This is a genomic window from Ochrobactrum soli, assembly GCF_003664555.1.
Taxonomy (GTDB): Bacteria; Pseudomonadota; Alphaproteobacteria; order Rhizobiales; family Rhizobiaceae; genus Brucella; species Brucella teleogrylli.
In genome coordinates, this window is sequence record NZ_RCHH01000002.1 from 56231 (window position 1) to 171573 (window position 115343).

The window sequence follows — 115343 nt, forward strand, 5'->3', positions numbered from 1 at the left end:
ATCCGGCGCGCAATCTTCGAAAACACCGTCCACCACGGCAGCGGACAGCCGGTCCTTGAGGCTGGAGACGAACAGAGGCAGCGGGTTGATGCCTTCCGCCTGCAAACCCGTAATTAGTGCTTCAACCGGCTGAGTCTGGCCGCTTTGCACCAGCGCGCGATAGAAGACGATTGCCGCAACGGGTGCATTCTCGATCCAACGACTGCTGATGAGATCGAGCGAAACCACCGCCTCGCCCGGCCACCAAAGCCCCGCCTTGAGCAGTGGCGCGGCTTCGGCTGGCTTTTCGCCGCCGTGGATCAGCGCGGCGCAATAATCGAGGAAAGCGCGCATGTTGGAAGCGCCGCCCTCAATCAGATAGCGCCACAACGCGTCACGGTCAGCGTTTGCAACCGTCGAAAAGCGATCCAACCCATGATCCGGCTTGTCGTCGCCCGGAAGCACCGCGATCTTGACGCCGTTGTTCACAGCGCAGGCATGAAGTGCTTCCAGCCCATAGGGCCAGTAGGTTTCACCGCCGATAATGCGCACGACAATCAGCTTTGCATGACGCACCGTCCGCTCGACATAAGCATCGACGGACATAGGATGCGTCAGGCTCAGAAAACTGGCGAGCCGCAGGCTTGGCCCGTTTGGCTCAGCGCGGTGCGCCTGCGCAAGACTGGCCAGCTCCGTGTCGGCGGCGGAAAGGAACAGAATGTCACCGGGCGTCTGGCCGAGATCGACGGCCTCATTGCCGTCGCTGATCGTTCCTTTCTGGGCAAGCAGAAGATGCATTACAAAACTGCGTCTTTCACGGCCTTGGTAATGGCGGTTTCATCGATCTCATGCAGGCCGATGACAACGAGACGCGTCGAACGGGCTTCATCCTTGCCCCATGGGCGGTCGAAGTAATGCTCGATACGCGGGCCGACAGCCTGCACCACTAGACGCATCGGCTTGCCGGGCACATCGACAAAGCCCTTGAGGCGCAGAACATCATGGTCGGCGATGATGGTCTTCAGCTCTTCGGCAAAAGCCTTCGGGTCCGACACGGAACCGGCCTCGACCACAAAGCTCTCGAATTCATCATGATCATGCTCGTGACCATCGGCATGATGAATTTCATGATGCGACTTGCGGTTGGCGATATCGTCTTCCGTACCAACGCCAAGACCAAGCAGCACATCAGCGCCAAGCTTGCCGAAGCTTGCAGGCACCATGTTGACGCGGCGCGACGAGCGCTCGGCAACATCCGCCTTCACGCTATCGAGGCTTGAGGCATCGATCAGGTCGGCCTTGTTGAGCACGATCAAGTCGGCCGCATGAATCTGATCTTCAAACAGCTCTTCCAGCGGGCTTTCATGGTCCAGTGATTCATCGGCGGCGCGCTGCGCATCCACCTTGTCATGATCATCAGCGAAGCGGCCTTCGGCGACAGCGGCGGCATCGATCACCGTGACCACACCATCCACAGTCACCTGCGTCTTGATTTCCGGCCAGTTGAAGGCAGCCACAAGCGGCTGTGGCAAAGCGAGGCCGGAGGTCTCGATGACGATGTGATCCGGGCGATCCGCGCGGTCGAGCAGCTTGGTCATGGTCGGGATGAAATCGTCCGCAACGGTGCAGCAAATGCAGCCATTGTTGAGTTCGATCACATCTTCCTCGCGGCAGGTTTCGATGCCGCAACCTTTCAGAATACCGCCATCGACACCAAGATCGCCAAATTCATTGATGATCAGCGCAATGCGCTTGCCATTGGCGTTTTCAAGCAGATTGCGGATCATCGTGGTCTTCCCCGATCCGAGAAACCCGGTAATCACGGTCGCCGGTATCTTTTGGCCCTGCATAAAATTATCCCTTCATCTTGAGCGGCAAGCCCGCCGCCATGAAATAAACTTCGTCTGCCGCCGCAGCGATGGCCTGATGCAAAAAGCCTGCATGATCGCGAAATTCCCGCGCCATGCGGTTTTCCGGCACGATGCCAAGACCCACCTCGTTGGAGACGAAAACAACCGGCCCGCCCAGCTCAGAAAGCGCGGTCACCAGATCACGCCCTTCCGCAGCAATGTCGCGTTCGGCCATCATGAGATTGGTGACCCACAAGGTCAGGCAGTCAACCAGCACAAATCTGGACGATTGTGCCTGTTGCAAAAGCGCGCCCTTCAGCTCGAACGGCTCTTCGACTGTTTGCCATTGCGTGCCGCGCCGGTCGCGATGCACCGCGATGCGACTTTCCATTTCTCCGTCGAAGGCCCGACCAGTCGCCAGATAGACCGGCTGAAGCCCGGAGGCTTCAACCAGTTTTTCGGCATAGGACGATTTGCCTGAACGGGCTCCGCCAAGAACAAAGGTTATTTTTCCGGGCAGAGCCATGCTTTCAGCCTTCCAGTTCCGATGAGGCGTAATGCTGGATGAACCAGCCAAGCGCCAGACCAATCACCGCCCACATGAACAGGTTCGTCGCCAGCGAGGCGACCGCATATTGCGACGCAAGCAGCGACGGAATAGGCGACGCAATATCCTCAGGATGCGGCGCGCCATAGAGATGCGGCGCAATAATGGCGATGAGGCCGAGCAGTTTTGCCCAGATTTCTCCGCGCAGCACGATGAGATAAAGGCCGACGCCGCTGAGAACAACCGTCGAAATCCACCAAAGCTGGCGCTCTGCAAGATCGTCGGCAGGCATGGCTGGCAGTTCCGGCGACAGACCGAGCGCAGGCAAGAATGCCACCGCAAAGAAACCGGCCATGCCCCAGTAAAGCCCGTTCTGCACGGTGATCGGGCGACCAATCAGCAGCGCGATACCGCCAAGCAGCAGTGCAAAACCGGCACCCGCAACAAGATTGGCGAGGATTGTATTGCCAAGGCGACCGAAAGGCAGTTCTGCTCCGGCTCCTTCTTCCTCCGGCGCGGCAGTTGCCGCATGGTCATGGGCAGGCGTCTCAGCGGCGTGTTCATGCGGCGCGGCTTCCGCCGGTCCGTGGCTATGGCCGCCGCCCGCCTCTTCGTAAACTTCCGCCTGAATGATCAGCGGCACGGTTTTGAGATACATGGCAGGCGTCACCAGAAGCCCTGCCAGAAGGCCCGCAGCAAGCGTGGCCAAGAGATAACGGATCAACATTTCAATTCCCCAGCTGCAAAGCCCGTCGGTAGCAAACGCTATCCGACGCTCTGCAATGTCAGCTTCCTAGAAAAACAGACATATGGTCATTTCCCCATGCAAACCGGCCAAGGGCGCGGCTCACAATGTCGATGCAAAGCATCAATGGCAGGGAAAACCGTAAGAATGGCGGGTATCATGCGCTGAATCGTGCAGCGCATCCGAATGCGCAATGCCAACGCCATAGATAAGAAACGCGCCGAGAAGCAGGGAGACCACCGCCGTACCGAGGCGCGCAGCCAAAGGCAGGGGAATAGTAGCGGAGACAGAATTATTCATACGTGCAGCCATGACAACCTCCGTGCAGGCAGCAGGGAAAAACCTCCCATGGGGCGCGGGTAAAATACCCTTCTGCAACAGGCAGGTCTCCTGGCTCGCGGGTCGTCGGTAATGTCACCGCCTTCCCGGAACGTGATGTTCCAGTGGCTGCCGGTTGCCCGGCTTGGCTTCATTCCTCTCCGCTCTACAGTCGCGGGGTCGGCTGCGATAGAAACGCCCTGATTGGGTCCGTCCTTCGCATTCCCTCTTGGTTTCACCAGATTCGTCCGGCGAAAACCTGTCACATGCGCGGACATTAAGCCTTTGCTGATAGGCCGTCAATCAGCGCGAGGGCGCAGAAATTGCCCCTTGCGCCGAACCCAGCGGTCGATGGTCTCCGCCTTGGCATTGATCCTGGGCCAGAGCCACAACATCACGCCCACCACCAAACTCCATGCGATCACCACATCCGATAGAAAATGCGCGCCCATGAAAACACGGTTCATGGAAATCAGCATGAGGATTGGAATGAAAATCGCGGCGGACATAACGCGCCAGCGTTCAGGAACGAATATTAAAAGCGACAGCATCGCAGCCGCAGCAGCGCCCTCTCCCGACGGAAATGAGCAGTTTTTGCTACATGTCGCAGCCATCTGCCAGGCCGGTGTAAAATTCATTGAGCCGCCAAATTCCAGCAGATGTCGTGGCCGCGCTCTTCCGATCAGCAACTTCAGGCTTTGCGTTACGATGCCTGGGCCAAGCGCAAAGGTCAGAAGCACATAAAGCACCTTGTGAGGGGCGATAGAAAGGATGGGGCGCCGCCACAACGCGTAGAAACCGATCAAAACCAGCATTGCAGCCAGCAACCAACACTGACTGACACGGTGGAAATCCCTAAGGGCGACCCAAGCCGGTGAATTCGACGCGGAAAAATCCCCGTGTTTGAAAAAATATCGGCTGGTAATCAAATCGACCTGAGGCGAAACAATGAACAATGCATTGACCGCCAAGAGTGAATATACGTAGAGATGACGGCGAAAAACAATATGATGATTTTGATATAAAAACCTCAATATCAAAATAGCCTCATTATAATTTTAAATATATTTTGAATGAAACGAGATGGTAAAAATGCCAGTATAAATTTTTATACGATACAGTATATTAGAATTATCTGAAATTTATATATAATTAAGATTTATTGTCATATCAGACCAAAAAATAGCCCTGATACGTGAAACTATCGAGACTGAACGAGTACAGTTGTGTCAGATCAGCGAAAACAACGCATCGATATCGAGACAGGCTTCCAGCCCTTCCGCCAGTTCATCCAGCGCCGCTTCGACGCTCAGGCGGTAATTGCCTATTCCGCCCTCAACACCTAGCGCTGCGAGAAATTGCTGCCGAAAACGATCCGCACCGAAAACACCATGTAAATAAGTGCCCATGATGCGGCCATCGGCAGATATCGCACCGTCATCATGATTTTCGATGCGCGCGAAAGGCCTGAACATATCCGCACCTGTCGTGCGGCCAACATGAATTTCATATCCCTCGAGCGGCGCATCATAGAGCAGCGAAGTCGCCTTCACATTGCGGACGACTTTTTCCGGCTCCATGACCGTCTCGATGTCGAGCAGCCCCAGCCCTTCTGCTTCGCGCACCTGCCCTTCGATACCGTGCGGGTCATGGATGCTGCGCCCCAGCATCTGAAACCCGCCGCAGATACCCAGCACATGTCCGCCCCGCTTCACGTGCTGTACCAGATCGCGATCCCAACCGTTTTCACGGAAAGCCAGCAGATCGGTGATCGTGGATTTCGTTCCCGGCAGTACAACCAGCCCGGCATCGGGCGGAAGAGACGTACCGGGCGGCACCATGACCACCTCCACCGCAGGCTCGGCTTTCAGCGGGTCCAGATCGTCAAAATTGGCGATGCGCGGCAACATCGGCACCGCAACTTTTAGCGCCTTGTCAGCACTGCGCACGGCGCGCTCCAGAACCACCGAATCCTCGGCAGGCAATCTGGAAACCGCCTTTAGCCACGGAACCACACCGAACGAGCGCCAGCCGGTGAAGCGTTCGATTGCTTCCAGCCCGTCATCGAACAGAGAAATATCACCACGAAACTTGTTGATGATGAAACCGCGCACCATGGCGCGGTCTTCGTCCGACAAAATTGTATGGGTTCCGACCAGAGAGGCGATCACCCCGCCCCGATCAATGTCGCCGACCAGCACCACCGGCACATCTGCCTGCGTTGCGAAACCCATATTCGCAATGTCGCCCGCCCGAAGGTTGATTTCCGCGGGCGACCCCGCACCTTCGATCAGCACGAGATCAGCGCCTTCACTGACGATGGAAAAGGACTCCATCACCGACGCCATCAACTGCGGCTTCAATTCCTGATAATAGCGCCCGCGTGCCTCGCCACGCACCTGACCCTGCACCACGATCTGGCTGCCCATATCTGTCTGAGGTTTAAGCAAAACCGGGTTCATATGCACCGAGGATGGCACGCCCGACGCCAGTGCCTGCAACCATTGGGCACGACCGATTTCGCCGCCGTCGTCACTGACAGCAGCGTTGTTCGACATGTTCTGAGGCTTGAACGGGCGGACCTTCAATCCGCGATTGCGCGCCACACGACAGAGCCCAGCGACAAGCACGCTCTTGCCGACATCAGACCCCGTTCCCTGAAACATAATTGCCCGTACCATAGGACCTGCGTAGCCGAAACGGCAAGCCATGGCAATCTGGGTCGCAGCCTATGCTTTACAGCACATCCGAAGCGTTCAACGACACACCTTCTATGCAAAAATGCGCATCAGTTTATTACAAATGTGAGCAAGATTATTCCAATAGAGCGTTGGCAGCCATCCGGTCTTATGCTCTAGTCCACAACAGAGGAGCGGTACTCAACTTTCAAAGCTGAGGGAGGAAACCATGGATGCTGCCGAACAAAACCAGTTCGAGCTGAATGAAGAACAGCTTGCCATTCAGGAAATGGCGCGCGGCTTCGCCAGCGACCGGATTGCACCCCACGCGCTGCAATGGGACCGCGACAAGCATTTCCCGGTTGATGCACTCCGCGAGACCGGATCGCTCGGCATGGGCGGCATTTACGTCCGCGAAGATGTTGGCGGATCAGCGCTGAAACGCATGGATGCAGTGCTTATTTTCGAAGCGCTCGCAGCGGCCTGCCCGTCATTCTCGGCCTTTGTTTCAATCCACAACATGGCTGCGTGGATGATCGACACATTCGGCAACGAAGCGCAACGACAGCAGTTTCTGCCCAAGCTGACAGCGATGGACTGGCTTGCCAGCTACTGCCTGACCGAACCGGGGTCCGGCTCGGACGCCGCCGCCCTTCGCACCCGTGCGACGCGGGACGGCGATCAATATGTCATCAACGGCGCCAAGCAGTTTATTTCCGGCGCCGGAGAGACTGACATCTACGTCACCATGGTGCGTACCGGCGAGGACGGTCCGAAGGGTATTTCCACCCTCATTGTGCCGAAAGATGCACCCGGCCTGTCGTTTGGCGCCAATGAATACAAGATGGGCTGGAACTGTCAGCCGACGCGAACCGTCATTTTCGACAACTGCCGCGTGCCGGTGGAAAATCGGCTTGGCAATGAAGGCACCGGCTTCAAGATCGCCATGGCGGGTCTTGACGGCGGGCGTCTGAATATAGGTGCCTGTTCGCTTGGTGGCGCGCAATCCGCGCTCGACAAGGCGCTGGAATATTGCGGTGAACGCAGAGCCTTCGGACAAACGATCGACCGTTTTCAGGCCCTGCAGTTTCGCCTTGCGGACATGGAGACGGAACTTTCGGCAGCGCGCCTGCTGCTTTATGCCGCCGCCAGCAAGCTCGACCGCAAAACCCACGATGCTGGCAAATGGTCGGCGATGGCCAAGCGGTTTGTGACCGACACGGGCTTCAATGTCGCCAATGAAGCGCTGCAGCTTTTTGGCGGTTATGGTTACCTTCACGATTATGGGATCGAAAAGCTGGTTCGCGACCTGCGCGTGCACCAGATTCTGGAAGGCACCAACGAAATCATGCGCGTGATCATTGCAAGGCATATGATCGGGCGCTGAACAGCACTTATACGGAGGAGTTTATCATGGCCACTATCGCATTCATCGGCCTCGGCAATATGGGCGGCCCGATGGCGGCAAATCTGGTCAAGGCCGGACATACGGTGCGCGGCTTCGATCTGTTGCCGCAGCATCTTGAAGAAGCCCGCGCCAATGGATTGCAGATCGCCGCGAGCGCGGTGGAAGCCGTGGCCGACGTAGACGCAGTTATAACCATGCTGCCCGCAGGCAAGCATGTTCTCGCCGTTTATGAGGAAATCGCGCCTACGGCCCGTAAAGACTCGCTTTTCATTGATTGCTCCACGATTGACGTCGATTCAGCACGCAAGGCGCATGCTCTCGCTGCCAGCCACGGTCACCTCTCCATCGATGCGCCGGTTTCGGGCGGCACCGGCGGTGCAGCCGCAGGCACACTCACTTTCATGGCGGGCGGCAGCGACAAGGCCTTCGAGCGTGGCGAACCGATCCTCAAGCCAATGGCTGGCAAGATTGTGCATTGCGGCGGCGATGGAGCCGGACAGGCCGCCAAGATCTGCAACAATATGATTCTCGGCATTTCGATGATCGGCGTCAGCGAGGCCTTCGTGCTGGCCGAAAAGCTCGGCCTTTCGCATCAGGCGCTTTTCGACGTGGCCTCAACCTCGTCGGGCCAATGCTGGTCGCTCACCACTTATTGCCCTGTCCCGGGGCCGGTGCCGACCTCCCCCGCCAATCGCGACTACAAACCGGGCTTTGCCGCAGCACTCATGTTGAAAGACCTCAAGCTATCGCAGGAAGCGGCGAAAAGTGCGGGCGCGGAAACGCCGCTTGGTGCCCATGCCGAAGCGATTTACGCGCTTTTCGACGGTGAAGGTCATGGTGGCGAAGATTTCTCCGGCATCATCAATCATTTGCGGGCAAAATCCGACGCCAAGTAAAAAAACATCACATCCGTGAAAAACTTGCCCAAAAAAGGCAATGTTTAGATTTGCTTAATCGTCTGCTAACCGTACGGTAACGATGTTCGGATAAAAAGGAGCTCGAGACAGGCTGAGCCTCTCTCGATGCTCCGGATCTGGTATTGCGTACCGGAGCTTTATGTATCTCTCACCAGCGTTTAGTCCGGTGAGATTGCCATGCGTAGTTGGCAAAACCGTGCGCCGAAAGGCAGCGCGGTTTTTGCCGTAAACGAAAATTTTATCAAATATTGTCCTCATATTTCGATTGATTGGCGCTACCCGGATTGAAATCCGAACATAATCCTGTGACATGTAGCAGCCTGTTTGCGCCCATCCGGGCATTTCGTTCAGCATCGGGACTTCAAGCTTGACCGCATTAAGACAAACCGCGTCTACCGCAGACAAAGAAATATTGGGACTGCCTTGGGCCGTTCTTTTTATAGTGTGCTATTTCGTGCTTCAGGCCGTTCTGGTGACTTATATCTCCAACGGTGCCGGGCTCGATGACGCGGAACAGCTCGCCAATATAGGCTATCTCGACTGGGGTTATGGCGGTTCGCAGCCACCACTCTATACCTGGACGACCAATCTTGCCGCCTCCGTGCTGGGCACGTCGATGCTGACGCTTCAAATCGTGAAGTTCGGCATGCTGGCAAGCCTGTTCCTCAGCGTCTTTGGCGCGATGCGGCTTTTAGGGTTTTCGCGCGCCGTGGCCTCGGCCAGCATGCTCGGCCTGTTTCTCATTCCGCAAATCGGCTGGGAATCGCAGCGCGCCTTGACCCATTCGGTGGCTGGCACGGCGGGTTGCGGATGGACCTTCCTTGCCTTTGCCTGGCATATGCGCAAGCGCAGCGTTATTTCGGCTGCCCTTCTTGGCGTTGCCATGACCGCTGCACTTCTGGGCAAGTTCAACGCGTCGTTCTTCCTCATCATGGTGATCATAACTGGGCTTTCAGTGCCCGAATATCGAACTGTGCTGCTGTCGAAACTTTCGGCTGTCACCCTGCTTGCCTTCGCGATCTGTGTCGGCCCGACGGCAACATGGATGTTCGCGCACAAATCGAGCGTCATCGCCCGTTCCGGCAAGTTGCAGATGGGCGCATCGGGCAATCCGATCTTCGACCGGCTGAACGGCATTGAAAGCTTCGTGGAAGCGGCCTTCCTGTTCTCTGTGCTCGCCCTGGCAATCGCGGCTATCATCGCGCTGATCCATTACAAAAAGCGCACAAAGCCAACCACGCCCTACACGCCCGGCGAGACATTCATGCGTCGCCTCGTGCTTGTCGGCTTGCTCGTGGTTTTCGTCGGCGTCGTTGCTACCGGCGCCAATGACGTCAAGGACCGCTGGCTTCAGCCAGTGCTGTTTCTGTTGCCGGCTGTGCTGGCATTTCGTCTGGAGCGCTTCCGTATCGGCAAGCGCCCAGTCATCGAATATGCAGCAATGGGCGCGCTGGTTGCGCTGCTGGTTCCGCCGGTCCTGTCCTATTATCTGGTCTACGGCTCCAGCATGCCGCCCTACGGTCAGCTGGATTATCGTCAGCTTTATACGGAAATCAGCAGCCACGGACATTTCAGGACCATCGTGGCCGATAATGCGCAGATACCGGGCAATTTCCGGCTCTTCGATCCGTCGCTGAAAGTTGTCCACCCGGAAACGCCCGATGGGGCCAAGCAAATCACAGCGCCAATTCTGGTCATGTGGTTTGGCGACGCTACGCCCAACGCCCACATTGCGAATCTTCTGGCGAATGCCGATATCGCGCTGCCGACGACGGGCATCTTCACGACGAGCATCGCTTATAAAACACGCCCGGATATGCAGATGCAGGTGGGTTATTTTCTGGTCAACGCGCAATAATGCGCGTCGCGAAAAAGGCCCGGGAGCATATCCCGGGCCTTTTGCTTAAAACCTTATTCAACCGTTTCCTGAACGGCATTTGCAGTGCCTTTTACATCGCGTCCGACGCCGCGAACCGTATTGGCGCAAGAAGCCAGTGTGAAGGCACAGAGAACAATAGCAACCGGGACAAGGCGGGTCAGTTTCATAGCGGTCTCTCCGAATAAGGATGTCGTTACAGCCCAAACCAATGGGCACACATGCTTGTATCGTGCCAGCATTCCATCGGCCCACCCCGGACCCCGCCTCTGTCAGCTGGCGATGAAGCCGTTTCATCCGGCTGTCATAGAGGAAATCTAGCGCAACATTTCGGCCTGACAAGAGACGGGATTACTTAGACCCACAAGTTCTTGTGAGATGTATCAGCAAGAACGAAAAGTCTCGAAGCGGCCCGTCCGACGATAAGCTTCGAACACATTGCGCAAGTTCTCCGCCACTGCATGGATATGTGGTCCGGCTTCCGGCTTTATGATCATGCCAAGCTGATAGCGCCCCAGTTCCGGCAGGCCATGTTCCGAACCCAGCGCGACAATGCCTTCGCCAAGCAAGGTCTTCGCGAAAGGCGCGATGGCGAGATCGGCCATGATGGCGGCGCGCTGCCCGGTAGAATGCGAACTCATATAAGCGATGCGATAGGGACGCCCCGAGCTTTCAAGCGCTTCCAGAGCATTGCCGCGCCAGGCGCAGCCCTCTTCCCAGATGGAAAGCGGCAGCGGATCGCGACGATAAGCCGTTCCACATTTCGCCCCGGCCCAGACGAGTTCCTCATCGAGCAGAACTTCCGTGTCCCCCTTGCCGGGCACCGTATGCGACATGTTCACCAGCGTTACATCGAGACGCCGTTCATCCAGGCGCTTGCGCAGATTGCTGCTCTGATCGATCACCACATCGACGGTCACACCGGGATGGGTTTCGGCAAAACGCTTCAAGACGAGCGGCAAAACACATTCGCCGATATCGTCGGGCGAGCCCAGCCGCACCACGCCGGTGACAGTCGGCGCGACAAATTTCGAAACCGCTTCACGGTTGAGCGCCAGAAGGCGACGCGCAAAACCGAGCAGAACTTCGCCATCGCTGGTGAGTGTCACCGAACGGGCATCGCGGTCAAACACGGCGACGCCGATCTGCTCTTCAAGTTTCTTGATCTGCATCGATACGGCCGATGGCGTGCGAAACACCGCATTGGCTGCGGATGAAAAACTGCCGGTGTCCGCAATCGCCACAAAGGTGCGAAGGACATCGATATCGAGCATTGGCAAAGGATGCTGGACGGGCGCTGTCATGACGGAACTCCGGTGATGATAAATCAAATTTTCTGATCTTAAGCCTTTTTATATTTCGTTTGATTGAACGTCAAGCACAGCGCACATTAAGCACATCGAAAACACCCATCCCGCTGCAGCAGGCATTCAAACCAATCCATTCTCGCCCCGAGGAGACCGAAAATGACCGCACAATGCCAAACTATGGGCCAAGCCCTAAGCCAGACAGCAGCCCGCGACCGTCGTTCAGCGACGTCGGAATCGCCTTCGATCTTTACATGGCTGCGTCAGGCCCACTCTGAAATAAGAAGCCAGATCGAACAGTGGATGCTCGACCGCAAAATTGCACGCACGCGCCTCTCGATCCAGAATTTGCCGGAACATATTCGGCAGGACATCGGCTGGCCCGCAATCGATGACCGCCTTCCGATGACCCGACCGAGCCAACCCACGCGTGCCAACACGCTCCACAACGGTTGATTTGCGACAAACATCTCTTTTCCAATGAGGGCGAGCCTGTCTCGCCCTCATTTTCACGACATGAAAATACCTTCTCGCGGCAGGCATTTAGCCGCACTTTGCAACCTAACCGTTCTGTGTCTCAATAAAGCACTGTCCCGTTTGCGTCATTGCTCTCCCCTAGTGTTTGCGGGCAATGATGCCGGGATCGCCGGTCTGATAGCGACCGGCAAAAAGCGGGGCAAAAACAGGCCCCGCAGTCGTGACGGAGACGGAAGCATCGCCGCGTCGGGAACCGCAGCGCGTGCTTCATAAAGTGGGAACGGTCCGGTTATGAACCAGGCTTCATCGGTTAAGCGGTCTATTGTCTTTTTTCTGGTGCCGAACTTCTCGATGATCGCGTTTGCGACCGCCATCGAGCCGTTACGCATCGCCAATCGCATGCTCGGTTACGAAGCCTATCGCTGGCGTCTGACGTCGGCGGATGGCCAGCCAGTAACGGCATCGAACGGCGTGGTTTGCGCCGCCAATGCCTCGCTGGAAGACGAACGACGCTATCTGCAACGCGAGCAGCGCCCGTCCATGGTGTTCGTCTGTTCCGGCGTCTATGTCGAGGAATTCCGCAACAAGTCGGTCTTCGCCTGGCTGCGCGAAGAATATAACCGCGGCGTCGCGGTCGGCGGCCTGTGCACCGGCGCGCATATCCTTGCGGCAGCCGGCCTCCTTTCCGGCAAGCGTTGCGCCATTCATTGGGAAAACCTGCCGGGCTTTGCCGAGGCGTTTCCGAAGGCGGAAGTCTATGCCGACCTGTTCGAGTTCGACAGCAATATCTACACCTGCGCAGGCGGAACAGCCTCGCTCGACATGATGCTGAAGCTCATCGGCGATGATTTCGACGCCAATCTGGTCAACAAAATCTGCGAGCAGGCGCTGACCGACCGCGTCCGCAGCCCGCAAGACCGGCAGCGTCTGCCGCTGCGCGCGCGCCTTGGCATCCAGAACTCGAAAGTTCTAACGATCATCGAGATGATGGAGGCCAACCTCTCCGAGCCGCAGGCGCTGATCAATGTCGCCCATACCATCGGCCTGTCGCGCCGTCAGGTCGAGCGTCTGTTCCGGCAGGAAATGGGGCGCTCTCCCGCCCGCTATTATCTGGAAATCCGCCTCGACCGAGCACGGCACCTGCTTTTGCAATCGTCCATGCCGGTGGTGGAAGTGGCGGTGGCCTGTGGCTTCGTTTCCGCGTCGCATTTTTCCAAATGCTATCGCGAACTCTATGGACGCTCGCCGCAGCAGGAACGCGCAGATCGCAAAATGCTCATCGCAGCATAGGCTGGATCATTGCGACAGATCGAATGCCCGCTGGATGAAGCAGTCCGATCCTCGTGTAAAAGACTAAGAAAATCAGTATCGTAAAGCGTCTTTCGGAATCAGTTTCGCAAGATCGGGTGACGCTCGTACCGGCATGTCGCTTGCAGAACAGGCTTGTTGCGAATAACCCCGGCTTTGCCCGGTGGCAGACGCAGTCGTGTCAGGCAGCGAATATGTCGTATAAAGGCAAATATCCTGCCCCGTCAGCGATTATGGTTCTGTCAAATACCAACCAGGGTCACATAAAATGGCAGAGTTTCCTAAGAAGGCGAAGGTCGTAATCGTCGGGCTCGGCGGCATCGTCGGGGCATCCGTCGTGCACCACCTGATCGAACGGGGCTGGGACGACATCGTCGGCATCGACAAGTCGGGCATTCCGACCGATATCGGCTCGACAGCCCACGCGTCGGATTTCTGCTATGCAACCAGCCACGATTTCCTCTCCTGCTGGACCACGCTTTATTCCATCGATTTCTACGAGAAGATGGGGCACTACGCCCGCGTCGGCGGAATTGAAGTTGCGCGTGTGGGCGACGATGGCCGCATGGATGAAATCAAGCGCAAGGTCGCATCGGGCAAGGCGTTTGGCACCCGCGCCCGCCTGATGGAACCGGCAGAGATCAAGGAAAAATTTCCGCTGATCGAAGAAAGCATGGTTCAGGGCGGCCTGTGGGACCCGGATGCCGGTCTGGTCATCCCACGTTCGCAGACGGTTGCTGGCAAACTGATCGATCAGGCGGAAGCCGCTGGCAAGTTGAAGAGCTTTGCCAATACACCCGCCCAGTCGCTGCTGGTCGAAAACGGTCGCATCAAGGGTGTTGTCACCCATCGCGGCACGATTGAAGCCGATTATGTGGTGATCTGCGCTGGCCTCTGGGGACGTTTGATTGCCGAAATGGTCGGTGAAGATCTGCCTGTCATGCCGATTGACCATCCGCTGACATTCTTTGGTCCTTATAATGAATTCGAAGGCACCGGCAAGGAAATCGGCTGGCCGTTGATGCGCGATCAGGGCAATTCGGCCTATATGCGCGACACCGGCGATCCGAAGACCGCCGAAGGTGGCCAGATCGAATGGGGCTATTACGAAGAGACCAATCCGCGCCTCTGCCACCCGCGTGATCTTCTGGAAAAGCACGAAGCGCGCCTTTCGCCATCGCAGCGCGACCTCGATATGGAACAGGTTCTGGAACCGCTCGAACGCGCCATCGAGTTGACCCCGATCCTCGGCGAGCTTGGCTATAATGAAAGCCATTCCTTCAACGGTTTCCTGCAAGTCACCACCGATGGCGGCCCATCCATGGGTGAAAGCCAGAAGGTGCGCGGCCTCTGGTATGCGGTGGCCATCTGGGTCAAGGACGGCCCCGGCATGGGCAAGCTTATTGCCGACTGGATGACCGATGGCCGCACATCCATCGACCATCACGCCATCGACTATTCCCGTTTCTATCCGCACCAGATGACCGAACAGTTCATCTGGGATCGCTGCACCGAAACGGCAATGAAGGTTTATAACCCGGCGGTGCATCCCCGTGAGCCTTTCTCCAAGGGCCGCAATATCCGCCGTTCACCCTTCTATGAACGCGAAGTGGAGCTTGGCGGCTATTTCATGGAACTCGGCGGCTGGGAGCGTGCGCATGGCTATGCCGCCAATGAACACCTGCTGGAAAAATACGGCGACCGCGTACCCGTGCGTGAAAATGAATGGGACAACCGCCATTTCTGGCGCGTTTCCAATGCCGAGCATCTCGAACTGACCGAAAATTGCGGCATCATCAATCTTTCACATTTCGCGATTGTTGACATTGAAGGCCCGGACCATGTCGAGCTGATGGAATGGCTTTGTGCGGCCAAGATCGGCGGCGACGCCAATATCGGCAAGGGCATCTATACGCATTTCCTCGACGATGAAGGCATGGTGCGCGCCGATTTCACGGCAATACGCATGGCGGACCGCATCCGCATGATCAACGGTGCCGATGCTGGCCCCCGCGATTTCCATTACATGCGCCGCGTGGCCGAGGATAAGGGCTTTGACGTCACCATCACCGATGTGACGGAGAAATATGTCACCATCGGCATCTGGGGCCCGAATGCCCGCGAAAATCTCAAGAAAGTCGTTGAGAATCCTGACGGTCTCAATGCCGAAAACTTCCCGTTTGCGGCGATCAAGCCGATCAGGATTGCGGGCAAGGACGTGACCGCCTTCCGCATTTCCTATGTTGGTGAACAGGGCTGGGAATTGCATATGCGCTATGAAGATGGCCTCGCCGTCTGGGATGCGCTGCGCTCCACCGGCACGATTGCCGTGGGTGTCGAAACCTATGCCAATACCCGCCGCATGGAGAAAAGCCTGCGCCTTCAGAACGCCGACCTGCTGACCGAGTATAATCTCCTTGAAGCAGATCTGGCGCGCCCGAAGGTCAAGGAGGCCGATTTCCGGGGCAAGGCCAAACATGTCGAATATCGCGCCCGGGAACATCAGCCCGCTATGCTCTGCACGCTGGTCATGACCGACAATATCGATTCGAAGGGCGTCGCCCGTTTCCCGGTCGGCATCATGCCGGTCATGGAGCCGGAAACCGGCGAAACGCTGGTCGATGAACTGGGCCGCCGCTCGTTCACCTCGTCGGTCGCTTTCGGCCCGACCATCGGCAAGAATATCGCGCTTGCTTATCTGCCATGGAGCCATTGTCAGGAAGGCCGCAAGCTGACCGTCGAATATTTCGGCGAAACCTATCCGGTCGAGGTAGCGTCTGTTGGCTATAAGCCGCTTTACGACCCGGAAAACCTCAAGCCGCGCAGTTGAGCCAGCGGTGAGGCCAACAAAAAGCCGGGCACAACGCCCGGCTTTTTCAATTCAATAATGCGGCAGACTTATTTCAGCGTCGCCTTGCCGCCGGTGATGGTGATCGTCTCATCACCGGTCAGCGCTTCGCGGTCGCCGTTCGGAAAAGTGACGAAGCAGCCTGCGGCGCAGAAATCGACAGTGTCGCCCGGCGCCACAACCATCTCGCGCTTTGAAGCACCTTCGGTGACCACGATTGTCTGCGCGGCGCTGTCCTTGTTGGAAATCTTGGCGGCGTAAGAACCGCCCATGGAAGCGGCAAGCATGACGACTGCGCCAAGACCGATCGTAGCAAACTTGTTGATCTGAATTACGTTCATATCGTTTCGGTGTTTCCACCGCTCCCGCTTCTACAACCCTGATGGAAGCAAGCCTTGCTTCCATCCTCGATGAACGACCCGCCGTTCGTAGCTCTTTTATAAAAGGACAAAACTGAACTGCAACTGAACGAGGCGTGATCACGCTTTATCGTCGTTGTCGTCCGTTGCCTTTGCCTTCTCTTCGCGCACCTTCTTCTTTGGCGACGCTGTCGGCGCCTTTTGCATGATCTCGGAAAGTTTTTCGATTTCCGGCAGCCCCAGCACGAGATCGGTCGAAGACGACGACAGATGCAGCCCCTCTTCGTGGAAGCGCTCCACGATCTGGAACCGCAACTCGTTCTTGATGCCGCCGGTCGCAGTGATGTCTGCGACATGCGCATAGATGTCGAACACCATCAGTGAATCGGTCATGCTCTGGAAAGCGACGAACGGTTCTGGATTCTTGAGAATGGACGGATGGCCGCGCACGATATCCAGCAACAGCGTGTGCACACGGCGCGGGTCTTCCGTATAGGAAGCCTGAACATTGATATCGATGCGGCCAAGCTTGTTGCGATGCGTCCAGTTGCCGACATTGCCGTTGATGAGCGTCGAATTCGGCACAATGATCGATTGCTTTTGGAAGGTTTCCACTTCCGTTGCGCGCACACTGATCTTCTTGACGATGCCGCTGACCGTGCCTGCTTCCACCCAGTCACCGACCTTGAACGGGCGTTCCGCCAGAAGAATGAGACCGGAAACGAAATTCTGGACGATGTTCTGGAGACCAAAACCGATACCAAGTGAAAGACCACCGGCGATCAGCGCCAGATTGGACATATTGAACCCGGCCGCCGAGACGCCCATCAGGGCGGCGAGACAGAGACCGACATAACCGATCACCGTGCGGATGGAATTGCGCACGCCGGAATCGACGCGGCCCCTCGCCATGACGCTGTTGTCGAGCCAGTTCTGGAACCAGCGCGTCAGCAGATAGCCGATGACGAACAGCAAAATGCCGGTGAGCAGCCCCATCAGCGAAACCGACATATTGCCGATTTCAAAGCCGGTCATCAGTTTGAAGAATGCATTTTTCAGCTCGGCCCACTGGAAGCCGAGCTGCATCAGCACCAGCGGAATGCCGATCAGTGCTACGACTAGATTGATGAGAATGCCTGCGACAAGCCCCAGCTGGTCGAGCGTCGCATCGTCAAAGTGGAAACGCTCGCGCAAGCTCGCGCCGACCTTGCTTGACGCAAATGCCTGTTCTTCGGAAATGGCGCGCCCCGTCAGGAAGCCCAGATACATCGTCACCAGAAAAGCGCCGGTCACGACGATCTGCTGTGACAGAAAGCGCGCCATGCCGATATAGCCGAAGAGGGCGGCCAGAATGGGCAGCAATCCCAATATGATCAGAAATATCTTGAAGAGACGCGGCCATGACCGCACGCGCTCGTCATCCCGCCGCACTACGGGTTTCAGGAAGGCGATTGCCAGAATGAGAATGCCCACCATGACAGTCGCCAGCAGGCTTTGGGCCATGGTGAGCGACAAGGGCGACGACAGTAGCTTGTTGACGGTACCGATAAAAGAATCGACGCCCGTCGTCAGCGCTGTCGCGGTTATCAGCAAGCCCAGAATCCGCCCCGGACGCGGCGCGACCGGTACGAGGCGCCATTGCGGCATGTCGGGACTGATACAGGCAGCGGCCAGACGATGAATGAAGAAGACGAGACCGAGGACGATGAACAGCGATTCCAATATCGACGCAACGTCCGTTCTTAGAACATTGAAATAGTTCAGGAAAAAATAGGTCGTCGCCAGAAAGACGCCGAGTGCTGCAGACGGAATGACCGTGGACCAGAAGGCGACCAGAAGGCGGCTAAGGTAGGACGGCGACTCGATGGTCGGGTCTCGTTGATATAGCGTACCAAGCAAACGCCGCGCACCGAGCTGGATCACCAGCGCACCGACGAATGCGAAAAATGCTGCTGCCAGGAACGAGTTTAGCTTGAAGGTGACGACGAAGCGCCACCAGGACTGGATGATGCGCCACAGCGATATGACCTGATTATTCGCCGCTGAAGCGACCTCCGTGCCGAGCGCGGTATCGAGATTGACGCGTTGCGACAGCGTCTTCGCAAAAAGGTCGCGACGCAGATCGCCGATCTTCGCCGACATCTGGTTGACGCTGAGCGAGGTATCTTCCGTGTCGCCGATCATCGCGTTAATCAGCGCCTTTTCGGCGGTGAGGCGCTTGCGCTCATCCGTCACGATACCCGGCTCTGTCGCATCGCCCGATGGCGCGGGGCCAAGCTGCTCCAGACGCGTATTGATCTCGGTCAGTCGTGGACGAAAGGCGACACCCGCATCAAGAAGCTTTTTGGACAGTGCGTCGAACTGAAGCTTCAGGTTTGCCAGCGCTTCGTCGCTGTTTTCAGCTTTCTGCAGCTGTTCTTTGAGCTTGTCGGCCTGCTGCTTCAGATCGTCAATGATCGGCTTTTGCTGCTGCACGATGGCCGATACCGGCGGCTGAGATTGGTCGCCATCTTCCGGCGCTGCCTGAGCACCATCGTTCGACTGGCTGGCAGGCGCTTGACTGGCAGGAGCCTGCTGCGCTTGCGGCTTGTTATCCTGTGCGCTGGCGGGCGCTATGCTGCCCAACGAAAGCGCGCCGATCAAAAGAGAAAATGCAACGAACCGAAACGTCGATAAATGGGCCAATTTCAAATCTGCCGTTATGAAGATCACTGTTTCAACATAAAGCGCCGTAGAACGGAAGCAAGGCAGGTTGCAAGAGAGAATCCCACGTGCTCCCCAATGGCATGAACGGTGCTTTTCGCCCGCCACTTGTTGCGAGGCGACAATGAAACCACGGCAAAACGCCAGTATTTCCTTGTTCGCACCGGCACAAATGGCTAATGAGGATTCGTGAACAGTGCAGAAACTGGCTCGAATCCTGAGCGAGACTCTAACGAAAGTCTGGGCAGTTTTATGATAGGCATGAACAGCACAGGGCAGCATAGACAGCATGGTTTCATGCTGTTGATGGCATGCGTGCTGTCTTTTGCAGCACTATTGTTCGCCGTGGACTTCTCTGCACTGAACGACAAGACTGGCGACGATACATCTCGCAGCCTTCATAAAATGCTTGCCGCCAGACAGGCTGAAAGCACGCCGACAGCTCCTGTCCGGCAGCAATCGGCACCCGCACCGCAGCCCATGCGCGCCATTCTCGTCGAAGCCATGGCCGCGAAAATCAAAGCAGCTTTTCCGCTGGGTGGTGACACGGCACTCGCCGTTGCCCGAGCCGGTCATCCCTTTGCCAATGCGAAATCTGCAGAGGCCGGGCGCGATTTTCAGCATTTTACGGCTGCCCAGCAATATTTTGGTTTTGCCCGCGCACCTCCTGTAAGCGCATAATAGGCACCATCGGAAGACTGGCTTTCTCCAGTCCCCAACACTTTTACGTAAAACAGCGTCATCCGCCCCCACACAGATTGTGGCTTTCCATTCCGGTCAGCCTGTCGGGATTTTGAGATGACGCGCAGACTCGGAACCACAATCCATGCGTACTTCGAAATGGGTCGTAGCGCTGTACAGCCTGATCGTCGTGATCGGGCTTATCATCGCCTTGCCCAACTTCTTCACACAAAAACAGCTGGATGCGATGCCATCCTGGTTCCCGAAGCGTCAGGTGACGCTCGGTCTCGACCTGCGCGGCGGCTCCTATCTCGTGCTGGAAGTGGACGCAGCCGGCCTTAAAAAGGACCGCCTGCGTGCGCTGCTGGACGATGCCCGCAGCAAGCTGCGCGCTGAGCGCATCCAGCCGCAGTCGATCCGCGCCGTGGGCGATGCCGTCATCGTGGCAATTCCCGATGCCGACCAGCGCGCCAAGGCGGAAACGGCGCTTCGCACGCTCATCTCGCAGGTCAACACCAGCGGTTTCGGCACGGCGATCAATGATATCGACGTCAACTCGACCGATAATCAGGTCCGCCTGACGCTGACCGAAGCGGGCTTCAATTACCGCCTCGACGCAGCACTGCAGCAGAGCCTCGAAATCATCCGCCAGCGCGTTGACCAGGTCGGCGTTGCCGAACCGTCGATCCAGCGCGTCGGTTCCGACCGTATCGTGGTTCAGCTTCCGGGCCTCCAGGACCCGGCTCAGCTTCGCCAGCTTCTCGGAAGCACGGCGAAGATGAGCTTCCACATGGTCGCCGATGTCAATCCGAACGATACGCCGCCTCCGGGCGTGACGATCATGCCGGATTCCAAGGATGCGAATATCAAATATCCGATCGAAGACCAGATCGCGCTCTCGGGTGAACGCCTGACCGATGCCCGCGCCGGTTTCGACCAGCGCACCAATGAGCCGATCGTTTCCTTCCGTTTCGACAGCCTTGGCGCACGTCAGTTCGCCGATATCACCACGAAGAACGTGAACCGTCCTTTCGCCATCGTTCTCGACGGCAAGGTCTTGAGCGCACCGGTTATTCGTGAGCCGATCACCGGCGGTTCGGGCCAGATCAGCGGCAGCTTCACCGTTCAGGACACTGTCGTTCTGTCCGCCCTGCTGCGCGCAGGCGCCCTGCCCGCGCCGCTGACTGTCATTGAAGAACGCACCGTCGGTCCCGACCTTGGCGGCGACGCCATCAAGATGGGCCTTGTCACCGGCATCATCGGCTTCGCGCTGGTGGCCGTGTTCATCGTTCTGCTTTACGGCCTCTGGGGCATGATCGCCAATGTGGCGCTTCTTCTGCACACATTGCTGACCTTCTCCGCGTTGAGCCTCATCGGGGCCACGCTGACCCTGCCCGGTATCGCCGGTATTATTCTAGGTATCGGTATCGCGGTCGATGCGAATATTCTCATCAACGAACGTATCCGCGAAGAAACGCGTAAAGGCCTCGGCGCGATGGCGGCGCTCGACAAGGGCTTCCACAGCGCCTTTGCAACCATCGTCGACTCTAACGTCACCTCGCTGATCTCGACGCTGCTTCTGTTCATGTTCGGCACAGGCCCGGTTCGCGGCTTCGCCATCACCATGATGCTCGGCATCGCGATTTCGATGTTCACCGACGTGACGCTCGTGCGCATGGCGATGGGCTGGTTCGTGCGTCGTCGCAAGCTGAAGGTTCTGCATATCGAGCCGATCCTGAAGTTTGCGCCGGAAGGCACCAACTACCGCTTCATGAACGCGCGCTTCGCCGGTATCGGCGTGTCCATCGTGCTGTCGATTGCCTCGATTGTGCTGTTCTTCAAGCCGGGCCTCAATTACGGCATCGACTTCAAGGGCGGTATCCAGGCCGAAATCACCACGTCGCAGCCCGCCGACCTTGCGCAGCTTCGCGCCAAGCTCGGTTCGCTGGAACTGGGTGAAGTGGCGCTCCAGAGCGCAGGCAGCCCGAATGAAGTGCTCATCCGCATCCAGCGTCAGGATGGTGGCGAGGAAGCGCAGACGGTTGCTGTCAACAAGATGCGCGAAGCCGTTACCGAGCTTGATCCGGGCGTGAAGATCGAACGAACAGAAGTCGTGGGACCGAAAGTCTCCGGCGAACTGGCGCGTTCCGGCTTCATAGCGGTCGTGCTCTCCGCACTCGGCATGCTGGTCTATCTCTGGTGGCGGTTCGAGTGGTTCTTCGCGCTCGGCGCGATCATAACCCTTGTGCTGGATACGACCAAGATCGTCGGCTTCTTCGCGCTGATGCAGCTCGATTTCAACCTGACGGCAATCGCTGCTCTCCTGACGATCATCGGCTATTCGGTGAACGACAAGGTGGTTGTCTATGACCGCATGCGTGAAAACATGCGCCTCTACAAGTCGAAGCCGCTGCGCGAGATCATCGACATGAGTATCAATCAGGTGCTCGTGCGCTGTATCTACACATCGCTGGTGACATTCCTCTGTATGTTCCCGATGGCGATCTGGGGCGGCAGCGCCGTCCATAATTTCGCCGTGCCGATGCTGTTCGGTATCGTCATTGCGACGTCGTCGTCGATCTTCATCGCAGCGCCGATCCTGCTTCTGCTGGGCGACTGGTGGCAGCACCACAAGGAAGCTCACAAGCCTGCTGAAGAAAAGGCCATCGCGCAGAAGTAATCCAATCGCCGGGCAGGATTTCCGTCTTGCCCGGCTCCCACAATGAATTGACAGAAGCATGTTCCCCGAAAGTGGAAACCGATTTTGGGACAAGGACATGCTAAAACAGAGGGAAACGGCACCCTATGCCCCATGACACGCCTTTGATAGCGACAATCGTCATCGGGTTATGCCTTGCCTTCATCTTCGGTGCTGTAGCCACCCGCCTCAAAATCTCTCCACTGGTTGGCTATCTTCTGGCTGGCGTTATTGCCGGTCCGCACACACCCGGTTTCGTTGCCGATCAGGACCTCATTTTGCAGCTCGCCGAAATCGGCGTCATCCTGCTGATGTTCGGCGTCGGTCTGCATTTTTCCCTGAAAGACCTGCTATCCGTTAAAGCCATCGCCGTTCCGGGCGCGTTGGCGCAAATCGCCACCGCGGCCGCCCTTGGCACCGGCCTTGGCCTTGCGCTCGGTTGGGACGTTGAAGCAGGCATGGTCTTCGGCCTTGCGCTATCCACCGCCAGTACCGTCGTTCTGTTGCGTGCCATGCAGGAGCGCCGCCTGATCGACACCGAACGCGGCCGCATTGCCGTCGGCTGGCTGATCGTTGAAGATCTCGCCATGGTGATGGCGCTGGTCCTGCTGCCCGCCGTCGCCAGTGTCACGGGACGCGCGACCAGTGCCGCAGCAAGCGACCCGCTTGCGGCCTGGCTTGGCCTCGGCATTGGCGGCATCATTCTCCTGACCATCGCCAAGGTGGTTCTGTTCGTCGCCCTGATGCTGGTGGTCGGGCGCAAGGTCATTCCCTGGCTTCTCAACGTCGTCGCACAGACCGGCTCGCGCGAATTGTTTCGTCTTGGCGTTCTGGCCATTGCGCTCGGTGTGGCTTTCGGCGCGGCGCATCTCTTCGGCGTGTCCTTCGCACTCGGCGCATTCTTCGCCGGTATGGTGATGAGCGAATCCGAGCTTAGTCACCGCGCAGCTGAAGAATCCCTGCCCTTGCGCGACGCCTTCGCAGTGCTGTTCTTCATTTCGGTCGGCATGTTGTTCGACCCGATGAGCCTTTTGAAAGACCCCTTGCCCCTTCTGGCCACGCTTGCGATCATCCTGATCGGCAAATCCGTAGCGGCCTTCTTTATCGTCCGGGCCTTCCGCCGCCCGGTCAGCACGGCGCTAACGATTTCGGCAAGTCTGGCGCAGATCGGCGAATTCTCGTTCATTCTCGCCGGGCTTGGCGTCAGCCTCAATCTATTGCCACCCGCCGGACGCGATCTGATTCTCGCTGGCGCAATCCTTTCCATCTTCCTCAATCCGGTGATGTTCATCGTCGCGGAACGGATGCGGCCCTGGATCGAAAAGCGCAGCGCAAGCGAAGCAGCAAACGAACCAACGGGCAGCGCAGCCATCGATGTTTCCGAACCGGAACCATTGCCTCACACGCTTCTGACCGGCCACACGATCATTGCTGGCTACGGACATATCGGCAGCAGGCTGGCCACCAGTTTGCAGGAACATGCGATGCCGTTCCTCGTCATCGATGACTCGCCGAAAATCTGCACCGCTTTGCGGGAAAAAGGCATCGAAGCTATTGCGGGCAATGCCTCCGATACCGAAATATTGAATGCGGCGAATCCGGGGCTTGCCAAAAATCTGGTCATTGCGATTCCGAATGCCTTCGAGGCAGGACGCGCAACCGCTCTGGCCCATGCGGCCAACTCGGATATTCACATCGTCGCGCAGGCCAGTTCGCAGGCCGAAGCACAATATCTGACCGATCTTGGTGCAACCGCCGTCATTCTTGGCGAAGAGGAAATTGCAAAGGCAATGGCCAAGGCAATCGGCGCAGACGTTTCGAATACGGGCGGCAATGCTTCTGCCCGGCAGCCACAGCGGCATATTCAGGCACAGGACGACAGTTCTGTGACTGCCGCTGATGGCGAAGCACAGGCTATATAAGGGGGAACACAGATGAAAATTGAAGGGGCGGTAATCGGTTAATGAAAGCAAAGGATTATATCTGGCCAGTCATCGGTGTCTGTGCTGTGGGCGTTTCAGTCTGGCTTCTCTATCGGGAACTTCGCAGCATATCGCTCGACGATGTTCTGGACAGCCTCTACGCCATTCGCGCACATCACTGGGTACTGGCAGCGGCGGCAGCCCTTCTCGCCTATAGCTCGCTTGCCGGTTACGACCGTATCGCGCTTCTCCATTTGCGACGCAAGATTTCCTGGCTTTTCATCGCGCTCTGCTCCTTCACCACCTATGCCCTGTCGCACAATATCGGCGCATCGGTCGTCTCCGGCGCTGTTGTTCGCTACCGCGCCTATTCCTCGCAAGGCATGCCCGGCAGCGAGATTGCTGTTCTCATCGCGTTTTGCTCATTCACATTCATTCTCGGTGTCATCATCACATCAAGTGTCGTGCTGCTGCTTGAGCCGCATGTCCTCATGCGCTTCAACGAAGATCTGACACCCACCGTGGCCATGGTCATTGCCGTGATCATGCTGGCCTTCGTGCTGCTCTATGTCTTCGGCAGCTGGATGCAGCTGCGTCCGCTACAGATCGGCAAGTTCCGACTGGAATATCCGCGCATGTCGGTTGTCGTGCAGCAATTGATCGTGGCCCCGCTGGAGCTGATCGGCGCTGCGGGCATCATCTATTTCGCGCTGCCGGAAGCGGGCAATCCGGGCTTCCTGATCGTGCTCGGCATTTTCCTCGTCTCCTTCTCGGCAGCGCTTATCTCGCACGCGCCGGGCGGCCTTGGCGTGCTTGAACTGGTTTTCCTGACCGGCCTGCCGGATATGCATCAGGCGGATGTGCTGGCAGCACTGATTGTGTTCCGCCTGCTCTATCTCCTGATCCCCTTCGCCATGTCGCTGGTGGTGGTGCTGGTTTTCGAGAAATCGCAGTTCCTGCTGCGCTGGAACGAAAAGCATAATAAGTGAGACCCCATTCAGGCGGAGAATAATTTTCACTTATCCGCCTGAATTTGAATTCCTTTTCCTTAAAGTTGCGGGTTTCAGGGCCTATTTTGGAAACTGCTTCGCAAGTCGCCTCGATATCGGGACGAAAAGCGAAACAGAAAAGCCCTCCCAAGGCTCTGATCTCTATCGCAATTGCGAACGCAAAACCGTTTTGCACTTTTGCTGCAATTGCTTGAAAAGGAAACAACGCATGCCTGCGACACTTATCATCCCCGGCTACAAGGGATCGGAAGCAGGCCACTGGCAGCGCCAATGGTTGCATGACGATCCGTCAGCATTACTGGTTGAACAGGACGACTGGCATTATCCAGTGCTATCCGACTGGATGCATGCGCTCGAAGCAAAACTGGCCGAAAATCCCGGCGCGGTTCTGGTTGCCCATAGCCTCGGCTGTGTGCTGGTTGCCCATCTGGCAAGCCGTCCGGCTGCTGCCCACGTAGCAGGCGCACTTCTGGTCGCCCCGGCTGATGCGGAAACCATGGCCTCCAGGGACAACCGCTTCCAGAGCTTCGCGCCGTTGCCGCGCCATGAGCTGGGTTTCCCGTCCATCGTCGTCGCCAGCCGCAATGACGATTATATGCGCTTTGCCAAGGCAGAGGCATTGGCGAATGTCTGGGGTTCGGGCTTCGTCGACCTTGGCCATGCCGGTCACATCAATGTCGCGAGCGGGTTCAGCCGCTGGCCGGAAGGCGTCATTCTCGCCTCTTCCCTGCAAAGGGAGCCACAAACAGCAGCATCCTCCCAAGCTGCCCAACTGGCCGCCTGACCGCTCGCGCGCCGTGCGTCCTTTCGGACGCACGGCATCAAGCGTGTTGCTTGCGCTCCAGCAGGAATTTCAAAACCAGCGTCAGAACGGCAATCAATGCGAGTGTGGAAGCCGCAGCAAAGGCGCCGGCGACATTATAGTCATTGAACAGTAGCTCCACCTGCAACGGCAAAGTGTTCGTCTTGCCGCGAATAGCGCCGGAAACCACCGAGGTCGCGCCAAATTCGCCCATCACACGCGCATTGCACAACACCGCACCATAGAGCAGCGCCCATTTGATATTGGGAAGCGTGACATAGAAGAATGTCTGCCAGCCATTGGCGCCGAGCGTCATCGCCGCTTCTTCCTCGTCGCTGCCTTGCACTTCCATCAGCGGTATCAATTCCCGCGCCACGAAGGGCGAGGTCACGAACAGACTAACCAGAAAGATCGCCGGGACCGTGAACATGATCTTCAGATCATAGCTTTCAAGCAAAGGTCCGAGCAGGCCCTGCGAGCCATAGAGGAAGAGATAGGTCACGCCCGCCACAATCGGCGAGACGGAGAAGGGAATCTCGACAAAGGTAATCAGCAGCCTGCGTCCCGGAAAACGAAACTTCGTCACCAGCCAGGCGACACAGACGCCGAACGCCATATTGATCGGCACGACCACGATGGCGACCAGCACAGTCAGCCAGATCGCATGCAGCGTATCGGGCTTCAGGATTTCGCCAAAGAACGCGCCCGCGCCCTTGCTGAACGCATAAGCGAAAATGACCGCCAGCGGCGCGCCGATGCACAGGATGGACAGAATGCTGGCCAGCCAGATCAACAGGCTGCGAACGGCCCCCGGCGCGTTGCGCGCCACACTAGCGCTCTGCATAACGAAGCTGCCTTGCCTGAATGAGATTGGTGATGAGCAGCATCAGGAATGCTGTAACCAGCATGACGAAGGCCAGCGCTGCCGCTGCTGGATAATCATATTCGTCGAGCCGGATGAAGATCAGAAGCGATGTCACTTCCGTTTCGAATGGCAGATTGCCGGAAATGAAAACAATGGAACCGAACTCGCCGAGGCTGCGCGCAAACGACAGCGATGCGCCCGCTAGAAAGGCCGGGAAGATCGTCGGCCAGATGATATGGGCGAAAATCTGCCATGGCTTTGCGCCGAGGCTGCGCGCGGCTTCCTCGACATCGGCGCTCATATCTTCCAGCACCGGCTGCACCGTGCGGATGACAAAGGGAATGCTGGTGAACGCCATGGCGATGGAAATACCGAGCGGCGCATAGGCGACCTTGATGCCGAGCGGTTCCAGAAACTGGCCGAACCAGCCGTTCTGTGCAAAGACCGTCACCAGTGCCAGACCCGCAATTGCCGTGGGCAGCGCAAAAGGCAGATCGACGGCCGCATCCATCAGACGCTTGCCGGGAAACTCATATCGCGTCAGAACCCATGCCAGCAGCAGCCCGAACAGACCATTGAACACGGTTGCCAGTGCCGCAGTGCCGAGCGTGATGCGATAGGTGGCCAGCGCGCGGTCGGAGGTGACGATGGACCAGAAATCGCTCCAGCCGAGGCTCGCAGTCTTCATGATCATGGCAAGCAATGGCAGAGCCACGATAACCGTCAGATAAAACAAAGTGCAGCCGAGGGTCAGACCGAACCCCGGCAACACCGAATTGCGTTTCATGCTGAGAAGCGACACTGAATCATTCCATATGACGGCAGGAGCGCACGTCGCCGCACGCTCCTGCATATGAGCTAAATAACCGCTTACTTCTTGGTGAAGAGCTGATCAAGCACGCCGCCTTCGGCAAAATGCTCTTTCTGCAACTTGTCCCAGCCGCCGAAGACATCCTCGACCGTCACGAGACGCACATCGGGATAGATATCCTTATGCTTTTCGATGACCGCCTTGTCATGCACGCGGTTGAAGTTCTGCGCGAGAATCTCCTGACCTTCCGGCGCATAGAGATAGTTCAGATAGGCTTGCGCGATCTTGCGCGAGCCGCGCTTGTCCACCACCTTGTCTACGACCGTGACCGGGAATTCGGCCAAAAGGCTGACTTGCGGAACGACAACGTCGTATTTATCCGCACCGAGCTGCTTTTGCGTGCCACGGGTTTCCGCTTCAAATGTAACAAGCACATCGCCGATACCGCGCTCGGCAAAGGTCGTCGTCGCGCCACGACCGCCCGTGTCGAAAACCGGTACATTCTTGAAGATCTTGCCGACGAATTCACGCACCTTGGCGTCATCGTTGTTGAAGGCTTCCTTCGCATAGGCGGTCGCCGCCAGATAGGTATAGCGCGCATTGCCCGAGGTCTTCGGATTCGGGAAAACCACCTTCACATCGTCGCGGGCCAGATCATCCCAGTTCTTGATGTTTTTCGGGTTGCCCGCACGCACCAGAAACGCCGGAAACGAGTAATAAGGCGACGAATTGTTCGGCAGGCGCTTCTGCCAGTCCGCCGGAATCAGATCGCCCTTGTCGTGCAGAACCTGCACATCGGTCACCTGATTGAAAGTCACCACATCGGCTTCAAGGCCTTCCAGAATGGAGCGGGCCTGCTTGGACGAACCGGCATGCGACTGGTTGACGGTCAGCTCATCACCGGTCTTCGTCTTCCAGTCGGCGATGAACGCCTTGTTGACCTGCTCATAAAGCTCGCGGGCGATATCGTAGGAAACGTTCAGGATTTCCTTCGGCTCTTCAGCCTTGACCGGCGCTGCGCCCAGACCGAGCGCGACAGCCGCATAGAGAAAAATTTTTCGCATTAGACCCATCCCCACCGCCCTGCACCTGCAAAGCGTTCATACAGACGATTGAACTTGGAAAGAAAATCTACCGAAAGGTGATTCAAAATCAACCTAAATCATTGATTTAAATCAATAAACTACTTTCTGCGGAGTCCTTGGAACATGCGCCCAAGCGGCCTAAGCGCGTTAGAAAATTATTCCTTCAAGCGTCAAAAATCAGAAACAGCACAACAAAAAAGCCGGAGACTTTCGCCCCCGGCCCATATTTTATTCTGCGTAAAATCTTACCAGAAACCGCGATGCTGCCAGCACCACAGAAAATTATGCTCACTGCGCTCCAACCGGCTGCGCCGACGCGCTGCGATTTCTTCAGCGCTCAATTTCATTTCCCGCCATGGCTGCGCCAAAAACGCAGGAATGCCCAAGAAGGCGTTTTTCACTCCGGTGGTCAGCACCTGCAAGTTCTGCATTAAACCAGGCCTCCTATCCGCGTTGTCGCGTCCCCATCTCAAAGCTTCCGACCTTAAAGCACGTCTTCAATCCAGACACGCTTTCGCCGTAACAATGAACGATGGGTTAATTTTGAAGGCTTCCGCGCAGATGTCAATAACCGACTTATTTTATCGGAGTTAACAGAGTGAAATATTTTGCGAGCGACAAGCCGCCGCCCGCAAAATCATACCAGCTTACACCTCGTAGTCATTGACGGGCTTGATATGGACCTTGTCCACATTGCGCCCCTTCATGGCGTCGATCCTGAATTCGAAGCCATCCGCGACGAAGCTTTCACCGCCCAGCGGCAGGTGGCCAAGGTGCCAGAGCACGTAGCCAGCCAGCGTCGTATAGCGGTCGCTGTCATCCACCAGATCGCGCTCCAGAAGACCACTCAGGCGGCGAATATCAACAAAGCCGTCGACGATATAACCGCCCTGCCCGTCCGATTCGGCAACAGATGCTTCCTCGTCTTCATCGGGAAATTCCCCGGCAATCGCTTCCAGCACGTCGGTCGGCGTAACGACGCCTTCGAATGAGCCATGCTCATCGACCACGACGGCAAGCTGCACCGGTGAGACACGCAGCTGCTCCATCACACGCAACACATTGGCGCTTTCGTGTACGACAAGCGGCTGCTTGACGACCTGATCCCAATCGATGGACTTTTTGTCCGTCATGTCGAGCAGCAGATCGCGAACCGAAGCGACGCCGACAAATTCATCGACCTGACGGCGGGCAACAACAACGCGCGAGTGCGAAAGCTTGCGAATCGCTTCATGCAAATCCTCTTCGCTTTCATCGATGTCGAGCCATTCGATTTCATTGCGCGGTGACATGATCGAACGCACCGGGCGATCCGCCAGATCCAGAACGCCACGGATCATTTCCTTTTCTTCCGGAAGGAAGACGTCATTGGCAGCTGTCTGCTGGGCGATCACGTCAACAGTATCGGAAAGCGGATTCTCGCCGCGCCCGCCGCCGAGCAGGCGCAGAACCGCGCCCGCCGTCCGCTCACGCAGATCGTTGGTCGTCACCAGCTTTTCACGATTGCGGCGCGAGACCTGATTGGCCGCTTCGATCAACACCGAGAAGCCGATGGCCGCATAGAGATAGCCCTTCGGAATGTGAAAACCAAAGCCTTCCACCACGAGGCTGAAACCGATCATCATCAGGAAGCCAAGGCAGAGGATAACCACCGTCGGATGCTTGTTGACGAAGTCCATCAGCGGCTTGGAAGCCAGCATCATGACGCCGATTGCGATAATGACGGCGATCATCATCACCGGCAGATGCTGCACCATGCCGACAGCCGTAATCACGCTATCCAGCGAGAACACCGCATCGAGGACGACAATCTGGACAATGACCTGCCAGAACACGGCATGGACGACACGGGAGGTTTTCGCACCATGCGCGCCTTCCAGGCGTTCGTGCAGTTCCATCGTGCCCTTGGCCAGCAGGAACAGACCACCGATCAACATGATGATGTCACGTCCGGAGAACGACATATCCATCACTTCGATCAGCGGTTCGCGCAGCGTCACAATCCACGAAATCGATGCAAGCAGGACAAGGCGCATGAGAAGCGCCAGAGCGAGACCGATGACGCGGGCGCGATTGCGCTGATGCGGGGGCAATTTATCGGCCAGAATGGCGATAAAGACGAGATTGTCGATGCCGAGAACGATCTCAAGCACCACCAATGTCACCAAACCTATCCAGGCATTGGGGTCGGCAATCCAGTCCATGGACCAGTCCATGATATGTCGGCTCCTTTAGAACACAACCCGAAGACTATTTTCGGGCAATATGTGAGTACAAACAAATGTTTAGATCGCTGACCTGAATCAAAAAGACAGCGTCCAAACGGGTCAGAAAAAGCGGAATTCAGAGATACCGGCGCAAACGCTTTCGGGCCGGAACGCAAAATCGCGATCCAGCCGAAAAAATCCACAAGCGGCGGAGAGAGGCTTCAGGCCTATGAAGTGAAAGGTTCCCGCGAGGGAACCGGTACTTCGGTAAGACGAATCGTCAGAACTGTCGTCGGGCATTAAGCGCGATGAACCTTTTATAGGGCGCTGTATCGGCTTTCTCGCCGACCTCGGGCACCAATTGGCATACGAAACATACGGTTGTTGTTCGCAATATATTCAAAAGGCTGGCAGGCAAAAGCTTCGATCCGCTGCCAGCTTCACTCTTATTATGCAGACGATCGCCGGTCAGGCAAGTGCGTCTGCCTCATTCCTATTCGGCGGGCGACACTTGCACCCGACGCGATTTGCGCTCGCGGCGCGGACGCGCCTTGAAGAAACGCACACCGATGACCGTGACGATCAGAGTCAGCACGGTGATTCCGATGGCGAACCAGAACATATGGTCGCCATCCATCTTGGCGAAGATGCCCGCGCCACGTCCAGCCAGCCAGCCGGGCAGGAACATCAGCGGCGCCCAAACCAGTGCCGACAGCACGTTTGCAGTCTGGAAGCGCGTCTGGTCCATCGACATCATGCCCGCGACCATTGGCACCGTGCAGCGAACCGGCCCGAAAAAACGACCGAGGAAGACGGCAGAAAAGCCATAGCGGCGGAACAGCAGGCGCGCACGCGCCACACCGCTGCGATGTTTATTGAGAGGCCATTTGTGAATGATGTTACGGCCCAGCCACCAGCCGAGGAAATAGGAGATGATATCGCCGATTACCGCGCCGATGATGGCGCCGATAATAACCGGCAGCGGCTCGATGATTCCAGCGCCGACAAGGCCGCCAATGGCAATCATTATCGGGGTGGCGGGAATGAACATTCCAATGATCGCGAGAGATTCGCCGAAGGCAATGATACCAACAATAGGTCCGGCCCATGCCCGATGATCGGAAATGAACTGCCCGAGATCGCTGATAATGCTTTCCATGCTTTCCTCAAATGCCGCGAACCGGATCTTGAAGCGGTTTACCCGCCTCGGTTTTCTCCGCAAAGGCTATCCGGTGCATGACGCGCCTTGCTCGAGCTTGTTTTGCTGATCGATCAGCGAAGATTTTTGATCGAGGACTTAATATCCGCTGATCAAGACATTTATATGCTCTAACTTCTCAGACAAGCATCAAAAAATGATGACATGGCTGCGACATTTGAAGCGTTTGCATACGCCCCGATGCCGTAACCTGTTTCGCCTCCCGCGCGGACACATCCGCAAGCACGAATCCAGTATTTCGCGAATATGGAGTCGGCCAGGCGCGCTTACAACGCTGGAAGAGCAAAAAAATGAATCAAAACAAGATTCTTTTTGCATTCGATTCTTCGGGATTCGCTCAAGCAATCGCAACTTTGGCGGATGAATGATCGATATTCCCGGAAAAGGTGCAAAGCCGGATTTTCCAAAACACCGCATTTCCGGGCTTTTGCACAAAGACGCAAGTTTTTTTCGAAATTTTTCTATTGGAGGGTAGACAGCTGGAAAATCGACCGGTATACACCCGCTCACTTCACCGGGGCCGCTGCCTCGGCAAAGCGAGTGGGTGATTAGCTCAGTTGGTAGAGCAGCTGACTCTTAATCAGCGGGTCGTAGGTTCGATCCCTACATCACCCACCATTTTCTCTTTTGAAAACAAACGCTTCCGCTGATTGACACCGTAACGAACGGCGACGAAGTGATCCTGCGATCGCATCAAAATTTCGATTATCTTCCCCTCATAAACCTCATCGTTCATCTGGATATGTCCGCATTCGCTGCAACCTCGTACACCGTGTCGCGAGTACATTACAGTTCATTAAATATAATTAATTGGCCCATTCATATGCGGTTCATCTAAAAAGACACACATTACTCACACGCCAATTGACGGCGCCCTGTAAAGAGTAATGGAGTCAAGCAACCATGAAATATAGAACCGCACTTCTCGCTGTAATCGCATCGACTATGCTTGCTGGTCCTGTACTGGCACAAGAAAGCAGCAACGCGAATACACCAAAGCCAGCAACGGAAGCGGCTGCTACACAGGATAAGGACGTCAAGACCAAGCGCGGGCCAATCGATCTGGAAAAGTTTTCCCGCATGGAAGAGCTCAAGGCCGCCGACACCAATGGCGACGGCACCCTGTCTCGCGATGAAATTGAAGCGCTGGCGCTCAAGCGTTTCGTGAAGCGCGAAGCCGACCGCCTGGAACGTCGTCTCGACGTCAAGGGCGACGGTAACATCACCCTGACGGCCATCGAAAACCAGCGCAAGAAGGAATTCGCCGCGCTGGATCGTAACGAAGACGGCAAGCTCGACCGCAGCGAAATGCGCGCTGCCCATATGGACCGCCGTGGCAAAGGTCCACATGGAGGCCGTCACGGCATGGGACAGCACCATAAGGGCGGCGAAAAAGGCTCCCACGGTCCAATGAAGGGCCAGAATGAAAAGCCGCAGGAATAATTCCTGAAACAAAAGCCCGGGCGCAACGGCCCGGGCTTTTTATTGGTTCGTCTTCGACGATCAGGAGCGGATAACGCCCTTCTTGAAAATGATATTGCCGTAAAGCCGGCGCTCGCCGGTGCGGATCACAGCGAAAGCTTCGGTGGCGCGGGCGTAGAACGCAAAGCGTTCCACCGGATCGACGGCGATCTTGCGCCCCTCGGCCACAGCGATGACCTCTTCAAACTCGCCATAGATGGCTGGCGTCTCGTTCGGCGCCTGCATGACAGCCGCTGGCATGTCGACAAAATCATCGAGCGGCAGAACCGACAACACGGCTTCGGCCATGGCCGTGGCGCTGATGCCCGGAAAATCCAGCACGTGCACGCCGGAAGCCTGCGCCGGGTAGTTTGCGTCCACGATGACGAGATCGTCTCCATGCCCCATATCTGCGAGAATGGAGAGGAGCGAGCCGGTCAGCAACGGATTGATATTTTTCAGCATAGTGTCTGATTCCAGATTGGAGGCGTTTTCGATGCGAAAATCTATTCAAACGGCGGTCCATATGCAAACGCCGGCTGCGATGCAGCCGGCGTTTTTCTCGATGGTTCCGGAGAGATGGCTTACTCGGCCTTGGCTTCGATATTCACCTTGTCGAGCAGCGACAGCGGGTCCTGCGACGCCGCGATCATATCCAGCGCGCCAATGCCCTTCTCCGCCTTCGACGTGACCGTCAGCTCGAAAATATTCGGCTTGGCGAGGAAGTTTGAGAATGCGGTAACCGCGTCCTGTAGCTTCGGCTGATCAGTCGCCAGTTCCTGCAGGAAGGCGGCGGCGATCAGGGAGAAGTTGCTGCGTACTTCGTCCTCCGTCATGCCGTTTTCTTCCCCATAAAGCTTGAGCGCCTTGGCGAGCAGGCCCTTTTCCTCAACCTTCACCTTCACTTCACGCGCCTTGAGGCCAAGAGCGGCAACCTGCGTCATCACCTTGTCGCCCGAGAAGAACTCCTTGGTGAAGCCGCCCATCAGGCCATTGACCGAAACGCGGCCCATGTCCTTGCCGCTGACGGAAATATCCGAAATGACGAGATTCTGGTTCGCTTCATCCCAGTTCATCGCCATGTTGGAGGAGATCGTCACCGTGTCATAGCCAAGCTTGCGCAGGTGATCGTAAATCTGGTCACTGCCATGCGGAACCGGAAGCGTCATATCCTCATAGCTTACGCGAATATCGGACGGGATACCGTTCTGCGGCTTGGTGAGCGCGACTTCGTAATTCTTCATGGAGAATTTTATGCGCTCTGGAACTGCTGGAACCGTTGCTTCTTCAGCAGCTTCCGGCTGCGCCTCTTCGCCTTCGGTCGCAGGCTCTTCCGTGGAATCCTGTGCCGGACCCGCGATATCGACACCCTGATCGTCCGTCGCGGCGGCTGCATCATCGCCCGCCGCATCGACGGTTTCCTGATCGGTCGCATCGTCTGTGGTTTCGTCAGCGCCGGTCACATCATCAACCGCTTCCGGTTCATAAGGCAGATCAGCATCGACACCGGAAACGCGCGTGGTGCCGAATTCAGGCAAAAGCGTTGTAAAGGGGAAGTTTTCGGCCTCTTCATCGCTAAGCGCGGCGAACTTCTTCAAGGCTTCCATAGTCGGTGCCCAGGAAAAGCCCTGCATGGAAACTTCATCGACTTTCATATAGTCGGTGCCGTTGCCGATATTGACGCCCTTCACGGTGGCGTCCACCTTGCTGGTGTCGAACGCAATCGAAATCTGAGCAATGTCGCCCTTGCCCTTGGTGCCGTCGGCGGGCTCGATCTTGAGGCCGAGCATCTCCATGTCGCCCTTGCCAATCATATCGACGATCGACAGCACGCGCAGGAAGAATTCGCGCTGTTCTGCGGGCGTCAGGTCGTCGGGGTTCTTCACCGCCTCGAGTTTCTGAACCGTTTCCAGAAGCGGTTCGGCAGGCATGCGCATGCTGAAACCATTGCTGCGAATTTCGTCGTAGCCGAAGCTCGCTTCGCTGCTTTTCATGACGATATTCTTGGCAGAGAACGGGCCATAAACCGGCTTGGCGTCCTTGTCGTCCGGTCCGGCCTTTTCCGTATAAAGGCGCGTCAGATAAACACCGTCAATGTCCTTGCCTTCCGTCTGGCCGATTGAGCCCTGCATCTGGTCGCGGACTGTTTCGCCGTCCTCTTTGGGCGCGTCGAACGCAAACTCAAAGGTCGTATTTGCGGCGGAAAAACTGGCGACGTGGCCTTGCTGGATGTCATTGAGCTTCACGTCCTTGTAGACGATTTTCTGCTCGTTGCCCGCAATGGTCTGAACCAGATTGATTTCCGGTGCGACGACGCTCTTGGCCGAGAAGCGACCGACGCGCTCCGGCAAGGTCAGCTGGCTGTTGCCAAAGGTTTCGCGCAATGTGGAAATATCAAAGCTCGCATCGTCGATCTTCACATGGGGAATGGAGATCTTGTAATTGGCGACCTGCGTGTTGATGTCGGATGCATCTAGCATACCGGTCAGAAACAGGAATTTCGGACGGCCTTCGATCGAGCCTATGCGCACATCAGAACCGTTCTTGAGCGGCAGCGTCACGTCGCGCAGATGAATGCGCCCAAGGAAATCGGCTTCGACGGAAGCAGCCTTGCCGCCACGCTTTTCCAGTTGTGACGTGATGGTGTTCTGAAGCGTGATCTTGTATCCGGTCAGACCAGCGGCAGCTATCGCGATGACCGCAACGGCGGCCCAAAGCGCCTTGCGTCCACCCTTGCCGGTCCCGTTCTTTGCCTGCTCCACGATATTCGTCCTTTCAGCGCAATTGAAACGGTTGTCGGTGCCCGCCGTCGCAGCCTAAGGATCATGCAACCAAACGGAAAATCATGGTCTACAGAAACACGGCTAAAACAACAGCTTAGAGCACCCTGCCTGAATCAAACAGGCAATAAGGTGCTCTAACTACCTGTAATTGTGCGCGCAAGCAGGAATGGCGATTGCTGCCTGATTTTTCGGCATACTCCCAATAAAACAGGTGGTTTTTCAGTAGATCGCGTTAGAAACGCCACAGTAATGCAACTCAGAGCGGTGCTTGTGGGTGCGGAGAACCATCGTAGGCGCCCCAGATCGACTGATCGAAATTGACGATTGCTCCGGTCATCAGCCCCGATTCTTCCGAAGCCAGGAACGCAATTGCGCGCGCAACTTCCGCAGGATCGATCAAGCGCCCAAAGGGTTGCGCTCTGGCGGCGTCATCGAGCCAGTTGGCAGGCGCACCATGAAATTCGCGCTGGATGCGATCTTCACCGTCCGTCGCCATCCAGCCGATATTCAGGCAGTTGACGCGGATACGGTTGCGCAGCACCGAATAGGCAACATTGCGGGTCAACGTGTCGAGCGCGCCCTTGGAGGCGCAATAAGCGGCGATGAATGGTTGCCCCCCCATCGACGACATAGAGGAAATGTTGACAATCGCGCCCTCCACGCCATCGCGCCGGAAAAGCTTGATGGCCTCCTGAATAAGAAAGAAAGGCGCTCTGGTATTGACAGCAAACAGCCGATCGAAAAGCTCCGGCGAGGTATCCAGTATAGTTCCGCGGTCGGTTAGTCCCGCCGCATTGACCAGAATATCGAGACGTCCGAAAGCCCGGTCAGCCTCGGCTAAAATCTTTCTGCAATCCTCGACATTTTCCAGATCGGCCTGAACGAAGACCGCGCGCGCGTCGATCTTCTCCAGCAGATCGACCTGCGCCCGTCCCTTTTCCACGGACCGTCCGCAGATAACCAGACCGGCGGCGCCACGTTCTGCAAACAGCTTTGCCGTGGCCGCACCCAGCCCTTGTGTACTGCCGGTAATGACAGCAACCTTGCCTTTCAATTGCTCGCTCATCGCAAACTCCGAGACCCGATCAAACCCTGCCGCCCAATTCGGCTGACAGGTCGGACAATTCCTGACCGCCAGCCATCAGGCTCTGCAATTCATCCATATCGACTTCGCTCTTGGTGCGGGTGCCAAGCGTCACACCGCGATTAAGCACGGTGAATTTGTCGCCCACCGCATGGGCATGGCGAACATTGTGCGTGATGAAGATCACACCCAGACCCCGCGCGCGCACCTGATTGATATATTTGAGAACCATCGCGGTCTGGCGAACACCGAGCGCGGAGGTCGGCTCATCGAGGATCAATATCTTCGCCCCGAAATAAACAGCGCGGGCAATGGCCACACATTGTCGTTCGCCACCGGACAGCGTGCCCACGGCCTGCTGTGGATCGCGCACATCGATGCCGATCCGGCGCATTTCCTCACGGGTCACGTCTTCAGCAAACTGCGTGTCGAACCAGCGCAGCGGGCCAACCCCCTTGGTCGGCTCGCGACCCAGAAAGAAGTTCCGCATCACCGACATGAGCGGGATCATCGCCAGATCCTGATAGACGGTCGCGATCCCGTGGTCGAGTGCATCGCGCGGGCTATTGAACGCAACCTGTTTGCCTTCAACAAGGAAGTCACCGCTCGTCGGCTTGTGCACGCCGGACAGCGTCTTGATCAGCGTTGATTTGCCCGCGCCATTGTCGCCCAGCAGGCAATGAACCTGCCCCGGCTCGACGCTCAACGAAACGCCATTCAGTGCAATAACCGGCCCGAAATGTTTGACAAGATTACGGATTTCAATCGTCGGCATCGTCGTTGTCATTGTCATGGCAACCTCCCGGCTCAGCGCTCGCCCGTGGCGCGCTTGCGAATGAAATTATTGAAGAGAACGGCGATCAGCAGCATTCCGCCGAGGAAGACGAGATACCAGTCCTGATCGATCTGCGTGTAGGTCAGGCCGATCAGCACCATGCCGAAAATGATTGCGCCAAAGAAAGCACCAATGGCCGAACCATAACCGCCTGTCAGCAGGCACCCGCCGATGACAGCCGCGATGATCGCTTCAAACTCCTTCTGGAAACCGCGCCGCGCATCGGTCGATCCGGCATCGAGCACGGTGAGAATGGCGACCAGCGCTGCGGCCATGGCCGTGCATATGAAGAGTGTGGTCTTGACGCGGCGCACGGGAACGCCGGAATTTCGCGCCGCCAGCGCATCGCCGCCCGCTGCGAAAATCCAGTTGCCGAAGCGGGTGCGCACCAGAACATAGGTGGCGATCAGCGCCACACCGACAAACCATAGCACCTCGACGGGAACGCCTTTTACGGTCGGTTCGCCATTCGGGAACTTGGCAATCAGGTCGCGCTCGGCCATCCAGGCGAACAGCCCCTGAAACGCATCGCCTGAAAACAAGCCCGCAAGCGCGCTGTTGCCGACTGCTTCCTTGACGCCGCGAAGCTGCGTCGCGCCGCCGGTTGCCCATTTGAGGCCGACAAGCGACAGGCCACGCAGGATAAACAGAAAAGCCAGCGTCACGATGAAGGACGGCAAGCCGCTCCTGATCACGATCTGCGCATTGACCGTTCCGACGAGCGCCGCAAAGACAAGCGTGATAATGATCGCCACTCCAAGCGGCAATTGCCAGACGACAAGCGCCGCAGCAAAAATCAGACCGGCAAACGCCACCATCGAGCCGATGGAAAGGTCGAATTCACCGCCGATCATCAGCAACGCGGCGGCGACCGCGAGAATACCAAGTTGCGATGCAGGCGCCATGAAATTCATGATGCCCGCCGCCGTGAACATTGCCGGGTTGGCCGTAGTCAGGAAGAAAGCCGTGATGAGAATGAGCCCGGAAACCGCACCAAGTTCGGGGCGACTGAGCAGCCGCTGGATCGGACTTGCCGTTTTCAGCCGTTCGTCTCGCTGCTCCGCAATCGTCGCGGGCTTCGGTTCGGACATGGGTTCGCTCATGATTTTCTCCTGAGGCCTCATCGCAGCTGCTTCATGCCCAGCTGTCGAGCTTCGGGTGCAACCACCCGTTCCCGCCCATCGCTATGGGCGGGTCATGGAAAGTGTTTTTAGAACCGGAGGAAATTTTGGCTCTGACGAGCCGAAAATGGTGCGGTTTGAGAACCGGAGCGCAGTGTACTTTTGGGTACATGAGCACCGGAAGCGCAAAACAGTGCCATTTGCAGGCCGCCAGAGCCGAAATATTGCCGGTTCTAACGGATGCCCTTGGCGGAAAGCTCGACTACTTGGGCAGCCTTGTCCTTGGTGATCAGGTTCGGGCCGGAAGGCACATTGCCGCCGGGCATCAGGCCATATTTCGCATTGAGCGCCAGGAACGAAACCGGCAGATAACCTTGCAGGAACTGCTGCTGGTCGATGGCGAAGTCTGCCTGCCCCTTCTCGACGGCTTCAAGGAAGCCTGCCGACATATCGAAGGTTGCAACATGAATGCCGCTGCGGCCACTTTCTGCTGCCGCCTTCACGGCAGGCTCACCGGCAAGCGTCGCGTTAAGGGTCAGGATCGTATCGACCGCTGTGTCGGAGGCGAGCGCCGCGCGCACCTTGGCTTCATTTTCCGCCGGATCAGTGGAGGTCGGCAGAACGGTCACGTCACCGAAGCCTTCCTTGAAACCGGCGCAACGCTGGTCAAGCGAGACATTGCCCACTTCCTGATTGACACAGATACCTTTCTTGCCGCCGGCCTCTTTCAAGGCTTCGCCGGCGACCTTGCCCGCATCGAATTCATCCTGACCGACATGCAGCAGCGCGCCGAGTTTCTTGGAAGCATCGGAACCGGAGTTCATCGATATGACCGGAATACCAGCGGCGACGGCGCGCTGGATCGACGGCCCGAGCGCATCGGCATCCGGGATCGATACGACGATACCTTGCGGCTTCTGGTTGATGGCCGCATCGATAAGCTGGCCCATTTGCACCATGTCGAAGGTTTCCGGCGCGCGATAGTCAACCTTGGCACCCGTATCCTTGGCAGCTTCCGCCACACCATTCTTCACCACGGACCAGAACGGGTCCGATGCCTGACCATGGCTGACGACAACGATATTGATGTCAGCCGCATGTGCAGCGAATGACGCAGCCATGAGGGCCGCGCCAGCGACTGCCGATTTCAAAAGAGATTTCATGTTCACTCCTCCCATTGTCCGACGCTCCCCGCCGGTTTTCTCGATTTTCAGCCTTGTCGGTATCATCACGGTGACTTCCTCCAAGTCATGACCCGCAAATAAAGCGACTTCGGCTATTCAATAGAATGAAACAATCATTAGAAAATTCTCGTGGAATTATAATTCCATTTCTGCTAGCCCATGTCAATCGGATAAGCTCTCCCCGAAACGCATATTTTCCGACTGGATGATGCGTATTGCGGGCAGAACTTTGCCAGCATGTATGGTGTCAGCGCTTGGGAGGAAGGCATGGCAGTCGTTACAGGTCTGATCGGGTCCGGCTTTATGGGCAAGACCCATGCGCTGGCGCTTGCCAACGTCAATCGCATCTTCGACCTGCCTTTGCAGGTCGAGTTGCACACGCTGGCCGATATCGATGAAACAACCGCTGAGAAAGCCGCAAGACAACTGGGCTTTGCCCATGCGACCGGCAACTGGTGCGACCTGATTGCCGATCCGACAATCAACCTTATCGATATCACCACGCCCAACCGATTTCACAAGGAAATGGCGCTGGCGGCGATTGAAGCAGGCAAGCATGTTTATTGCGAAAAGCCACTTGCCCCCAGCGCAGCCGATTGTCTGGAAATGACGCTCGCGGCGGAGAAGAAAGGTGTCCAGACAGCCGTTGGTTTCAACTATCTCAAGAACCCGATGATCCGGCTGGCGAAAGACATTATAGACAGCGGTGAAATTGGAGAGGTCCGGAACTTTCGCGGCATCCATGCGGAAGATTTCATGGCCGATGCGCGCATTCCATGGACATGGCGACTGGACCCGGCTGGCGGCGGCGGTGCCCTTGCCGATATAGGTAGCCACATCATCGCTGCCGCGCGCTATCTGGTCGGCCCGATTGCCGAAGTCATGGGCAAGACCGTCACCGCCATTCGCGAGCGCCCGGACAGCGCCGATCCTTCACAAAGCAAGCCGGTTGAAGTGGACGATGTCTGCCATGCCATGATCAGTTTTTCCAATGGGGCGACCGGGACGCTGGAAGCAAGCTGGATCGCCAGCGGGCGCAAAATGCAGCATGACTTCGAAATCTCCGGCTCGAAAGGCGCGATCTTTTTCACGCAGGAGCGGTTCAACGAGTTGGACCTGTTTCTTCATGCCGACAAAAAAGGCCAGCAGGGTTTTCGCAAGATTTTTGCCGGTCCCGACCACGAACCCTATGGTTCGTTCTGCGTGGCGGCGGGACACCAGATCGGTTTCAACGACCTCAAGACCATCGAAGTGCGCGACTTCCTGCTGGCTATTGCTGGCCATAAAACCGGACATGCCGATTTCCGTGAAGGTTATGAAGTGCAAAAGACGCTGGAAACGATCTACGGTTCGGCGCGGGAACGCCAGTGGCGCAGAGTTTAAGCGCGGGACTTCGGCTGCACGATGAACTGCCCGTCGATATGCAGGATATGCGCCTCGATCCCGTAAACCTGCCGCAGCCGCTCCGGCGTCAGCACGTCCTGCGGCGGGCCATCCGCCGCAAGACGCCCGTTCTCGAGAATGATCAGCCGCGTGCAATATTGTGCCGCAAGGCCAAGCTCATGCAGCGAGGCGATCACCGTTCGGCCTTCCTGCGCAATTGCGGCAAAGTTTTCCATCAAGGCCAGTTGATGCGACGGATCAAGCCCGGCGACCGGCTCGTCGGCGAGGATCACAGGCGTATCCTGCGCCAGAACGCGGGCGATCAGCACCCGCGCCAGTTCACCGCCGGAAAGCGCGTTGGCTGGCCGCTCGGCAAAGGCTTCCACATCCATGCGCTGCATCGCCGAACGGATCAGCGCTTCATCGCCAGCGTCCAGCGAAGCAAAGCTTGGCTTCAGCGCCGACCGTCCCAATGACACCAGCATATGCGCGGAAACCGGCCAGGCGACATCGCGCTCCTGCGGCAGATAGGCAACCGCACCAGCTTTGTCGCGGGCGTTGAAATTGGCTATTCCTCGTCCATCGAGTGAAACCGCGCCATCTGCCCGAACAAGGCCGAGCATTGCTTTCAAAAGCGTGGTTTTGCCTGCGCCATTGGGTCCGATCAGGCCGATGAACTCGCCGGGGCCTGCATCGAAGCTGACGCGATCCAGCACGGTTTTCCCGCCCAGCGACACGCTGATATTTTGAACCGAGAGCACCGTCATACGAGTTGCCTGCGATATTTGAACACCAGCCACAGGAAGAATGGCGCGCCGATCAGGGCCGTGACGACGCCGAGCTTCAGTTCCCGTCCCGGCATGGCGACCCGCACCACTATATCGGCAGCAAGCAGCAAAGCCGCACCGCCCAAGCTACTCGCGACAAGCAGCCGCGATGGTCGCGCCCCGACCAGCGGTCGCAGCAGATGCGGCACCACAAGACCGACAAATCCGATAGCGCCCGCCACTGCCGTCGAAGCACCGACACAAAGCGCTGTGCCCAACACGGCCAGAAGCTGCGCGCGGGCCAGACTGACACCCATGCTGGCCGCTGCATCGGCACCGAGCGTCAGGCTGTCGAGCGCCCGCCCCAGCGACAGAAGCATGATCCAGCCAATGATGATGAACGGAACCACCAGCATCACATGGGTCATCGAGCGGTCTGCCAGCGAGCCGAGCATCCAGAACACGATTTCCATCGCTGCGAAGGGGTTGGGCGAAAGGTTGAGCGCCAGAGCAGTCAGCGCTCCGGCTAGGCTGGTCACCGCGACACCGGCCAGAATGACCGCCAATGTTCCGGCATTGCGCCCGGCCAGAAGCTTGACGAGAAAGACCGATGCGAATGCACCGGCCAGCGCCAGCAAAGGCAGGGCCAAGGGAAACAGCAGCGACAGCCCGGTATAAATGGCGATGACTGCGCCAAGCGAAGCCGAAGCGCTGACGCCGAGCAATCCGGGTTCTGCCAGCGGGTTTCGCAGATAGCCTTGCAGGGCCGCCCCAGAAAGCCCCAGCGACGCGCCGATCAGCAAAGCCAGCAAGGCGCGCGGCAGGCGGATCTCACGCATCACCAGCACGATGGCATCGCCCTCGCCGCTGAACAGCGCCCGGAGACTGTCGCTCACCGCAATATTGGCTGGCCCGGTCAGCAGCGACCACGCGAAAAGGACCGCCACAAGCACGGTAAGGCTGACGAGCAAAAGCACGAAACGAGTGTTTTCAGTCACGCGCCGCCTCGCCAAGTTTTTCCACCGCCTCAACACTGAACGGCCCGCCGCAAACGGTCAGATTATCGGGAAGCGTCATTGCTTTCGCCTCGCGCTCCAGCGCCTGCAAAGCCGGATGCCGGAAATTCTGGAAAGCCAGCCCCGGTGCGCGCTCGCTTGCACTGAGGACCAGCATATCTGGCTTTTCCATCACCAGCATTTCGAGAGGTAGCGCCGCAGGTCCGTTCACGCCAGCGCGGTCGGCGATATTGTCCAGCCCTGCCCGCTTGACCGCCTCGTCAATCAATGTGCCGCGCCCGGATGTGTAACTATTGGCGAAATAAAGCGCGACGGTCTTGCGTTGCTGCGGCTTTTCTATTGCCGCAAGTCTAGATCGCATGGAGGCGACCAGCGCTTCCGCCTGTTCTTCGCGTCCAAGCAACGCGCCCATCCGCCTTAGATGCGCTTCGATATCGTCAAACGAGCGCGCAGGCGTGAACTGTTCCACATGCAGGCCAAGCCTGCGCAGAAGATCGACCGTCACCTGCGATGAAAATGTGCCCGCCAGCACCAGATCGGGCTTCATGAGGAAAATCTCCTCTGCTTCAGCCCGATTAACCGGTATTGTCGCCGCCTGCACAGCCAGCACGGAAAGCTGCGGATCGCGCGACAGACGGGAAACCGACCGCAACTGTCCCGGCGCGGCCAGAAGCATGGCCAGTTGATCGGTGCAGACATTGATCGACACCACGCGCTGTGGCGGTGCAGCCTTGGCAGAAGAAAGAGCGACCGAAACCATGGCTGCCAGCGCCATAAGCCAGTTTGCGCCAAGGATCGTCGCTCTCGTCATCCGTCGATAAACCCTCAGAAATTCCGCGTCAGACCGATGTTGAAGGTACGGCCCGGCGCAATATAACCGGAGGTCGTCTGGTAGTCCTTGTCAAAGATGTTCTCGACCGAGAACTTCAGCTTTGACTGCTTGTCGACGGCATAAAGCGCCACGAAATCGGCGGTCACATAGCTGCCGAGCTTCCGCGTATTTGCGGCATCGGCATAGCGCGAACCGCCATAGAAGACGCGGCCCGTCAGGTCGAGACCTTCGAACGGCGTATAGTTCACTTCGGCGGTCGCCTTGAAACGTTCGCGATAGGCAAGATCGGTGTCGTTTTCTTCATCGATGGGTCGCTTGAAGTCCAGCACCCCCTTCACGCCCCATTGGTCATCGAAGCGATGCGCCAGCGTCGCCTCGAAACCTGTCACCTGAGCGCGCGCCACATTATAGGGCAGATAAGAAGGCGCGGTACTCATGATCGCATCGCGCAATTCATTGCGATAAAGCGCAAGATCAAGGCTGGTCGCCGCCGAAATCTGCCAGTTCAGCCCCACTTCATAGGAGCGTGACTTTTCCGGCTGCAGATCGGGATTGGCGAAACCGGGATAATAAAGCTCGTTGAATGTCGGCGCACGAAATCCGGTCGCATAGGACGACCGCACAACGAGGTCGGGTACAATCTCATAGCTCGCACCAATATTGTATGTCGTCACGTCGCCGAATTGCTGGTTGTGGTCGTAACGCACACCGCCATCGACGCGCAGCGCTTCATATTCCAGCGAATACTGCCCGAACACCGCCGCCAGATTGCGCCCCGTCTCGTCATAGGCGACGGTGGAATCGATCGTCTCGCGATAGGCTTCGACACCGCCGGTCACGACATGCTTTGCCTTGCCCGTTTCGAAACTTTTCTCGGTGGACGCGAAAACGCCGTAGCGCTTGGTTTCATAACGGTCGGAGCCGGAGACGCCCTTGCGGAAATCACGGCTGCTATCGATGCCCGAGCTGAACTCGACTGTCGAAGACCAGTCATCCGCGTGATCGATCCGCGTGCCGATCTTGCCAGAAAAGGCTGTGCTGTAGCCCTGATCGGCGGACGGATATTCGGAATCATACTGATTGCGGCCCCGGCTCAAAAGCCCGTCCGCATAGATCCTGCCCCAGTCAAAATCTTTTCCGAGCGAGAAGTTGAGCGAGCCTTGCAGGAAACCATCCCGGTCCGGTTCGTGTCCCCACGCATCGGGGCTGGTGAAATCATAGCCCTCGGTGCCGGTGATCGCCGCACCAAAGGCATAATCGACACCCGCAGCGCTCTGCCCTTGCACCGAACCGGAAGCATAGCCGCCCCAGGGATGGGTGACGCCCGTGGACAGGCTGCCGCACCATGAGCGCTCGCCACAAGCCCCGCCCTGCTTGGTGATGATGTTGATGACGCCGCCCATCGCATCCGCACCATATTGGGCCGAATGGCCGCCCTTGGCGATCTCGATGCGCTCGATGGACGTCAGCGGTATATTGGCCAGCGCCGTGGTTCCGTCCGTAGCCGATGCCGTGCGGACGCCATTGACTAGTACGACCGTCTGCTTGGACGACATGCCGCGCATATAGATGTCCGACTTCGACCCCTGCCCGCCATTCGCCTTGATCGAAACCCCGCTATAGGATTTCAGCAGTGATTGCAGATCGGGGGCCGCCGAACGCTCGATTTCAGCCGTGTCGATGACCGTTACCGACGAGGTGGATCGCTGCAACGACGTTGCGCGACGAAGCGGCGTGACAACAATCGTATCGAGAACCACGCTTGCATTGGCATCGCCCGCGCCGCTGGCGGTTTGGGCCGATGCGGCAAGCGGATTTGCAGCCGCAAAAGCAGCCGTCAGCAAAATGGATAATTTTGGAATATGCACCTGTATCGTCTCCTGCAAGGCGATATCGCCTGACCGCAGGTCGAAGAAATGGGGGATACCCTTTTCCCGTTCCGGCGGCAACATTTGTCCAATGTCACCGCTACGGAAAGCCGCGCCCCGACACGCCCCGCGTCGAAACTAGGTGACCGGATGCGGCAGGTCTCCTGACTTCCGGGTCGCCGCTGTTCTTCCGCCTTCCCGAGTGCAAAAACTGCTCTCAGTGGCTTGATCGCCTGAGCGATTGTGGAAGATAGCTCTCCGGTTACAGTTGCGGGGGCAGTCGCAGAATTGGCCAGATGGCCTCACCGCGTTCCCTTTTCATCCGCCTTTTACAGCGAAACCGTTTCCTGAAACGAGCCCTAGCAAGGCCGAGGCGGATTCGCAATGCGCCAAAAAGCGCGCTCCCCTGAATCGCATTCTCAACGAAGCGATTCAGGGCATTGTTTTCAAACATCTTTGGTTAGAGCATTTCCAGCCAAAGTGCGCAGCGCCTACGCGGGGAAATCGGTTCAATGGACTGATTTCTGATCCCGCTCCGATGCGCAGGATAATGCGTCAAAACGAATGGATAGAGCGGTTCCCACCGCTCTATCGCAGGAATGCCCGGAAGCGTTGCAGCGCGAAGTAAAACAGCACCGAACCGATGACGATCAGGGCCAGAAATTGCGGCCATACCACGCCGATCCCTGCCCCTCGGAACAGGATCGCCTGCGCCAATATGACGAAATGCGTGTTTGGAGCTACCAGCATGATGTTCTGGATGATGTCCGGCATGCTTTCCCGTGGCGTCATGCCGCCGGAAAGCACCTGCAACGGCATTAGCACCAGCATCAGCAACATGCCGAACTGCGGCATGGAGCCTGCAACCGTTGCCAGAAAAATGCCGAGGCTGGTGGTTGCGAAAAGCTGCAATGCGGCGCCAGCCAGAAACAGCAGAACCGATCCATAAATCGGCACCGCTAGCAGACCTTGCACTACAAAGATCAGCGCAAAGGCCGAAGCGACCAGCACGACCAGCCCCATGGACCAGACCTTGCTGACCATGATTTCAACCGGCGTCACCGGCATGACGAGCAAATGCTCGATGGTGCCATGCTCGCGCTCGCGGATCAGCGCAGCACCCGTCAGGATGATCGACAGCATGGTGACCGACGAAATGACATTGTTGATCGCGCCAAACCAGCTCTTGTTCAGATCCTGATTGAAGCGGGATCGCAAATTGAGATCGACCTTCGTATCCGCCGTGCCGCGACAACGGTTCAGGAACTCGTTCACCTCACTGGAGACGATGGACTGAACATAGCCACCGCCCGTAAAGGCCTGACTCATGCGAGTTGCATCCACATTGAGCTGGATGGTCGGCGAGCGCCCGGCCAGCAGATCGCGCTGAAAATTCGGCGGAATGTTCAGCGCGAAAGTGTCGAGCCCTTCATCCATGCGGCTGTCCATCTCGTAGGAAGAAATGAGTTTGGGCGGCACGAAATAAGGCGGGTAGAAAGCCGAGGTGATACGGTTTGAGACCGGCGATTGGTCTTCATCGACAATCGCGATAGCCGCATTGCTGAGATTTTCGGGCTGGGCCCGGGCAGAGGTATAGACCGCAAGCGTAAACGCATAGACGATCAGCAGCAGAAGCATAGGATCGCGGGCGAGACCGCGCAATTCCTTGATACCGAGCTGGAATATATTGGCTATCCGCATCTCAGCCCGCCTGTTTCTTGAGAAGGAGAATGGCCAGCACCATCAGCACCGGAATGGCGATCAGCAAGGGTATGAACGACCCGGCAAGATCGCCAAAATCAAGCGCCTTGGAGAAAACCCCGCGCGAGATGGTCACGAAATAGGTCGTCGGGTAAATCTTGCCGATGAATGCGCCCGCACCCTGCAATGACGAAACCGGATCGATGATGCCGGAATATTGCACCGCCGGAATGAGTGTCAGCAAGGCCGTCCCGAAAATGGCGGCAATCTGGCTGCTCATGAAGGTGGAAAGCACCAGACCCATGCCGGTCGCGATGATGACATAGAGCAGCGCCGCCGCTGCATAGGTGAGGAAACTGCCGGTAAACGGCACCCGGAAGATGAAGACAGCAAAGGCTGTCAGCATCAGGAAGTTGAGGAAGGCGAGTGCGATATAGGGCAATTGCTTGCCGAACAGGAACTCGAATTTGGTCACCGGCGTCACATAGAAATTGATGATAGAGCCCAGCTCCTTTTCGCGCACCACGCTCAAAACCGCGAGCATGGCCGGGATCATCAAAAGCAGCATTGGAATGACTGCTGGAACCATCGCCACCAGACTCTGGACATCGGGATTGTAGCGATAGCGAATTTCCAGATTGAAATTGCCGACCGTCGCCGCATTGCCATAAAGCTCGCGCGCCTTTTGCGTCAGCCAGTTGGCATGCATGCCTTGCACATAGCCGCGCACCGTTTCAGCGCGGGTGGGCATGGCACCGTCGATCCAGGCCGCCACCTCGACAGGCCGCCCATGCGCGATATTTGCGCCGAAACGTGGCGGTATCTCGATGGCAAGGCTAATCTCGCCGTTGCGCATCCGCCGGTCGAGATCGTCATAATCGGTAATCGGCGGCATTTCAGTGAAATAGCGCGACCCGGCAATCTGCTGCGTATAATCGCGGCTGACCGTCGTATCGTCGCGGTCCAGAACCGCAAATGTCAGGTTTTCGACATTGAGATTGATGCCGTAACCGATCACAAACATCAAAATCACCGTACCAAGAATGGCGAGTGTCGCGCGGATTGGATCGCGCTTCAATTCCAGCGCCTCGCGCCGTGTATAAGCCAGCATGCGGCGCGGATTGGGAAGCCAACTCGGTTGAGGCTTGGGAGGACTGACGGCAGCCTGAACCGGCGCTGGTGCCTCTTCCGTAACAGGTGCTGCCGGTTGCGGCGTCTCGCCGATGGCTTCGGTCAGATAGGCGATAAAGGCTTCTTCCAAGGTCGCCGCATTGCGGCTTGCCGTGATCGCTTTCGGCGTGTCGCTGATCAGCACCTTGCCCGCATGCATCAATGAAATGCGGTCGCACAACTCCGCTTCATTCATGAAGTGGGTCGAGACGAAAATCGTCACATTATCCTTGCGCGACAGGTCGGCCAGAATTTCCCAGAAAGCATCACGCGCCACCGGGTCCACACCGGAAGTCGGCTCATCGAGAATGAGAATATCCGGCGAATGAATCAGCGCCACCGCCAAAGACAGGCGCTGGCGAATACCAAGCGGCATGGAATCCGGCAATTCGTCCATCACTCCGGACAGATCGAAACGCTCGGAAAGTTCCTTGATGCGCCGCGCGGTCAGTTCCGGCTCCATGCCGAAAAGCTTGGCATGCAGTTCCAGATTCTGGAGAACCGTCAGCTCGGAATAAAGCGAAAAGGCCTGCGACATGTAGCCGACGCGCCGCCTGATATCGATATCCTTCGGATCGACCTCGCGCCCGAACAACCGTGCAATGCCGTCGCTGGCGGGCAGAAGGCCGGTCAGCACCTTCATGGTGGTGGATTTGCCGCAGCCATTCGAACCGAGGAACCCGAAAATTTCGCCGCGTGGAATGCGGAAGCTCACATTATCGACCGCCGTGAAATTGCCGAACCGAACCGTGACATGTTCGGCTTCAATGGCGATCTCGGCATCGGCACCCGGCGCGCGCGGCGGAATGACGATTTCCTTGTGCCCCTGCCGCAATTCCTCCGGCAGCAAAGCGATGAAGGCCGCATCGAGATTGGGCGTTTTAGTGCGTTCGAGAAGCTCCCGCGGCGTGCCCGTTGCCAATATCTGCCCGTCATTCATCGCGACAAGCCAGTCAAAACGCTCCGCTTCCTCCATATAGGCGGTCGCGACGATGACACTCATCCCCGGACGGTCCTTGCGGATATCGTCGATCAGTTCCCAGAACTGCCGGCGCGACAGGGGATCGACGCCAGTGGTCGGTTCATCGAGGATCAGCAGATCAGGATCGTGGATCAGCGAACAGCAGAGGCTCGTCTTCTGTTTCATGCCGCCCGAGAGCTTGCCTGCCGGGCGATCCGCAAAGGGTGACATGCCAGTGCGCGCCAGAAGATCGGCAATGCGTCGCTCCCGCTCCTGCCTGTCATGGCCGAACAACCGTCCGAAAAAATCAATATTCTCGAAAACCGAGAGCGTCGGATAAAGGTTCTTGCCAAGACCTTGCGGCATATAGGCGATGCGCGGATAGGCAGATTCGCGATGCTTCCGATCGGCAATATCGCCGCCCAGCACCTCAATGTGGCCTTCCTGCATGCTGCGCGCGCCTGAAACCAGCGACAGCAGGCTCGATTTGCCGACGCCGTCGGGACCGATCAGGCCGATCATGCGCCCTGCGGGGATATCGAGATCAACATCGCGCAGCGCCTGCGCAGCGCCATAGGACAATTTTACGCCCTTTGCGCGAACGACAAAACTGTCGCCTCCCGCCTCAGACTGGACCGAAGCGTCACTCATTTTACGGTTTCCGCGAGGTTCTTCGGCCATTCAGCAGCGGGGTCAAGCTTCACATAGGCCATGCCCGGTAGCCCGGTCTTCACCTGCTGGATATATTTCTGAAGCAGTTCCGGCGAAATCTTTGCCTTGACGCGGAACATCAGCTTCTGGCGTTCCTCCTCGGTTTCAACCGTCTTCGGCGTGAACTGCGCCACATCGGCCACGAAGGAAATCGTGGCTGGAATGACATATTGCGGCGCAGCATCCAGCACGATGCGGGCTTCGGCGCCGATTGCGACACGACCGGCCTGCGCGGTCGGCAGGAAAAACGTCATATAGACATCGCCAAGGTCAACGAGGTTGAGAACGCGACCGCCAGCCGAAAGGACTTCGCCGGGCTGGGCAACACGATATTGCACCCGCCCCGCCGTTGGCGCGACCAGCGTTGCGTCGTTGATATCCGCCATGATGCTGGCAATCGCCGCCTTGGCGGCTTCCACCGATGCCTCGGCATCGACAACCTGCGCCTTGGCGGCATTGATGGCCGCGTCGCTTGCCGCAAGCTGCGCCTTGGCAGCCTCGACCGCTGCCTGCGCGCCTTGCGCACTGGCGCGGTCATCATCGAGAACCTGTTCGGAGACGGTTCGCGATTGGGTCAACGCCTGCGAACGTGCCAGACGCCGCTGTGCCGCATCGAGTTGCGCATTGCGCTGGGCGACCGTCGCCTGATTGGCGGCAAATTCCGCCTGTCGCTGTATGACGAGGCTCTGCGCCGTCTCGATGCCGATCTGCGCCCGGCGCAATTGCGCTTCCGCCTGTGCGCGCTGGCTTTCCAGCTGATCGGTATCCATGCGCGCAAGGATATCGCCCTGTTTGACGAATGAACCCTCATTGGCAAGTATTTCGCGGATACGACCGGGGCTCTTGGTCGAAATATCGATCTCGGTTGCTTCGATACGGCCATTGCCCGAGGCAATCCCATCGGGCAATCCGCTGCCGTTCAGCGCCTTCCAGGCATAGTAACCACCAGCAGCCAGCGCCACCACCACTGCAGCCACAATCCATTGCTTGCGGTTGGAACTCATGCGAAACACCCTTTTTGCAATATCTACGACAATGCCGGCATTATTCCCGAGTTAGTTCAAGGCATTGGCAGGCGATCCCCATTGTCGGGCTGTTCGCAATCCCACCGCCCCGCTCGATAGTCATCGGAGAACCATATGGTTGAGGATATGGAACAACTGCACAGGTTGACAACCAGCGAATGCTAATAAACGCGGGATAAAGTAAATGCCGTTGCGGCCCTGCTTATAGGCCGCGAATTTCAATCGCTTTGACCTTGATCAATAGACGCTAAAATACTGGCAATTTCTTCAAAATACTCGACCGACGAGAAGCGCGGGTGCCGATTTGGTGAAATAGAGGGGCAACGCCGACAGCACCCGCTGGCTGTCGAAAACGGCGTTACGAAAGATCGCGCTGGTATGCGCTCGACAGATTTGATGAAGGCCGGGATGCCATTTAGGGCCGGACATCCCGGTCGCCGATTCTGGTGGAAACCAGCAACGGCAGAAGCATTAGCAACTCTGCGGGAAGCGCACTTTGATCAGGATCAAAGATGCGCGGTGAAACGCGCTATTTCTGGCCGCACTTGCCCCACGTCTTCTTCAAATAATCCGATACGTTCTTCAGTTTTGGGTCGGACAGAAATCCCTGTCGAAACAGGATGCTGCCCTTCACTTCCGGCAGCGACTGGTTCAGTTCCAGCTGGCGCTTGATCTCGCTTAAGCCGCCACCTGCCTGCCAGCCCGGCTCCGACGCGGTTGCGGTTCCGGCGCGATAAAGCGCCATGCCGATGTAAAGATCAGTCTTGGTGCCGCGCACCGTATCCGCCCACCATTTGACGATCGTGTCGTAGGACACGGCCTTGCGTCCGAACGACCAGTAAACCTGCGGCGCGATATAATCGATCAGGCCGTCCTTGACCCAGCGTCTCGTATCGGCGAAATCGCCGTCATAATTCGTCTTGCCCGCGCGCGTGGCAGACCCTAGCGGATCGTCGGCCTTGTTGCGCCAGACCCCACCGGGGCTGATGCCAAAGCGCACATTCGGCTTGATCGACTTGATCTTGTCGGAAATTTCCTGAACCAAAGTATAGGTATTGTAACGTCGCCAGTCATATTTGCTGGCAAAGCGTGTACCGAAACGCGCATAGGTCTTGTCGTCATCGAGAGGCGAGGACGCGGTTTCATAATAGAAATAATCGTCGAACTGGATTCCATCGACATTGTATTTCTGCACGACCTCGGCGGTGATGTTCGTCACCCATTGGCGAACGGCGGGAATGCCGGGATCGAGAACATAGCGATCCGCCGACACGCCGACCCAGCTTGGATGCGTCTTGTAGACGCTCGGCGGCGAATCCTTGGACGAGTTCTTCAATTCCTTGCGCGTGGATGCCTTGACGTCCATCGAAACCCGATAGGGATTGAGCCAGGCATGCAGTTCGATGCCGCGCTTGTGCGCCTGCTCAATGGCAAACTGCAACGGATCAAAGCCGGGGTTTTTGCCGAGCGTCCCGGTCAGATAGGACGACCACGGCAGATAGGATGACGCATAGAATGCATCCGCTGCTGGCGACACCTGAAACACCACCGCATTGATTCCGTGTTCCGACGCCTCGTTGAAGAGGTTCGCCAGCTCCTGTTTTTGCCGCCGGATGCGTTCATCGTCATTTTCGATTTTCGTTGACGCCCGCGATGGCCAGTCGAGATTGAGAACCGTGGCGATCCAGCTTGCCTGAAACGCATCGCAATGGGGTGATATGGGCGGCGATATGTCGAGAGGCATGGGCATTCCGCTTTTGATTTTGCATTTCCAGCCGCAAACAATGCGGCCAAGGCTTGGATATGGTTCTTATAGGCGTTAGCTTAAAGCAGAATCTGGAGAAGCGAGGAAACATGTACAAGAATATTATCGCCACGACCGATGGATCGGAATTCGCCGAGCGTGGTCTCGTGCATGCATTCCAGCTGGCCAAGGCCGTTGGGGCCAAGGTTACGGTTGTGACGGTCACCGCACCTTATTCCGTGTCCGGCCTGCCCGGCGGTTGGACCGACAGTCCGGCTTTCATCGAACGTTTCGAACAGGAATGGAAGGATTTCGCCGATACGACACTGATACGCGCGCGCGAACTGGCAGTCGAGGCTGGCTGCGAAGTCCACACGCTGCATGTGGTCGAGCAGCACCCGGCAACAGCCATCATCGAATCCGCGACCGAACTGGGCAGCGATTTGATCGTCATGGCATCCAACGGACGGCGCGGTTTCAAGGGCCTGCTGCTCGGCAGCCAGACCTATGAAGTCGTTACCCGCAGCACGATTCCGGTGCTTGTCGTTCGATAAGTGAAGGATGATCGAAGTCGCGGCGATCAGCTTGTTTGATGACCGCTGGCGCTCTCAATATCCACCCGGAAGAAAACCGGCTCCAGCTTGCGGGTGTCGCCTTCCTTGGTGATGGTCTTGGTATAGGCCGGTTCCCACCAAGTCGGCTCAGCAGACATGATACTGACGATGGCCGCCTTCTCGTCTTCCCGCGCGATCTCACGATAGCGACCGTGCAGCACCACGGTTTTCCATTCGGTGCGGGATAGAATGTGGTCGAAGAGGATGCAGACAGCATTGTTCTTGCGCATCGCTTCGGTCTTCTGCCCATCGGTCGTGAAGGAATAAAGCGACCCGCCATTGAAGCGGAAACTCATCGGCACAATAACCGGGCGGTCATCCAGAATATAAGCCAGCCGCCCCATATGCGAATTCTGAATCATGTCCCGAAGATCGTAGTCCGACATTTCCTTGATCAACATGGCGTATCGTCTCCTGAAAAAGCTTCCCCATACTCCTAATACATAGGGCGGTGAGCTTGCCTTGACAGAGATCAAGGAGACGAAAGGATTTGCGTCAGATGAAAAGCCGCCCCTCGGCGATCTTGACCGCCGTTCCACCAATGCGCGCGCCGGTCAGCTTCTGCCCGTTGACGTCGAGTTCAAGACGGATGAGCGACGGACGCCCCATTTCCATGCCCTGCTCGATCCACCATTGCGAACTGCCGTCCATCGGCTTATCGTTCTGCTGGATCATTCCGGCAAAGGCTGCAGCCGCCGAACCCGTCGCCGGGTCTTCATAGACATTCGCCCCGGTCACGAACATACGGGCATGATAATTGCTGTTGAACAGAATCGTCTCGCGGCAATAGACATAGATCGGCAGCGGACGCCCATCGACATGTGGCAGGTTCTCCGTGACATAGACCGGATCGATCGACACCTTGGCCGCAGCGATGAGATTGTGAACCGGCACGAGAAGATAAGGCGTTCCCGCGCTCCAGATGCCGGGCACATGATTCTCGAAGCCTATCTCATGCGTTCCAAGCCCGATGGCGGCGGCTGCTTCTTCTTTCTCGATGCGTATGTCGATCTTTTCCGGCAAGCGCGGAAGATCGAATTCGGCAAAGGCGCTGTTGTCACCCAGAATGACGCCACAGCGCACAATGCCCACCTTTTCTTCCAGCGCGACAAGCCGGTCGGCCTCATCGCCGGTGTTGCGACGGCGCGCCAGCGAAACGGCGGCGCCCACCGTCGGATGACCGGCAAAAGGCAATTCGTAATCGGGCGTGAAAATCCGAACCGCAGCCTCATGGGCGGGATTGGAAGGCGGAAAAATGAAAACCGTCTCGGAAAGATTGAACTCGCGGGCGATGGCCTGCATGCGGGCATCGTTCAGCCCTTCGCAGTCATGGACGACGGCCAAAGGATTTCCGGCCAGAGCTTTCTCGGCAAAAACGTCGAAAACCTCATAGAAACGGCCGGAAACAGCGGCTTCGCTCATCCCTCAATCTCCCCTCGACACTTTTCTGGAAACTATGATCAGTGTCTTTATATTCAACCATCATCTTAATAGAATTCTGTGCGAGCATAGCCAATTTATCGGCCCTGTCACTGCCAGTCTGGCTTATTTGTTCACTGTCTGAAATGCCAGTCGGCAAAAGCACGAACATAAGACGGTGTGGCATCGCCCATCATGCCCGCTGCCTTGATCGGGATAATCTCGGCCAGTTCCGGCTCAGCCTGCGCAGATACGAAATTTTCGATGCCGGAAACCAGCTCCCGCGACGGCGCATCGAAGCGATAGCGGCGGAACAGCGCGATGCTGCGATTGCCAGTCACCAGATTGAGCTGCACCTCGCCCTCAGCGTCGGCCAGATTGAGACCGGTTTCTTCACGCACCTCGCGCTGCATATTGGCGACGTAGTCCACCCGCCCGTCTACAATGTCGTTATCGTCGATTGAGCCTGCCGGAAAATAGATGCGCCCCCCACCGGCATTCTGCATGCCCATACGGGCCGCAATCAGATGTCCCTCGCATGAAACAATGACGCCCACGCCGAAGATATGCCATGGACGAACTGGCTCCGGGTCGTTGCGCCAATGCATCAGCGTCGCAAAGCTGCTGCGCTTGAAACCCGCCTTCAAGACACCATCGGCCAGCCGCGCTTCCGGCGCCAAAAAGATTTCGCCATCGAACAAAGCTGGCTTTGCGGCCTGCTCACGCTTCCAGTTCAGCGCAATTATCTGCTGATGCTGCTGCGTATATTCAAGCGGCCCTGGAACGACACGGACATCGGCATCATCGATGACATGAACCGTATTTTCCCGCACATGATCCATCGTGGTTCTATCCTGCCTCTCAGACAATATTCAGCGTCACGGCGACCGGGCAATGATCACTGGCCTTGGGCCGATCCCAGCCCGTGCGCGGATAGCGCTCCACCTGCTGATCCCGTGGAAACACCGTGCGCCATGGCTGGCCGCGCCGGACAATCTGCGGCACCGCGCTTTCGTTTTTCAAAGCAAATGATGGTGACGCCAGGATGTAATCAAGCTGACAAAGATGTCGCTCCTGTGGTCCGCGCGTATGATACAACGTCCAGCGATCCATGATCGGGCGGCGCTCCACGAGATTGACGGCAAAACCATCGCCAAGCAGCACATCGAGCGCGCTGTCCTCTTCCTGAACGGGCGTGAAGTCATAGCCGTTCCATTCATCGCCACCAATGACGATGCGCTCGCGATAATCGTTGAAATCGCCACAGATCAGCCAGCGCCGATTGGCAGCCTTGGCCGGTCCGAACTTGTCTTCGATGATGCGGCGGATCGCCTTCGCCTCGGCTTTGCGAACCGGGGATGAAGCGGTGCGCCCGTCAAAGCCGTTGCGCGCGCCGGTCATGGATTTGAGATGCGTCACGAAAAGCGAGAGCGGCTTGCCCGCAATACGCAAATCCACATTCAAACAATCCCGCTTGAAAATGCGGTCATGCGGCTCAATGCCAAGTTCTGCCAGAACAGGCTCGTACAGGCCGAAATCATTATAGGTCAGATGCGCGTGGCTCGTGACCTCGTCCACCTCTATAGGCTGGCCGTCGCGGGTCGTGTCCCGGATCATGACGGCCACGTCGATGCCCCGGCTGTCATTGCCGTCGATCAGATGTTTGTGCCGGTAGCCATGGCCGATCATCTTGAAAAGATAGCCATATTCGAAGGCGTTGAGCGCGGCCAGATTATCGACTTCCTGCAGGCACAGTATGTCGGCGCGCGTTTCGGCGATTGCGAGCGCCGTCATCTGCCTTGTGTCGTCGGCATGGGCGACAGCACGCGCCTGCTCCAGCAGACGGTATTGCGCCTCGTCACCGATTTCGAACAATTGCAGGCTGCGGTCCTGATGCAATTCATTGCGGAAGCCCGAAAAATCGAACCGGCGCATCAGATTCTCGACATTGAATGTGGCTATCGTAAACATGTGCGAGCAATCTCGCCAGTTGCATCGCGATTGGCAAGGACTTCTTGGCCGCGCCGGGAATTTTCCCCGAACGGATGATTTTGGAAGATGAAACACCCATATTAAGTGTATGACGACAGCGAATGCCCGCCTCCCATACATGAAAGGCAATAGTCGTAATGCTCAAGAAAACCCTGTGCGCAGCGATGATTTCCAGTCTGTTTGCCGTTGGCTTCGCTGCGCCCGCCGTGGCGGTCGAACTGCGCAAAACGCCCTATCTGCCATCGTTGCAGCCGACCAGACCGCCAGTCGTCAATCCCAATTCGAATACCAATCGACCCGGCCCGAATTCGCCGGGATGCTACGGCTCCGTCACCTGCCGCAACAGCGAAAACTATATCTCCGGTCAGGGTGTGTTGCGTTACAAGAACGGCGAGCCGTTGGACGTGCGCCCATCCACCCGCCCGCAGGTTAAGCGCTTCGGGCCGAGCGTCAATCACATGCAGTGGTGCTCAAACCGCTATCGCAGCTATCGCAGCTCCGATGATACCTATCAGCCCCTCGCCGGGCCGCGCACCAGCTGCAACTCGCCATTTCAATAAAGAAAGGCCGGGAAATTTCCCGGCCTTTGCTTTTTGTTCCCAGTTCTTATGCAGCAGCAGACTTGCTGTGCGTGCGGATCAGGCGGCCAAGCCGCATGATGCCTTCATCGATCATTTCGTCATTGGCGCAAGAATAGCTAAGGCGCAGCGTGTTCGCGCCGGTGGCATCGGCAAAGAACGCCTTGCCGGGAACGAAAGCGACCTTTTCAGTCTCAATGGACGATGCAAGCAGCTGCGCGCCATCCATGCCTTCCGGCACCGTGACCCAGATGAACATGCCGCCTTCAGGCTTGGTCCAGCTGGTGCCTTCCGGCATATATTTGGCAAGGGCTTCCAGCATGCGGTCACGGCGATGCTTGTAGACCTTGGCGACCTTGGCGACCTGTGCATCGAAGCCATGCGTCGCGACATGATAGATCGCGATCTGGTTGATGGTCGAGGAATGAAGGTCCGCCGCCTGCTTCATGAGAACGAGCTTGCGGATAACATCCTTCGAGGCAACCACGTAGCCGACGCGCAGCCCCGGTGCGAGGGTCTTCGAGAACGAGCCGCAATAGATGGTGCGGGTCTTTTCGATGTCGCCGCCATTGCGGGCGATGTCGAGCGAAAGGATCGGCGGGATGGCTTCGCCATTGTAGCGCAGATACTGATAGGCTGCGTCTTCAATGATCGGGATATTCAGCTCATCGGCTTCTGCCAGAAGCTTTTGACGGCCAGCCAGATCGACGGTCTCGCCGGTCGGATTGGCGAAATCGGCAGAAAGATAGCTGAACTTCACCTTGCCGCCAGCCTTTTCAGCGGCCTGCACATAGGATTCAGGCGTGCGGTTGCCCTTGATCGCCAGCGTGTCATAGGTCGGCTCATAGGCATTGAATGCCTGCAAGGCGCCGAGATAGGTCGGCGCAGTCACCAGCGCGGTATCATTGGGCGAAATGAACAGCTTGCCGAGATAATCGAGCGCCTGCTGCGAACCGGAGGTGATGAAAACATTGTCCTCGGTGCAGGGAATGCCGATCTTGGCCAGTTCGCCGACAAGCCAGGTGCGCAGCGGCTTATAGCCTTCCGATACCGAATATTGCAGCGCGGCATTGGCTTCCGCACCCGTCAGGGTTTCCTTGTAGGCAGCCTGAAAGGCGTCATGCGGAAACAGCGCCGGATCGGGAATGCCACCGGCAAATGAAATGATGTCCGGACGTTCCAGAAGCTTCAAAAGTTCGCGGATTTCCGATGCGCGCATGCGTTTGGAGCGCGTTGCAAAAACATTTTCCCAGTCCAACACGGGAAATCTCCTCAATTAGACTTAACCATCCATCTGATGGAATTCGTATTAGCCAGATCTCCTCAAACCCCAGCTAATAGGGCGAAGCTCTAGCGCAATTTTAGACCAACGAGAACAGCTTTTCCCATGCTTCTATGGAATAAAGCTATTCGAAATTCTTTTGGCCGTCGAAGTGCATGAAACGGAAAGCTGACGCAGAGTTTTGGTTCTTTTCGTTCGCGGCTTAATCGCGATCAATCCCACCATCCAGCGCCAAGTAATGAAGGGGGCGTATGAAACGCCCCCTTTTTTGCTCGTCGTGGAAGCTCCCAAAATCAGATGAGATTTTGGTTCTGGTCCGTCGAAACTGGTGCTTTCTGAGAACCGGAGCGGAATGTACTTAAAGGTACATGAGCACCGGAAGCGGAAGGAAGTGCCATTTGCAGACAGCCAGAACCTAAATATCGCTGATTTTTAGTTGCGAGCCTTATCCACCAGCTTGTTGGCGGCAATCCATGGCATCATGGCGCGGAGCTTTTCGCCAACTTCTTCGATCTGGTGCGCATCGTTGTTGCGGCGGATGCCCTTGAAGCGAGCAGCGCCTGCACGATATTCTTGCATCCAATCGGAAGTGAACTTGCCGGTCTGAATGTCTTTCAGAACGCGCTTCATTTCTTCCTTGGTTTCGGCAGTGATGATGCGCGGACCGGTGACGTATTCGCCCCATTCAGCGGTGTTCGAGATCGAGTAGTTCATGTTGGCGATGCCGCCTTCGTAGATCAGATCCACGATGAGCTTCATTTCGTGCAGGCATTCGAAATAGGCCATTTCCGGCGCATAACCGGCTTCAACCAGAACTTCGAAACCGGTGCGGATCAGCTCAACCACGCCGCCGCAGAGAACAGCCTGCTCACCGAACAGATCGGTTTCGCACTCTTCCTTGAAGGTGGTTTCGATGACGCCCGAACGGCCGCCGCCAACGCCCGAAGCGTAGGACAGAGCGAGGTCATGGGCATTGCCCGATGCATCCTGATGGATGGCGATCAGGCAAGGCACGCCGCCGCCCTTCTGGTATTCGCCGCGAACCGTGTGGCCTGGGCCCTTCGGTGCGATCATGACGACGTCGACCGACTTCTTCGGCTCGATGAGGCCGAAATGAACATTGAGGCCGTGTGCGAAAGCAATCGCAGCGCCGTCGCGCAGGTTGCTGTGGATGTGGTCGCGGTAGATGTCGGCCTGGAGTTCATCCGGAGTCGCCATCATCATGAGGTCGGCCCACTTGGCGGCATCAGCAACGTTCATCACCTGAAAGCCGTCTGCTTCCGCCTTCTTGACGGTTGCGGAACCTTCTCGAAGGGCGACGCGCACATTGGCAGCACCGGAATCCTTCAGGTTCAGCGCATGGGCTCGGCCCTGGCTGCCGTAGCCGACGATAACCACATTCTTCGACTTGATCAGGTTAACGTCTGCATCCCGGTCGTAATAAACGCGCATTTCCTATTCCCTTCGTTTCAGTTTATTCTCTGGCCTTCTTGCGTCAGCCGATGTGACTAAGCCCCGTACAGAGCGAAAAACTGCTTTGTGGCGCGCCGGGCGTCCCGGATGACCACGTCGTCAGTCAGTTCCAGCCGGTCGCCCAACAGCAACCGGATTTGCATGTCCCGGACGACGAGCCCGAAGAACGTGCGAAATGCTTCATCGATATCGTCGAAAGCCAGCAGCTTGGCTTCCATCCCCATTTCAAGGATCGGCTTCAGGCGCTTGGCCATGGCCACCGGCCCGTTGGAGAGAACGATATCGCCCAGCGCCGACTTGCCCGATGCCGCATGGCTGACAGCCAGACGGTTAAGCGCGATCGACGTGCGGCCCGAAAGCACCAGCAGCCAGTCGCGGGCAAAGTGTTCCAGGCTTGAAAACAGCGATTCCGCGTCAAGCTTCTCGCGCGCCAGCGGCACAACGCGAACCTTGGAGGCCTGCCAGCGAACCATCGCCGTCAGAAGACCGTCACGGTCGCCAAACCATTTATAGAGGCTTTCCTTGGAGCAATTGGCGGCACGCGCAATGCTCGCCGTCGTCAAAGCGCGGTCTCCGCCTTCGACAAGAAGGCGCAACGCCTGCTCCAGAACATCGTTCTGACGCGGCGAAAGAGCCTGCTGCTTTTGAGCCTGCAATTCGTCGCTACCATCAGTCACGGGGCACTTCCTCCTCTTGTACCGTACGGTACGGTTCCCATTCTATTAGCCCTTGCCGCATAGGCGGTCAAGCGAGATTTTTGAAAAATTCGGATGGTAAGGCGTGTACTAAAGATGCCTTTGCCGATAGCGCGATTGAACTATGTACTTGCGCAAAAATAGTAGGAAAAACAAACAATTAGGGCGCCATCCGGAATCAAATTCTCAGATAACGCCCTGATAAAACACGGTCTGTTAAAGCGAATTCCCGATCAGATATTCACCTGCGTACCGATTTCTACCACGCGTCCGGTTGGGATCTGGAAATATTCGGTCGCGTCCGACGCCGTGCGCGCCAACAGGATAAACAGCTTGTCCTGCCACAGAGGCATGCCGGAATGCACCGAAGCCTTGAGCGAACGGCGCGACAGGAAGAACGAGGTCGTCATGATGTCGAACTTCCAGCCAAGCTTGCGGCAAAGGCCAAGCGCGCGCGGAATATTCGGCTGCTGCATATAGCCGAACTTCAGCGTCACCTGCATAAAGCGCTCGTTATATTGCGAGACACGCGCGCGGTCTGCGCTGGAGACCCACGGCTTCGAAGCGGTCACGACGGTCAGGATGACATTGTTCTGATGGAGCACCTTATAATGCTTCAGACTGTGCATCAGCGCGGTTGGCGCACTTTTCGGGTCGCCCGTCAGGAAGACAGCCGTTCCCGGCACAATCGTTGGCGGGCGCTTGGCCATCTGCTCGACGATGAGATCGAGCGGCACTTCGCCCTTGCGTGTCTTGAGGAACAGGTGCCGGGTGCCGCGCACCCATGTCCACATGATGAGCACAAGCACTGCGGCAATGCCGATAGAAGCCCAACCGCCTTCATGCACCTTGATGATGTTGGCGCTGAAGAACATGATGTCGATCAGCAGGAAACCGAGCATCAAAGGCAGCGCACGACTGACCTGCCAATTCCAGATCCGCGTCATGACAATATAGAGCAGCACGGTCGTCACCAGCATGTTGCCGGTCACTGCGATACCATAGGCTGCGGCCAGATTGGTCGACTTCTCAAAGCCCAGCACCAGAATGACCACGGTCAGGCCGAGCAGCAGATTGACACGCGGGATATAGATCTGCCCGTGCAGCTTCTCCGACGTGTGCTGAATTTCAAGGCGTGGCAGAATGTTGAGCTGCACCGCCTGCCGCGCCACGGAAAAGGCACCGGTGATAACGGCCTGACTGGCGATCACTGTTGCTGCCGTCGCCAGCAGCACCATCGGCAGCAGCGCGAAATTCGGCAGCATCTGGAAGAACGGCAATGCCGCTGCTTCGCCATGCGACAGGATGAAGGCGGCCTGTCCAAAATAATTCAGCACCAGACATGGAAACACGATCCACAGCCAGGCGCGCACGATGGGCTTGCGCCCGAAATGGCCAAGATCGGCATAGAGCGCTTCGGCACCCGTCATGGCGAGGAAAACCGCGCCAACGGTGATGAAGGCAATACCGGGGCTAATGGCCAGAAAGCGCACTGCATAATAGGGATTGAGCGCATAAATGACGGTTGGATCGTCGAATATGTGCCAGAGGCCCGACGCGCCCAGCGCCAGAAACCAGATCGCCATGATCGGCCCGAATACGATGGCAACCTTGCCGGTGCCGAGCTTTTGTACCGAAAACAGCGTCACAAGGATGACGACCGTAATGGGCACCACGAAAGGCGTGAGGCTGGGCGCGACGATTTCCAGGCCTTCCATCGCGGAAAGCACGGAAATGGCAGGCGTAATCACGGCATCGCCAAAGAACAGCGCTGCGCCGCATATACCGACGGCCAGAATGAGATTGGGACGTCCTTTCAGAGCGCCGCGCACCAGCGCCATCAGCGATAGGATGCCGCCTTCGCCGTTATTATCGGCCCGCAGCACGAACAGAACATATTTGATCGTGACAACCAGCGTCAGCGCCCAGAATATCAGCGAGACGACGCCAAGAATGTCCGGGCGCGACAGGACGCCGTCAGAGGCCGCCGTGTGCAGCGCCTCACGAAAAGCGTAGATCGGGCTGGTGCCGATATCGCCATAGACCACACCGAGCGCGCCCAAGACCAGCGTCTTCATGCTGTCGCTATGATGATCGTTTTCTTCGCCGATATATCCGGTTTCAGCGCCAACACTGCCAACAAGCGGCGTGACCGCCGCATCCGGCGCGGAGGATTGCGATTGCGCGTTCTGGCCGTTCAGCTCGTCGCTCATTTGCCGACACCTCGCAACATCCTGAAATCATTCTGGCTGGAAATCATATTGTGTGGAGTCCACTCACAGGTACACCCGCAAAAGATTGCGGATTGCAACAACCGTGCCGCATCTTTGCCCCAATCCGGTTCAAACATCATCACCGAACCGAGCGGTGCATACGCGCTGCTCCGATGATGCCCCGAAGGCAAAGCACGCCGGGGCACTTCGATGTGGAATGCGGATTTCGGAAAACCGTATCAATGCTTCCCTCATACGTCCCTGCGCGCTCCTGACGCGGATGAACCAGCCGCGGACGCCTATAGCTTGTTGAGCTTTGGCACAAATGCGCTTTTCGCAAAGCTCAGGTCAAAGCTATGCATTTTGCGCATTGAACGTGCCAATTACCCAGCCAAAGCAGCGTTAAAACGTCCCACTGTCGCCGCCATACCATACGTCAAAGCGTCCGCCGTCAATCCATGTCCGATGGAAACTTCTTTCAATTGTGGAATGCGTTTGACCAGTGCCGGGAGATTTTCGACCGTCAGATCGTGACCGGCATTGATTTCAAGACCGAGCGCCGTTGCGGCATCCGAGGCCTTGCCAACACGGTCCAGCTCGCGCGCTGCCGCTGCCGGATCGTCATAGGTCGCGCCATAAGGACCGGTATAGAATTCCAACCGGTCAGCGCCGATGGCCTTGGCCTTTTCATAACCCAGCGGATCGGGATCGGCGAACAGCGAAACGCGCATGCCGCCCTTCTTCAACCGCGCCACGATGGGCGCCAGATAATCGGCCTTGGACAGGAAATCCCAGCCGTGGTCGGAAGTGGCCTGTGTCGGATCATCCGGCACCAGCGTCACCTGTTCCGGCTGGTGCTTTTCTACCAGATCGAGGAAGGCCTCGCTTGGAAAGCCTTCAATATTGAATTCGGCCTGCGGAAATTCATCATCGATCAATGCACGAATATCGCCAAGATCGGAAAAGCGGATGTGGCGCTGGTCCGGGCGCGGATGCACCGTCAATCCTGCCGCCCCCGCCGCGAGTGCAATTCGCCCGAGACCGGTGACGCTCGGCCAGGGCAGATCGCGACGGTTACGTAGCATGGCGATGGCATTGAGATTGACAGATAATTTCGCAGGCATGGAGGCATTTCTCCCATGATCGGTTTTCGCTTTAGAGCCTGTTCCAAAAGCCGTCCTGTGTGGCCGCAAATGCCGATTTTCTCCATTTTCGCACACACATGCCGCTTTTTGAGTCAGGCTCTTATATCGCCCGCCGCAGGAAAGTGTGAGTGTTTTCCCGTCGCACCTGATGACCCATCCCCAAATGTTGCCGTTTCCCGTCTTTGGAGCATAGGCCAAGCTATTCCTTGCCGAATTTGGAACAACAATCCGCAACCTTTCGCCCGGTTTGGACGTTTGAATCCTGTCCTGACAGGGGCACGAATTGACGATTGGTCATAGAAGACGCTTGGAGACCGATGATGCGCAATGAGGACATCCCCGTCGTCCGCCGCATTCCCACGGACCGGAATGATGTATTCGCCTTTGCCATTGAAGGGCATTTGGACGATTCATCGCTGGAGAACCTTTATGGGCTGCTCGACGCAGCCTATGAGCAATATGACGAGATTGATCTGCTGATCCGCCTGACCGGCTATGAGGGCGCGGACTGGACCGCGGCTTTTTCCGAAAGCATGCTTTCAATGCGCTCAAAATCGCTCAAGCATCTGCGCCGCTATGCGATTGTAGGCGGTCCATTATGGATACAGGCCAGCATCACCCTGATGCAGCCCCTCCTCTCGATAGAAATGCGCTCCTTCGAAGCCGACGAAGAACAGGACGCATGGGAGTGGCTGAGCGCCAAACCAATTGAAAGCTGATTATTTTACAATCGTCAGGCGTTCTGCTGCACGGGTAATGGCCGTATAGAGCCAGCGCTCGCGCGTATCGCGAAAAGCATAGCTTTCATCGAACAATACCACATCATCCCACTGCGAACCTTGAGCCTTGTGCACCGTCAGGGCATAGCCATAGTCGAAGTCGTCGTAACGCTTCTTGGTCTGCCACGGAATTTCGCTATCCGGGTCCTCGAACTGCGCCTTCAAAAGCTTGATCTTGGCAACGCCGCGATCATCGTCTTCCGGCGCAACCAGCAGATTGATCCCGGGCTTCACGGTTTCCTTGGAGGAGGTCATGACCTTCCAAAGCGACCCGTTGAGCAGGCCCTTGGCCGGATCGTTGCGCAGGCAGACCAGCTTGTCACCCGCCTGCGGATAATCCGCCGTAAAGCCCTTCAGCTCGCGCAGGCGCTGGTTATAACGCCGCCGCGTGCGATTGGTGCCGACAAGCACCTGATCGGCCTTCAGAACCATGTCCTGATTGACTTCGTTCTTGCTGATGACCTTTGCCGCACCGTGATCACCATAGGGCAGCTCGCGCCCTTCGCGCACGTCAAGCGCCATGCGGATAATCGGATTGTCCTGCGCCTGACGGTGAATTTCGGTGAGCAGATAGTTCGGCTCATGCTCGGTAAAGAACCCACCGCCGGAAATCGGCGGCAACTGGCCCGGATCGCCCAACACGAGGATTGGCGTTCCGAAGCTCATGAGATCGCGCCCAAGCGCCTCGTCCACCATCGAACACTCATCCACCACGATCATCGCCGCCTTGGCGACCGGGCTTTGCCGATTGAGCGAGAATGTCGGCGCGATGGACGTCTTGCCTGTCGTCTCGTCCTCAACGGCTTCCTCGCCACGCGGACGATAGATCAGCGAATGCAGCGTGCGCGCATTGCTGGCGCCCTTGGACCGCAAAACCTGCGCGGCCTTGCCGGTAAAGGCGGCAAACTGCACATCGCCATCGACATGTTCCGCGAAATAGCGCGCCAGTGTCGTCTTGCCCGTTCCGGCATAACCGAACAGCCTGAAAATGGGACTACGCCCCTCTTTCAGCCATTGTCCGACGGCCTTGAGCGCCTGATCCTGTTCCGGTGAAAACTGCATGGCTCTTTCAGACAGGATTCGCGACCTGAAAACAAGATCAAACCGTGATCAAACAGCCGTATTAAGCAGAGCCGTATAGCGGGAGAGGTCGACATTGCCGCCGCTGACGATGACACCGACGCGCTTTCCGCGCAGTTGATCCGCCATCTGGCGGGCACCGGCGAAAGCCAGACAACCCGTCGGCTCGACCACCAATTTCATCTGACGAGCAAAGAACTTCATGCCGTCGACAAGGGCCTGATCGCTAACGGCCAGAACATCCGTGACCTTCTCGCGGATGATGGCAAAGGTCAGGTCGCCCGGCGCCTGCGTCTGCGCGCCATCGGCCAGCGTCTGCGGCGTGTCGATGCGCACAATTTTGCCCGCCCGCAAGGATTGCTGGACATCATTCCCTGCTTCCGGCTCGACGCCATAAACGGCGCAATCGGGCGAAAGCGCCTTGGCGGCCAGCGCCGATCCGGCAATCAACCCGCCGCCGCCGACGCAGACGAACAGCGCGTCAAGCGGCCCCACTTCCTCGATCAACTCCTTGGTCGCCGTGCCCTGCCCGGCAATGATATGCGGGTGGTTATAGGGTGGAATCAGGGTGAGACCGCCCTCCTCCGCCAGACGGTTCGTCAGGGCGTCACGGTCATCCTTATACCGATTGAAGGTGATGACATTGGCGCCATAGCCGCGCGTTGCTTCCAGCTTCGACTGCGGCGCATCTTCCGGCATCAATATGGTGGCGGAAATGCCAAGCAGCTTTGCCGACAAGGCCACCGCCTGCGCATGATTGCCCGATGAAAATGCAATCACGCCGCGCTTCTTTTGCTCATCGCTGAAACGGGTAAGCGCATTGAACGCGCCGCGAAACTTGAACGCACCGATGCGCTGAAGATTTTCGGCCTTGAAAAAGAATTGTGCGCCGGTCTCGGCATCGAGCGCCGCAGAGGTCAGAACCGGCGTGCGAAGCGCATGGCCCTCGATCTGTCCGGCGGCGGAAACCACATCGTCATAGGTAGGAAGTGCACGCATTTTGATGCTCCGATTGAGCTACTTCAGCATCGGCCAGAGGCTCGCGATCAGCAGCAAGGCCATAAAGATATTGAACCATTTGAGATGCACCGGATCATCCAGCCAGTTGCGCAGCAACATGCCAAAGCCTGCCCAGACCGAAACGCTCGGCAGGTTGACCAGCGCGAAGGCAACGCTCACCAGCGAAACGGCCAGATAGTAATTGTCATGCGTGGCATAGGTGGCAATGCCGGTGACGGCCATCACCCACGCCTTGGGATTGACCCACTGGAAGGCTGCCGCCTGCATGAACGTCATCGGCTTGCCATCACCAGTACCCTTCGCTTCACCGATCGAACGCGACATTGCGATTTTCCATGCCAGATAGAGCATGTAAGCGCCGCCCGCGAATTTCAGGCTGGTGTAGAAGGCAGGCACCGTTTCAAGCAGCACGCCAAGACCGAAGCCAACTGCCAGAAGCAGGCCGAAAAACCCGACACCGATACCCAGCATATGCGGGATCGTGCGCCGAAAGCCAAAATTAACCCCCGATGCCAGCAGCATTAGATTGTTCGGCCCCGGTGTGATGGAAGACACAAAAGCGAAGGCGATCAGCGCCAAAAATACTTCGACAGACATGTGATGAACCCGATTTAGAGCCTGCTCCAAAAGTCGCCCTGTGTGGCTGCAAATGGCAATTTTCTCCATTCCGGTGCTCACGTACCCAAAAGTACGCTCCGCTCCGGTACTCGAAAATCGCCATTTTCGCCCCCACATGCCGCTTTTTGAGTGAGGCTCTTACCCGCACAAATTAGCTCAATAAAAAACCGGCACAATCGAAACATTGTGCCGGTTTGGAGCCTTATTGTATCGATCCCTGCTCTTGGCAGAGAAACACGACTTACATGCCTTCAGGACCCCGGTTCATCGCCGCCACGCCGGTGCGGCAGATTTCCACGAGGCCAAGCGGCTTCATAATCGAGATGAACTGGTCGATCTTCGCGGTCTTGCCGGTGATTTCCAGAATGAAGTGATCGGTCGTCGCATCGACCACCTTGGCCTTGAACGCATCGGCGAGACGCAGCGTTTCGGCGCGGGCTTCACCCTTGCCAGCCACTTTCACCAGCGCCAGCTCGCGCTCGATCGGGCGATCATGCCCGAGTTCGCTCGCACGGTGGCTGAGATCAACCACGCGGTGAACCGGAACGATGCGCGCCAGCTGGTGGCGGATCTGGTCAAGCACGTGCGGTGTACCACGCGTCACAATGGTAATACGCGAAAGGTGCTTTTCGTGCTCGGTTTCCGAAACCGTCAGGCTTTCAATGTTATAGCCGCGACCGGAAAACAATCCGATCACGCGGGCAAGGACACCTGGCTCGTTATCGACGAGGACGGCAAGCGTATGGGTTTCCGGGGTCTGGGTTTCGGCTGCGATGAAGTAGGCCGATCCGGAAGCTAGGTTCTGTGCATTCATGATTTCAAATCCTCCGGATCAGACGAGCGCGCGGCCCTTGGCGTCGATGGCATTGGCGACGGCTTCGTCGGTGGCTTCGTCGGGCAACAGCATTTCATTATGCGCCTTGCCGGACGGAATCATCGGGAAGCAGTTCGCCAGATTGGCAACGCGGCAGTCGAAGATGACCGGCTTGTCGATGTCGATCATTTCCTGAATGGCGGCGTCGAGATCGCCCGGCTTTTCGCAGCGAATGCCGTGCGCGCCATAGGCTTCTGCCAGCTTGACGAAATCCGGCATCGCCTCCGTATAGGAATGCGACAGGCGGTTGCCATGCAGCAATTGCTGCCACTGGCGCACCATGCCCATATACTGGTTGTTCAGGATGAAGATCTTGATCGGCGCATTGTGCTGGATCGCTGCCGACATTTCCTGAATGCACATCTGGATCGATGCGTCCCCGGCAATGTCTATAACCAGCGCATCCGGATGCGCAATCTGCACACCGAGCGCGGCAGGCAGGCCATAGCCCATCGTGCCGAGGCCACCCGAGGTCAGCCAGCGGTTCGGTTCTTCGAAGCCATAGAACTGTGCCGCCCACATCTGGTGCTGGCCGACTTCGGTGGTGATGTAGGTTTTGCGATCCTTGGTCAGTTCATACAGCCGCTCAATGGCATATTGCGGCATGATGACGTCCTTGTTCGGCGTATAGGCCAGCGAATTGCGGGCGCGCCAGCGGTCGATCTGCTCCCACCAGGCGGCGATGGCCTTCTTTTCCGGCTTCTTTTCGGAAGCGCGGAACTGGCGAACCATATCTTCCAGAACATGCGCAACATCGCCGATGATCGGCACATCCACGCGGACATTCTTGTTGATCGAAGACGGATCGATATCGATATGAATCTTCTTCGAATTCGGCGAGAAGGCATTGAGGCGACCGGTGATACGGTCGTCGAAGCGCGCGCCAACGCACAGCATGACATCGCAATCATGCATGGTCATGTTCGCTTCGTAAGTGCCGTGCATGCCCAGCATGCCGAGCCAGTTCTTGCCCGATGCCGGATAGGCGCCGAGGCCCATCAGGGTCGAGGTGATCGGGAAGTTGCCGAGTTCAACCAGCTCGCGCAGCAGACGGGAAGCTGCCGGGCCGGAATTGATCACGCCACCGCCGGAATAGATGACGGGCTTCTTGGCCGTGGCGAGCAGACGGACGGCGTCGGAGATTGCCTGCGCATTGCCGTCGAGAACCGGACGGTAGGTGGTGCGCGGCGTGGTCTGCGGCGGCGTGTATATGCCCTTGGCAAACTGGATATCCTTCGGAATATCGACCAGAACCGGACCCGGACGGCCCGTGGATGCAACATGGAAGGCTTCATGCAGAATGCGCGACAGGTCGTTGACGTCCTTCACCAGCCAGTTGTGCTTGGTGCAGGGGCGTGTGATGCCAACCGTATCGGCTTCCTGAAAGGCATCGGAACCGATCAACGAGGTCGGGACCTGACCAGAAATGCAGACGAGCGGGATGGAATCCATCAGCGCATCCTGAAGCGGGGTGACCGCATTGGTTGCGCCGGGGCCGGATGTCACCAGCAGCACACCGACCTTGCCGGTGGAGCGGGCATAGCCTTCGGCGGCATGGCCTGCGCCCTGTTCGTGACGCACGAGAATGTGCTGAATCTTGTCCTGCTGGAACAGTTCGTCATAGATCGGAAGCACTGCGCCGCCCGGATAACCGAAAATGCTCTCCACGCCCTGATCGATCATGGCCTGAATAACCATTTCCGCGCCGGTCATCTCGCGTGGATGGCTTGTTTCCTGAGATCCTGCGGCGGTCGCTTCCGCCTCTTGTTTACCTGCAGTCATCGTTCTCTTCCCGTCTAGTCTGTATTTCGGTGTCAGATTTAGCCGCATCGGGCTTTTTTGGATAATAAAAAAGGCCCCCGAGGGAGCCTGTCTTTCGCGCATGGGAGCTTTCGCCGGATGGTTACACCATCCTGCCCATGCGCGCCCGTACCACAAGAATAATAAACGTGTTCATGGGGCGGGACACTAATCGCCTGAAAAGAAGCCGTCAACGCATAAATACGAGCCCTGTGATATTTTCTTAAGATTCACCCCACCCTCTCGATAACTTTATTTCAACCCGGATTTGCTAGCTTCATCAGATAGCTCTTATGAAAGTTGGCGAAATGAACACGGGCGGGGATATTGACGGCAGTGCCGAGATGAAGGGCCGCGGCTTTGTACAGCGCAACCGCACGGAAGGTCATGTCATCCAGTGCGACGGCGAGCGCGCCATCATTGCGGCTTTGTCCGGCCCCTCCTCCACTGCGTCCGATGACTACTGGACCGTCGGTCAGTTGATCTCCATCCAGTCGGGCGGCAACCGCCTGGTTGGCCTCGTCCACAATGTCACCGTGCCCGATAATGCCTGGACGCGCGGCGGCGACAACATCGTCCATGTCCATGTCGAATTTTTGGGCGAAGTGCGCGGCGAACCCGATGGCCATATGTCGTTCAGCGGCGGCATTTCCAGATATCCCTATCCCGGCGCCATCGCCCACCGTATCCGCGCCTCCGACCTTTCCGCAGTCTATGCCCAGATGGGCCAGACAAGCGTACCCATCGGCGCGCTGACCCAGGACGCCTCCGTCCCGGCCTATGTTTCGGTTGAAGACCTCATCTCGCGCCACTTTGCCGTTGTCGGCACCACGGGCGTGGGCAAATCCAGCGCCGTCATGCTGCTCTTGCGCCGCATCGTCTTGCAACGGCCCGATTTGCGCATCCTGATCCTCGACCCGCACAATGAATTTGCGGGCGCGTTTCCAGACCTCGCCATTGCAGTGGACCAGACCAATATCGAATTGCCGTTCTGGATGCTGCGACTGGACGAATTTGCCGATGTTATTTTTCGCGGCCGCACGCCGGAGCCGACGGAATACGACATATTGCGCGACCTCGTGCAGCTTGCGCGCGAAAAAACCAGTGACAGCGAAACCGGCGGACGCCACAGCCTGCGGCGCAAGCTTTCGGACAGGACGGTCAGCGTCGATACGCCGATTGCCTATCGCCTGCGTGATCTCCTGACGCTGATCGATGACAGGATCGGCCTTCTCGACAGCAAGGCGGAGCGCCCCTATCTGCGCAACCTGAAAGCAAGACTGGAGTCGATCGCCAGCGATCCGCGTTTCCGCTTCATGTTTGCCGTCACCGGCGGGCCGGAAACCATGCGTCAGGCTATCGCGCGCATTTTCCGCATTCCGCATAATGGCAAGCCGATCTGCACCTTCCAGCTTGCGGGCCTCCCGTCCGAAGTGGTGAATGCCGTTGCTTCGGTTCTGTGCCGCCTCTCCTTCGACATCGCCATGTCGAGCGAAGGCAGCCTGCAAACCCTCGTCATCTGCGAGGAAGCGCACCGTTATATTCCAGCCGACAAGGATGCTGGCTTCTGGCCGACGCGGCAGGCGATTGCCCGCATCGCCAAGGAAGGGCGCAAATACGGCTCTTATCTCGGCGTGATCAGCCAGCGCCCCGGCGAGCTGGACGCCACCATTCTTTCGCAGTGCAATTCGATCTTCGCGATGCGTCTCGGCAATGAGCGCGATCAGGAAATCATCAAGGGCGCGCTGCGCGGCGGTGCGCGCAGCATGGCCGGTTTCCTCTCGTCGATTGCCAATCGCGAAGCCATTGCCTTCGGCGAAGCGTTTTCGACACCGATGCGGCTGACCTTCGAAACGGTTCCAGCGCATCAGCTGCCCGGGCGGCGCAAAGCCGAAAGCTTGACATCATCCTTGCAGGTCGATGACAGAATCGCGCTGGATCGTATCGTGGACCGGCTGCGTTCGTTCGAAAACAACGCGCATCCCGGCGCGCCGGAAAAGCCGACCGACGACAGCGATCTATTGAAAAAGCCTTCGACGATCAGCAGGCTTACAACCGTCGCGGCAGCGCCACTTGCAACGGAAAGACCTGCTCCCATCGTCTCGCATAACAGCGAGACAGCCCAAAGCATGAAGAAGCTAGGCGATCTGGTGCGCAATTTCCGCAAGGATTATGAGAGCTGACGGGACGCCTTTAACCACCCGGCATCAGGCGCAGACGCGATTGCGCCCCATATTCTTGGCGGCATAGAGCATCTTGTCAGCGCGACGATAAAGGTCCTTTGACGTTTCGCGCCGGTCCCAGACCGCAAGCCCGATACTGACGGTGACCGTCAGCTTCACATCGCCGAGATCGATTTCCAGCCCGGCAATGGCCTTTCGGATACGATTGGCGAGCTTGATCATCAACTCTGCATCCATATTGGGAGCGAGTACTGCAAATTCTTCGCCGCCAAGCCGCGCAACCACATCGTGATATCGCGTATAATCACGCAGGCAGCGCGCGACTTCCTGCAACACCACGTCGCCAATATCGTGTCCGTGGTTGTCGTTGACCGCCTTGAAGTGATCCAGATCGATAATCATCAGGCCGACGGGCCGCTGGATACGGTCGAACTGGACTAGATATTCCTTCAACGCTTCGTCGAAATAACGACGGTTCTGCATGCCGGTGAGGCTGTCGGTGAGCGCGGCATGTTCGAGCGTCTGCGACCGTTCGGACAAATCCTGCGTGATGATCTGCAATTTGCCGCGATCCAGCGCCTCGGTGCGGATTTGCGGATAGATCAGCAAAAGCCCGCAGACGATGGAGGCAATGAGAACCCAGATCGCCGCATGATTGAGCCGCCCGAGAGAAGTTGCGATTTCGGCAGCGGAGGCATCAAGAGAGGTCGCTTCAAGCAAGCCCAAATCGACATGCACGCGATAAAGCAAAATGCCTATCCCGCACATTAAAATAATCAGAATGAAAAATGCCCGCTCCGATTTATGAAACCGCATGTTTCGCGCCCGCCTCTCCTGTCAGAAGATAGCCTGCTAGTTATTTCGGTGACGTTAATTGAAGTAGTGCTTCATCAGAATTACTTAAAAAATTCCAGCTTGCATCCAGCTGATTGCGAAACCAGGTCGACTGGCGCTTGGCATATTGCCGCGTTGCAATGACGGATCGTTCAATGGCCTCGTCTTCGGTCATGGCGCCATCAAGAAAAGCGGTGATTTCCCGAACGCCGATGGCCTTCATCGCGGGCAGCGCCGGATCAAGCTGCAAAGACAGCAGCGCCTTCACTTCGTCAATTGCGCCATTGTTCCACATCAGTGCGAAGCGCCGCGCGATACGTTCGGAAAGCCAGCCCCGTTCCGGCAAAAGCACAATTTTCCGAGCCGACTGGTCATCCACCAGCACATGGCCCTTGTTTTGCTGCCACTCGCTCAAGGATTTTCCGGTGCTTTCGATCACCTCCAGCGCCCGTACGATGCGCTGGCTATCGGTCGCCTGAAGCGTCGCGGCCATTTGCGGATCGCGTTCCGACAGCGCCCGATGCAGGGTTTCAGCACCTTCTGTTTCCATGCGGGCGCGCCAATGATTGCGCACATCGGGCGCAACTTCCGGCATTTGTGACAAGCCGCCCAGCAGAGCGCGAAAATAAAGCCCGGTTCCGCCGACGAAAATCGGCGTCCGTCCTTCAAGCTTGGGCTGCGCCAGAAGGGATGCCACATCGGCAAACCATTTGCCGGTGGAATAGGACACAGACGGCGAAACATGACCGTAGAGATGATGCTCGGCGGAAGCCAGATCGTCTGCGCCGGGACGCGCCGTCAGCAGATCGAGCACGTCATAAACCTGCATGGAATCGGTGTTTACGATAAAGCCGCCAGTCTCCCTTGCCATATGAACAGCAAGTGCCGACTTGCCGCTGGCCGTCGGGCCAGCTATCAGGATGGCATTCTTGATCGCCTCCTCACTCATCGCAGGAATCGCTCCCTCATGTCCGCATCCGCTTCGCTCATTGCCACTTTGATCGCCAACCCGGCCAAGGCCGCTCTTGTTCCGTCGCTCGGGATTAAAGCGTCAGCGGCAGTGAATGCAACAGGACTTTACTGGCTTGCAGATGGTATTGCCTGCGATATCCCCCTGCCAATCGGCTTGAGCGCCGAAGAAGCTGACGCTGCGCTGCGCGCTACGCTGGATGGCGCACCCGTCGACGTGGTTGTGCAGGAGCAGGATCGTCGCCGCAAGAAAATCCTGATCGCCGACATGGATTCCACCATGATCCAGCAGGAATGCATTGATGAACTGGCCGAAGAGGCAGGCTTGCGCGACCATGTGGCCGCTATCACCGCCCGAGCTATGAATGGTGAAATCGCCTTTGAACCAGCCTTGCGCGAGCGCGTTGCCCTTCTGAAAGGCTTGCCGCTTCAGGTTATCGACAAGGTGATCGCCACCCGCATCACACTCACCCCCGGCGGGCCGGAACTGGTGCGCACCATGCGCAAGCATGGCGCCTATACCGCGCTCGTCTCGGGCGGTTTCACGTCTTTCACCCACCGTATTGCCGAAATGATCGGCTTCAATGAAGACCGCGCCAATCTCCTTCTGGATGATGGCGCCAAGCTGACCGGCGTTGTCGCGGAACCGATTCTTGGTCGCGAAGCCAAGGTGGAACGGCTGGAAGAAATTGCAGACCGTCTTGGGCTGACGCCCGAGGATGCGATTGCGGTCGGCGACGGCGCCAACGATCTCGGCATGATCCAGCTGGCGGGAACCGGCGTTGCCCTGCACGCCAAACCGGCGGTGGCAGCGCAAGCCAAGGTTCGCATCGACCATGGCGACCTGACTGCACTTCTCTACATTCAGGGTTACAGGATAACGGATTTCGTCGAATGATCATTCTGGAAACGCCAAGGCTCATCATTCGAAATTGGGAGGATCGCGACCGCGACCTCTTTCACACGATCAATTCCGACGAAGATGTCATGCATTTCTTCCCGTTCCGGCACGACCGGCAACAGTCGGACGAACTTTTCACCCGGCTGCGCACCATGATTTCGAAAACCGGCCTTGGTTTCTATGCTCTCGAAGAAAAGACAAGCGGTGAATGCATCGGCTTTGCCGGTCTTGCCCGCACCAATCTTGAGCCGCATTTGCCGGATGGAACAGTGGAAATCGGCTGGCGACTAGCCCGCCCTTTCTGGGGAAAGGGCTTTGTGACCGAAGCCGCCAAAGCTCTTCTTGACTACGCCTTCGGTTCTCTGGGCCTGTCTGAGGTGGTTTCTTTCGCCGTACACAACAATGATCGCTCCACGAACGTCATGCAGCGCATTGGCATGGTGCGCGATCCTTCAAGTGATTTCGATCATCCGCGCGTACCGGACGAAACGCCCCAACTGAAACGCCACGTCGTTTATCGCGCTCATGCGACCTGACCGGCGCACCAGCCAGAAGACCATGCCCACTGGAAATTATAGCCACCGAGCCAGCCGGTGACATCGACCACTTCGCCAATGAAATAGAGGCCGGGCACCGACTTGGCCTCCATGGTGCGCGAATCGAGATCGCGTGTATCGACACCGCCCAGCGTCACTTCCGCCGTGCGATAGCCTTCCGATCCGGCGGGCTTGATGCGCCAGTCGTTGACGGCAGCTTCCACACGCCGAAAAAGCTTGTCGGACATATCGGCGAGATGCCCGCTGGCACCGTTTTCCTCGGCGATTGTCTGTGCAAGTTTCTTCGGAAGGTACAGGCCGAGTGCTGTCTGCAGGGCCTGCTTTCCATTTGTCGTGCGCTGCGCACGCAAGGCTTCGAACAGATCCGTACCGGGCAACATGCTGATGCGGATTTCATCGCCCTCTTTCCAGTAGGACGATATCTGCAAAATCGATGGACCACTGATGCCGCGATGCGTGAACAGCATGGCCTCGGCAAAACTCGTCTTGCCGCAGGCCACCACCGCATCGACGGCGATACCGGCCAGCGGCTTCAACCGTTCCAGCGTATTCGGTTCAAAAGTCAGCGGGACCAGCGCCGGGCGTGTCTCGACCAGCCGCAAGCCGAACTGCTCGGCGATGTCGTAGCCGAAGCCGGTTGCGCCCATCTTGGGGATAGATTTGCCACCGCAGGCGACCACCACGGAACGGCATCTGACTGTCGTGCGGATGCCGCCTTCCATCAGCCGCAGCTCAAACCCTTCTCCTAGTATTCTGGCTATACTCTCGACACCGCAGGAGGTTTTCAACCGCGCGCCGTGGCGCTTCATCTCGCCAAGCAGCATGTCGATGATCTGCGTTGCCGACCCATCGCAGAAAAGCTGGCCAAGCGTCTTTTCATGATAGGCAATGCGATGCCTCTCGACCAATGCGATGAAATCGCGCTGCGTATAGCGGCTCAAGGCGGAGATGCAGAAATGCGGATTGCGCGACAGATAGTTTTTCGGGCTGGCGTGGATATTGGTGAAGTTGCACCGCCCGCCCCCGGAGATACGGATTTTCTCACCTGCCGTCCTGGCATGATCGACAACCAGCACGGAACGACCGCGCTTGGCTGCTTCGATGGCGCACATCATCCCGGCTGCGCCCGCGCCTATCACGACAATATCGACAGTTTCCAAACCCGCACCACTCCACCACCCAATCGGGCATTGAATCTCGTTCTCAGCACTTGCCGCTATTTGATTCAAATCGCAAATGAAAACGGCACTGCGGGATGATCCGCAGCGCCGTTCCAGGTTCATTTCGCACAGGCGTTTAGTCGATCCGAACCGTCACAAAACGCAGTTCGCCAGAGCGTGACGCCAGCATGAACAGCGCATTCTTGCGCCCTTCCCGTCGCAGCGCATCAATGCGCTTCTTTACGTCTTCGGGCGCCTTGACCGTGACCTGATTGATATCGACGATGACATCGCCGGTTTCAACGCGCTTGTCGCCCGCAGCCGAACCGGGAGCGACATAGAGGATCGCCACGCCCTGCACGTCTTCGGCAATCCCGAACTCGCCACGCACATCGTCGTTGAGCGCAGAAAGCCTCATGCCGAGCACGGACGGGCCGGTGGCTTCGCTCTTCTGCTCCTGCTTCGGGGTAGCTGGCGCTTCCTCACCATCCTCACCCTCCGCTCCATCCGGAACCGGCGCCTGATCTTCGGTAGCAGCTTCAGTGCTCTTGTCGTCTTCCACAAGACGACCGAGCTTCACCTTGACGGTCTGTTCCGCACCGTCACGGACAACGACGATTTCCACATCCTTGCCGACCGCGCTTTCGGCCACGAGGCGGGGCAGATCGCGGGCGGTATCCACTGGCTTGCCTTCATAGCGGATAACCACATCGCCAGCCTTCAGCGCCGTATTGTCCACGCCGGAATTCTCGATCAGCCCGGCAATCAGCGCGCCCTTCGGTTCTTTCAAACCAAGACTGTCGGCAATATCCTGCGTCACCGGCTGGATGCGAACGCCGAGCCAGCCGCGCTTGACCTCGCCGAATTCCTTCAGCTGGTTGATCACGCCCACTGCCATTTCGGCCGGAATGGCAAAGCCGATGCCAATGGAGCCGCCGGACGGCGAAATAATCGCCGTGTTGATGCCGATCACCTGACCGCTCATGTCGAATAGCGGGCCGCCCGAATTGCCGCGATTGATGGCAGCATCCGTCTGGATGAAATCGTCATAGGGGCCGGAATTGATATCGCGCTTGCGCGCCGAAATGATCCCGGCGGTCACGGTTCCGCCAAGCCCGAACGGATTGCCGATGGCCAGAACCCAGTCGCCAATACGCGCCTTGTCGGAATTGCCAAACTGCACGGCCTTGAGCTTGTGCTTGGCCGGATCGACTTTCAGGACAGCCAGATCGGTCTTGATATCCTTGCCGACCAGCTCGGCTTTCAGCTTGGTGCCGTCGTTGAAATTGACTTCAATCTCGTCGGCATCCGCAATGACGTGATTGTTGGTGACGATGAAGCCCTTTTCGGCATCGATGACGAAGCCCGATCCAAGCGACTGCACCTTGCGCGACTCGTCGCTCTGTTCGCCGTCCTTGTTGTTGAAGAAGTCTTTGAAATATTCCTGAAACGGTGAGCCTTCCGGCACTTTCGGCATCGGCACGGGGCCATCGCCCTCGCCGCCATCGTCTTTCACGGTCTGCGAGGTGGAGATATTCACCACCGCATCCAGCAGCCCTTCTGCGAGATCAGCGACAGAACCCGGCCCCTGAATGCCTTTCACGGGAGCGTCCTGAGCAAAGGCAGGCGGCGTTGCGACCGTCAGCGTTCCGGTGACAGCCAGCGCGCCCATTGCCACGGTTGCGAATAGGGTGCGAGCGAATCCCGCCTTCGGTACGATTGCCATAAAGCTCTGCTCCGATCCTGAATATCTACGCAAATAACCTAAAGGTTAGATCGCCGCAAATTAAGGCCTGTTTACGGCCCCGTATAGGCAGAGGGCCATAAATAACGGAACCAGAGGTGCTTATCCCCTGACAAGCCAGACGATGCCGACGCCGATGGCAAGCGCCGCTATACCGGCAATGCGCAACATGCCTTCCGGTGCTTCGCTCGCCTCCCGGGCGAGCTTCTTGGCGAAAAAAGGAAAGCCGCCGTAGAGCAGCCCCTCGATAACGAAGAGAAGTCCTACGGCGGCTAGAAAATCGCTCATGAGAGCTGTTCCCGCACTTTACTGCGAAGGCGTTGCCAGCTTGCCGCCAGCATCACGGAAGAACTTGAAGAACTCCGAATCCGGCGAGAGAACCAGCGTCGTATCCGGCGTTTCGAGCGCTTCGCGATAAGCGGCCATCGAACGATAGAAGGCGAAGAAGCCCGGATCCTTCGATGCGGAGGCTGCGTAGATTTCACTGCGCTGCGCATCGCCCTCACCGCGAAGGATTTCCGATTCCTTGCGCGCTTCGGCAATCGTTTCCACAACCTGACGGTCGGCCACGGCGCGGATACGCTGGGCGGCTTCACGGCCACGGGCACGCAGACGCTCGGCTTCCGCCAGACGTTCCGCCTTCATGCGCTCATAGGTCTGCTGCGAGACTTCTGCCGTCAGATCGGTACGGCGGATACGCACGTCCTGGATGGTCAGGCCGAGCGAAGTCGCATCAGGACGAAGCTGATCGCGCACTTCACGCATCATGTCGCCGCGCTCTTCAGAAAGAGCGGCTTCAAAACCACGCTGACCATAGACACCACGCAGCGATGCATCGAGACGGGTGCGCAGGCGCTGTTCGGCAAGGAGCGTGCTGCCCGAAACCGTTTCACGGAACTTGCGGGCATCGGTGATGCGATAGACGAGGAACGCATCGACGTCATAGAACTTGCCGCCCGAAACCTGAACGCGGATGTCGTCCAGATCGAAACGCAGCAAGCGGTCATCGATCATCTGCACCGTATCGGCGTCAAGGAAGCCGAATGGCAACTTGAAGTAGATGCCCGGCTCGGTCTTCACGCTGACGATCTGACCGAAACGAAGAACGATTGCCTGCTGGCGCTCCGAAACGATGAACGTCGCGGAATAAAGCAGGAAGGCGAGGACAGCGATAATGCCGGCAATGATCGGAAGTCTGTTCTGAGCCATTACTGTGCACCTCCGCCGGTCGAGGGGGTCGTGGTCACGGTTGCACCCGAAGTTGCGCCTGCGCGCGGTTGCTGGCGCATCAATTCGTTCAGCGGCAGATAGGGCACGACGTCCTTTCCTGGTTCCACAATGACTTTCTTGGTGCTTTTAAGCACCTGTTCCATGGTTTCGAGGAAGAGACGGTTACGGGTCACTTCCGGGGCTTTTTCATACTGGCCGAGAACCGAGCTGAAACGCTGCGCTTCACCTTCGGCGTCCTGAACGACGCGGTTCTTATAGGCTGCCGCTTCTTCGCGAAGCTGAGCGGCTTCACCGCGGGCCTGACCGAGTTTCTGGTTGGAATACTGGTTCGATTCCTCGATGAATCGATCCTCGTCCTGTTCGGCGCGCTGCACTTCGTCGAAGGCGTCGGCCACTTCACGCGGCGGCGATGCGTCTTCAATCGACACGGCATTGACCTGAATACCGGCCTGGTAGGTGTCGAGTGTCTGCTGCACGATAGCGCGCACGCTTTGCGCGATCTCGGCACGATTGTCGCGGAAAACGTCCTGCGCCGGGCGGCGACCGACGATTTCACGCATCGCGCTTTCCGAAACCTGCTGCACCATCGCATCCGGGCTGTCGACATTGAACAGGTAAGCGCGCGGATCAGAAACGCGATAGAGCACCGAGAACTGGACATTCACGATGTTCTGGTCGCCGGTCAGCATCAGACCCTGCGTCGCCGTACGGGAACCCTGAGCGCCGATATTGATCTGCTTTTCGACGATTTGCGCCTTTTCATAGGTTTCAATCGGCCACCAATGGAAATGCAAGCCAGGTTCGGAAACTTCAGCCTTCGGCTTGCCGAAACGAAGTTCAACCGCCAGTTCATCCGGCTGTACTGTATAGACGGACTGGAAAACCCAGAAGCCGAGCAAGGCCGCGCCGATCAGGAAATAGATCGGGCGATTGCCGCCGCTGCGACCACCGCCGCCGGGGAACACCTGCTTCAGGCGATCCTGGCCTTTGCGCAAAATATCCTCGAGATCAGGTGGCGTATTCTGGCCGCCCCCGCGCGGACCCTTCGGGCCCTGTCCCCAGGGGCCATTATTATTGTTGTTATTATTGTTGTCACCGCCGCCGCCACCCCATGGGCCGCCGCCGCCATTCTGATTGCTCCAGGGCATCCTCACCTCTAAGCTTCTGTTTCCCGCATCTCCGGCAAAAAACGCCTCAGCGCTTTTAACGGAGATGCTCCCGGAAGACGGGAAAGCAAGGCGCAAACCCCCGTCATCAACTAATGTTACCGTTTTATAGGCATCGGGAGGCGCGCTTTCAACGGAAGCGCAATAAAATTCCTATGTTATGCTTTACGCAACACGCTTTTCGTAAACCATATAGCGGGTCGGATGGCTGTCTTTATCACCGGCTGGCACGTCTTCCGACGAGACCAGACGCCACGCATCGGGCTTAATCTCCGGGAAATGTGTGTCCCCATCGATTGCCGCCAGAACCCGCGTCAGATGCACGCGGTCCGCCAGCGGCAAAGCCTGCGCATAAATCTTGCCGCCGCCAATGATGCAAACCTCGCCAGCGCCGAGCTCTTCGGCAAGCTTGCGCCCAAGCGCAATGCCCTCTTCCAGCGAGCCGACGACATGTGCGCCTTCAGCCTGAAAATTCGCATCGCGGGTCACGACGATGTTCGGTCGTCCCGGCAAGGGTCGCCCGATCGACTCCCATGTGCGACGCCCCATGATGACCGGCTTGCCGAGCGTCAGCGCCTTGAAGCGCTTGAGGTCCGTCGAAAGCCGCCATGGCATATCGTTGTCGCGCCCGATCACGCCATTCTCGGCTGCAGCCACGATAATCGAAACGACCGGCTTATCCGTGTTCACGCTCTCACTCATACCGCAATCGGCGCCTTGATCGTCGGATCGGCTTCATAGCCTTCCAGCGCAAAATCCTCGTAACGGAAGGCAAACAGGTCCTTCACATCCGGATTGATGCGCATGACCGGCAGCTTTTTCGGCGTGCGCGTCAATTGCAGCCGCGCCTGCTCGAAATGGTTGGAATAAATATGCGCGTCACCCAGCGTATGGATGAATTCGCCGGGCTTGAGGCCCGCCACCTGCGCGATCATCATGGTCAAAAGCGCGTAGGAAGCGATGTTGAACGGCACGCCGAGGAATATATCCGCCGAACGCTGATAGAGCTGGCAGGACAGTTTTCCGTCCGCGACATAGAACTGGAACAGGCAATGGCACGGCGGCAGCGCCATTTCATCGACCAGCGCCGGGTTCCAGGCCGACACGATCAGGCGGCGGGAATTCGGATTGCCATGCAACATCTTCATGAGATTGGCGATCTGGTCGATATGGCGACCATCCGGCGCTGGCCAGGAGCGCCACTGATAGCCGTAAACTGGGCCGAGATCGCCCTTATCATCCGCCCATTCATCCCAGATCGAAACGCCGTTTTCCTTGAGATAGGCAATATTGGTATCGCCCTTCAGAAACCACAACAGCTCATAGATGATCGAGCGCAGATGCAGCTTCTTGGTGGTCAGGACCGGAAAGCCCTCCTCCAGATTGAAGCGCATCTGATAGCCGAAAACCGAGCGCGTGCCCGTGCCCGTGCGGTCGCCGCGATCGGTGCCGTTGTCGAGCACATGCTGGAGAAGATCGAGATAGGTGCGCATGGGATGTTCCCGGATAGGGTTTTTCGAGATCGATTCGTTTCGACCCTACTATAAGGAAAAACCCCGGCGCGGGGCACCGGGGTTCGAATTCCACAGGCAATATGCACCGATCTGTGCCTGAATCAAAAAGCGGCATGTGTGTGCGAAAATGGTGATTTTCGAGTACCGGAGCGGAGCGTACTAAAGTACGTGAGCACCGGAACGGAGAAAATTGCCATTTGCAGCCGCACAGGACGACTTTTGGAACAGGTTCTCAGAGATCGCCGAGTTTGCCGAGCTGCTTTGCCACCAGATAATAGAAGGTCACGCGGTGCTTGTTGCGGTCGCCCTTCATGACTTCCGCAACGTGGTTCACCACTTCTTCCGCCTTGGCGGCATCGGTCACGCCGAGCTTCTTGCCAACCCAGCTGTCGCGCACACGCTTCAGTTCTTCCGGATCGGTCGCAGAAACGAGCGAGGAGTCGCGATTGCGTAGCGCAATGCCCAAATGCTTGACGATCTTCTCGACAACCGCTTCATCGGCGGCGGCATCGTAGCGACGGACATCTGCGAGGTATTCACTCATATATCGGCTCTCCTTCAGTGGGGCACACCGCCCAGTCTAAACCGCAATTCCGGATAGACCGGAAGAAAACTCCAGCCTTTCCAATATATATACGACCAAGATTGACCAGTGAGAGCAAGCTGTCAACGGCAATTATGGGGAACAACCCGTGAGAATGAGCTTTTGCCCTGCAAAGAACAAAATCTAACTTAACATAATCTCGGTATAAAAATTTCTTCACGCATATAACGCCTATTTGATAAAAATTTGAAATCTACTTCCAATTTTACGACAGGTTTTATTATGTTTCGATCCTTATCTATTATCACTGCATTGCATATTTTTCTTTATCCAGCTCACGCCTATTCGGCATCAGCGGACATTTCGCAGAAAGATATTGCGGGTTATATTCAAGATCATAAAAATGAGCAGCTGTTGCTGCTTGAAAAACTGGTCAATATCAACAGCGGAACCGCAAACGCCGACGGCGTGAAACAGATCGGGAATCTTCTGAAACCGGAATTCGAAGCGCTTGGCTTTGATGTTCGATGGCATGATCTTCCGGCAGACTTGAAACATGCGGGTACACTGGTCGCCCGACATACCGGAAACGCGAAGACGCGCATTCTCCTGATCGCGCATCTGGATACGGTGTTTCCGCCAACAAGCAAGTTCCAGCACTTCACCCTTTCTCATGACGGAAAACAGGCAAGCGGCCCCGGCGTCATCGATGACAAGGGCGGGCTGGTCACCATTCTCTATACGATGAAGGCGCTTAAAAACGCCGATGCGCTCAAAAATGCGAATATCACAATCGTCATGACCGGCGACGAGGAACTGGCGGCGCGACCGACGAGCCTCTCCCGGAAAGTTCTGATGGACGCCGCGAAACAAAGCGATATCGCGCTGGGGTTTGAATTTGCACTTGCCCCCGATGAACTGGTCGTCTCCAGACGCGGCCTGTCCGAGTGGTTTCTGACCGCCACCGGAAATGCCGCACATTCCTCGCAGATTTTCCAGCCCAATGTCGGCTTTGGCGCTGTTTATGAAATAGCCAGAGTGATTGATGCATTGCGTATGGAACTAACGAAAACGCCCGATATCACCATGAATGTAGGGCTTCTCCTCGGCGGGCAGCAGGTCCACGAGGATATTGATCAGGGAACCGGGACCGCCAGCGGGCGCAAGACCATCGTTCCGCCCAATGCACTGGCGCATGGCGATCTGCGCTTCATGACGAAGGATGAACGTGACGCGATTGAAGCCTCCCTGCAAAAGATCACAGCGCAGCCGCTTTCCGGGACACACAGCAAGGTCGAGTTTCAGGATATCATGCCAGCAATGCCAGCAACCAACGCCAATTATGCGTTGCTCTTGCAATATAGCGCCATATCGCAGCAACTTGGCGGCCCTGCGCTGAAGGCTGTAGCCCCTGATGAGCGTGGCGGCGCGGATATTTCCTATATCACGCCTTATGTAAAAGCGGGCATTGACGGATTGGGGCCATGGGGTTCGGGCGCACATACCGAGCATGAAACGCTTGAAGTTGCTTCGCTTCCCGAAGCGACGAAACGAGCTGCCCTATTCATATTTCAGAAAATTCAGGAGTAAATTTGCCCCTGACAAATATAACCGCCCCTCTTCCAATATGGATCGACCGCGCCTATATACGTCTCGCTGGCGCAAGCCAGCTATGGTGATAAACGGACGGTGTAATAAACCCATTGGACCCGGGGGCGGTACCCGGCGCCTCCACCAGAACACAGGCTCTATGATTGGTCTGTGCTGTGGCGGGGGCGAAATAGGATCGACAAGGGTGTAAAGATCGCTCTTTTACTCGGCATGATACCACCGTTATCGGGTCAATTGAGTAGTTGCAAATGACAACAAAGCTCAGGGTTATGCTCTCGCTGCCTAATGGCGGTGCGGGAAACCCACTCTAAAGCCCTTAGGGTTAGCACCTTAAGGCGGGGTTCGGAGGCACCTGGCAACAGAAGCCTCCACTTTCCCTCTTCAATTCAGGCTGCTGCTGCTTCCGTATCGAGATCGCTCGCTTTGCGGGAGAGAACGATCTGCGTCAGCACGAATGCGGTCAGCGCACAACCGGCGATTCCGCCGACCATAGGCACAGCCGTTCCGTCGAAGAACGAACCGGTAATGCCAATCGCCAGACCGCCAATCACAAAATGCAGCGTTCCCATCAGCGCCGAAGCCGTACCGGCAATCGCGCCATAATCTTCCAGCGCCAGAACCGCCGTGGTCGGTATAACCAGCCCGAGGAAGCCGTAACCGACGAACAGGAAACTTGCGATCAGCCAGAGCGATTGATGCCCCATCAGTACGGCTGCGAACATAGCGAGCATGGCGGCAGCGAAACCGGATACGGCAAAGCGCATTACACGGCGCAGCCCGAATCGCGCACCCAGCCAACCATTCAGCTGGGAAACGCCGAAGAACGACACCGCATTGGCCGAGAAAGCCAGCGCATATTCGTTCGGGGTCAGACCGTAGTGATCGATGAGCACGAAGGATGAATTGGCCAGATAAACGAAGAACGAGGCAATGCCAAAGCCGCCGACGAAAACCAGCCCTAGGAAATAGCGGTCCTTGAGCAAGCGGCCATAGCCGCGCAGCGCGCTCCCAACGCTGCTTTCAAGCCGCGCTTCACGCGTTCGCGTTTCCTGTTGGGCCGTCGCAAGCAGCACAAGGCCGATAATCGCCGCGACCAGAACAGCCCAGAACACGCCGCGCCAGCCAAAGAAGCTGATAATGACCGAGCCCGTGAGAGGCGCCAGAATCGGCGAAATGGAGAAGACCAGCATCAACAGCGACATCAGCCGCGCCGCTTCGACGCCGGTATGCAGATCACGCACCACAGCGCGCGGAATCACCATGCCCGCCGCAGCACCCAACCCCTGCAGGAAGCGAAACAGCACCAGCACATCAATGTTGGTCGCCAGCGCGGAGCCGACGCTGCCGATGGCGAACAGAATCAGCCCACCGTAAAGCGGGACTTTGCGCCCGACCATGTCCGACAGAGGCCCACAGAAAAGTTGGGCAATCGCCAAGGCGATGAAGAAGGCAAGCAGACTCATCTGCACCGCGCCGGTTTCCGCATGGAGGTCGGCGGCAATCGTCGGCAAGGCAGGGAGATACATGTCGATCGCGAAGGGACCGACGGCGGAAAGAAGACCAAGAACAATCGCATTGCGCACAAGACTCGAAGCCATGGGAGACGCGCTTTCATCAATGTTTCGTGAGGTGCCCGCACCGGTTTCGGATCGCCAACTTCGCTTGGGAGGGTGGATCGCTGGGCTCGCAAAACCGGTACTGGATTGAATAACTCTATGTAACTGCTATGGCTTTTCAGATGATATCCGGGATATACGCGCTTAAACGGGCAAACCAGACTTCTGAAATGACTGTCACAGTCTCTTGTCTAGACGAAATGCCAAAAGGAATTTGACATTGATGTCAAATTAGACACCATTGTCCAAAACGTCAAGTCATCTTATGTTGGGCTTATGAAACCTACTGACATAATCGAAATGGCCGCCCCGCCGGTGAAGCGTAGCACCACCGGAAAAGGGCTGAATGCCGCTGCAAACACTGCCGCCATGAAGCCTGGGCAGTGCATGAAGCGCGATTTCATCCTGTGTTCTGCGGCGCGTGTTTTCTCGCGCGACGGGTTTCAGGGCGCCAGCATCGATCTGATTGCAAACGAGGCCGGCGTTTCGCGCCAGACCATCTATAACCACTACCGCGATAAGGAAGCTTTGCTTGCCGCTGTGGTTGAAGACGCCTTGGACCGCATGAATGCAAGCCTGTTTGCCGTGCTGTCCACTTTTCCACAGAGCGGTGACAATCTTGAGCGGGATCTGACGGCCTTCGCGATCCGCATGAGTCGGAACTGCGTTTACGATCCATCGGGTGCTTTTCTGCGCAAGCTTTTGCAGTCGAGTACGCCCGACATGTCTTTCGCGGGCTATATCTGCAAGACCAAGGGTCCGGCGCAGGCTGTCCCGGCCATTGCCGCGTGCCTGTCCCGTCTGGCGCTGGCGGGACATTTGCGCCTCAATGATCCTGATCTGGCGGCACTGCATTTCATGGCCCTGATCAGCGCCGATACGCAGCTGCACGCCTTGCACGGATGCGCAATCGATGACGACATCATCGAACGCAGCGCCATCAATGGCGTCAGGACATTTCTGCTGGCATTTGGCGGGACCGCTTCGTCGCCGCAAGCTGCCCCTCTCCCCTGACAGATCGAGCAGTGCTGCCGCACTTTCGCGATATATATCATCGTTTCCTGCGAGAACGAACTTGACATCTGCCTGCGAATCCGTGGGATAAGAAACCCATGGTACAGGATCTGATCCGTTACGACATTCTCGCTCAGGAAGCCCTTCGTGGCGTCATCCGCAAGGTTCTTGCGGAGGTGGCCAAGGCTGGCCTGCCGGGCAATCATCATTTCTTTATCACGTTCCTCACCGGAGCGCCGGGCGTGCGTATTTCCACGCGCCTGAAAGAGAAATATCCCGAGCAGATGACAATCGTGTTGCAGCATCAGTTCTGGGACATGAATGTCACCGATCAGCTGTTCGAAGTTGGCCTGTCTTTCGGTGATATTCCCGAAAAGTTGGTGATACCATTCTCGGCAGTGCGTGGTTTCTACGACCCGTCCGTCAATTTCGAACTTGAGTTCGATGTTGCGGCAGTTCAGCCGACCAGCGACAATGACGAAGACCACAATATCGCGCCAATCGAGATGATGCCGGTGGAAACCGCGCCCGAAAAGCCGGAAAAGCCCAAGGCGAAGTCGCGCAAGACTGCTGCTGAAAAGCAGGCAGCAGCCGCGAAAGATAATGCTGAGGGCGAAGATACGCCGAAGCCATCCGCCGACGTGGTATCGCTGGACGCTTTCCGCAAGAAGTAAATCTTCTTCCCAACTTTGCATGATTTCATAAAGGCTTTGGCTGCGCTGCGAGTATGTTGCTGTGGCCAAAAACCGTTCGTATAAAACTGTCGTCAGACAGGGCGTTATTTCATAGTATCGTACTGACCAGACCATTCGTTTTGACTTCGATCAAGGCAACCGAATTTTAAAATGATAGGATAGCGGCCATTACGGCAGTGGAAATCAAGGCGGGAATCTCATGGTCCGTTTGTTAGCGCAGGCAGTTCTCTGGATAAGCGGCGTTATCGCTGCGTTTTTCATCGCGAGCGACGCGCCGAACTTTCCCCTCTGGCAAATGACCATCGGCCTTTTGCTGCTCGTCGCGGTTTCAGTCGCGATCTGGTGGTTCACCAATCCCAAGGAACCGAGACAGTAAGCCAAGCCGACAGCTTGCAGCCCGTCGGAGCGCCGCGTTATAAAAGCGTGTGTCAACGCACTAAGAGCGCATCCCGAAAAGTGTGAAACGGTTTTCGGGTTAGATGCGCGTTAAAACAAAGAATTAGAGCGCCGATCTGATGCAATCAGATCGAAACGCGCTCTAAGCCATCCGAGACATCGACATGAGCGACATCGTCAATCTGCGGCAGTTCAAGAAAAAGAAAGCGCGTGACGCCAAGGAAAAGCAGGCGGATCAAAACCGCATTCTTTTCGGACGAACGAAAGTGGAAAAAGACTTCGCGCGCGAAGAGACCCGCAAGAGCGAACGCTTTCTGGACGTGAATCGCCTGGAGCGCAAAGACGACGCGGATGGTGAGCTTTGAGCACCGGCGGCCTGCGCAAGCACTCGGTCAGCATTCGCGGCCATGCGACCAGCTATACGCTGGAAGACGAATTCTTCGAGATTCTCCACCAGATCGCCGAAATGCGCGGCCAGTCGATTGCATCACTGGTGGCCGAGGTGGACAGCAAGCGTGAGCGCACCACCAACCTCTCATCGGCGCTGCGGCTCCACGTATTGAACTGGCTCAAATCGCAGATACCACCAGCCAGCTGATAGCAAACCGATCAGGGCTGCGGCACGGGTGCGCTCGGTGCTGGCTCCAGACTTTTCAGGAATTCATTCAGCGACTGTCCACCTTGTGGGCTGGCCAACGGCATCGCCGCGCCATTTTCGGCCCCGCCTTCCGGATTGGCTGGCCGCGGCTGCTCCGACTCGCGACGCTTCTTCTCCTCAGCTTGTTTTTCTGCTGCAACCCGTGCCGCCGCTTCGGAACGACGGCGCGTCTCGTCTTCCTGCTGAGCACGTTCACGTTCCGCCGCATCAGCTTCCAATACGCCAAGCTGACGGCGCAGACGCTGCTTTTCCATTAGACTGGCCTGCATGGCCTCGACGCGTTCCTGCTCGCGCTCCAATGCGCGCTGGGTCAGGAACTGCACAAGCGGCTGCCGGTCGAGCTTCACTTCTGGCCGGTCATAGGTTCCGCCGATGGTGAAGGCCACCTGCGGCGCAAGGCCGGTCTGCGCGCCCTCATCACCCTGGAAGGTAAAAGTTCCGCTGCCCCCGACGCCGAGCGTCGAAAGATCGAATTGCAAATCGCTCAACAAAGCTGCGTTGCCGTCCGACAGGTTGGCGGCAGACATCCGCGCCGTACCGCCCGCTACCGTGAATTCGAAACGCGCGTCGCCGGGCGTAAACCGCGCATCCGGGGCGACGGCCTTGTCGGCAATGGCGGCAAACCGCTTCGCATCCAGTTTTTCGTCGCCCGCAGGCTGATCGCCAATGCCGTCAGCGGCTGCGACCATGGCAGGCAGCGCCGCACCATCAAGACCAGCGACCGCGAATTTCTCGACATCCACGGTCGCGGTTCCCGCCAGAGAACCGACCAGCGCGGCAGCGTTTTCGCCACTGCCATTCAGCGTCACCGCAGCCTTGACGACACCACCCAGCGGGGCCGAACCATCTTCCAGATGGTAGAAATTGGCGAGGTCCGCACCGCTCCATTTCAGATCGGTCGAAAGCAGCGCATTCTTGTCGCTGTTGCGCAACGACAGGGTGCCGACGAGATAACCCCCTGCCCAGTTTCCGGTCAGTTCGGTGAGGCTCAGACTATCGATCGTCTTTTGCAGCCGCGTCGAAAACTCGGTCGCCGTGCCGAAACCTTGCATATGCGCCTCAGCAACATTCAACTTCACATCGATCAGCAGCGGCAGCGACGGACGAACCGCAAAGGCCCCACGCGGCCAGATGGACTTTTCTGTCGGCTTGGCTGGTTCAAACGCGTCCTGACCGAGCATGATGGCCGCCAGACCATCGACTTCAAGCGAAGCGAGCTTCGCTTCGCCCTTCAATTGCGGCAATCCGCTATCGGCAAAGTTCGCCTCCAGCCGCGCCGAAACATCTTCGCCACCCAACTGGCCAGCAAGATTCGGAAAGCGCAAAATGCCTTTGGCAAACTGGAAATCACTGGAAAGCTCAGCGGAAAGCCCCGCGCCATAACCCGGCAATGCATAGCCCGCTGTCGCGATGAATGGCTGCAGATCGGCTGATTTGACCTGCGCCTTGCCGCTTGCGGCAATATCGTTGCCGATCAGCGAAATCACCCCGTCAGCCGAAGCCGTGCCATCCGGCGCCGTCAGCTTGAGAAGCGTCCGCATTCCGGCGCTTGGCGCGCCCTGCATGGTCAGATCGGCGGTAAGTTCACCGGCAAGGCCCAATGGCAGCGACGGCAGGCCGATCAGCGCCAGCACTGCCTCTCCCTGCTCGGAACTAGCCGTGCCGTTCATCTGCATCTGCAACGGGTCTGCTTCCGTCTCGCCACCGCTGGCCGTTCCCGACAGGTCGAGCTTCATCCCACCGGTCTTGCCAGTGACGCTGAAGGAGAACTCGCCGCTGCCGGGCGAAGTCTTGGGTCTCGTCTCGACTGGTCGCGCACTTTTGCCCTTGGCTGCGCCGTTCTTCGCGGGATTGGCTTGCGTTTCCGGCCTGACCGGCGCAACCGCATTGGCGATCACGTTGATCTCGCTGTCTTCAAACAGACCGGGGAAATTTGCCGCGCGCGCCGACAAGGCGTGAAACAGCGGCAACTGCGGATAACGGTTCGCCATCAACGCGATAAAGCGGGACAGATCGCCCGAAAGGATCGTCGCGTCGAGCTTGCCCGACGGTGAATTGGCGAAAGGCTCATAGGCGCCGGTTGCCGTCAGCGTCGCATCGGCGACATCGCTGATCATCAGCCGGTCGAAATCGAAGCGTCCATCGTGAAGGCGCATCGCCAGATCGACATTGGCCGCTTCCATATCCTTGAACCGCACAGGCCCGGCCTTGAAGCCGACATTGAGCGTTTGCGCATCGAGAAGCACCAGCCCCTCGCCGCCGGAGAAGAACGAAACGAAAGCCTGCAAGGCATCGCTCTCCACCGCGCCGCCCTGGAGATTGACGTCGATGGTCGGCTGCGCCGCCCCATTGACCTGCCGCAGCAGGGATCCTTTGAGCCACGTCTTGCCCAGACCGATTTCCAGATCGTTGATGCGCTGCATGCCGTCGCGCAAATCGACCTTGCCGGAGAAGCCGGCCCCGTCGAGCGCGCGGATCGATTCATCCACGGTCTCATTGAGCCAGGTGGCAAGACCGGATGGCTGGCGCGATGCCACCAGCATCTCGCCCTTGAAACCGAAATCATCGCCAACCGAAAGCCTGCCCTTGGCCTCGACCTTGGTGCGCCCCGGCAGGTCAGCCGCGAACTGGCGAATATTCCAGTCGCCGCCATCGGGTTCGGCGTTGATCGTTACGGAGCGAATGGTGGTTCCACCGGCAACGACCGCTGGCAAACGAAGGTCAATACGGCCCGGTATGGTCGGGATTGGCAATTGTTCGAGAACGCGGCGCGCAATGGCGATGCGGTCCGTCAGCGGCATGGCGGAAGCAACCTGCTGGTCTTCCGCCGTCTCGCTTGGGCCCCAGAAAATCTGCTGCCCATCGGCGCTGATTTCAAAGCGCGGCACATTGCCGTAATCAATCAGCGCCTTGCCATTGACCACGTAAGGATTGTCGGCTGGCCCCTGCTCCATGCGGAATTCGCTTGCATCGAAGCGGTCGGTATCGGCGGCAAACTTGCCGGTGAGGCGCAGGCCACTGAAAAACGGCTTGTCGGCGGACGCGTCTTTCTGGCTTTTGGCGTTTTGCGCCACCATATCGGAGGAGCGCAGCGAAAAATCGCCCGCATAATTCAACCGGCCGTCCTTGAGGACGATATCGCCATCGGTTTCGAATGCGGCGGGAATAGCTTCCGGCGAAACACGCGCCCGCAATCGCAGGGAACCGTCAGGCTTCGCCTCGCCGCTCGTCAGATCGACGGAAAGCTTGCGGCCCGCAAGGCTAAAACTGCTTTGCGCCTGCCATGGCCCCGCGAGGCTGTTGGCCGACAGCACGGCATTCAGGCCCGTGGCCTCATGAACGCGCCCGCTTGCCAAGTCATGCAGCGTCACGGTGCCGTCGCTGATCGACAGCCGTTCGACCTTGATCTGCGATGGATCGAGCGGCGTGGACGGACGAATGGCCCAATCCACCTTGCCGTCCTTGTCCAGCGAGATCGAAACGCGCGGACGCTCGACGCGCATGTCGAAAATCAGCACCTGACCGCGCAGGAAAGGCATCAGTTCCGCATCCATCGAAAACCGGTCGAGCGTCATCACCGGATGCGTTGCATCAGCCCCGACGCGGACATCGGAAAAGGTCACGGATGGAAACGGCAGCAGCCGCGCATTCACATCGCCCGCCACCTTGACAGGACGTCCCAGAATGCGGCTCGCCTCACGCTCGAAATCGGCCCGATAGCCGCTCCAGTCGACAAAAGGCGGCACCACTAGCGCCGCAGTCAAAAGCAGCACCAGAAGCCCGCCGACCATGACGAATATGCGGCCCAAGAAGCAGCTCCGGTCAGTCAGGTGAGTTCGGTCAGGCGCGAGCCAATGGGTGAATCACGCCATATTTACCAACGCAACATAGTGCATCATCGCACAAAGTGCGAAGCGGTTTTCAGGATTGCGCGGCAACAAAAAACAGCGTCGGTTCGGCGACAACAAGGCAAGCTGCCGCCCAACCGATCCAAATAGGTCCGCTCGCTGAATCACCCTCTGAGCCGAGCGGCGCAAAAGGCTGATTTGATTCACGAAATCAGGATTTTACCGGGGTTCATGATATTGAGCGGATCGAGCGCTTTTTTGATCATGCGCATATAATCGGTCGCTTCACCAAGCTCCATGGCGAGATATTTCATCTTGCCCTGACCGATGCCGTGTTCGCCTGTGCAGGTTCCTTCCATGGCCAGCGCCCGCATCACGAGCCGGTCCATGAAAGCTTCCGCGCGCTCCATTTCTTCCGGGTCTTCCGTATTGAGCAGCAGAAGCAGATGGAAGTTGCCATCGCCCACGTGACCGACGATCGGCGCGATGATGTTGCTCTCCGCCAGATCGCGTTCGGTCTCGGTGATACAATCGGCCAGACGCGAAATCGGCACGCAGAGATCGGTCGAAATGCCTTTGCAGCCGGGGCGCAGCAGCGACGAGGCGAAATAGGCGTCATGGCGTGCCCGCCACAGACGGTCGCGCTCCTCGGCGTCCTGTGTCCAGTGGAACGGTCCGCCGCCATGTCCGGCGGCGATTTCGCCGAAAATCTCGGCTTGTTCCGCAACGCCGGTTTCAGTGCCGTGGAACTCCACGAACAGATAGGGCTGCGCTTCGTAGGGCAGCTTCGAATAGAGGATCAGCGCTTCCATCTGCAACTTGTTGACCAACTCGATACGCGCCACCGGCACGCCCATCTGGATCGTATCGATCACCGCGCGACAGGCCGATTCCACATCCGGGAACGGACAGATGCCGCCGGAAATTGCCTGCGGAATGCCCTGAAGCTTCAAGGTCAGCTCCGTAATGATGCCGAGCGTGCCTTCCGCGCCGATCAGCAGGCGGGTGAGGTCATAACCGGCGGCGGTCTTCTTGACGCGCTTGGACGTTTCGATCAGGCGACCATCCGGCATGACGGCCTTCAGCGCCAGAACATTCTCGCGCATGGTGCCATAGCGAACCGCATTTGTGCCGGATGCGCGTGTCGAGGCCATGCCGCCGAGCGTCGCATTGGCGCCTGGATCGATGGGGAAGAACAGGCCGGTATCGCGCAGATATTCGTTAAGTTCCCTACGCGTGACGCCCGGCTCGATGACGCAGTCGAGATCTTCGGCATGGACGGCCAGAATGCGGTTCATATGCGTCAGATCGAGCGATACGCCGCCCGCCGCCGCATTGACCTGACCTTCCAGCGACGAACCAGCGCCGAAAGCCACCAGCGGTACGCGATGTTCGGCGCAAATGCGCACCACATCCTGCACGTCCTGCGTATTCTCAGCGAACACCACGATATCCGGCGCCTGCGTCGGCACATAGCTGGTGGTGTGGCCGTGCTGCTCACGCATGGCCTGCCCGGTCTGCGCCCGCTCGCCAAAACGCTGCTTGAGGATACCGACAACAGCGGCGATCCCCTCTTCATTGCGTGGAAGCGCGATCACATGCTCAAGCGACATTGTTCATTCTCCGGAATATTAAACAGCAGGAAGAGCCAATGCTGCCGGGTCCTGCCCCAGCTGCAAGGCGATGGCGCGCACGACGAGATTGTGATCCTCGCGCTGCGGCAAGCCCGAAACGATGGCGGCTCCAATCACACCGGCGCCCGCAACGCGGATCGGGAATCCGCCGCCCGCCAGCGCGTACTCACTTACATCCAGCGCCTTATGCGGCGCAAACATCCGGTCTTCACGATTTTGTTCCAGAACCAGGCGATAGGTCGAAGCATGGAAACGGCGCACGACATTGAACTTGCGGCGCAGCCATTCAGAATTATCCGCCGTGGTGCCGATAGTCGCCGCGAAGAACAAACGCCGGTCCCACAGCGAAATATCGATGCCCACGCCGAGCTTTTCCTTCACGGCGATATCGCGAATTCTATGGCCGAGCGCAAAAGCGTCGTTCTCGTCGAAAGACGGAAAAATCAGTGCCTGTTCCTGACGGATGATCTGCCCGATCGCCAATTTGGTGTCGTCGCCTTGCGCCACGTTTATCGCTCCATGGAAACTCAGATGGGTTTCTTGTGCCCCTTCATTCACATGTTTGCAACAGCGGATATCCACCGACGTTCATCGCCAAACTTGATTGATGGTACACAAGACGCTAGTGGAACCTTATGGCTCAGAACCCCAATATCGATGTGCCTTTGAAGGGCGACCAAATTCCCCCGTTTGTGGAGACAGCCGTGTTTAAGCGCGACGTGTTTTCCGAAACGCGCGCGGGCTATTTTGCGAACGATCCCGACACGCGCATTATCCGCCGTGTGGTGAGCGCTGCTCCCTGGTGGTCGAGCCCGCTTGCATGGATTCTCGCCCGGCGCGAAATTCGCGGTCTGAAGACCGTGCGCGGCATTGAAGGTGTGCCGCAGCTGATCGCAACGGATCGCGACGGCCTCTATCGTTCGTGGACGGAAGGCACGCCGCTGCATCTTGCGCGCCCGTCCGATCCGAAATGGTATCGCACCGCGCATCGAATCTTACGCGATATGCGCCGTCTTGGCGTCACGCATAATGATCTTGCAAAGCCACAAAACTGGCTGATGACGCCGGAAGGCGAAGCCGCTGTGATCGACTTCCAGCTTGCCAGCGTCCATCGTCGTCGTGGCGCGCTCTATCGGCTGATGGCGTATGAAGACTTCCGCCACCTCATCAAGCAGAAACGGGCATTCGCCAAGGATCTGATGACGCCGACGGAAAAGCGTATTTTGGCGCGCCGTTCGCTGCCCTCGCGCATCTGGCTCGCCACCGGCAAGAAGGTCTACAACTTCATCACACGCGGCATTTTCAGCTGGTCGGATGGTGAAGGCACGGGCGACCGTATCGACAATGAAGGCCCGGCGATTCTGGCCGCACTCAAGTCTGATCCGCGCGTCAAGGACGTGGCGCTGACGCTTTATTCGCTGCCAGCCAAAGGCGTGGGTCTCTATGCTTTTGTGGAAACGCTGGATGCGGATGAAAAAAGCCTACGGGCGCGTCTGAAAAGCCAGAAGGTGGAGCTGATCCAGCCGGTCGCGCACCTGCCGCGTCGTGAAGACGGCACCATTCGCGACGATATCCTGCGGCTGATCGCCATGAACCAGATGACGGAGCTGGACGATCTGTTGCAGCGCGAGCCGGAAATGCGCGGCCTTGTGGAAGCGCTGGCCGCCCACCGCCTGAATTTCACGGACCGGCGCGTTACTCAATTAGAGTAGTCGAATATTTTAACCGTTTCGCTGGTCTTTCAGCCACGAATCATTACATTCGGGGTCAGATGTCCGATTTTCCCGACGATATGCCGTTTTTCGGCGATGATGCACCGGCTGGCCGCGCGCCAGCTACCGGCGGTATTGCGGCGCGCGCCATGGCCGCGCGCAACCAACAGCGTGGCGAGCCTGACTACCTGAAAGGGCTGAACCCGGAACAGCGACAGGCCGTGCTGACGACCGAAGGCCCGGTTCTGGTGCTTGCGGGTGCGGGCACCGGCAAGACCCGTGTTCTGACCACCCGCATCGCCCATATCATCACCACCGGCCTTGCCTATCCGAGCCAGATTCTCGCCGTGACCTTCACCAACAAGGCCGCGCGCGAAATGAAGGAGCGTATCGGTCATCTGGTCGGCGGCGCGGTGGAAGGTATGCCATGGCTTGGCACGTTCCACTCCATCGGCGTGAAATTGCTGCGCCGCCATGCGGAACTGGTCAATCTCACATCCGATTTCACCATCCTCGATACTGACGATGTGATCCGGCTGATCAAGCAACTCATTCAGGCGGAAGGTCTGGATGACAAGCGCTGGCCTGCGCGCACTTTCGCCAATATGATCGACGGCTGGAAGAATAAGGGCTTTGGTCCCTCCGACATTCCGGAAGGCGATGCGCGCTCGTTCGGCAATGGCAAGGGCCGCGAATTGTATCAGGCCTATCAGGAGCGCCTGCGCACGCTCAACGCCTGCGACTTCGGCGATTTGCTGCTGCATCCGATCCGCATCTTCCGCAACCATCCCGATATACTGCGCGAGTATCACGCCAAGTTCCGCTATATTCTGGTGGACGAATATCAGGACACCAACACCGCGCAATATCTCTGGCTGCGCCTGCTCGCACAACGACCGCAGCCAAGAAACGCTCCTGATAGCCGTACCCCGCTTTCCTTACCTCAGGGTGAGGGTTCGCGCGTCAATCTGTGCTGCGTTGGCGATGATGATCAGTCGATTTACGGCTGGCGCGGGGCGGAAGTGGACAACATCCTGCGCTTCGACAAGGATTTTCCGGGCGCGGTTGTCATCAAGCTTGAGCGCAACTACCGCTCGACCGCACATATTCTTGGCACCGCCGCGCATCTGATCGCTCACAACGAAGGCCGCCTCGGCAAGACGCTTTTCACGGAAGCGCCAAATCCCGACGATCCGCGCGTGAAAGTGCATGCAGCGTGGGATTCGGAAGAAGAAGCCCGCGCCGTTGGAGAAGCGATCGAACAGGCGCAACGTCAGGGCCATATGCTCAACAACATGGCGATCCTCGTGCGTGCTTCCTTCCAGATGCGCGAATTCGAAGACCGCTTCGTGACGCTTGGTCTCAACTATCGCGTTATCGGCGGCCCGCGCTTCTATGAGCGGCTCGAAATCCGCGATGCGCTGGCCTATATGCGCGTCGTCGCGCAGCCAGCCGATGATCTGGCGCTGGAGCGCATCATCAATACACCGAAGCGCGGTCTGGGCGAAGCGGCCATCCGTCAGGTTCACGACTATGCTCGCGCCCGTGACATTTCGATGTTTGCTGCCGCCTGTGACCTGATCGAAACGGAAGAGCTAAAGCCAAAGCCACGCTCCGCCTTGCGCGAAGTGGTGGAAAACTTCCTCCGCTGGCAGTCGCTGCTCGACAACACATCGCATACCGAGCTTGCCGAGACGATTCTGGACGAATCCGGCTATACGGCGATGTGGCAGAACGACAAGTCGGCGGAAGCGCCCGGACGGCTGGAAAACCTCAAGGAACTGATCCGTTCCATGGAGGATTATGAAAGCTTGCGCGGCTTCCTTGAGCATATCGCTCTGGTGATGGATGCCGAACAGAATGAAGATATGGATGCGGTCAACATCATGACGCTGCATTCGGCCAAGGGTCTGGAATTCGAAACCGTATTCCTGCCCGGATGGGAAGAAGGCCTGTTCCCCCACCAGCGCGCGCTCGATGAAGGCGGACGCTCCGGGCTGGAGGAAGAACGCCGCCTCGCCTATGTCGGTGTCACCCGCGCCAAGAAAAACCTGCATATCTGGTTCGTGTCCAACCGCCGCATTCATGGCATGTGGCAATCGACCATTCCGTCGCGTTTTCTGGAAGAACTGCCGGAAGCCCATGTCGAGGTCGCCGAGCTGGAAGGCAATTACGGCGGCTATGGTGGTGGTTACGGCCAGTCCCGCTTCGACCGGGCCGATCCGTTCCAGAATAGCTATTCGACGCCGGGCTGGCAGCGCGCGCAGCAGAACCGCTCGGACGCGACCCGCAACAATTGGGGTTCACGCTCCGGCAGCCGCGTCGAGCGCGTCGGCTATGGCGAAACCGATTCCGGTTTCGGCGCCGGACGCGGTTCGGTCAAGGGCCGCACCATCGAAGGCGAACTGGTCGCGAAATCGGTTGCCGACAAGCCATCGGCATTCAAGGTCGGCGACCGCGTGTTCCACCAGAAATTCGGCAATGGCAAAGTCGCCGCCATCGACGGCAACAAGCTGACAATCGACTTCGACAAGGCCGGACAGAAGCGCGTTCTTGATGGCTTCGTGACGCCTGCCTAAACGAGACAAAAGCGCGCCGGATTATTCCGGCTTGCCCTTTTCCCATGTCACATCGCCTCTAAAGAGCGGCACGGTCGAGAGTGAAGTCTTGGCCGAACCATCCTGCACCTGCGTGGCGTGGGCGAGATAGAGCAGCGTATTGTTCTGCTTGTCGTAAATGCGGGTGATGACCAGCTTCTTCCAGATCAGGCTTGTGCGCTCGGAAAAGACCCGCTCGCCCTTCTGGCCAAGCTCGATATCGCCGATGGAAATCGGTCCGGTCTGCTCGCAGGAAATCGATGCATTGGACGGGTCTTCAAACCACTTTCCCTTTTGCAACCGGTCGATCATGCTGCGCGAGAAGGATGCGAGATGACAGGTCACGCCCTTGACCTTCGGATCGGGCACCGCATCAATGACGATATCGTTGCCGACCCAATCCACGCCAACCTTACCGACCTGTTCGGCAGTCGCCGGCAGGGCCGAGATGGCAAGAAAAGCGAAAGCGGCGAAAGTCTGCTTCATCATGTTCTCCCTGAAAACCTGTGAGGAGAAGTGGCGCGGCTGACCCGTCTTTGCAAGAGCTTACTGAAAAACACCCGCCGCCGAACCGCCTATTCCCATTTGTCGAGGAAGTCGCCAATCGCCATCGTTTGAATGTCGGGCACGGCCTCGAACAGCTTTTCGACCGGCCAGTCCCACCAGCAAAGTTTCAGCAGGCGTTCGACAATTGGATCATCGAAACGCTTGCGAATGAGTTTGGCCGGAACGCCGCCGACCACTGTATAGGGCGCGACATCCTTCGTTACGACCGCATTTGCGCCGATCACCGCACCATGACCGACCGTCACGCCCGGCGTGATAACCGCGCCATGGCCGATCCAGACATCATTGCCGATCACCACCCGTTTCGCCTGACGGCGCGCGCGAAAATCGCCATCGACGCCGAGATAGCGGAAATATTCATTGGGGCGGTAGCTCAGCTTATGCGTGGTCAACCGTTCCATCGGATGTTCCAGCGCATTGATCCGCACATTGGCCGCGATGGAGCAAAACTTGCCGATCTCGGCATAAATGCCTTCGCCGTTGCGCTCGAAATAGGTGAAGTCGCCGACTGTCACTTCGCGCAATATGACCCGCTCGCCGATATCAGCATAGCGTCCGAGCTTCGAGGATTTGAGCTGCGCGGTTGAATGAATGCGCGGCTCGCTGTTCTGGAAACGAAGATCGTCGGAATTGGCCATCAAAAGTCTCAGGGTTTTGAAGGCGACTTAAGCCGCCTGCTGCGAACTCTGTTCGCTCGATAAGTATGCCTTGATAACATTCGGCAGCACATCGTCAAACTTTGCGAGCAGCGCTGCATGAATTTGCGCCTGAAACTGCGGCTCGAACCGTTCGAAGCCCTGCACACAGCCGAACGGAGCCGAACCGTTTCGGATTTTGTCCAGCTCCTCGCCCCAATGCTTGGCTTGCACAAAGTCGAGATAAGCCAGTTCCCGTGCCGGGTGGACGGGCGTGTTATGCTCCGCAATTTCCAGATGGTTGGCGAGCGAAACAGTGTTGAACTGTTCGATATTGCGATAGCGGAACCCCACCTGCCGGTTCAGGACATCGGGGCGTTGGGCAAAGAACGAGGCCAGCGTGCTGCGTCTCAGCGGATGCGGGTGGTGATGGATGCTCAGGAACCTGTCCTTCACCCCGGCTGTGACAGCGCCTTTCCATTGCGCAAGGCGGAATTTCGGGAACGTATATTCGTATCGGGAAATCTTTCCGAGAAAGCGCCGCAGCTTGTACTTCCAGCGGGAATTTTCTGGTCGCACCCAGTCGCCATGCAATCTGGGGCGTCCGTTTTCATAAAGGTCGGACACGTCCAACGGGGCATTCAGAAAGAAATCATCGTTGGAATAGATGAAATGTTCCGAAAGGCCCGGTATGCGCCACACCGCACCTTCGATGGCTCTCGCATTAAAGGACGGACGTGCTGCGGGCAGACCTTTGAAAATATCGTCATGCGAGACAATCTGGATGAAGGACGGATCACATTTTCCCTCGGCCGCGAAAGCATCGAGCAGCCGCGGCTTCTGATTGTCGGTGATGATGAAGATACGCCGTATGAACGGCGCGAACTTAATCACCGAGGCGATATTGTAATAGATTTCGCCATTGTCGAAGTAGCGCTCGCTGGTTACCGCTTCGAAATGGGTCTTTTCGGAATCTGGCGCAAATTTCTGCCGCGAGGCCTTATGCGCCGGGTCCTGACCATCCACCCACGCGATTACGTAATCGATTTCCAATGCGGTTCTCTTGAAGTATTGCAGTTTTATAACTGAAATATAACAATCCACCGGTCGATACCAAACGAAATAGCAGACTTCCGCGTTCAACTTTGGTTGTCCGGCAAACAAAATGATTGAACAAAAATTTCAGAAATTATTGAAAACTGAGAAAAGAACCGTAGATTAGGCCCACTTAGAGCGGTTCCGGTTAAAACGGTATCGGGCAACCGCTCTATCTATTTATTTTTACGCATTATCCTACGCAAAGCCGCTACGCACTTTTGCTGGAAATGCTCTAGAAGTGCGTGATTGTAGAGCACGCGAAGGCGCGCTCAGAAATGCAGGGTTCATCGGACATGAAAAAATTTCTGCCCATCTTCATCATTGCCTTCATCGTCGTGATTGTCGGCGCTGCTGGTTTCAACATGTTTCGGGACCGTCAGGCGGCGAAGGAACCCTTCGGCGGACCGCTCAATCTCGTCACGATGGATGGACAGCCCTTTACCGAAAAAGACCTGCGCGCCACGCCTTCGGTCATTTTCTTCGGTTTCACCCATTGCCCGGATGTCTGCCCCACCACGCTTTACGAGCTTGACGGCTGGCTGAACCAGCTGGGTGCCGAAGGTCAGGACCTCAAGGCCTATTTCATCACCGTCGATCCTGAGCGCGACACGCAGGACATCATGAAAACCTATGTCGGCAATGTCTCGAAGCGCATTGTCGGCATCACCGGCACGCCGGAAAATATCGCCGACATGGTCAAGTCGTACCATGTCTACGCCAAGAAGGTTCCGGGCGAAGACGGCGAATACAGCATGGATCACACGGCATCCGTCTTCCTGCTCGACAAGGGCGGACGTTTCCGCAGCACCATCGCCTATCAGGAAAACCCGGACACCGCGCTGCAAAAGCTGAAGAACCTCGCCAAGGGCGCTTCCGCCGGCTAGTGGTCTGATTCCAACATTTGCATCCCTCGGTTCACGCGCTGAGCAAATGTTGGAATCAAAAAACCACTAGCAAGAATATGTATCTAGTGGATTTTTCGAATTTGACGTTTGAAACAGCATCTATGTCAGCCGGGATTCAAACGTCAAATTCAATCCACTAGTTCAAAGCCGCCCCCTGCTTTCTTTGGCAACCGCCCTTTGGCGGGCACGTAAATCCCAAAGATTCGAAGCGCCATTTATGTGTTCGGATGGACGCGCGGCGCTCTGACAGCTAAACAGAAGCTCTTGAACTTTTAGAGAGCTTTTTACCTCATGGCCCAGTCACGACTTTTCTTTTCGGCGAACAAGGCGGAAGCCGAGCGCGTTTACAATATTCTCGAGCAGGCTTTCGAGGATGACGGCTTTCCCATCGCCATCACCGAAATTGATGAAGACCGGCAGATTTTCGAAGTTTCGGTCTATGTCGAGGACGGCGCTGAAGAGGTCGCGGCCCGTGTGGATGAGCTTGTCGGCGCCGACAAGTTCGAAACCGAGGAACTGCCGGATATTGATTGGGTCACCCATTCGCTGGAAGGTCTGAAGCCGGTTCGCGCCGGGCGTTTCTTCGTCCATGGCTCGCATGACCGTGACAAAATAGAACCGAACGACATTCCGATTGAGATCGATGCGGGTCTGGCCTTCGGCACGGGCCATCATGGCACCACCGCTGGCTGCCTCGAACTGATCGAGGAAGTCGTTGAGAACGAACATCCAACCAATGCGCTCGATCTTGGAACCGGCAGCGCCGTGCTGGCCATCGCCATTGCAAAGCTCGCGCCGATCCCGGTCCTTGCCACCGACATCGACCCGATTGCTGTCACCGTCGCGGCAGAAAACGCCGCCAAAAATGGCGTTGCCGAGCATGTCATCACGGCGACGGCAGAAGGTTTCGACCATTCGATCTTCCGCTCCTATACGCCTTTCGATCTGATCGTCGCGAATATTCTCGCCAATCCGCTGATCGAACTTGCGCCCTCGCTGAAACAGCATCTGGCTCAGAGCGGTTCGATTGTCCTCTCCGGCATTCTGGAGAGCCAGCATGATGCAGTGCTCGCCGCCTATCAGGCGCAGGGCCTGACGCATCAAAAGACGCTGCATCGCGAAGGCTGGGTGGCGATCCATCTGAAATAATGTGATCCCGGAGACGGGACGCAAGAACGGTTATCTTCCATCTGTTGTGAGTTAGACCCATGGCTTTTCAGTCCTTTGACGTCACCACCAATCCGGCCAATGGCGCGCCCCGCGTGGCGAAGCTGCGCGAGAAAATGGCGGCCCTCAGCCTCGATGGTTTTCTGGTGCCTCGCGCCGACGAACATCAGGGCGAATATGTGCCGCCTCATGCTCAGCGCCTCGCCTGGCTGACCGGCTTTACCGGCTCGGCAGGTGCGGCCCTGATCCTGAAGAAGTCGGCCTATGTCTTTATCGACGGACGTTACGAATTGCAGGTGCGCGCGCAGACCGACTCGAAAATCTTTTCCTATGAAAGTCTGGTCAGCACGCCGCCATCCGTCTGGCTGGCCGAAAACGGCAAGGGCCTGACTATCGGTTTCGATCCATGGCTCCACACCATTTCCGAAGCCCATGCGCTTCGCGAGGCGCTGGAAAAGCAGGGCGGCACGCTGGTTCCGGTCGAAACCAATCTGGTCGATGCGGTGTGGGACGATCAGCCCGCCGCGCCAACCGCTGCCGTGACAATCCAGCCCGCACGTTTTGCGGGTCATGAAGCCGCAGACAAGATCAGGGACATGCAGAAGGCGGTCACTGCCAGCGGCGCCACGGCCACCGTTCTGACCGATCCCTCGTCGGTCGCATGGGTGTTCAACATCCGCGGCAAGGATGTTTCCAACACGCCCCTGCCCTTGAGCTTCGCCATCATTCCGGCCAAGGGCGAACCGGAAATATTCATCGACGAAGCCAAGCTTGCCATTGAGCCCCGTGCCTATCTCACCCAGCTTGCCAAGCTGTCGGCTCCCAGCAATCTGGAAGGCCATCTCAGCGCACGCGCCGCAAAGGGTGAAGCCATTCTGCTCGACCCCGCACTTGCGGCAGAAAAACTGCGCCTGATTGTCACCGGCGCAGGCGGCATTGTGATCGAAGGCAAAGACCCTGCCCGCATTCCACGGGCGGTAAAGAACAAAGCCGAGCTTGACGGTTCACGTGCCGCGCATGAGCGCGACGGCGTGGCGATGGTCAATTTCCTGTCCTGGGTCGATGCGCAAAAGCCCGGTACGCTGGATGAAATCGGCGCAGCACAAAAGCTGGAAGAATCACGCGCCAGCGCTGGACGTGACTTCCAGATGCCGCTGGAAGACGTGTCCTTCGACACGATTTCGGGCGCTGGCCCCAATGGCGCGGTGATCCATTATCGCGTCAATACCGATACCAACCGCACTCTGCAGGATGGTGAACTCTATCTGGTTGATTCCGGCGCACAATATCGCGACGGCACCACCGATATCACCCGCACGGTTCCGGTGGGCAAAATCGCGCCAGAAACCATCAAGGCTTTCACACTCGTTCTGAAAGGCGTGATTGCGATCAGCACAGCACGCTTTCCGGCAGGCACGCGTGGGCAGGATATTGATGTTCTTGCCCGTATCGCGCTGTGGAAGCACGGCTTCGATTATGCCCATGGCACCGGCCATGGCGTCGGCGCTTATCTCTCGGTGCATGAAGGACCGCAGCGGATCGCCAAGACGGGTTCGCAGGAACTTCTGCCGGGTATGATCCTCTCCAACGAACCGGGCTACTACAAGCCGGGCTCGTTCGGCATTCGTATCGAGAACCTTATCATCGTCACCGAGCCGGAACTGCCGGAAGGCGGTGACATTCCGATGATGGGCTTCGAAACGCTGACTTTCTGCCCGATTGATCGTCGTTTGATCGACAAGGCGCTTTTGACGCAGGAAGAGCTGGACTGGCTCAACAATTACCACGCCCGCGTGCGTACAAAGCTGTCAGGCCATCTGAAGGATGCGGAACGCAAGTGGCTGGAGACCGCCACCGCCCCGCTATAAGTTCAAATGGGGAAAAAATGGCGTAGCGCAATCAATAGCGCTGCGCCAGCAAAGAACATCGTCATCATGCTGACCCGCAAGGACAGGATGACGCAAACGGCCAGCACGAGCAGTTCGCGCCAGCCATGATCGGATGCGGGTGCGGCGACAATCGCCGTCAGCACAGCCGCAGGCACTGCATTCAGCGCCGCTTCCACACGATAATGCAAACGCTCAAAACGCGACAAAACCAGATGCCCGCCAATACGGGTCAGATAGGTGAAGAAGGCTGCGGCAATGATGATCCAGGTCGTGGTATCCATGGGCGTCAAACCTTCGCATTCTGCGGCTTAGCGAGAAGCGCGGCAAGCAACACGCCCCCGGCGGCCCCAAGCGTTACATGCCAGGGCGAACCGACGAATTTATAGGCGGCGATGGCAGAAATCGCGCTGACGACAACCACCTGCCACCAATGCCTGCGATGCCGGAAACTCATCACCATGCCGAGGAAGTAGATCGGCAGCAGGAAGTCGACGCCAATCGCGTAAGGATCGGAAATCAGGTCGCCGAACATCGCGCCAACCCATGTTTCCAGAATCCAGCAAATATAGGTCGTCAGCCCCAGCCCCATATACCACGAGAAGCTGATCTTCTTGCCTGCTTCGCTGCGAATCTCCACCTCCGCATATTGCGGGTCGACCAGCACGAAGAAGGCGACGGCCTTCTGCAAGAATGAAAAGTGGCGGATGCGCCGCCCTACTGTCGCGGAATAGAGCACATTGCGGAAATTGACCGCGAAGATGGAGAGAACAATCATCCATGGTGTGATATTCTGCCCGAACAGGTCGAGGCCAACCATCTGGCTGGCGCCGGCATAGAGCGATGCGCTCATAAACACCGCTTCGCCGACGGACAGGCCATTATCGATAGCGACCGCACCGAACAACACGCCGAAAGGTGAACCCGCCAGCACAATCGGCACTGCACGTTTCGCGCCTTCGATAAACTCGCTGCTCGCAGAGACCTTTGCAGGCCTGAAACCCTGGTCCACGGAATCCCCTCCTTCAGCCAAGGAGCCATTAGAGCCTGAATCAAAAAGCGGCATGTGTGTGCGAAAATGGTGATTTTCGAGTACCGGAGCGGAGCGTACTTAAGGTACGTGAGCACCGGAACGTAGAAAATTGCCATTTGCAGCCACACAGGACGACTTTTGGAACAGGCTCTTAGGCAATTCCATGACGTGTTGGAATACGTTTCCGGTAAAAATCATACAAATAGAGACGGTGCGGTCAGTTTATCTGACTGACGCAACATTTAGGCACCACTCATGCAGATAATTGATGTGGCGATCAATCCGGCTGATCGGGCGGCAGGGTGCCTTCAATCTTTCTGATCCAGTCAACCAGAGGCCGCGCGCGCTCGACAAAGTCAACCAGCCGGTCCGCAAGCGCTACCTCAGTGATGCTGTCCGGATCGATCTCCATGCGCACGGCGAAATGGCGATTGCGAATCGCCTCCACGAGATCGGGTTCCGTCACGCTTTCAAAGCCGCGTGGCGTCCGTTTCAGGCGGTCGTTACTGCTGATCTGCAAGCCGTTCTTTTTCAGCTTTGCGACCACGGCGCGATATTCTTGGGGCTTCTCGGAAATCGCTTTGCGGATGGCCAGCAGAAGCTTCGGTTTTGGCCCCCACCAGGCAACACCGGCATAGCAATCGCGCACGCCGGGCAGACCGATGCAGACATAAAAACAGCCGCTTTCGTCCCATTTGGTACCGGAGCGTGAAAGCAGCGCCGAAAGGTGCCGGTTATAGGGCGCTTTGTCCTTGGAAAACCGCGTATCGCGCTTGATGCGGAACTGCGATTTGACGCGGTCGCCCTTGAAGCCAAGCCCCGCTTTTTCAAAGCGTGCGCTCAGTTCTTCAATCAGATCGCCAAGCGGCTCTTTCAGGTGTTCCTCAAAGAGATCCTTGTTCTCCACAAACCATTCCCGGTTCTGGTGGAAATCGAGCGCCTTCAAAAATGGAATAGCCTTGTCGCCAAACCCCTTGAACGGTGCCATTCGATCAGCCCTCCCCGACGAGCGTGAACCAGGCGTCTTCATCGATGACTTCGATGCCAAGCTCTGCGGCTTTTGCGAGCTTGGAGCCAGCACCCGGACCCGCCACCACAAGATCGGTTTTCTTGGAGACGGAACCGGCGGTCTTCGCGCCGTAGCGCTCCGCCATGGCCTTGGCCTCGTCGCGGGACATGCGTTCCAGACTGCCGGTAAACACCACCGTCTTGCCTTCCACCGGCGAGCCGGTGGCGACACGCGCCGCTTCGTCAAGCGGGGTCACTTCCGCCAGAAGAGCGGCCAGCACGTCGCGATTATGCGGCTCACCGTAAAAATCCACCACCGCTTCCGCCACGATGGAGCCGATGCCCTCGACGGCCAGCATATCCTGCCAGGCATCATTACCCTTGTCGGTGCGGTCGCCACCTTTGGGAGGCTGAGCTTCCAGAGCCGCTTTCTCAAAAGCGGCATAGGAAAGATAAGCGCGTGCAAAACGCTTAGCGTTGACTTCGCCGACATGGCGGATACCGAGGCCGAACAGGAAGCGGCTCAGCGCAATTTCACGGCGGTCATTGATCGCGTCATAGAGCTTCTTCACCGAAGTTGCTCCAAAACCCTCGATGTTTTCGAGCTTCTTCAGAGGCGATGCAGCCTGACGCTTTTGCAGCGTGAAAATATCGGCAGGCGATTTGATCTTCAGGTTTTCATCTTCGGCATGGAAGAAGAACTCGACCTGCTTTTCGCCGAGACCCTCAATGTCGAAGGCATTGCGCGACACGAAATGGCGAATACGCTCAACGGCCTGCGCAGCGCAGGTCAGCCCGCCCGTGCAACGATAGACGGCCTCGCCTTCCTCGCGCACGGCATGACTGCCGCAGACCGGGCACTGGTGCGGGAATGGAAATGGCACCGCACCGGCGGGCCGCTTTTCCAGCACCACATCGACGATCTGCGGAATGACATCGCCAGCGCGCTGCACGATCACCGTATCGCCGATGCGAATGTCGCGCCCTTCGCGGATCGGCTCGCCCTTCTGGCCGATGCCCTTGATGTAATCCTCATTGTGCAGCGTGGCATTGGTCACCACCACGCCGCCGACGGTGATCGGCTCCAGTCGCGCTACTGGCGTCATCGCACCGGTGCGCCCGACCTGAATATCGATGCCGCGCAGAATGGTGGTCGCCTGTTCCGCCGGGAACTTATGCGCAATCGCCCAGCGCGGGCTGCGCGAGCGGAAACCAAGCCGCGTCTGAAGATCGAGCCGATTGACCTTATAGACCACGCCATCGATATCGTAGTCGAGATTGGGGCGCTCCAGACCAATGGCACGGTAATGGGCGATCAGTTCATCGACGCTCGACAGGCGCTTCATCAGCGGATTGACGGGGAAACCCCAGCTGCGAAAAGCCTCGACCATGCCAAGCTGCGTATCGGCTGGCATATCGGACATCTCGCCCCAGGCATAAGCGAAGAAGCGGAGCTTGCGGCTTGCCGTCACCTTGGCGTCAAGTTGGCGCAGCGAACCAGCCGCCGTGTTGCGCGGGTTCACATAGGTCTGCTTGCCTTCGGCTTCCATTTGGGCGTTGAGCGCCAGAAAGTCGCTCTTGGCCATATAGACCTCCCCGCGCACTTCCACCACCGATGGCGCGCCCGCCGGGAGCCGGTTTGGGATCTCGCCGATGGTGCGGATATTGGCGGTCACGTTTTCGCCCGTCGTACCGTCGCCGCGCGTTGCGCCGCTGACCAGAACACCGTTTTCATAGCGGATCGACATGGAAAGCCCGTCGATCTTCGGCTCGGCGGTAAAGGCGATGGAATTGTCCGGCAATTGCCCCAGAAACCGATAGACGCTGCCGACGAAATCGCGCACGTCCTCGTCCGAAAAGGCATTGTCCAGCGACAGCATGGGCCGCGAATGCACGATAGGTGCAAAAGTCGCCAGCAGAGGCGCTGCGCCCACACGGCGCGAAGGGCTGTCATCGCGCACCAGTTTCGGGAAACGCGCTTCTATCGCCTCATTACGCCGCTTTAGCGCGTCATAATCGGCATCCGAAATCTCCGGCCTGTCATTGGCATGATAAAGCTCATCGTGATGAGCAATCTCACGCGCCAGTCGCTCCAGTTCGGCAGCAGCTTCAAGGTCGGTCAGTTTTTCAACGGGAGTTTCGGACATATGCGACAAGCATCCTGGCTATCTGAATCGACCAGAAACATATCCAAGAAAAGTCATTTAGCCTACAGCCGCCTGACTTTACGAACAGAGGATACTGCCAGATAGCTGTCAGGAGGCCAGAGCGCTGTTTTCCGCGAGCAGTCGCTCCGCCGCCGCGCGCGCCTCATCGGTGATGCTGGCACCGGCGAGCATACGGGCGATTTCTTCCTGACGCTCATCCACGCCGATGGACCGGATCGATGTCGACATGCGGTCTTCATGGGTCGCAGATTTGGCAATCAGGAAATGCGTCGATGCACGGGCCGCCACCTGCGGTGCATGGGTGACCGAAAGCACCTGCACCCGCGACGACAGCCGCGCCAGACGTTGGCCGATGGCATCCGCCACGGCACCGCCCACACCCGTATCGATTTCGTCAAAAACCAGCGTCGGCGCGGAACCGCGATCCGCCAGCGCCACCTTCAGCGCCAGAAGAAAACGCGACAGCTCGCCGCCGGAAGCAACCTTCATCATCGGACCGGCGCGCGTGCCCGGATTGGTGCGCACCCAGTATTCCACCGTATCGATGCCTTCGGCAGCGCGCGCTTGCGGGTCGGTGATCATCTCCACGAGGAACTCGGCGCGTTCCAGCTTGAGCGCGGGCAGTTCCGCCATGACGGCAGTTTTCAGATGCTCCGCCGTATCCTTGCGCCGGGCGGACAATTCCGCCGCCGCCGCGTCATAGGCAGCGCGTGTCTCGGTCGCCTGCGCTTCAAGTTGCACCAGCTTTTCCGCGCCTGCGTCCAACTCGGCTAGATCGGCGTCCATCTTGTCGCGCAGCGCAGGCAAGCCTTCCACAGCGACCGAATATTTGCGCGCAGCCGCACGCAGCGCGAACAGGCGCTCTTCCACCTGTTCCAGCACGCGCGGATCGAAATCGATCTCCCGCATGGCGTGGTCGATGCCGTCCTGCGCTAGAGCCAGACTGTTCAGTGCTTCATCGATGGCTTTGCAGACCGGCTCCAGCAGATGCGGCGCTTCCGGGATTTTACGTTCCAGACGGCGCACCAGACTTGCCAGTGTCGGCACTGGCGAACCATTGCCTGACAGAAGCTCGCCCGCTTCGTTCACATCACCGGCGATCTTTTCGGATTTCATCATCACCGCGCGACGTTCGGCGAGTTCGTCTTCCTCGCCGGGCTGCGGATCAAGCTTGGTCAATTCTTCGACGGAAGAGCGCAGATAGTCACCTTCGCGCTCGGCTGCTTCCACGCGAGCGCGATGACGCGACAAGGCGGTTTCCGCATCGCGCCACGCCTTGTGCCGTTCGCGCACCACGACCGCCTCGGCGTCGAGACCGCCGAAAGCATCCAGCAATGTCCGGTGCAGATCGGTATCGATCAGCGCACGGTCATCATGCTGGCCGTGGATTTCCACCAGCCTGCGACCCAGATCGCGCAACAGTGCAACGCTTGCCGCCTGATCGTTGATGAAGACGCGCGTGCGCCCATCGCCCATCTGGAGGCGACGCAGGATGACGTCGCCGTCATCGTCAAAACCATTTTCGCGAAGGAAAAGTCGGGCCGGATGACCGCCCGGCACATCGAATACCGCCGTCACCTGCCCCTGATCCGCCCCGTGGCGAACCAGTGAAGCGTCGCCACGCGCACCGAGCGCCAGCGACAGCGAATCAAGCAGGATGGATTTACCGGCGCCGGTCTCGCCCGTCAGCACGGACAAGCCGGTCTTGAACTCGATGTCGAGCCTTTCAATCAGGACAATATCGCGGATCGAGAGGTGCGACAGCATGTCGGGCTCAAACTGTTATGAACCGCCGCCCGTGATGAGCGACGAAGCCTTGGCCAGCCATGAGCCACCGTTTTCGCGTGGTTCCAGACCACCGCTCTGCAAGAGCTTGTAGCTGTCCTTGTACCACTGGCTGTCCGGAAAATTCTTGCCGAGGACGGAAGCGGCCATCTGGGCTTCCGAGGTCAGGCCGAGCGCATAATAGGCTTCGACCAGACGCGCCAGCGCTTCTTCCACCTGACGGGTGTTGGAATATTCCTCGACCACGCCGCGGAATCGCTTGATGGCGGCCAGATATTCCTTGCGTTCCAGATAATAGCGGCCGACCTGCATTTCCTTGCCGGCGAGCTGATCGCGGGCGAAGCGGATCTTGGCCTTCGCATCGTCGGTATATTCCGAATCCGGGAAGCGATCGACCACTTCCTGCATCGCGGCGATGGCGCGGCGGCTGGCAGCCTGATCGCGTGTCACGTCCGGAATCTGACGGAAGTAGGAAAGACCGATGATGTAATAAGCGTAAGCCGATTCGGGCGATGTCGGGTAAAGCGTGTTGTAACGCTTCGCCATGCTGATCGCTTCTTCGTAGTTACCCTTGCGGTAATTGGTGAAGGCAGCCATCACGAGCGCCTTGCGTGCCCATTCCGTATAGGGATGCTGGCGGTCGATGGCAGCGAACTTCTTGGAGGCTTCGTCGAGACGGCCTGCATCCAGATTGGCCAGACCTTCATTATAGAGCTTGTCGGCAGGATCGATCGTCTCAACATACTTGGTGAGATCGATATCGTCGTCCTTGCTGGCACAACCGGCGAGCGGGATAAGAACGGCGATAGCGCCAGTCAACAGCGCAGTTTTCGTCACACCCGTGAATTTGAAACTCGTCATGCGGTCTCCGGCCTTCTGGCAGCGTCATTCCTGTTTGAAGCAACGTGCGCGCTTGTAGCATTGCAACCGTGCTTCATCCATCCAAATCATTCAACTTTGGCAAAGATTAAACAATGCCAAGGCTGTTTTGGCCGTCCATAAACCACATGCAGGCGCAATCGTCTAGCTCTACAATCGCCAGATTTTGGCCGAAACACTGTCCGGACGGCTCCTTCGCATCCTGTGAACCGTGAAGATTGGTCCCCTGATCGACCCGCCGCAAAACGGAAGGCGACTCGCATCGCAATGGTGAACCGGTGAACACGGCTCAATTAAGGCCGTGCGCCGGGATCATCCAAATTATTGTGGACGATGCTGCGAGAGGTTTAAAGCGCCCAGGGTGCCGCGATATTCGGCTTCACCGCAACGAAATCCGAGCTCTTCGCATTGCGACGCACGCCGGATGCCTCAACGATATCGAAAGCGCTCTTGTCGGCGAGAAGCGCCTTCACCGTCTCTGCATTCAGGCGATGACCGCTGCGATAGGACCGGAAGCAGCCGATAAACGGCAGACCGGCGAGCGCCAGATCACCCACCGCATCCAGCGTCTTGTGACGTACGAACTCGTCCTTGAAGCGCAGACCACCCGGATTGATGACCGAATTGTCGTCGCCGATGACCAGAGAATTGTCGAGCGATGAGCCCAGCGCATGACCGGAGGCCCAAAGACGCTCCACATCCTTCATGAAGCCAAAGGTGCGTGCAGTGGAAATTTCCTTGCGGAACACCGCCTCGTCCATGTCATTGGCAAATTTCTGACGACCGATCAGCGGGCATTCGAAATCGATCTCCACTTCAAACCGCGTGCCGGAGAACGGGCGGAACTCGCCCCAGGAGCCACCGGCTTCCACACGAACCGTCTTGAGAATACGGATGAAACGGCGCTTGGCCTGCTGCGTGACAATGCCCGCCTCATCGAGCGCTTCGATGAAGCGCGCCGAGGTGCCATCAAGAATAGGCACTTCCGGGCCATCAACCTCGACAATCAGATTGTCGATGCCAAGCGCTGCAATAGCGGCCATCAGATGCTCGACCGTATCGATCTTCGCTTCTTTCGGTCCAAGCGAGGTGCACAGGTCAGTCGCGCCGATTTCCGAAACATGGGCACGGATTTCGCGCGCGCTGGTTTTCAGGTCCGAGCGCTGGAAGACAATACCCGTATCCGCATCGGCAGGAAGAAACGTGGCCGAAGCCGGAGCGCCACCATGGACACCCACACCGGAGAGGGTCACCGCACGACCAATTGTCTTCTGATAAGCGCTCAAGACTGTTCCAATCTATTCATAATCAAGAATATACGCGCAGGCGTAAACAGGCCGCACTTGCTCGCTGGCGTACCCTGCTCCCGCAATCGCACATCTAATCCTCAAACGGATTAATCTGTTAGATATGGCAAAATTAGCGGCAGGGAAGACAAAAAGAATCACAACCCGTGTGAGCCCCAAAACAACCGACCACATATAAAATAGTGAGCCGGAACGTTCGGACAAAATCACGCTTTCTTACGCTCTATTACCATAAAAGCCGTTTTATTCCAGCATTTCCCGCAAAATACAAAAAGCCCACCTGAGACAGGCGGGCTTTCTGAAATTTTATGTCGGTGTTCGATCAGTTCGACTGACGGCGCAGGAAGGCCGGGATTTCGAGCTGGTCGTCTTCCGAAGCTGCACGCGGCTGCGGGCGGCCCTGATCATCGAGCTGGCCACGACGCGGTGCGTAGATCGAGCCGTCCTGCTGCATCGGGCGGCGTTCAGCCGGAC

99 protein-coding genes, 1 tRNA gene, 1 other RNA gene, 1 pseudogene and 2 riboswitches (2 of these 104 running past the window's edge) are annotated in these 115343 nt (G+C 57.6%); of the genes and pseudogenes, 32 read left to right on the plus strand and 70 right to left on the minus strand.

Annotated features, from left to right (window positions below; genetic code table 11):
- The 7 genes from cobN to D8666_RS03750 all read right to left on the minus strand — a co-directional run.
- Positions 1-777 carry the start of a cobaltochelatase subunit CobN gene (cobN, locus tag D8666_RS03720; RefSeq protein WP_109369289.1) on the minus strand. It extends 3000 nt beyond the left edge of the window, so the window shows 777 of its 3777 coding nt (coding positions 1-777); the start codon lies at positions 775-777; the stop codon falls past the left edge of the window.
- Positions 777-1829: a cobalamin biosynthesis protein CobW gene (gene cobW / locus D8666_RS03725; RefSeq protein WP_121536344.1), complete on the minus strand. Its 1053-nt coding sequence runs from the start codon at positions 1827-1829 to the stop codon at positions 777-779. Before cobW ends, cobN begins: the two co-directional genes overlap by 1 nt.
- Before the next feature lie 4 nt (positions 1830-1833).
- The gene (gene cobU, locus D8666_RS03730; protein ID WP_109369291.1) at positions 1834-2355 is read right to left on the minus strand and encodes a bifunctional adenosylcobinamide kinase/adenosylcobinamide-phosphate guanylyltransferase; all 522 of its coding nucleotides are present in this window, start codon (positions 2353-2355) and stop codon (positions 1834-1836) included.
- Between the two features lie 4 nt (positions 2356-2359).
- Complete coding sequence (locus D8666_RS03735) at positions 2360-3103, minus strand: CbtA family protein (protein ID WP_109369292.1); 744 nt, start codon at positions 3101-3103, stop codon at positions 2360-2362.
- Positions 3104-3244: 141 nt separating this feature from the next.
- Positions 3245-3433: a CbtB domain-containing protein gene (locus D8666_RS03740; protein WP_109369293.1), complete on the minus strand. Its 189-nt coding sequence runs from the start codon at positions 3431-3433 to the stop codon at positions 3245-3247.
- A gap of 51 nt (positions 3434-3484) precedes the next feature.
- Positions 3485-3717, minus strand: a riboswitch (cobalamin riboswitch).
- Between the two features lie 21 nt (positions 3718-3738).
- Positions 3739-4479, minus strand: a complete 741-nt coding sequence (locus D8666_RS03745; protein ID WP_124916209.1) for a phosphatase PAP2 family protein — start codon at positions 4477-4479, stop codon at positions 3739-3741.
- Positions 4480-4668: 189 nt separating this feature from the next.
- Complete coding sequence (locus D8666_RS03750) at positions 4669-6120, minus strand: cobyric acid synthase (protein ID WP_121536348.1); 1452 nt, start codon at positions 6118-6120, stop codon at positions 4669-4671.
- A 226-nt stretch (positions 6121-6346) separates the two neighbouring features.
- On the opposite strand from D8666_RS03750, the gene D8666_RS03755 reads away from it, so the two are divergent.
- The 3 genes from D8666_RS03755 to D8666_RS03765 all read left to right on the plus strand — a co-directional run bounded on the left by D8666_RS03755 (position 6347) and on the right by D8666_RS03765 (position 10300).
- Positions 6347-7504 carry an isobutyryl-CoA dehydrogenase gene (locus D8666_RS03755; protein WP_109369296.1) on the plus strand — a complete coding sequence of 386 codons (1158 nt, stop codon included), beginning with the start codon at positions 6347-6349 and terminating at the stop codon, positions 7502-7504.
- 26 nt (positions 7505-7530) lie between these two features.
- Positions 7531-8421, plus strand: a complete 891-nt coding sequence (gene mmsB / locus D8666_RS03760; protein ID WP_109369297.1) for a 3-hydroxyisobutyrate dehydrogenase — start codon at positions 7531-7533, stop codon at positions 8419-8421.
- Between the two features lie 493 nt (positions 8422-8914).
- On the plus strand, positions 8915-10300 hold the full coding sequence (locus D8666_RS03765; protein WP_235858884.1) for an ArnT family glycosyltransferase: 1386 nt from the start codon (positions 8915-8917) through the stop codon (positions 10298-10300).
- Positions 10301-10353: 53 nt separating this feature from the next.
- Here the strand turns inward: D8666_RS03765 and D8666_RS03770 are convergent, their stop codons facing one another.
- Together D8666_RS03770 and D8666_RS03775 are read right to left on the minus strand one after the other, a co-directional pair.
- A complete protein-coding gene (locus D8666_RS03770; RefSeq protein WP_010659830.1) occupies positions 10354-10488 on the minus strand; it encodes an entericidin A/B family lipoprotein in 135 nt (44 codons plus the stop codon).
- A 213-nt stretch (positions 10489-10701) separates the two neighbouring features.
- A complete protein-coding gene (locus D8666_RS03775) occupies positions 10702-11622 on the minus strand; it encodes a LysR family transcriptional regulator (RefSeq protein WP_109369299.1) in 921 nt (306 codons plus the stop codon).
- Positions 11623-11784: 162 nt separating this feature from the next.
- Between D8666_RS03775 and D8666_RS03780 the strand changes: the two genes are divergently transcribed.
- The 3 genes from D8666_RS03780 to D8666_RS03790 all read left to right on the plus strand — a co-directional run bounded on the left by D8666_RS03780 (position 11785) and on the right by D8666_RS03790 (position 16240).
- On the plus strand, positions 11785-12081 hold the full coding sequence (locus tag D8666_RS03780) for a DUF1127 domain-containing protein (protein ID WP_124916210.1): 297 nt from the start codon (positions 11785-11787) through the stop codon (positions 12079-12081).
- 312 nt (positions 12082-12393) lie between these two features.
- Positions 12394-13392: a GlxA family transcriptional regulator gene (locus D8666_RS03785; protein ID WP_109369301.1), complete on the plus strand. Its 999-nt coding sequence runs from the start codon at positions 12394-12396 to the stop codon at positions 13390-13392.
- A 286-nt stretch (positions 13393-13678) separates the two neighbouring features.
- Positions 13679-16240, plus strand: a complete 2562-nt coding sequence (locus tag D8666_RS03790) for a GcvT family protein (protein ID WP_109369302.1) — start codon at positions 13679-13681, stop codon at positions 16238-16240.
- 68 nt (positions 16241-16308) lie between these two features.
- Here D8666_RS03790 and D8666_RS03795 read toward each other — a convergent pair whose 3' ends face one another.
- Together D8666_RS03795 and D8666_RS03800 are read right to left on the minus strand one after the other, a co-directional pair.
- A complete protein-coding gene (locus tag D8666_RS03795; protein ID WP_109369303.1) occupies positions 16309-16599 on the minus strand; it encodes a hypothetical protein in 291 nt (96 codons plus the stop codon).
- Between the two features lie 215 nt (positions 16600-16814).
- Positions 16815-19302: pseudogene (locus tag D8666_RS03800) on the minus strand (mechanosensitive ion channel domain-containing protein); the annotation flags it as partial.
- Positions 19303-19572: 270 nt separating this feature from the next.
- Here D8666_RS03800 and D8666_RS03805 point away from each other — a divergent pair.
- The 5 genes from D8666_RS03805 (at position 19573) to D8666_RS03825 (ending at position 26415) form a co-directional block, all read left to right on the plus strand.
- A complete protein-coding gene (locus D8666_RS03805; RefSeq protein ID WP_109369304.1) occupies positions 19573-20001 on the plus strand; it encodes a hypothetical protein in 429 nt (142 codons plus the stop codon).
- Positions 20002-20146: 145 nt separating this feature from the next.
- Positions 20147-22681 carry a protein translocase subunit SecD gene (secD, locus tag D8666_RS03810; RefSeq protein WP_109369305.1) on the plus strand — a complete coding sequence of 845 codons (2535 nt, stop codon included), beginning with the start codon at positions 20147-20149 and terminating at the stop codon, positions 22679-22681.
- A 125-nt stretch (positions 22682-22806) separates the two neighbouring features.
- Positions 22807-24621 (plus strand): YbaL family putative K(+) efflux transporter, encoded by a 1815-nt coding sequence (ybaL, locus tag D8666_RS03815; protein WP_109369306.1) that lies wholly within the window; start codon positions 22807-22809, stop codon positions 24619-24621.
- Positions 24622-24662: 41 nt separating this feature from the next.
- Positions 24663-25610 (plus strand): lysylphosphatidylglycerol synthase domain-containing protein, encoded by a 948-nt coding sequence (locus D8666_RS03820; protein WP_109369307.1) that lies wholly within the window; start codon positions 24663-24665, stop codon positions 25608-25610.
- A gap of 229 nt (positions 25611-25839) precedes the next feature.
- Positions 25840-26415, plus strand: a complete 576-nt coding sequence (locus D8666_RS03825) for an alpha/beta hydrolase (protein ID WP_109369308.1) — start codon at positions 25840-25842, stop codon at positions 26413-26415.
- A 37-nt stretch (positions 26416-26452) separates the two neighbouring features.
- Here D8666_RS03825 and cysW read toward each other — a convergent pair whose 3' ends face one another.
- From cysW to D8666_RS03855, 6 genes are all read right to left on the minus strand, one after another.
- Positions 26453-27277 (minus strand): sulfate ABC transporter permease subunit CysW, encoded by an 825-nt coding sequence (gene cysW, locus D8666_RS03830; RefSeq protein WP_109369309.1) that lies wholly within the window; start codon positions 27275-27277, stop codon positions 26453-26455.
- The gene (gene cysT / locus D8666_RS03835; RefSeq protein WP_109370257.1) at positions 27264-28085 is read right to left on the minus strand and encodes a sulfate ABC transporter permease subunit CysT; all 822 of its coding nucleotides are present in this window, start codon (positions 28083-28085) and stop codon (positions 27264-27266) included. Before cysT ends, cysW begins: the two co-directional genes overlap by 14 nt.
- Before the next feature lie 83 nt (positions 28086-28168).
- A complete protein-coding gene (locus tag D8666_RS03840; protein ID WP_109369310.1) occupies positions 28169-29173 on the minus strand; it encodes a sulfate ABC transporter substrate-binding protein in 1005 nt (334 codons plus the stop codon).
- 266 nt (positions 29174-29439) lie between these two features.
- Complete coding sequence (locus D8666_RS24330) at positions 29440-29625, minus strand: hypothetical protein (RefSeq protein ID WP_109369311.1); 186 nt, start codon at positions 29623-29625, stop codon at positions 29440-29442.
- Between the two features lie 216 nt (positions 29626-29841).
- Positions 29842-31410 (minus strand): TerC family protein, encoded by a 1569-nt coding sequence (locus tag D8666_RS03850; protein ID WP_109369312.1) that lies wholly within the window; start codon positions 31408-31410, stop codon positions 29842-29844.
- Positions 31411-31894: 484 nt separating this feature from the next.
- The gene (locus D8666_RS03855; protein ID WP_109369313.1) at positions 31895-32560 is read right to left on the minus strand and encodes a DedA family protein; all 666 of its coding nucleotides are present in this window, start codon (positions 32558-32560) and stop codon (positions 31895-31897) included.
- Between the two features lie 602 nt (positions 32561-33162).
- Between D8666_RS03855 and D8666_RS03860 the strand changes: the two genes are divergently transcribed.
- Positions 33163-33238 (plus strand) — tRNA-Lys (locus D8666_RS03860).
- A gap of 285 nt (positions 33239-33523) precedes the next feature.
- Positions 33524-34063, plus strand: a complete 540-nt coding sequence (locus D8666_RS03865; RefSeq protein WP_109369345.1) for an EF-hand domain-containing protein — start codon at positions 33524-33526, stop codon at positions 34061-34063.
- 60 nt (positions 34064-34123) lie between these two features.
- On the opposite strand, the gene D8666_RS03870 is transcribed toward D8666_RS03865, so the two are convergent.
- The 6 genes from D8666_RS03870 to D8666_RS03895 all read right to left on the minus strand — a co-directional run bounded on the left by D8666_RS03870 (position 34124) and on the right by D8666_RS03895 (position 41067).
- Positions 34124-34546: an RbsD/FucU family protein gene (locus tag D8666_RS03870; protein ID WP_121536350.1), complete on the minus strand. Its 423-nt coding sequence runs from the start codon at positions 34544-34546 to the stop codon at positions 34124-34126.
- Between the two features lie 119 nt (positions 34547-34665).
- The gene (locus D8666_RS03875) at positions 34666-36843 is read right to left on the minus strand and encodes an aq_1923 C-terminal domain (RefSeq protein WP_109369347.1); all 2178 of its coding nucleotides are present in this window, start codon (positions 36841-36843) and stop codon (positions 34666-34668) included.
- Positions 36844-37120: 277 nt separating this feature from the next.
- The gene (locus tag D8666_RS03880; protein ID WP_109369348.1) at positions 37121-37930 is read right to left on the minus strand and encodes an SDR family oxidoreductase; all 810 of its coding nucleotides are present in this window, start codon (positions 37928-37930) and stop codon (positions 37121-37123) included.
- 19 nt (positions 37931-37949) lie between these two features.
- Positions 37950-38735, minus strand: coding sequence for an ATP-binding cassette domain-containing protein (locus D8666_RS03885; RefSeq protein WP_371830792.1), 786 nt, complete (start codon positions 38733-38735; stop codon positions 37950-37952).
- Between the two features lie 20 nt (positions 38736-38755).
- Positions 38756-39886: an ABC transporter permease gene (locus D8666_RS03890; protein WP_109369350.1), complete on the minus strand. Its 1131-nt coding sequence runs from the start codon at positions 39884-39886 to the stop codon at positions 38756-38758.
- Positions 39887-40137: 251 nt separating this feature from the next.
- The gene (locus D8666_RS03895; protein WP_109369351.1) at positions 40138-41067 is read right to left on the minus strand and encodes a sugar ABC transporter substrate-binding protein; all 930 of its coding nucleotides are present in this window, start codon (positions 41065-41067) and stop codon (positions 40138-40140) included.
- A 288-nt stretch (positions 41068-41355) separates the two neighbouring features.
- On the opposite strand from D8666_RS03895, the gene D8666_RS03900 reads away from it, so the two are divergent.
- Positions 41356-42471 carry a Gfo/Idh/MocA family protein gene (locus D8666_RS03900; protein ID WP_109370258.1) on the plus strand — a complete coding sequence of 372 codons (1116 nt, stop codon included), beginning with the start codon at positions 41356-41358 and terminating at the stop codon, positions 42469-42471.
- On the opposite strand, the gene D8666_RS03905 is transcribed toward D8666_RS03900, so the two are convergent.
- From D8666_RS03905 to D8666_RS03940, 8 genes are all read right to left on the minus strand, one after another.
- Complete coding sequence (locus tag D8666_RS03905) at positions 42468-43238, minus strand: ABC transporter ATP-binding protein (RefSeq protein ID WP_121536352.1); 771 nt, start codon at positions 43236-43238, stop codon at positions 42468-42470. The genes D8666_RS03900 and D8666_RS03905 overlap by 4 nt on opposite strands.
- The gene (locus D8666_RS03910) at positions 43235-44236 is read right to left on the minus strand and encodes a FecCD family ABC transporter permease (RefSeq protein ID WP_109369353.1); all 1002 of its coding nucleotides are present in this window, start codon (positions 44234-44236) and stop codon (positions 43235-43237) included. Before D8666_RS03910 ends, D8666_RS03905 begins: the two co-directional genes overlap by 4 nt.
- Positions 44229-45065: an ABC transporter substrate-binding protein gene (locus D8666_RS03915; protein ID WP_109369354.1), complete on the minus strand. Its 837-nt coding sequence runs from the start codon at positions 45063-45065 to the stop codon at positions 44229-44231. Before D8666_RS03915 ends, D8666_RS03910 begins: the two co-directional genes overlap by 8 nt.
- A 14-nt stretch (positions 45066-45079) precedes the next feature.
- Entirely contained in the window at positions 45080-46954 is a 1875-nt protein-coding gene (locus D8666_RS03920) for a TonB-dependent receptor domain-containing protein (protein WP_109370259.1), read from the minus strand.
- A 137-nt stretch (positions 46955-47091) separates the two neighbouring features.
- A riboswitch (cobalamin riboswitch) is annotated at positions 47092-47314 on the minus strand.
- A 228-nt stretch (positions 47315-47542) separates the two neighbouring features.
- Positions 47543-48655, minus strand: a complete 1113-nt coding sequence (locus D8666_RS03925) for an ABC transporter permease (RefSeq protein WP_121536354.1) — start codon at positions 48653-48655, stop codon at positions 47543-47545.
- 1 nt (position 48656) lies between these two features.
- Positions 48657-51467 carry a ribosome-associated ATPase/putative transporter RbbA gene (gene rbbA / locus D8666_RS03930; protein WP_371830790.1) on the minus strand — a complete coding sequence of 937 codons (2811 nt, stop codon included), beginning with the start codon at positions 51465-51467 and terminating at the stop codon, positions 48657-48659.
- On the minus strand, positions 51434-52501 hold the full coding sequence (locus D8666_RS03935) for an HlyD family secretion protein (protein ID WP_109369357.1): 1068 nt from the start codon (positions 52499-52501) through the stop codon (positions 51434-51436). The genes rbbA and D8666_RS03935 overlap by 34 nt, the downstream gene beginning before the upstream one ends.
- A gap of 550 nt (positions 52502-53051) precedes the next feature.
- A complete protein-coding gene (locus tag D8666_RS03940) occupies positions 53052-54266 on the minus strand; it encodes a glycoside hydrolase family 10-like protein (RefSeq protein ID WP_235858885.1) in 1215 nt (404 codons plus the stop codon).
- A gap of 110 nt (positions 54267-54376) precedes the next feature.
- On the opposite strand from D8666_RS03940, the gene D8666_RS03945 reads away from it, so the two are divergent.
- Positions 54377-54820: a universal stress protein gene (locus tag D8666_RS03945; RefSeq protein ID WP_109369359.1), complete on the plus strand. Its 444-nt coding sequence runs from the start codon at positions 54377-54379 to the stop codon at positions 54818-54820.
- A 26-nt stretch (positions 54821-54846) separates the two neighbouring features.
- On the opposite strand, the gene D8666_RS03950 is transcribed toward D8666_RS03945, so the two are convergent.
- From D8666_RS03950 to D8666_RS03965, 4 genes are all read right to left on the minus strand, one after another.
- Positions 54847-55281: a pyridoxamine 5'-phosphate oxidase family protein gene (locus D8666_RS03950; RefSeq protein ID WP_109369360.1), complete on the minus strand. Its 435-nt coding sequence runs from the start codon at positions 55279-55281 to the stop codon at positions 54847-54849.
- A gap of 94 nt (positions 55282-55375) precedes the next feature.
- Positions 55376-56302, minus strand: coding sequence for a PhzF family phenazine biosynthesis protein (locus D8666_RS03955; protein WP_109369361.1), 927 nt, complete (start codon positions 56300-56302; stop codon positions 55376-55378).
- A gap of 131 nt (positions 56303-56433) precedes the next feature.
- On the minus strand, positions 56434-57141 hold the full coding sequence (locus tag D8666_RS03960; RefSeq protein ID WP_109369362.1) for an NUDIX hydrolase: 708 nt from the start codon (positions 57139-57141) through the stop codon (positions 56434-56436).
- 19 nt (positions 57142-57160) lie between these two features.
- Positions 57161-58270, minus strand: a complete 1110-nt coding sequence (locus tag D8666_RS03965) for an endonuclease/exonuclease/phosphatase family protein (RefSeq protein WP_109369363.1) — start codon at positions 58268-58270, stop codon at positions 57161-57163.
- 158 nt (positions 58271-58428) lie between these two features.
- Here D8666_RS03965 and D8666_RS03970 point away from each other — a divergent pair, with 158 nt between their 5' ends.
- The gene (locus D8666_RS03970; protein ID WP_109369364.1) at positions 58429-58851 is read left to right on the plus strand and encodes a BA14K family protein; all 423 of its coding nucleotides are present in this window, start codon (positions 58429-58431) and stop codon (positions 58849-58851) included.
- A gap of 46 nt (positions 58852-58897) precedes the next feature.
- On the opposite strand, the gene D8666_RS03975 is transcribed toward D8666_RS03970, so the two are convergent.
- From D8666_RS03975 to D8666_RS03995, 5 genes are all read right to left on the minus strand, one after another.
- The gene (locus D8666_RS03975; RefSeq protein ID WP_109369365.1) at positions 58898-60130 is read right to left on the minus strand and encodes an aminotransferase-like domain-containing protein; all 1233 of its coding nucleotides are present in this window, start codon (positions 60128-60130) and stop codon (positions 58898-58900) included.
- Positions 60131-60583: 453 nt separating this feature from the next.
- Positions 60584-61603, minus strand: coding sequence for a ketol-acid reductoisomerase (gene ilvC, locus D8666_RS03980; protein ID WP_109369366.1), 1020 nt, complete (start codon positions 61601-61603; stop codon positions 60584-60586).
- Between the two features lie 56 nt (positions 61604-61659).
- Positions 61660-62301 carry a TetR/AcrR family transcriptional regulator gene (locus tag D8666_RS03985; protein WP_078339363.1) on the minus strand — a complete coding sequence of 214 codons (642 nt, stop codon included), beginning with the start codon at positions 62299-62301 and terminating at the stop codon, positions 61660-61662.
- A 251-nt stretch (positions 62302-62552) separates the two neighbouring features.
- On the minus strand, positions 62553-64532 hold the full coding sequence (locus tag D8666_RS03990) for a potassium transporter Kup (protein ID WP_109369367.1): 1980 nt from the start codon (positions 64530-64532) through the stop codon (positions 62553-62555).
- 383 nt (positions 64533-64915) lie between these two features.
- Positions 64916-65656: a pyridoxine 5'-phosphate synthase gene (locus D8666_RS03995; protein ID WP_109369368.1), complete on the minus strand. Its 741-nt coding sequence runs from the start codon at positions 65654-65656 to the stop codon at positions 64916-64918.
- Between the two features lie 341 nt (positions 65657-65997).
- Between D8666_RS03995 and D8666_RS04000 the strand changes: the two genes are divergently transcribed.
- Entirely contained in the window at positions 65998-66396 is a 399-nt protein-coding gene (locus tag D8666_RS04000; RefSeq protein WP_209445961.1) for a SpoIIAA family protein, read from the plus strand.
- Here D8666_RS04000 and D8666_RS04005 read toward each other — a convergent pair whose 3' ends face one another.
- The 5 genes from D8666_RS04005 to D8666_RS04025 form a co-directional block, all read right to left on the minus strand.
- Entirely contained in the window at positions 66397-67518 is a 1122-nt protein-coding gene (locus D8666_RS04005; protein ID WP_109369370.1) for an ATP-dependent DNA helicase, read from the minus strand.
- A gap of 48 nt (positions 67519-67566) precedes the next feature.
- A complete protein-coding gene (locus D8666_RS04010) occupies positions 67567-68535 on the minus strand; it encodes a threo-3-hydroxy-L-aspartate ammonia-lyase (RefSeq protein WP_109369371.1) in 969 nt (322 codons plus the stop codon).
- Between the two features lie 18 nt (positions 68536-68553).
- A complete protein-coding gene (locus D8666_RS04015) occupies positions 68554-69153 on the minus strand; it encodes a LysE family translocator (protein WP_121536360.1) in 600 nt (199 codons plus the stop codon).
- A gap of 262 nt (positions 69154-69415) precedes the next feature.
- Positions 69416-69988, minus strand: coding sequence for an acetolactate synthase small subunit (ilvN, locus tag D8666_RS04020; RefSeq protein WP_078339370.1), 573 nt, complete (start codon positions 69986-69988; stop codon positions 69416-69418).
- 18 nt (positions 69989-70006) lie between these two features.
- Entirely contained in the window at positions 70007-71830 is a 1824-nt protein-coding gene (locus D8666_RS04025; RefSeq protein WP_121536362.1) for an acetolactate synthase 3 large subunit, read from the minus strand.
- Positions 71831-72141: 311 nt separating this feature from the next.
- Here D8666_RS04025 and D8666_RS04035 point away from each other — a divergent pair, with 311 nt between their 5' ends.
- Entirely contained in the window at positions 72142-74031 is a 1890-nt protein-coding gene (locus D8666_RS04035) for an ATP-binding protein (RefSeq protein WP_235858886.1), read from the plus strand.
- Positions 74032-74055: 24 nt separating this feature from the next.
- Here the strand turns inward: D8666_RS04035 and D8666_RS04040 are convergent, their stop codons facing one another.
- Both D8666_RS04040 and miaA read right to left on the minus strand, forming a co-directional pair.
- The gene (locus D8666_RS04040) at positions 74056-74847 is read right to left on the minus strand and encodes a GGDEF domain-containing protein (protein WP_109369374.1); all 792 of its coding nucleotides are present in this window, start codon (positions 74845-74847) and stop codon (positions 74056-74058) included.
- Positions 74848-74887: 40 nt separating this feature from the next.
- Positions 74888-75814 (minus strand): tRNA (adenosine(37)-N6)-dimethylallyltransferase MiaA, encoded by a 927-nt coding sequence (miaA, locus tag D8666_RS04045; protein ID WP_109369375.1) that lies wholly within the window; start codon positions 75812-75814, stop codon positions 74888-74890.
- Positions 75815-75832: 18 nt separating this feature from the next.
- Between miaA and serB the strand changes: the two genes are divergently transcribed.
- On the plus strand, positions 75833-76732 hold the full coding sequence (serB, locus tag D8666_RS04050) for a phosphoserine phosphatase SerB (RefSeq protein WP_109369376.1): 900 nt from the start codon (positions 75833-75835) through the stop codon (positions 76730-76732).
- A complete protein-coding gene (locus tag D8666_RS04055) occupies positions 76729-77271 on the plus strand; it encodes a GNAT family N-acetyltransferase (RefSeq protein WP_109369377.1) in 543 nt (180 codons plus the stop codon). Before serB ends, D8666_RS04055 begins: the two co-directional genes overlap by 4 nt.
- Here D8666_RS04055 and D8666_RS04060 read toward each other — a convergent pair.
- The 8 genes from D8666_RS04060 to D8666_RS04095 form a co-directional block, all read right to left on the minus strand.
- Entirely contained in the window at positions 77259-78452 is a 1194-nt protein-coding gene (locus D8666_RS04060) for a BaiN/RdsA family NAD(P)/FAD-dependent oxidoreductase (protein ID WP_109369378.1), read from the minus strand. The genes D8666_RS04055 and D8666_RS04060 overlap by 13 nt on opposite strands.
- Before the next feature lie 136 nt (positions 78453-78588).
- Complete coding sequence (locus D8666_RS04065; protein ID WP_109369379.1) at positions 78589-80178, minus strand: Do family serine endopeptidase; 1590 nt, start codon at positions 80176-80178, stop codon at positions 78589-78591.
- Between the two features lie 120 nt (positions 80179-80298).
- Positions 80299-80484, minus strand: a complete 186-nt coding sequence (locus D8666_RS04070; protein ID WP_109369380.1) for a DUF2065 domain-containing protein — start codon at positions 80482-80484, stop codon at positions 80299-80301.
- A gap of 18 nt (positions 80485-80502) precedes the next feature.
- Positions 80503-81405 carry a protease modulator HflC gene (hflC, locus tag D8666_RS04075; RefSeq protein ID WP_109369381.1) on the minus strand — a complete coding sequence of 301 codons (903 nt, stop codon included), beginning with the start codon at positions 81403-81405 and terminating at the stop codon, positions 80503-80505.
- Positions 81405-82574: an FtsH protease activity modulator HflK gene (gene hflK, locus D8666_RS04080; protein ID WP_121536364.1), complete on the minus strand. Its 1170-nt coding sequence runs from the start codon at positions 82572-82574 to the stop codon at positions 81405-81407. The genes hflC and hflK overlap by 1 nt, the downstream gene beginning before the upstream one ends.
- Positions 82575-82757: 183 nt before the next feature.
- On the minus strand, positions 82758-83282 hold the full coding sequence (locus D8666_RS04085; protein ID WP_121536618.1) for a dihydrofolate reductase: 525 nt from the start codon (positions 83280-83282) through the stop codon (positions 82758-82760).
- Between the two features lie 8 nt (positions 83283-83290).
- Positions 83291-84085, minus strand: coding sequence for a thymidylate synthase (locus D8666_RS04090; protein ID WP_109369382.1), 795 nt, complete (start codon positions 84083-84085; stop codon positions 83291-83293).
- Positions 84086-84338: 253 nt separating this feature from the next.
- The gene (locus D8666_RS04095) at positions 84339-84650 is read right to left on the minus strand and encodes a DUF2853 family protein (protein ID WP_109369383.1); all 312 of its coding nucleotides are present in this window, start codon (positions 84648-84650) and stop codon (positions 84339-84341) included.
- Between the two features lie 414 nt (positions 84651-85064).
- Here D8666_RS04095 and D8666_RS04100 point away from each other — a divergent pair, with 414 nt between their 5' ends.
- A complete protein-coding gene (locus tag D8666_RS04100) occupies positions 85065-86240 on the plus strand; it encodes a M20 family metallopeptidase (RefSeq protein WP_209445957.1) in 1176 nt (391 codons plus the stop codon).
- 26 nt (positions 86241-86266) lie between these two features.
- Positions 86267-86634: a transfer-messenger RNA gene (gene ssrA, locus D8666_RS04105) on the plus strand.
- Positions 86635-86647: 13 nt separating this feature from the next.
- Here ssrA and D8666_RS04110 read toward each other — a convergent pair.
- Positions 86648-87859 carry a multidrug effflux MFS transporter gene (locus tag D8666_RS04110; RefSeq protein ID WP_109369385.1) on the minus strand — a complete coding sequence of 404 codons (1212 nt, stop codon included), beginning with the start codon at positions 87857-87859 and terminating at the stop codon, positions 86648-86650.
- Between the two features lie 294 nt (positions 87860-88153).
- Between D8666_RS04110 and D8666_RS04115 the strand changes: the two genes are divergently transcribed.
- From D8666_RS04115 to D8666_RS04130, 5 genes are all read left to right on the plus strand, one after another.
- Complete coding sequence (locus tag D8666_RS04115; protein ID WP_109369386.1) at positions 88154-88891, plus strand: TetR/AcrR family transcriptional regulator; 738 nt, start codon at positions 88154-88156, stop codon at positions 88889-88891.
- 98 nt (positions 88892-88989) lie between these two features.
- Positions 88990-89565, plus strand: a complete 576-nt coding sequence (locus D8666_RS04120) for an SspB family protein (RefSeq protein WP_109369387.1) — start codon at positions 88990-88992, stop codon at positions 89563-89565.
- A 220-nt stretch (positions 89566-89785) separates the two neighbouring features.
- Positions 89786-89962, plus strand: a complete 177-nt coding sequence (locus tag D8666_RS24145) for a hypothetical protein (protein WP_167836041.1) — start codon at positions 89786-89788, stop codon at positions 89960-89962.
- A 184-nt stretch (positions 89963-90146) separates the two neighbouring features.
- Entirely contained in the window at positions 90147-90347 is a 201-nt protein-coding gene (locus D8666_RS04125) for a DUF4169 family protein (protein WP_109369388.1), read from the plus strand.
- Positions 90344-90580, plus strand: coding sequence for a ribbon-helix-helix domain-containing protein (locus tag D8666_RS04130; protein ID WP_109369389.1), 237 nt, complete (start codon positions 90344-90346; stop codon positions 90578-90580). The genes D8666_RS04125 and D8666_RS04130 overlap by 4 nt, the downstream gene beginning before the upstream one ends.
- A gap of 11 nt (positions 90581-90591) precedes the next feature.
- On the opposite strand, the gene D8666_RS04135 is transcribed toward D8666_RS04130, so the two are convergent.
- The 3 genes from D8666_RS04135 to D8666_RS04145 all read right to left on the minus strand — a co-directional run bounded on the left by D8666_RS04135 (position 90592) and on the right by D8666_RS04145 (position 96629).
- Positions 90592-94449, minus strand: coding sequence for an AsmA family protein (locus D8666_RS04135; RefSeq protein ID WP_121536366.1), 3858 nt, complete (start codon positions 94447-94449; stop codon positions 90592-90594).
- Between the two features lie 242 nt (positions 94450-94691).
- The gene (locus D8666_RS04140) at positions 94692-96101 is read right to left on the minus strand and encodes an FAD-binding oxidoreductase (RefSeq protein WP_121536368.1); all 1410 of its coding nucleotides are present in this window, start codon (positions 96099-96101) and stop codon (positions 94692-94694) included.
- 18 nt (positions 96102-96119) lie between these two features.
- Complete coding sequence (locus D8666_RS04145) at positions 96120-96629, minus strand: heme-degrading domain-containing protein (RefSeq protein ID WP_121536370.1); 510 nt, start codon at positions 96627-96629, stop codon at positions 96120-96122.
- A gap of 128 nt (positions 96630-96757) precedes the next feature.
- On the opposite strand from D8666_RS04145, the gene D8666_RS04150 reads away from it, so the two are divergent.
- Together D8666_RS04150 and D8666_RS04155 are read left to right on the plus strand one after the other, a co-directional pair.
- Entirely contained in the window at positions 96758-97834 is a 1077-nt protein-coding gene (locus D8666_RS04150; RefSeq protein ID WP_121536372.1) for a serine/threonine protein kinase, read from the plus strand.
- A 59-nt stretch (positions 97835-97893) separates the two neighbouring features.
- A complete protein-coding gene (locus D8666_RS04155; RefSeq protein WP_121536374.1) occupies positions 97894-100413 on the plus strand; it encodes an ATP-dependent helicase in 2520 nt (839 codons plus the stop codon).
- 21 nt (positions 100414-100434) lie between these two features.
- Here the strand turns inward: D8666_RS04155 and D8666_RS04160 are convergent, their stop codons facing one another.
- From D8666_RS04160 to D8666_RS04170, 3 genes are all read right to left on the minus strand, one after another.
- Positions 100435-100917 (minus strand): CreA family protein, encoded by a 483-nt coding sequence (locus D8666_RS04160; protein ID WP_121536376.1) that lies wholly within the window; start codon positions 100915-100917, stop codon positions 100435-100437.
- Positions 100918-101006: 89 nt separating this feature from the next.
- Positions 101007-101636: a DapH/DapD/GlmU-related protein gene (locus tag D8666_RS04165; protein ID WP_121536378.1), complete on the minus strand. Its 630-nt coding sequence runs from the start codon at positions 101634-101636 to the stop codon at positions 101007-101009.
- Positions 101637-101663: 27 nt separating this feature from the next.
- Positions 101664-102686: a stealth family protein gene (locus D8666_RS04170; RefSeq protein ID WP_121536380.1), complete on the minus strand. Its 1023-nt coding sequence runs from the start codon at positions 102684-102686 to the stop codon at positions 101664-101666.
- A 338-nt stretch (positions 102687-103024) separates the two neighbouring features.
- On the opposite strand from D8666_RS04170, the gene D8666_RS04175 reads away from it, so the two are divergent.
- From D8666_RS04175 to D8666_RS04190, 3 genes are all read left to right on the plus strand, one after another.
- Entirely contained in the window at positions 103025-103615 is a 591-nt protein-coding gene (locus tag D8666_RS04175; protein WP_121536620.1) for an SCO family protein, read from the plus strand.
- Positions 103616-103927: 312 nt separating this feature from the next.
- Entirely contained in the window at positions 103928-104785 is an 858-nt protein-coding gene (locus tag D8666_RS04185; RefSeq protein WP_121536382.1) for a 50S ribosomal protein L11 methyltransferase, read from the plus strand.
- Positions 104786-104844: 59 nt separating this feature from the next.
- Positions 104845-106671, plus strand: a complete 1827-nt coding sequence (locus tag D8666_RS04190) for an aminopeptidase P family protein (RefSeq protein ID WP_121536384.1) — start codon at positions 104845-104847, stop codon at positions 106669-106671.
- Between the two features lie 2 nt (positions 106672-106673).
- Here D8666_RS04190 and D8666_RS04195 read toward each other — a convergent pair whose 3' ends face one another.
- The 8 genes from D8666_RS04195 to ftsZ all read right to left on the minus strand — a co-directional run.
- Positions 106674-106973, minus strand: coding sequence for an AzlD family protein (locus tag D8666_RS04195; protein ID WP_121536386.1), 300 nt, complete (start codon positions 106971-106973; stop codon positions 106674-106676).
- 5 nt (positions 106974-106978) lie between these two features.
- The gene (locus D8666_RS04200) at positions 106979-107701 is read right to left on the minus strand and encodes an AzlC family ABC transporter permease (RefSeq protein ID WP_121536388.1); all 723 of its coding nucleotides are present in this window, start codon (positions 107699-107701) and stop codon (positions 106979-106981) included.
- A gap of 298 nt (positions 107702-107999) precedes the next feature.
- Entirely contained in the window at positions 108000-108710 is a 711-nt protein-coding gene (locus D8666_RS04205; RefSeq protein WP_121536390.1) for a DUF2461 domain-containing protein, read from the minus strand.
- Positions 108711-108714: 4 nt separating this feature from the next.
- A complete protein-coding gene (gene ligA, locus D8666_RS04210; RefSeq protein WP_121536392.1) occupies positions 108715-110877 on the minus strand; it encodes an NAD-dependent DNA ligase LigA in 2163 nt (720 codons plus the stop codon).
- Positions 110878-110985: 108 nt separating this feature from the next.
- Complete coding sequence (gene recN, locus D8666_RS04215; RefSeq protein WP_121536394.1) at positions 110986-112665, minus strand: DNA repair protein RecN; 1680 nt, start codon at positions 112663-112665, stop codon at positions 110986-110988.
- 15 nt (positions 112666-112680) lie between these two features.
- Positions 112681-113544: an outer membrane protein assembly factor BamD gene (locus tag D8666_RS04220; protein ID WP_109369405.1), complete on the minus strand. Its 864-nt coding sequence runs from the start codon at positions 113542-113544 to the stop codon at positions 112681-112683.
- 365 nt (positions 113545-113909) lie between these two features.
- A complete protein-coding gene (lpxC, locus tag D8666_RS04225) occupies positions 113910-114848 on the minus strand; it encodes a UDP-3-O-acyl-N-acetylglucosamine deacetylase (RefSeq protein WP_121536396.1) in 939 nt (312 codons plus the stop codon).
- Positions 114849-115191: 343 nt separating this feature from the next.
- Positions 115192-115343: the final stretch of a cell division protein FtsZ gene (gene ftsZ / locus D8666_RS04230; RefSeq protein WP_109369407.1), read on the minus strand. The gene runs 1561 nt beyond the window's last position; 152 of the gene's 1713 nt are visible here — the last part of the coding sequence; its start codon lies beyond the right edge, outside the window; it ends in the stop codon at positions 115192-115194.

Bases quoted from the DNA above. Each gene is read 5' to 3' on its own strand.
- cobW (WP_121536344.1), bottom strand. From the start codon at position 1,829: ATGCAGGGCCAAAAGATACCGGCGACCGTGATTACCGGGTTTCTCGGA.
- cobU (WP_109369291.1), bottom strand. From the start codon at position 2,355: ATGGCTCTGCCCGGAAAAATAACCTTTGTTCTTGGCGGAGCCCGTTCA.
- D8666_RS03735 (WP_109369292.1), bottom strand. From the start codon at position 3,103: ATGTTGATCCGTTATCTCTTGGCCACGCTTGCTGCGGGCCTTCTGGCA.
- D8666_RS03740 (WP_109369293.1), bottom strand. From the start codon at position 3,433: ATGGCTGCACGTATGAATAATTCTGTCTCCGCTACTATTCCCCTGCCT.
- D8666_RS03750 (WP_121536348.1), bottom strand. From the start codon at position 6,120: ATGGTACGGGCAATTATGTTTCAGGGAACGGGGTCTGATGTCGGCAAG.
- D8666_RS03755 (WP_109369296.1), top strand. From the start codon at position 6,347: ATGGATGCTGCCGAACAAAACCAGTTCGAGCTGAATGAAGAACAGCTT.
- mmsB (WP_109369297.1), top strand. From the start codon at position 7,531: ATGGCCACTATCGCATTCATCGGCCTCGGCAATATGGGCGGCCCGATG.
- D8666_RS03770 (WP_010659830.1), bottom strand. From the start codon at position 10,488: ATGAAACTGACCCGCCTTGTCCCGGTTGCTATTGTTCTCTGTGCCTTC.
- D8666_RS03775 (WP_109369299.1), bottom strand. From the start codon at position 11,622: ATGACAGCGCCCGTCCAGCATCCTTTGCCAATGCTCGATATCGATGTC.
- D8666_RS03780 (WP_124916210.1), top strand. From the start codon at position 11,785: ATGACCGCACAATGCCAAACTATGGGCCAAGCCCTAAGCCAGACAGCA.
- D8666_RS03785 (WP_109369301.1), top strand. From the start codon at position 12,394: ATGAACCAGGCTTCATCGGTTAAGCGGTCTATTGTCTTTTTTCTGGTG.
- D8666_RS03790 (WP_109369302.1), top strand. From the start codon at position 13,679: ATGGCAGAGTTTCCTAAGAAGGCGAAGGTCGTAATCGTCGGGCTCGGC.
- D8666_RS03795 (WP_109369303.1), bottom strand. From the start codon at position 16,599: ATGAACGTAATTCAGATCAACAAGTTTGCTACGATCGGTCTTGGCGCA.
- D8666_RS03805 (WP_109369304.1), top strand. From the start codon at position 19,573: ATGATAGGCATGAACAGCACAGGGCAGCATAGACAGCATGGTTTCATG.
- secD (WP_109369305.1), top strand. From the start codon at position 20,147: ATGCGTACTTCGAAATGGGTCGTAGCGCTGTACAGCCTGATCGTCGTG.
- ybaL (WP_109369306.1), top strand. From the start codon at position 22,807: ATGCCCCATGACACGCCTTTGATAGCGACAATCGTCATCGGGTTATGC.
- D8666_RS03820 (WP_109369307.1), top strand. From the start codon at position 24,663: ATGAAAGCAAAGGATTATATCTGGCCAGTCATCGGTGTCTGTGCTGTG.
- D8666_RS03825 (WP_109369308.1), top strand. From the start codon at position 25,840: ATGCCTGCGACACTTATCATCCCCGGCTACAAGGGATCGGAAGCAGGC.
- cysW (WP_109369309.1), bottom strand. From the start codon at position 27,277: ATGCAGAGCGCTAGTGTGGCGCGCAACGCGCCGGGGGCCGTTCGCAGC.
- cysT (WP_109370257.1), bottom strand. From the start codon at position 28,085: ATGAAACGCAATTCGGTGTTGCCGGGGTTCGGTCTGACCCTCGGCTGC.
- D8666_RS03840 (WP_109369310.1), bottom strand. From the start codon at position 29,173: ATGCGAAAAATTTTTCTCTATGCGGCTGTCGCGCTCGGTCTGGGCGCA.
- D8666_RS24330 (WP_109369311.1), bottom strand. From the start codon at position 29,625: ATGCAGAACTTGCAGGTGCTGACCACCGGAGTGAAAAACGCCTTCTTG.
- D8666_RS03850 (WP_109369312.1), bottom strand. From the start codon at position 31,410: ATGGACTGGTCCATGGACTGGATTGCCGACCCCAATGCCTGGATAGGT.
- D8666_RS03855 (WP_109369313.1), bottom strand. From the start codon at position 32,560: ATGGAAAGCATTATCAGCGATCTCGGGCAGTTCATTTCCGATCATCGG.
- D8666_RS03865 (WP_109369345.1), top strand. From the start codon at position 33,524: ATGAAATATAGAACCGCACTTCTCGCTGTAATCGCATCGACTATGCTT.
- D8666_RS03870 (WP_121536350.1), bottom strand. From the start codon at position 34,546: ATGCTGAAAAATATCAATCCGTTGCTGACCGGCTCGCTCCTCTCCATT.
- D8666_RS03880 (WP_109369348.1), bottom strand. From the start codon at position 37,930: ATGAGCGAGCAATTGAAAGGCAAGGTTGCTGTCATTACCGGCAGTACA.
- D8666_RS03885 (WP_371830792.1), bottom strand. From the start codon at position 38,735: ATGACAACGACGATGCCGACGATTGAAATCCGTAATCTTGTCAAACAT.
- D8666_RS03890 (WP_109369350.1), bottom strand. From the start codon at position 39,886: ATGAGCGAACCCATGTCCGAACCGAAGCCCGCGACGATTGCGGAGCAG.
- D8666_RS03895 (WP_109369351.1), bottom strand. From the start codon at position 41,067: ATGAAATCTCTTTTGAAATCGGCAGTCGCTGGCGCGGCCCTCATGGCT.
- D8666_RS03900 (WP_109370258.1), top strand. From the start codon at position 41,356: ATGGCAGTCGTTACAGGTCTGATCGGGTCCGGCTTTATGGGCAAGACC.
- D8666_RS03905 (WP_121536352.1), bottom strand. From the start codon at position 43,238: ATGACGGTGCTCTCGGTTCAAAATATCAGCGTGTCGCTGGGCGGGAAA.
- D8666_RS03915 (WP_109369354.1), bottom strand. From the start codon at position 45,065: ATGACGAGAGCGACGATCCTTGGCGCAAACTGGCTTATGGCGCTGGCA.
- D8666_RS03925 (WP_121536354.1), bottom strand. From the start codon at position 48,655: ATGCGGATAGCCAATATATTCCAGCTCGGTATCAAGGAATTGCGCGGT.
- rbbA (WP_371830790.1), bottom strand. From the start codon at position 51,467: ATGGCCGAAGAACCTCGCGGAAACCGTAAAATGAGTGACGCTTCGGTC.
- D8666_RS03935 (WP_109369357.1), bottom strand. From the start codon at position 52,501: ATGAGTTCCAACCGCAAGCAATGGATTGTGGCTGCAGTGGTGGTGGCG.
- D8666_RS03940 (WP_235858885.1), bottom strand. From the start codon at position 54,266: ATGCCTCTCGACATATCGCCGCCCATATCACCCCATTGCGATGCGTTT.
- D8666_RS03945 (WP_109369359.1), top strand. From the start codon at position 54,377: ATGTACAAGAATATTATCGCCACGACCGATGGATCGGAATTCGCCGAG.
- D8666_RS03950 (WP_109369360.1), bottom strand. From the start codon at position 55,281: ATGTTGATCAAGGAAATGTCGGACTACGATCTTCGGGACATGATTCAG.
- D8666_RS03955 (WP_109369361.1), bottom strand. From the start codon at position 56,302: ATGAGCGAAGCCGCTGTTTCCGGCCGTTTCTATGAGGTTTTCGACGTT.
- D8666_RS03960 (WP_109369362.1), bottom strand. From the start codon at position 57,141: ATGGATCATGTGCGGGAAAATACGGTTCATGTCATCGATGATGCCGAT.
- D8666_RS03965 (WP_109369363.1), bottom strand. From the start codon at position 58,270: ATGTTTACGATAGCCACATTCAATGTCGAGAATCTGATGCGCCGGTTC.
- D8666_RS03970 (WP_109369364.1), top strand. From the start codon at position 58,429: ATGCTCAAGAAAACCCTGTGCGCAGCGATGATTTCCAGTCTGTTTGCC.
- ilvC (WP_109369366.1), bottom strand. From the start codon at position 61,603: ATGCGCGTTTATTACGACCGGGATGCAGACGTTAACCTGATCAAGTCG.
- D8666_RS03990 (WP_109369367.1), bottom strand. From the start codon at position 64,532: ATGAGCGACGAGCTGAACGGCCAGAACGCGCAATCGCAATCCTCCGCG.
- D8666_RS03995 (WP_109369368.1), bottom strand. From the start codon at position 65,656: ATGCCTGCGAAATTATCTGTCAATCTCAATGCCATCGCCATGCTACGT.
- D8666_RS04000 (WP_209445961.1), top strand. From the start codon at position 65,998: ATGCGCAATGAGGACATCCCCGTCGTCCGCCGCATTCCCACGGACCGG.
- D8666_RS04005 (WP_109369370.1), bottom strand. From the start codon at position 67,518: ATGCAGTTTTCACCGGAACAGGATCAGGCGCTCAAGGCCGTCGGACAA.
- D8666_RS04010 (WP_109369371.1), bottom strand. From the start codon at position 68,535: ATGCGTGCACTTCCTACCTATGACGATGTGGTTTCCGCCGCCGGACAG.
- D8666_RS04015 (WP_121536360.1), bottom strand. From the start codon at position 69,153: ATGTCTGTCGAAGTATTTTTGGCGCTGATCGCCTTCGCTTTTGTGTCT.
- ilvN (WP_078339370.1), bottom strand. From the start codon at position 69,988: ATGAATGCACAGAACCTAGCTTCCGGATCGGCCTACTTCATCGCAGCC.
- D8666_RS04025 (WP_121536362.1), bottom strand. From the start codon at position 71,830: ATGACTGCAGGTAAACAAGAGGCGGAAGCGACCGCCGCAGGATCTCAG.
- D8666_RS04035 (WP_235858886.1), top strand. From the start codon at position 72,142: ATGAAAGTTGGCGAAATGAACACGGGCGGGGATATTGACGGCAGTGCC.
- D8666_RS04040 (WP_109369374.1), bottom strand. From the start codon at position 74,847: ATGCGGTTTCATAAATCGGAGCGGGCATTTTTCATTCTGATTATTTTA.
- miaA (WP_109369375.1), bottom strand. From the start codon at position 75,814: ATGAGTGAGGAGGCGATCAAGAATGCCATCCTGATAGCTGGCCCGACG.
- serB (WP_109369376.1), top strand. From the start codon at position 75,833: ATGTCCGCATCCGCTTCGCTCATTGCCACTTTGATCGCCAACCCGGCC.
- D8666_RS04055 (WP_109369377.1), top strand. From the start codon at position 76,729: ATGATCATTCTGGAAACGCCAAGGCTCATCATTCGAAATTGGGAGGAT.
- D8666_RS04065 (WP_109369379.1), bottom strand. From the start codon at position 80,178: ATGGCAATCGTACCGAAGGCGGGATTCGCTCGCACCCTATTCGCAACC.
- D8666_RS04070 (WP_109369380.1), bottom strand. From the start codon at position 80,484: ATGAGCGATTTTCTAGCCGCCGTAGGACTTCTCTTCGTTATCGAGGGG.
- hflC (WP_109369381.1), bottom strand. From the start codon at position 81,405: ATGGCTCAGAACAGACTTCCGATCATTGCCGGCATTATCGCTGTCCTC.
- hflK (WP_121536364.1), bottom strand. From the start codon at position 82,574: ATGCCCTGGAGCAATCAGAATGGCGGCGGCGGCCCATGGGGTGGCGGC.
- D8666_RS04090 (WP_109369382.1), bottom strand. From the start codon at position 84,085: ATGCGCACCTATCTCGATCTTCTCCAGCATGTGCTCGACAACGGCACC.
- D8666_RS04095 (WP_109369383.1), bottom strand. From the start codon at position 84,650: ATGAGTGAATACCTCGCAGATGTCCGTCGCTACGATGCCGCCGCCGAT.
- D8666_RS04110 (WP_109369385.1), bottom strand. From the start codon at position 87,859: ATGGCTTCGAGTCTTGTGCGCAATGCGATTGTTCTTGGTCTTCTTTCC.
- D8666_RS04115 (WP_109369386.1), top strand. From the start codon at position 88,154: ATGAAACCTACTGACATAATCGAAATGGCCGCCCCGCCGGTGAAGCGT.
- D8666_RS04120 (WP_109369387.1), top strand. From the start codon at position 88,990: ATGGTACAGGATCTGATCCGTTACGACATTCTCGCTCAGGAAGCCCTT.
- D8666_RS24145 (WP_167836041.1), top strand. From the start codon at position 89,786: ATGGTCCGTTTGTTAGCGCAGGCAGTTCTCTGGATAAGCGGCGTTATC.
- D8666_RS04125 (WP_109369388.1), top strand. From the start codon at position 90,147: ATGAGCGACATCGTCAATCTGCGGCAGTTCAAGAAAAAGAAAGCGCGT.
- D8666_RS04140 (WP_121536368.1), bottom strand. From the start codon at position 96,101: ATGTCGCTTGAGCATGTGATCGCGCTTCCACGCAATGAAGAGGGGATC.
- D8666_RS04150 (WP_121536372.1), top strand. From the start codon at position 96,758: ATGGCTCAGAACCCCAATATCGATGTGCCTTTGAAGGGCGACCAAATT.
- D8666_RS04155 (WP_121536374.1), top strand. From the start codon at position 97,894: ATGTCCGATTTTCCCGACGATATGCCGTTTTTCGGCGATGATGCACCG.
- D8666_RS04160 (WP_121536376.1), bottom strand. From the start codon at position 100,917: ATGAAGCAGACTTTCGCCGCTTTCGCTTTTCTTGCCATCTCGGCCCTG.
- D8666_RS04165 (WP_121536378.1), bottom strand. From the start codon at position 101,636: ATGGCCAATTCCGACGATCTTCGTTTCCAGAACAGCGAGCCGCGCATT.
- D8666_RS04175 (WP_121536620.1), top strand. From the start codon at position 103,025: ATGAAAAAATTTCTGCCCATCTTCATCATTGCCTTCATCGTCGTGATT.
- D8666_RS04185 (WP_121536382.1), top strand. From the start codon at position 103,928: ATGGCCCAGTCACGACTTTTCTTTTCGGCGAACAAGGCGGAAGCCGAG.
- D8666_RS04190 (WP_121536384.1), top strand. From the start codon at position 104,845: ATGGCTTTTCAGTCCTTTGACGTCACCACCAATCCGGCCAATGGCGCG.
- D8666_RS04195 (WP_121536386.1), bottom strand. From the start codon at position 106,973: ATGGATACCACGACCTGGATCATCATTGCCGCAGCCTTCTTCACCTAT.
- D8666_RS04205 (WP_121536390.1), bottom strand. From the start codon at position 108,710: ATGGCACCGTTCAAGGGGTTTGGCGACAAGGCTATTCCATTTTTGAAG.
- ligA (WP_121536392.1), bottom strand. From the start codon at position 110,877: ATGTCCGAAACTCCCGTTGAAAAACTGACCGACCTTGAAGCTGCTGCC.
- recN (WP_121536394.1), bottom strand. From the start codon at position 112,665: ATGCTGTCGCACCTCTCGATCCGCGATATTGTCCTGATTGAAAGGCTC.
- D8666_RS04220 (WP_109369405.1), bottom strand. From the start codon at position 113,544: ATGACGAGTTTCAAATTCACGGGTGTGACGAAAACTGCGCTGTTGACT.